This is a genomic window from Rubrobacter aplysinae (assembly GCF_001029505.1).
GTDB lineage: Bacteria > Actinomycetota > Rubrobacteria > Rubrobacterales > Rubrobacteraceae > Rubrobacter_A > Rubrobacter_A aplysinae.
Genome location: NZ_LEKH01000004.1, coordinates 1 through 114,666 on the forward strand (window position 1 = coordinate 1; position 114,666 = coordinate 114,666).

The following is a 114,666-nucleotide window of genomic DNA, read 5'->3' on the forward strand; positions in this document are numbered from 1 at the left end:
GGAGGACCCCGAACCACCCGCCCTCGCCACGAGCGCCACGGCGTGGGGACTATCCACGAAGGCCCGGTAGTAGCGGGACAAAAAGCCGGGGCCGAAACGGGTGAGGAACTCGTGCGGCAGCTCCCGCTCGTGCAGCAGGGCCGCGCCGGCGGTCTCGCCGGGCGCCATGCGGCGGACCTCTACCTCTAACTCAATCCCCCCGGACATAGCCCGACATTCTATACAACTCGGGGACGCGTGGGTAACCCGCCTCCCGGGTTTCGGGGTCACGGCGACTTTTTCGGGAGGCCGCTCTTCTGCCAATCGCTGCCGATCGCTGCCAATCGCTGTCGAACGTGTGGTATGTGGTTGCATGGGAGCGGTCCCCGCGCTAAGTTTCCTGTGTCCACCGGCCGGATCAATCCCGGAAAAAGACGGAGAGACGGGGAGGAGATCATGACGGACAGAGACCCACAGGCGGAGCCGGGGGAATACGAAGAGCCCGTGGTCTCGACCGGCCGCGGCGACGACGGCACGACGACCCTGCTCGGGGCGGGCCGGATGTCCAAGCACGACGCCCGGATAGAGGCGCTCGGGGACGTGGACGAGGCGAGCTCGGCGCTCGGCGCGGCCCGGGCCGAGGCGTCTACCGCCGGGGGCTCCTCCGGAGAGCTTGCCGGTATGATCCTGGAGATGCAGCGCCTGCTGTACCGGGTTATGGGCGACCTCGCCATGCCCCAGGAGGACAACTTCGTCGGCGCGGAAGACGTGGAGCTCGTGGACCGTACCCTATCCGAGTGGAAGTCCCGCACCCGGCTGCCGAACGAGTTCGTCATCCCCGGTGGCAGCCGCCTCGGCGCCCTGCTCGACGTCTCGCGGTCGGTGGTGCGCCGGGCCGAACGCCGGCTGGTTGCGGCGGGGCTGGCGGAGGACGCGCCGGAGGCCCTCAGGACCGTGAACCGCCTATCCGACGTGCTCTTCGTCGTCGCCCGCAACGCAGACGGCCACAACGAGCCCTCGCGCCGTTAGCGGGTTCTCGTCCTGTACCACCTCCCCCGGCCCGCGCTCCTGCGCACCCTTCTACCCGCGCTACTACTGACCCTGACTCTCCTCGCGGCCGGGTGCTCGGGCGGGCAAAATGAAACCGGAGTATCCGGCACCACCACGGCTCCCCCGCAGACCACCGGGAAAGACGCCACCGGACGCCACCCCGCCCGGACGACCCCCCTCGGGGGTACGACCACCAGGAGTACGGTCGGACGGGACGGGCAGCCGGAGTATGGCTACACGTACACCTCGGCCTCCGGCAACCGCCTCGCCGGGGGACGGGCGGACCTCCCAGGCTCGGAGGTCCTGGAGGCGGAGCTCGGCGGCGTCCCGCGCCAGGTCGCGGGCGTCCGGACGGAAGGCGGCACCGCCTGGGTCGCGGTCCTGGAGGACGGCCGGGCCGAGGCCTTCAGGCTAACCGGCGACGGGCTCGAACCGGCGGAGATAAGCCCCCGCAGGCTACCGCCCGGGGCGCCGCCCCTGCTCGCAACGCAGGGCGGAGAGCTGGAGCTCGTGGTGGCGGAGGGCGACTCCGGGCTCACGCACCCGGTCCCCATCTCCGGCGAGGAGGCCGGGGGGTTGCTCGTGATCGGCGTGGACGGCACGCTTTCGGTGCGGCGGGGCGGAGAGAGCCTCGGGATACACGGCGCGCCCGCCGCGCTACCGGACGCCCGCGCCGTCCGGGGTCCAGACGGGGATCTTGCGGTCCTCACGCAGCCCACGGCCCGCTACGAACACGGCGTGCTCGGTGACGGGCTGGAGGCCGGGAGCCTGACGGTAATACGGCCCACCCCGGACGGCGCGAGGGTGGCGTCGAGCTTCGGGGCGGAGTCCGGCGGGGTCTTCGAGGGCCTGGCGCCACTGTGGTTCGAGCGCGGGGGCGAGAGCCTGCTCGCGGTCATCGAGAGCGTGGCCGGTCTCGGGAGCCGGATCTCCGTCTACCGCCCCTCAGGCAGGCTCGTGGGAGCGGGGCCGTTCGTCGGGGAGGGCATGAGGTGGCGGCACCTGACCGCCGCCGCGCCCTTCGGGCCACAGGGCGGGACCGAGCTCTCGGCCACCCTCACGCCCCACATGGACGGCGTCGCGCAGTTCTATGATGCCGGGGATATCGGAGAGGGAGGGGTGGACGTGGCCGCCGAGGTGCCGGGCTACGCTTCGCACAGGATCTACAGCCGCAACCTGGACGCCGCGCTCGCCGGTGACCTCGACGACGACGGACAGACGGAGCTCCTGCTGCCGGACTCCTCCTACGAGTCGCTCGGCGGCATCACCCGCACGCCGGGCGCGCCGAACGGGGCCGAGACGGAGTGGCGGGTCCCGGTAGGCGGCGAGCTCTCGACGAACCTGGCCTCCGCCACCGGCCCGGACGGCCGCGCGGTCGTCGCCGCGGGCCGCTCCGACGGCGTGCTCAGGGTCTGGCGCTGAGTACGGGAACAGGTGTATAGACGCTCTGATTCTGCGGGTTGTCGCGGCGGTCTGGCCTCGGATGGACTCTCTGCCTGTCGGCGGTAGAGGACTGTACGCGGGCAGCCGGTTGCAATATCCTTTAGAAAGTTTAGAAGAGATCCGGGAGACTTTCGTGGCTAGGATTCGGGGGAACTGATTGGCTTTCTTTAGCAAGCTAGACGGCAGGGTGGTGGCCGCGCCCTCGATACTCTCCGCAGACTTCGCGAGCCTCGCCGAAGAGGTACGCAGGACCCGGGAAGGCGGGGCGGAGCTCGTACACTTCGACGTGATGGACAACCACTTCGTCCCGAACCTCACGATAGGGCCGATGGTCGCGGACTCGCTCGCCTCGGCGGTGGACCTTCCTATAGACGCCCACCTCATGGTGGAGAGCCCGGATAATCTGATACCGGCCTTTATAGACGCCGGGGTGGCGAGCATCTCCGTACAGCCCGAGGTCGTGCGCCACCTGCACCGCACGCTGACCATGATCCGCCGCGGCGGCTGCGAGGCCGGGGTCGCGCTGAACCCGACCACCTCCCTCTCCTCCATAGAGTGGGCGCTGCCCTACATAGACTACATAAACGTCATGACCGTAAACCCCGGCTTCGGCGGCCAGGATTTCATCCCGGAGATGGCCGACAAGGTCCGCAGGCTCAAGCAGATGACCGACCTGCCGATACAGGTGGACGGCGGCATCACCGAAAAGACCGCCCCCGTGGCGGTCGAGGCCGGGGCGCGGGTGCTCGTCGCCGGCTCCGCCGTATTCAAGGGCGACGACCCCGCAGAGCAACTGCGCCGCATCCTACAGGCCGGGCGCAACGCCGCGCCTTAACTGCTCGCAGCAATGTTAATAGCGTAATATTAAGCAACATTCGCGTTGTTCGCGTCGCTATTCTTACCTCTACCCGTTCAACGCTCGATTACGCGGGTGCCGCCGTTCTCTCCGCCGCCGGCTATAACGGCGGCCCGGATCATGCCGACGAAAAGGCCGTTCTCCAGTGCGCCCGGCAGCCGCTTTATCTCCGCTTCCAGCGCGGCGGGATCTTCTATGGCGGAGAACCGGCAGTCCACGGTGTAGTGTCCGCCGTCGGTCACGAATGTCTCTCCGTTCTTCCCGTCGTCCAGGCGCAGCTCCGGCTCGCAGCCAAGCGCCGCTAGAGATTCGAAGGTCGCCTCGTACCCGAAAGGCTCGACCTCGACCGGCAGGGGGCACGTACCTAGAGCCTCTACCGCCTTTGAGTCATCCGCGACCACCACGAGCCCCCCACGGGAGGCTGCCGCCACTATCTTCTCCCGCAGCAGCGCGCCCCCCAGGCCTTTTACGGCGTCCAGTCCGGGTGAGATCTCATCCACCCCGTCTATCGTGATGTCCGGCCGCTCCTCGGCGAGAGAGAGGAGCGGTATTCCGACCTCCCGGGCGAGTGAAGCGGTGGTCTCGGAGGTTGGTATCCCCCGCGCCCCGGAAAGCCCGCCCCCGGATATGATCTCCCCGAGACGTCTCACGACCCACAGGGCCGTGCTCCCCGAGCCCAGTCCGAGCACCATATCGTCCTCCACGTAGCGTCCCACCGCCTCACGGGCGGCCTCGCGCTTTAGCCCTTCAGTGTCTGCCATGAGACGCTCGCATCCCTCCCCTCTAGCCAACTCCCTTTACCCGGATCGCCGGTGGACCCTCCGGGCCCGGAGAGCAGCTTACACGACTCCAGAGCCGATCCCGAAGGCGTGGCTCTGGCCGGCCCGGATCTCCTGCACCTCGTCTCCGACGCCGACCTTTACGGAATGCTCTCGGTCCTCATCCTGGACGGCGACCGAGAGCTTGCCTCCAGAGAGCGACACGTCTACCGGTATGCCACGGAAGAGTATTGGGAAGTGCAAGCCTTCGAGCTTCTCCGGCGGGTTCGGATCGAAGTGCAGGCCACCGTCGCGCACCTCGCACCCCAGGTAGCCACTCTGGAGGAGATCCAGAGTCCCCGCCATTACGCCCAGGTGTATCGCCTCTCCGGTGGTCCCGCCCTGTACGTCGTTGACGTCGCTGCCAAGGGCCGTCAGGTACATCTCCCAGGAGGCGTCGAGGTCGAGGTCGGCCAGAACGTGGGCGTGGACGAGGAAGCTCAAGGTCGAGCCGTGGCTGGTGCGGCCAGCGTAGTAGTCAGCGTTGCGTTTGGCGGTCTCCGAGTCGAGGCCGTAGCCGAGCCGCTCGAAGATGACCTTCAGCTCCTCCCGGGTGAACAGGTAGAAGAGCATCAGCACGTCGGCCTGCTTTGAGAGCTTGTAGCGGTCGGGGTCGTCGCCCTCGGCCTTCAGGATGCGGTCGAGGCGCTGTATCTTCTCGTAATTGTTGCGGTAGTATCCCCAGTCCAGCTCTTCGAGGTCCTCGTAGCCCTCGAATTGGCTGATGACCTCACCGCCCTCCGGGTCCTCGTGGAAGGGGACGAACATCTTGCGGCTCATCTCGTCCCAGGTCGCAAGCTCCTCGTCCGTGATGCCGAGCGCGTCACGCAGGGCCTCGCGGTTACGGGAGGGGAGGATGTCTAGGATCTCCCGCGCCGTCTCGCAGACCCAGGCGACCATCACGTTGGTGAAGGCGTTGTTGTTCAGGCCGCCCTTTTCGGCGCCAGGATACTTCTCGTGAAACTCGTCCGGTCCCATGACGCCGTGGATCTCGTACCGGTCACGCTCGGCGTTGTAGTGGGCGATGGAGGCCCAGAAGCGCGTGATCTCGAGCATCATCTCCGCGCCGTAGTCCTTGAGGAACTCGAAGTCTCCGGAGGCCATGTAGTACTTGTAGACGTTGTAGAAGATGTCCGCGCCGATGTGGCGCTGGTTGCGCGAGAGGTCCGGGTCCCACTTACCGGACTCGGGGTTCAAATGTACGCTCTGGGTCTCTTCGGAGCCGTTGGACCCGCTCTGCCACGGGTACATGGCACCCCGGTAGCCGGTCTCTCTCGCAGCCGCTCGAGCCTCGTTCAGCCGCCGGTAACGATACATGAGGAACGTGCGCGTCACCTCCGGCAGCCGGAAGTTCAGGAACGGGAAGATGTACAGCTCGTCCCAGAAGATGTGGCCCCGGTACGCCTCACCGTTCAGCCCCCGGGCCGGCACCCCGGCGTCGAGGTCCGCGGTGTGCGGCGAGCACACGTTCAGGACGTGGTAGATGTGGACCCTGAGGAGCCGCTGCACCTCTTCGTCCGCCGGGAGCCGCACGTCGCACTCCTGCCACAGCGAAGCCAGGGCACGCTTGTGACGCTCCAGGGCCTCGGAGAAGGTGCCGCAACGCCCGATCGAACGCATCGCGTCCGAGAGCGGCTCGCTGATCGCGTTGTCTCGCGAAGTATAGAACGAGATCATCTTCTCAACCCGCGTGGTCCTGCCCTGCTCCAGGTCGAAGCCGAGCACCTCGTGGACGTAGTCCTCCATGCGGTACAGGCTGCGCTCCACGTCCAGGCCGTTCTCCCCGTACACCCGCGTTCGGGCGGCCTCGGCGACGTAGATGCGGGACTGCCGGGTACGGACCTCCAGCGCGATAACGTCCGCCGCGTCATCGGCGAAGCTCGGGCTCGAGGTGTGGGTCGAGACCGGGTCCAGGTGCCGGCCTTCGAGGTCCTGATAACGCGCCACGCCCCGGTTCAGCACCCGGCCGTCGAGCGCGGTGACGACCTGCACGCTGCCGGACCAGTTCTCGGGCGTGATCCTCCACTCCATCCCCGCCCGGTTGGGGTTGGACATGCTGACGAAGCGCCGGGTATCCAGCGAGGTCTCCCTCCCGGCGCGGTCGCGGAAGCGCAGGTTGCGGCTGAGCACGCCGCCGTACAGATCAAGCTCGTGCCGGTAGGACAGGAGCTCGACGCTGTCCATCCTGATGGATTCCTCGCCCTCTATGCGCAGCTCCAGGAGCAGCCAGTTGGGGAGGTTTACGAGGTCCTCGTTCAGGACCGGTACGCCGGCCATGATCGTGGTCTCCCGGTTGTACACGCCGTGGGCGTAGGTCCCCGGATAGTGGACCTTCTCGTCGGACTCCGTCCAGGCGAACGACCCCCGGGTGCAGAAGTATCCGTTTCCGGTAGAGGTCAAGGCCTCGCGCAGTTGCTCCTCCTCGGGCTCGAAGCCTTCGTATTCCAGTTTCCAGGTGTTCATTGGCCTCCCCTTCCTCTTGGTACCTAGTGGTAATTCGGGTAACTGCTCTTAACTGCTCTGTTCGGGATTCTATTTGGAGGGCCTTAGCCGGCCGGTAGGCCGTGTCCTTCCGCAGCGGGCGCGTAACCTCCGTGGTCTCCGGTGCGTCCAGCGACGTACCCGCCCCTGGCGGTCTTCTCCAGAAGCCGCCGCATGCTCACCAGTTACATTCCTCCTACCCGGGTCTGTCTCTCCGGTCTCTAATAATGACCAGTGGCGCACCGCGGATCAACCGGGGGCCTCTGGCTCGATCTCCCGGGCGGATCTCGGAGACCGCCGGTCCGCCGCCTCTAGCCGCCTCTACCCGGACCTTCTCCAGGAGCCGTCTCTTGAGCCGTAGCAGACGAGGACGCCCGCGCAAGCTCCTCGTCGCCCCGAGCTCCGAGCCGGGACTGGAAAGCTCGACGTGCGGTTCAACGGGCGAGCGTGCCCAGGAATCGCTCCACCTCTTGCATCGTGTTCAGGACGTAGTCGGCGGCGGTCTCGCGTCCGGCGACCTCCGGATCGTCGGCGTGGCCGACGAAGATCCCCACGCCTCTACCGGCCAGCGCCCCGAAAGCATCCTCGTCGGTCACGTCGTCGCCGAGGTAGATCGGCACCACGTCCTCGCGGTCGAGCTCCAGGGCCTCTAACAGGTACAGGACGGCTTTCCCCTTGTCCCAGTCTATCTTCGGCTGGATCTCGTACACCATCTTGCCGGGCGTCACCTTGAGGTCGTCGGGATACTCTTCGAGCAGCCCGTTCACCAGACGCTCGATCTCTGGCCGCTCATCTTCGGACACGAGCCGGTAGTGGATCGCGACCGAGGTCTTCTTCGGCTCCACCAGCGAGCCCTGGATAGACTCCGTGCCGCTTTCGAGCCGCGCCTTTACCTCCTCCAGCAGCTCCTCCGATCCTTCCCCGACGCCGAGCCGGATGTTTCCCCCTTCCGGGCTCCAGATGTCGAAGCCGTGGCTGCCGGCCACGATCAGCTCGTCGAGACCCATCAGCTCCTGCACCACCTTGCGGTCGCGCCCGCTGACCACGCACACCGGGCAGCGTCCGGCTAGCTCGCGGACGGCCTCCCGCATGGCGTCCGAGATGGTCGCGTCCTCCGGGCGGTCCACTATCGGGGTCAGGGTGCCGTCGTAGTCGAGGAAAACGGCCGGCTCCTTGCCCGAGAACTCCTGCTCGAGCTCGCCCTGATTCGCGAGCGCGTGCGGTAGATCCCCCATGCTCTTGCTCATTTTCTTACCCACCTTCTCTCTCACCTCTCCCCTGGAACGGTGCCCGGCGCCGATCAGTCGCGTACGGGATCCAGATCGTAGCGGACGAAGCGTTCGAGCTCCGGGAAGACCTCGCTGGTCGTGACAGCCTGCCGGGAGAATCGGGCGAACGGCTCCTCTCCCCTGCCCGGCAGCCGGAGGTTGACCCGCACACTCTCGGAGCCGAAGTCTATGACGTTGTAGGACGGCTCCACGATGCCCCGCGTCCTCAGGCTGGAGACCGTGCCGGAGTGGATCACGCGCACGCCCGAGATGCTCCACACGTAGGGGACGTGCCGGTGGCCGGATAGGACCATGTCCACCTTTAGCTCCCGCAGGATGGCCATCACGTCGCCCGCGTCGCGCAGGTTGTTGCGGTCGCGGCCGGTGCCGGGCACGGCGAGGATGTGGTGGTGGACCACGAGTATCCTCGGTCCCCGGTCCCAGCCCCGGAACTCCGAATCCAGCCACGCGTAATTCTCACGTCCGACCTCGCCCTCGGAGAGATCCGGCTTGGTGGAGTCCAGCGCGACCAGCTTCGCCTCGCCTTCCTCGATGGGTATGGTCATGGACCGCGCCCGAGCCCCGAAGAGGTCCTCGAAGTGCCGGTAGCCGACGTTCTGCGCGTCGTGGTTGCCCATGATCACGACCACGTTCGGGCACTCCAGGCGGTCGAGGTAACCTTTCGCCTCCTCGAACTCCCAGCGATGCCCCTCGGTGGTGAGGTCCCCGGCCACCGCGACGAGGTCCGGCGCAAAGGAGTTCGTCTCCTGTATCGCCGACTCCAGCAGCTCGGGGCTGAACAACGAAGATCCCGTATGTATGTCCGACATCTGAACGATTCGCACCGGCTCTCCTCCCAGACGATGTTAAGGGGCGTTACGACATCAAGCGGTGTACAGGCTCCTCCCTATCCACTCTCCCTCCGGCAACCTCCGCGCGTCCTCTACCAGCCAGCGGGGACCGGGCAGCGCCGAAGCGCGGATCTTCCGTCACGACGTCCTCGAAGCGCTCGGCCCGGCTCTGATGGTGGCTGGTGGCGTACGAGGTAGGGTATGCGGAACTCACCTCCTCCCCGTCTACCTCGGGGCGCAACTCGGCTACGGAACGGGCGTGGGAGAGGGCTTTTGGCTCCCCGATCTCGACCGGCGTACCGCCGGGTTCGAAGAGCCCGGCGTAGTTTACGGCCTCTCCCGCCCGGTAGCGGCGTGTTGCGCTACCCGGCGCTATTCGCGGCACCCGCGCCCTCGCGCTCCCGGTAGTCCTTGGGGGTGTAGCGTTTGATCCACTCCCGGAACTCCGCGACCTCCCGCTCCGCGCGGTTCTCGCTCCAGCCGAGGTGATCCACCGCCACCTGCGCGGCGGCCTCGTCAACGTCCAGGGCGACGTGGGGACCGTACGCGACCATAGTGCGCCGCAGCAGGACGTCTGCCAGCTTCTCGGCCATCTCGTGGCGGAACGCGTACAGCACCTCGCAGCCCATGAGGGCATTCTCCACCGACGGCGTGTCCGGGGTGAGCGACTTCTTGAGCTTCTCGTCATCCCCGGCCTCGGCGAGCACCTCGTAGGCGCGGGCGCCGTAGACCTTTACGAGCCTCCGGGCCAGAACGTCGGGGAGACCGCTGTTTACCCGGAACTCGTCCTCGAGGGCGTCGAGGTCCGGGGCCTGGCCGCCGGGCAGCGGCACCCGCTCGGTCGCGCTCTTCGGGTAACTCTTCACCCCGAGCTTCTTGAAGACCACATCCGTGGTCTGGCGGCCCAGGTTGCGGTAGGTGGTGAGCTTGCCGCCGACGATGGAAAGCAGGCCATCTGCCTTCGGGCCGCCGGAGACCTTTATGCCCCCGCCAGCCGCGGACTTGCTCTTGGCGTGATCGTAGACGATGTGGCTGCGGGAGACGGAGCCTTCGTCGCCCTGGGGCGCGGCGGGCAGCGGCCTCACACCCGAGTAGGTAAACAGCACCGAGTCCCGGGTTAGGTTCGCCTCCGGGATCACGAAGTTCGTCTCGTCCAGGAGGTAGTCGATCTCGTCCTGGTCGGCCTCGACGTGGTCGAGGTCCCCATGATAGCGCCGGTCGGTGGTACCGATGAGATACCGCTCGTTCCACGGCACGATAAAGTACGGCCTCCCGTCGGCGCGGGCCTCGACGTAGACGGCGTTCTTCGGCGCGCCCGGGAACGGGTCCACGATGATGTGAGAGCCCTTGGTGCCCCCGATCATGCCCGGATCAGAATCCCCACTACCGCCGGACTGTCCGTTGCCCGTCCCGGCTCCGCCCAGGACCTCGTCCACCCACGGCCCGGCCACGTTCACCGTCACGGCGGCGCGGGCGGTGTAGGTCGTCCCGGTCGCTCCCTCGCCACCGTCCAGCACGTCCTCGAACTCTACGCCACAGACCCGGGAGCCGCCGTCCTCGAAGAGCAGGCGCTTCACCTCGGCGTAGGTTATGACCTCAGCGCCGTTCTGCGCCGCCGACATCGCGTTCTCCACGGCCACGCGCTCGGCGTACTCGACCTGACAGTCGGAGTAGGTCGCGACCGCCTTCAGGCCGTCCGGGTTCAAACCGGGATACTCCCGGAGCGCCTGATCCCTGGAGAACATCTTGTGGTTCGGCACGGACTTGTCATAGGAGAGCACGTCGTAGCCGATCATGCCGAGCCGGATCATGCCCGGACCGCGCGAGGAGTGCTCGTACACCGGGACGGCGAACCGCAGCGGCTTGACCAGATGCGGCGCTATCCTGAGGAGCGTCTCCCGGTCCCGGAGAGACTCCCTGACCAGCGGCACCTCGTAATGCTCCAGATACCGCAGACCACCGTGGATCAGACGCGTCGCCCACTGGGTCGTGCCGCTCGCGAGGTCGCCCTTGTCGAGCATCAGTACCCGGAGCCCGCGCATCGAGGCGTCCCGGGCTATGCCCGCGCCGTTGATCCCGCCCCCGATCACGATCAGGTCAAACTTCCTGTCTCCCACGTGCTTTAGTGAGTCCTCGCGGCTCATAACCCGGCCCCTTTCAGGTCTATATCTGCGTACCTTGCGTACCCTTCTACCCCCATAATATTCCTCCCACGCCGCAGGGACGTATCCGTTGGCACATCCAGCAACCCTGCGGCCTCGTTCTCTACTTCCCGGGAGCTTCTGGGGCGGTCCGTATCACCCCCACGCCTCCCATCCATACCCCGGAATTGCTTGTCCGGCACCGGAACGGAGAGGTGGTTTTACCCGCCTCCGTTCCGGCGTCGCTAGAGGTAGTATAGGCTCTGATTGGCTTCCCCTGCCCACGGCAACGATCTTCTCTTACAGAGCTTGCCAGTTACACGAGTCTCACACGGGTTATCTGATCACTCTCCCCTGGCTCCCTCTATACACCACCGCCTCAGTGGGGCCACTCGCCTCTCTTTCTTTCTGCCCGGTCTCCCTTCCCCAAAGCCGCCTGACCGGTCAACACTTGCGGGCTCCGGGCTCTACCTACACGCGCTCGGGGCCCGTGTGGAACCTCTATCAGCTCTACCGGCTCAGATCCCTCGCGCTAGCCGATCTAGGGTCTTTTCCACGCCGTCGCTCATGTGGAGACGCATCACGCGTCTATTAGCGTCCAGCAGGGCTTGACGGTCGCCGAGTGCCTGCGCTTCTATGAGCACCCCGAAGGTCAACGAGGCCTCCGGGCTGCCGGCCTCATCCGGTATGTCGGCGTCGCGGGGATGATCGGCCGTTAGCTGCAGGAAGAGGCCGTTACCGCCATCGCCCTTGTGTAGCTGGCCGGTAGAGTGCAGGAAGCGGGGCCCGTAGCCCATGTTGGTCGCGATGCCGAGGCGGTCCCTGAGCCGGGCGCGCAGGTCTTGCAGGGTGTCGGTGGTCCCTTCCGAGGGCGGCAGATAGGCCTGCAACATGATGTAGTCCCCGGACCGGGCGCGCTCAAGAAAGCTTTGCAGGGCCTCCTCCGGGCTCGCGGCGCTCTCCGGCGCATAGGCGGCGAGGCCAGAGCCTTCGACCGTGGGCTCGGGCTCGGGCAGCTCCCCGCTCTCCTGATACTCGGAGACCATCTTGCGGGCCTGGGCCTTGGCGGACTCGACGTTCGGCTGGTCGAAGGGGTTGATGCCGATCAGGCGCCCGGCCACGGCGACCGCGACCATCCACCGGAACATCTCACCGCCAATCTGGTAGGGCTCCCGAGCCCCGATCCGCACGAGCGGCTGGCCCGCCTGTGCGAGCCTCTCTACCCGGGCCGCCACCGAGTCGGAGGAGCTAGACTCCTCGCCTGTGTACGTGAAGAGCCGGTCGTTGCCGTAGGAGCCGGGCTCGCCCAGGGGCTCGCCCTCCACGGGGAGTATGCCCTTACCATCCTTGCCGGTGCTTTCGGCTATGAGCTGCTCGATCCAGACCCCCATGGGCTCGAAGTCGGGCTCTGCCGTGAGGGTGAGCTTGTCGCGGCCCGCGTTCGCGAGCGTCGCAATCACGACGCCGAGCCAGGCGCCGGGGTTCTCGCCAGGCTCTCCCTCTCCGGCGCAGGCCCGCGCCATCTCCGAGGCCCCGTCGAGCAGACGCGAGAGGTCCACCCCGATAAGCGCCGCCGGGACGAGCCCGAAGTGCGAGAGGGCAGAGTAGCGCCCGCCGATGTTCGGGTCGTTGAGGAACGTCGCCCGGAAGCCGTACTTCTCGGCGGTATCCTGGAGTCCGCTGTCCGGGTCGGTGATGGCGACGAAGTGCTCCGGGGTCCGGTCCTCGCCCAGCTTCTCGGAGAGCAGATTGTAGAAGTACTTGAAGAACGAGAACGTCTCGACCGTGCCGCCGGACTTCGTGGAGACGATGAACAGGGTGCGCCCGGGATCTAGACCCTCGGCGCATTCGAGCACGGCCTCGGGGTCGGTGCTGTCCAGAATAGAGAGCTCCAGATAACCGTCCGCCACGCCGAACACCCTGCGGAAAACTTCGGGTGCCAGGCTCGACCCGCCCATACCGAGGAGCACGGCCTGCGTGTAGCCTTCGGAGCGTACGGACTCGACTAGCGCCGAGATCTCATCCAGATGATCCCGCATTACGCTCGGGCTCTCGAGCCAGCCCAGACGGTCCGCTATCTCCTCGGGCTCGGGGCCCCACACGGTGTGGTCGCCCTCCCACATACGCTCCACGACCCGCTCGTCGCGCAGCTTCTCGAGGACGCCCGCGATTTGGTCCTGGTATCCGCCCAGGGATGCGTCTGCAGCCGGGATCATCGTGCGCTCCTCTGCTCTAGGCGGCCTTCGGATAACGCTTCCACCGATACCGCTTCCAGACTCCTTACCACCAAATCAGCCCCCTCCTGCTCCAGTAGCTCCTCATCCTCCGCCCGCGCCAGCCCNGGGCTGGCGCGGGCGGAGGATGAGGAGCTACTGGAGCAGGAGGGGGCTGATTTGGTGGTAAGGAGTCTGGAAGCGGTATCGGTGGAAGCGTTATCCGAAGGCCGCCTAGAGCAGAGGAGCGCACGATAGGAGGCCGTGCGGTGGGGTTACAGAGCAAAGGTAGCCGGATGCTGGCTTGCGCGCCCGGGAGACGAACCGGGGAGGGGAGACCGGTGTGATCTCGGCCATCCTCTTCGACCTGGACGGCACCCTGCTGGAGACCGAGGAGCTAAAGGCGCTCTCCTACGCCCGGGCCGCCGTCGAGCTCCGGCCGGATGCTGTGAAGGAGTCCGAGGTTCTGGAGGCTTTCAGGGACCTGGTGGGCCTCTCACGCGGCGAGGTGGCCGAGTCCCTGATGCAGAGCTTCGGCCTCGAAGACGCGGCGAGAGAGCGCGCCGAGGAGGTCGAAAGCTCCGAAGAGGAGCCGTGGGAGGCCTACGTCCGGCTGCGGCTGCGGGTGTACGAAGAGTTGCTGGAGGACCCCGAGCTTCTCCTGGAGCAGCGGTATCAGCACAACATAGACCTGCTGCGCGGGCTCCGGCGCAAGGGTTACCCGGTCTGCCTGGCCACGATGTCGCACCGCTATCAGGTGGAGCGCGTGCTGGAGGTGCTGGGGCTGGACGGAGAGCTCGACTACGTGGCCACCGTGGACGATGTGAGCAAGGGTAAGCCGGACCCGGAGATAGACCTCATGGTCTCGCGCGAGATGGGCGTGCCGCCGGAGGAGTTTCTGGTGGTGGAGGACTCCGTGGCCGGTGTACAGGCGGCGCTCGCCGCCGGGATGGCCGTCGTGGCCGTTCCCACCTCCCTGACGGGGCCGAAGTTCCGGCAGACGCAGGTGCTGGAGAACCGCTGGATAGCGTACGAGCCCGGGGCGGTTCGTGAGGTAGTGAGCCGTAGGATCGAGGCCGCCGACGAAAGAGCTCTACAAACGCAGCAAGAGGAGAAAGAAGGTATATAGAAGTACAGAAGCACAAATCTGATAGCCGGGCCAGTTACCAGAGAGACCCGGCTCGATACCCGGGAGCGACTGGGGCTCAGTGCATCCTGCCGCCGGGCGGTACGTCCGTATCGGGGGAGATCAGGACCACCCCGCCGGACTCATCCGGCACGCCGAGGACGAGGATCTCGCTCTCGAAGCCTGCTATCCGCTTGGGCGGGAAGTTCACGACCGCGAGTACGAGCTTGCCGGGTAGCTCGCCGGGAGAGTAGTTTGCCGTGATCTGGGCGCTGGTCCTCTTGTAGCCCAGCTCAGGGCCGAGGTCTACTCGCAGCTTTATGGCCGGTTTACGGGCCTCGGGAAAGGGCTCCGCCTCCAGGATGCGCCCGACCCGGATGTCCACCTTCTCGAAATCCCCGAAACCTATCTCCCCGATAATGCTTTTCCCTCCTTGTCTAGCGGACGCTAGTGTACGACCTCTGGCTGATCCGCCGGAGAACGGTGCTCGGATGTTCCGGGCTTCAGGGGGATCAGCCGCTCTCTAACGCCCTTGAGCCAGAGGGAAATGTTGCCGGGGCCCGTACCCCAGACGAGGAGCACCGCCATCGCGCCGTAGATCGGGAGGTGCCCGATCAGCTCTTCCCACTGGAACAGGGTGAGCGTGAGGTTCGTCGGGAACCACGCGATAATCACGATCTCGCGCACGAACACTCCGAGCACGAGCCACAGCCCGACCACTAGCTCCACCGAGCCCGCGAACATTGCGAACGTCGCGTCTGAGAGCGGCACGCCGAGGTACGGCGTAAAGTTCAGCCCGGACTCCTCCAGGAACCCGGTGGCCAGCGGCAGGTTCGCGAACTTCTCCGTGAAGGCCACGACCACAAAGCTCAACCCGACCCCTACTCTGACCGCCGGTATGGCGTGGCGCGCCAGGGCGGCGGACGGCTCTAGGCGCGGAAAGAGCAGCCGGTCTATGGATAGCGGGCCACGCCCTACGAAAAAGAAGAAAGCCGCGAAACCGAGGAACATCACGTTCTCGAGCATCGGCTCCAGACCGATCAGGAACACCCCGCCCGTCCACAGCCCGGCCAGGACGATCGCCGCCGGGCGGGTAAGACCGCCGTAGAACAGGGACAGTGCGACCCCGGCCTCCGCGAGCCCGAGGAAGTTGCCCCAGATCCCGGGCAAGGCGTTGTCCGGGGAGAACAACGTCCCCTGCACCCCGTTTACCAGCAGGGGCACGGCGACGTGTATGCCCAGGATCAGGGGCACCAGCCCGTAGAGCAGGCTCCGGCGCTCGTCCGTGGCCCCGAGCGCCTCGGGACCGGGGACGAAGCTCTGGCCCCGCCTCCTCCACAGGATGACTGCGGCCAGCGTCGCCAGCAACACCCCGCCCACGAACAACAGCGGCACCGGCCGGAAGAAGAGATCCCACCTCAAAGAGCCCGCGGAGTCGCTCTGGAAGAACCACTTGACGTGGGCGGAGGCCGGCTCCGCGGCCAGCATTAGGAGCAGTCCGGCGAGCACGCCGGTCAGGGCCACGAAGCCGGTCCATCTCACAGCCGGTAGCCGGGGGGATTTCCCTGGCGGCACGCTATACCTCCTCTACTAATAACGTCGAAACTAATACCGGCGAAAAGCCGGGCGGCCACTAGAAGCACCCGCCGACGCCTCGATTCACGTTACACATGTTATCTCGGAGGTTGGTCAAGAAGTGTTACAAAATTCTCACAATCTTCTCACAAGCAGATCGGAGTTAGAGGCGGGACAGAGCCGGGATAGAGCTAGCCCGGGCTAGCCGAAGAGGCCGCCGACCCAGCCCGTCACCCGGCCCGTGGTCTTCTGCCAGAAGGAGGCCTCGTCGTAACCCTTCGAGGCAATAAGGGCGGTAGTGCCGACGCTTTCGCCGTCTACTATCGCCTCTAGCTGTCCGACCTCGTCGCCCTTCTTTGCGGAAGGCGGCAGCTCGCCGCCCCGGACCCGGCGCTCGACCTCTGCGCCCTCCTCGACGGTGGACGAGATCGTGTCCGCCGCCGTGAGGTCTATCGAGCGGCCCCGGAACGGGATCTCCTTCTCTGAGTAGACCTGGCCCTCTTTAACGAGCGGCCGCTGCTCGAAGTTGCCGAAGGCGTAGTTCAGGACGTTCTCCGAGGAGGTGGTAACGGCTTCCTGGGAGTCCGCGCCGAGCACGGCGGCGATGTACGACTCCTCCTGGGCCTCCGCCGAGGAGATCAGCATGTAGCCCGCGCTGCCCGAGGTGCCGGTCTTGACGCCGGTGGCGGGCGGGTACTGGGCGAGCAGCTCGTTCGTGGTGTAGACCTGGATCTCCCGGTCCTCCATGCCCTTGGTCTCGATGGTGGCCTGGGTCTGGCCCACGAGCTTGCGGAACAGGTCGTACTCCATCGCGGCGCTCGTGATCTTGAGCAGGTCGGACGCGGTAGAGTAGTTGTTCTCCTCGTCTATGCCGGTGGGGTTGGTGAAGTTGGTGTTCTCCAGGCCGAGCTCTTCGGCCTTCTGATTCATCTGCTGCACGAACTGCTCGACGCTGCCGCCCCCGACGTACTCGGCGAGGGCGTAGTCGGCGTCGGTGCCCGAGGGGATGAGCGAGGCCGCCAGGAGATCCCGGGCCTCCACGCTCTCGCCGCTTATGAGGCCTATGTTGCTGTAGGTGTTGCCCACGTACTCCTCTGCGCCCTGAGAGATCACGACCTGCTCGTCCAGGTCCGCGTCGCTCTCAAGCGCAACGAGGGCGGTCATCACCTTCGCGGTCGAAGCCATCTTTATCTGCTCGTCCGGCTTCTCGCTGGCGAGTACCCGCCCGGAGCCCGCGTCGGCCACCGCCCAGGACTGTGCCTCCACCTCGGGACCGGACTGCTGCGCCTCGGCGCGGTCCACGGCTCCTCCAATCGCCAAAGCCGTGGCGAGCGTCAGCGTCAGGAGAAAGGCCGAAGCCCTGGCTAGGTCGAGCGTCTTATACAACCTTGATCCTCCCTTTGATGAAACCTGAAACTGAATTCCCACTATCGATAAGGCACAATCTGTTCGTTATCATAGACCATCTCTAAAAAGACGAAAATACTATATAATCGCTCGGTGTTACCAATTCGGGTGGCGTCGAGGAGAAGCCTAGCTCTTGGATTACCAAGCATTTGCATTCGGGTGCTTCCATTTCGGATTGCGAGGTCCTACTCCTAATAACTTTACTGTAAGTGACTTCCTGGAAGAGGTAGAGAAGGCACTCAGAGCCGTCCCTAATGTAGATAATGTGAGAGCAAGTTGTGACGATGAATTCCTCAAAGAAAAGTTAGGATCGCTTGACAGTCCTCCATCCATCAAATCCGGGAGCTTTCCATATCCCCATCTCCCTCATGGAGACATCTCATTTGATTTGCTTGTTCCCAAAGGAGTACAGAGGGAGTTCGCAAGATCTTACTTGCCTCTTACTTTTACTGAACGCTTTAGAGTAGAGATTTTTTATGAGTATCATTTTCCTGTGGCTACTATTGAGCTGATTAGCCCTACTGAAGAGCCAGAGCCTTCCGAGGCAGTCATAATAATCAGAAGACTGCTAGAGCGGGAATTCGAGCGGCAGCAGGGTCTAATCGATTTTCAGTTCACAGGACCTAGCCCCATCCATGCAGATTTTTACCTAATTGGCCGAGATAGTGAACAAGAAGATACTTGGGATTTCGACTTGGAGGTAGAGCGCTCACGAGCGTACGATAGATACGAAATATTTTTCAATGAGTCTCTATTTTCCGAGCCAAACGAAGCTCTGAGTGAACTCAAGTTTTCTATACTCTCCGAATTGGATCTTTTCTATCTAATAGCTCAACTAGAACGGCAAAAAGGCATATCTTGGGAACAAGTCAATCAGCTAACGCGCTCCTTGACTGCCTTGCATCAGCGTAAAGGGGCAAGGGCTTTCGTAGCTAGGTTACTCAAGTCCACTAACATAGTAAACGAGGCCTTTGTGACGCTAGCAGAATTTGAATCAAATGACATATTATCTTACAGTATGTTGCAAGACTCTTACAGCCAAGTATACACGGCAGACGCTTATCCTTACATCAAAAATCTAGTAGACAAGAGAATGAATGCTCGGGAAAAGTATCCAACTAAGCAAGTAAGTTCCCTCTTGCAAATTTTCGAGACTCGACGGCTTACTGCTCTTGAGATAAGAGTAGCGCTCATATCTGCTGTATCTGGTGGGGCGGTCGGAGCTCTTGTCTCTACGATCGTATCCAATCCGTAGTACGCTTGATGGACGTTATATGCTAGTCTCTGGTCAACTCATAGAAGGCTGCGGGAGAGAGTCGCCGGGTTCCAGAGAGCTTGTGCGGCCGCCGAAGGTGAAAGGCTCGCGGGGTAGTTCCGCGGGCTGAATCTCTCAGGCAAAAGGACCGCAAGCCGGAGGGCGTCCTGGAGAGTCCGGTCCGCTGATGCTCGTCGGAGCTATCTAGCTAGGACCGGCGCCGACGGAGTAATACTCTCAGGTCCGGGGACAGGGCGTAGTGGCAGTGCTTGGCAGAGGGCTACGAGGAGCCGTGCCGGGTAGAGCCGTACGTCCGCCCAAAAAGACCCAAGGGGGTAGAACCGCCGTGGCGCGATTCACACCGCACACCGAGGAAGACATCCGGGAGATGCTCGACACCGTCGGCGTCGAGACCCTGGACGACCTCTTCGCCGACGTCCCGACGAAGTTCGAGGGGGCGCTGGATCTCCCGCCCGCGCTATCGGAGCACGAGGCGCTCACCGACGTCCACAAGGCCGCCGCCGAGAACCGTTCTGGCATGCCGCTATTTATCGGGGCCGGGGCCTATGACCGCATCGTGCCCTCGGCCGTCGGCTCCATGATGCAGCGCGGAGAGTACCTGACCGCCTACACGCCCTACCAGCCCGAGGTCAGCCAGGGCGGGCTGCAGGTGATCTTCGAGTTCCAGTCCATGATCTCCGAGCTAACCGGCCTCGAAGTCTCCAACGCCTCTGTCTACGACGGCGCAACCGCCGTCGCCGAGGCCGCCCTGATGACGGCTCGCCTAGCCAAGCGCGACGCGAAGGTGGCGGTCTCGGCGGGCCTCAACCCGCGCTACCGGCAGGTCATAGAGACCTACCGCGTCGAGACCGTCGAGCTGCCGTTCGAGAACGGCGCGACCGACTTCTCCGCCGTCCCCGACGACGTATCCGGCGTGTTCGTGCAGAGCCCGAACTACCTCGGCGTCGTCGAGGATATCGAGGCGGCCTCCGGAGCGGCCCACGAGAACGGGGCGCTCGCCGTCGCCGTCTGCGACCCGACCGCCCTCGCCGTGCTCGAAGCTCCGGGCGCTCTGGGTGCGGACATCGCCGTTGGCGAGGCGCAGCCCCTGGGGATGCCGCTCCTGTTCGGCGGGCCCTACGCCGGGTACATGGCGACGACTGGGAAGAACGTGCGCCAGCTACCGGGCCGTATATGCGGCGAGACCGTGGACGAGGACGGCAGGCTCGCCTACGTGCTCACCCTCCGGGCCCGGGAGCAGGACATCCGGCGCGCCAAGGCGAACTCCAACATCTGCACCAACCAGGCGCTGACCGCGCTCGCCGCGACCGTGTACACCGCGCTGATGGGGCCGGAGGGCCTGCGCGAGGTGGCCGAGCTCTCCGTCTCCAAGGCCCACTATCTGGCGGACCGGCTACAGGAGAAGGGCGTTAGCCTGCGCTACCCGGAGGCGCCATACCTGTTCGAGTTCGCCGTCGAGCTTGAGGACGTGGATAAGACCAACGCCGCGCTCTTGGAGAACGGCATCGTCGGCGGGCTGGATACGGGAGACGGGGCGATGCTCATCGCCGTCACGGAGAAGCGCACCAAGGAAGAGCTGGACAAGTTTGCGGAGGTGGTAGCCAATGCTTAGGGAGAACAAGGAGCGTACCGAGGGGACCCTGATCCGGGACCGTGGAAGGCCCGGCCGCCGGGGCTTCACCCTACCCAAGCTGGACGTGCCGGAGACGAAGGTGGGGGACATCCTGCCCGCGAGCCAGCGGCGCACCGAGAAGCCAGACCTGCCCGAGGTGGACGAGCCGACGGTGGTGCGTCACTATACCAACCTCTCCCGGAGAAACTGGGGCATAGACACCAACTTCTACCCGCTAGGCTCCTGCACGATGAAGCACAACCCGCGCGTGAACGAGGCCGCCGCGCAGGTGCCGGGCTTCGCCGGGCTGCACCCGATGCAGCCTCAGGCCCAGTCCCAGGGCGCGCTGCGCGTGATGTACGAGCTCCAGGGCTTTCTCTCGGAGGTGTCCGGCCTCGCGGCCGTGTCTCTCGCCCCGCTCGCCGGGGCGCAGGGGGAGCTTACGAGCATTTTGATGGTCAAGCGGTACTTCGAGGACGTTGGAGACACCGGGCGCACCACCGTACTCGTGCCGGAGACGGCGCACGGGACCAACCCGGCGACCGCCTCGATGGCCGGGTTCGAGGCCGAGGAGATCGGGCTCGACGAGCACGGCTGCGTCGACGTTGACGAGCTGCGCGAGAAGGTAGACGGCACGACCGCGGCACTCATGATCACGAACCCCAACACCGGCGGCGTGTACGAGCGCAACATTCACGAGATCTCCGAGATACTTCACGACGCGGGCGCGTTCCTGTACATGGACGGCGCGAACATGAACGCAAACATGGGCCGCATGAAGGCCTCCGACGCCGGCGTGGACATCATGCACTTCAACCTGCACAAGACGTTCTCTACGCCCCACGGCGGCGGCGGCCCCGGTTGCGGCGCCATCGCCTGCACCGACACCCTCGCCCCGTTCCGCCCCGACCCGGTCGCGGCGAAAGGCGGAGATAAGTACAGCCTCGAAAAGCCCGACAAGAGCATCGGGCGCATGACGAGCTTCTTCGGCAACTTCGGCGTGATCCTGAAGGCTTGGAACTACATCAAGCTGCACGGCCCCGACCTGCGCGACGTCACCGACATGGCCGTGCTGAACGCCAACTACGTCCGCGCCCGGCTGCGCGACACCTACCGCGTCCCCTACGACGAGCTGTGCAAGCACGAGGTCGTCGTCCAGCCCCCGAAGGGCAAGAAGGCGCTGGAGATCGCCAAGGGTCTGCTGGATCACGGCTTCCACCCGCCGACGATCTACTTCCCGCTGGTCGTCAAGGAAGCCATGCTCATAGAGCCGACCGAGACGGAGTCAAAGGAGACCCTGGACGACTTCGTCGAGGCGCTACTGCAACTCGCCGACACCGACGACGAGGATCTGGCCGAGTCCCCGACCACCGCGCCGACCCGTCGCCTAGACGAGGCCCGGGCCGCCCGCAAGCTCAAGGCCCGGTGGTAGCCGTGGCCTCCGAACCTCCTGAAACCTCGGAAGGACCGGATACTCTGCGGCGCACGCCGCTCTTCGAAGAGCACAAAGAGTTAGGAGCCAAGCTCGTGGACTTCGCGGGCTGGGAGATGCCGGTGCAGTACGAGGGGGTCAAAGCCGAGCACGCGGCGGTGCGCGAGAAAGCCGGCCTCTTCGACGTCTCGCACATGGGAGAGGTCGTGTTCCGGGGCCCGGACGCCGAGGTCGCCGTCCAAAGGCTCGTTACCCGCGACGTGTCGCGCATGCAGACCGGACAGGCCGGCTACTGCGCCGTGTGCTACGAGACCGGCGGCACGGTGGACGACGTGCTCGTTTACCGCCGGGAGGATGAATACCTGATCGTGGTGAACGCCGCGAACCGCGAGAAGGACGTGACGCACTTCCGGCAGAGTACCGCAGATCTGGACGTGGAGATCACGGACGAGTCCGACGACTGGGCCCTGCTCGCCCTGCAGGGACCGGAGGCCGTCGGGCTGTTGCAGCATCTAACGGACACCGACCTCTCGGCGGTGCGGCCTTTCCGGTTCGTCGAGGCGGAGCTTGAGGGGGCGCCGGCGCTGCTCTCGCGTACCGGGTACACGGGGGAGGACGGGTTCGAGATCTACCTGAATCCCGGAGACGCTCCCGGCGTGTGGAAGCGGCTCATCGAGGGCGGCACGGCCCCGGTCGGGCTCGGCGCGCGCGACACGCTGCGGCTGGAGGCCGGAATGTCACTGTATGGCAACGAGCTGTCGGCGGAGATAACGCCACTTGAGGCAGGTATCTCCTTCGCCGTGCATCTGGATAAAGAGAGTGGGTTTATCGGACAGGAGGCTCTGCGGCGGGAGAAGGAAGCGGGGCTGGCGCGGAAAATCGTGGGGTTCGAGATCACCGGGCGCGGCATCGCCCGCCACGAGCACCCGGTTGCGGTGGACGGCGAGGAGGTGGGTCACGTCACGAGCGGTACCCACTCGCCGACGCTCGGGAAGGCGATAGGGCTTGCGCTCGTGCCCGCGGACGTGGAAGATTCGTTCGAGGTGGTGATCCGGGACAAGCCCGTCGGGGCTCGCGTGGTCTCACTGCCGTTCTACAAGCGGGACGTATAAAGTAGTCGAGAGTAGCCGAGACAGCAAACAGGGGGATGAGTTGAATCTGCCGGACGATCTGCAGTACACGAGGAGCCACGAGTGGGTGCGCCGCGAGGGCGACGTAGCGACGGTCGGCATAACCGAGCACGCCCAGGACGAGCTCGGCGACGTGGTGTTCGTGGACCTGCCCGAGACAGGATCCAACGTCTCGGCGGGCGAGACCTTCGGCAGCGTCGAGAGCGTGAAGGCCGTGTCGGACCTGAACACGCCGGTCGGCGGTGAGGTCGTGGAGGTCAACTCCGCGCTCGAAGACGCCCCGGAGAAGGTGAACGAGGACCCTTACGGCGAGGGTTGGATCCTCAAGGTCCAGGTCTCTGAAGAGAGTGAGTTGCTCTCCGCCGCCGATTACCAGAAGGTCGTCGAGGAGGAGAGCTAGCCTCTATACTAGAGGATTCGGCGGCGGGCCTGATCCGGGCCCGCCGCTTTTTGCGCGCCGGCGCGGTTTGTTCCCCGTCACTTGTGCCCGGATACACTGTAACCGCGCGTGACGAAGGCGATACTTTTCCACGAGCGACGCGGAAAGACCAGAAGTCCCACCAGAAGCCCAGAAGCTCCGCGCCGCCGGAGAAGATACATGCGCGATCTTGCAGAGCACACACAGCCCGAACCCCTGTCCGCCGACGCCCCCGGCCGTCTCGCCGACCGCGTGGAGCGTACGCTGGCGCGCGCGGCCCGGGAGCCGTACGAGCGGCACGTATTGCGCCTGTCAGAGCCCCTCGTCGGTCCGGTGCACCCTCTGCGCTGGCTCTCGGTCCAGCCCCCCGGAGAAAAGGTCTACTGGTCCGGGCGCGAGGACGCCGGGAGCGTCGCGGCCGCCGGCGTGGCGGACCTGATCTCCCCGGACGCGACCGGCGGTCCCGCCGCGCTGTGCCGTCTACAGTCCGCCGTCGCCGGCAGCGGAGCCCGCTACTACGGAGGTCTGCGCTTCGACCCCGAAACAGAGGCCTCCGACGCCTGGGCCCCCTTCGGGGCCTGGCGTTTCGTCTTGCCGAGGCTGGAGCTGATCTCGGGCGCGGGCGGCGCCGAGCTCGCCTGCAACCTCCTGCTGCCAGGAGACGCGGACCGGCCAGAGGAGGTACTGGCCGGGCTTTCCGAGGCGGCGTCGCCTTCCGGCGGGCTCGCCGGGGATCTTCCGCTGCCGATCTCCCGTCTCGATAGCCCGGATCGCGCCGGCTGGGACCTGAACGTCGGGCACGCGCTCTCGGCATTTCGCGGCGGCGAGCTCGAGAATGTGGAAGAGCTGGAGAAGGTCGTGCTCGCCCGCCGGGCCGAGTTCGAGTTCGCCGGCGAGCTGGATCCTGAGCTACTCCTGGCCAACCTGGAAGCCGCCACACCCGGCACCTTCCACTTCGGCCTGGGCCCCGACGGTGGCGGCGCAACCTTTATCGGGGCCTCGCCGGAGCGGCTATACCGGCGCGAGGGGCGGAAGATACAGAGCGAGGCCGTCGCCGGGACCCTGCCGCGAGGCGACTCTGAGGAGAGCGACGACACGCTGCGGCGGCGGCTGCTGGACAGCGGCAAGCTCCGCCGGGAGCAGGATCACGTCCGCAAGGGCATCAGGGAGTCCTTGGCCGGGCTCTGCGACGAGCTGGAGGTCGAGGAAGGCGTCTCCGAGATGAAGCTCGCCACCCGCCGTCACCTGGTCTCCGGCGTGCGAGGCAGGCTGCGCGCGGGCGTGACCGACGCGGACCTGCTCTCCGCCCTGAGCCCGACCCCGGCGGTCGGCGGGCATCCGAAGGAGGCCGCCAGGCGTTTTCTGCGGGAGGTCGAGCCCTTCGACCGGGGCTTCTACGCCGGTCCGGTCGGCTGGATCGGGGACGACGCGGCCGAGTTCGCCGTCGGCATCCGCTCCGGGCTGGTCGAGGGCCACAGGCTCTCGCTCTACTCCGGCAACGGCATCGTGCAAGGCTCCGAGCCCGAAGAGGAGTGGCGGGAGGTGGAGCAGAAGATCTCCGACTTCGCCACGATCCTCGGCCTCCGGTAAGACACCGCCCGTGATAACCGACGCCCCGAATCTGCCCCGGCTCTGGGCAGATCTCCTGATCGAGGAGCTCCTGCGAAGCGGCGCTGGCCTGTTCTGCCTCGCCTCCGGCTCGCGCTCGACCCCGCTCGTCAGCGCCATCGCCGCGAATCCCCGGGCCCGTGAGCTCGTGTTGATGCACTACGACGAGCGCGGCACCGCCTTCGCCGCCCTGGGCTATGCGCGGGCCACCGGGCGTCCTGCGGTCTGGATCACGACCAGCGGCACGGCGGTCGCAAACGGACTCCCCGCCGTCGTCGAGGCCTCGACCGACGAGGTGCCGATGATCCTCCTGACAGCGGACCGCCCGCCCGAGCTACGCGACACGGGTGCGAACCAGACCATAGACCAGCCCGGCATCTTCGGAGGCTACCCGCGCTGGAGCTTCGACCTACCCGCCCCCGACTCCCGCATAGATCCGGCGATGGTACTCACCGCAGCAGATCAAGCCGCACACCGCTCCCTCCGCCTTCCACCCGGCCCGGTCCACCTGAACGCCGCCTTCCGCGAGCCGCTCGCCCCCACGCCCGACGATGAGGATCGCGCGGATTACCTCTCCGGCCTCTCGCGCTGGCTGGAGAGCGACGAGCCGTACACCACGTACCCCGAATCCCGCCCGGTCGCGGATGCAGAGACGCTATACCGTGACCTTCGACCCGTAGAGCGAGGCCTGATCGTCGCGGGGAGTTTGGGTTCCGGCGCGGAACGCAAAGCCGCGCTCCGCCTCGCGGAATCTTTGGGCTGGCCGCTGCTCCCGGACATCGCCTCCGGTCTGCGCCTCGGTTGTATGGGCGGAGACTATCCAAACCTCGCCGCCCACTACGATCTTCTCCTCGCGGACGAGAAGTTCGCCGCCGCTCACGCGCCGGAGGCCGTGCTGCACGTTGGCGGCCGCATCGTATCCAAGCGCCTCCAGCAGTTCGTCTCTCGCGCCGCGCCCGCACCTTACGCCGTGATCCACGAGTCCCCGGCCCGCTTCGACCCTGACCACCGCGTAACCCACAATGTGGAGACGGGCGTAGCAAAGTTCTGCGACGAGCTAACGGATCTCGTAGAACAGGAGCCATCGCCCTCCGCCCGGACCTGGCTGCGGAGTTGGAGCGGCGCGTCGGAGGAGGTAGGGGAGGTCTTGGGCCGTGCGCTACCCGAAAGCGGTGAGGTGAGCGAGCCGCTCGTGGCCCGCGCCGTATCGCGGTTACTGGCCGAGGGCTGGGGACTGTTTCTGGCGAGCAGCATGCCCGTGCGCGACATGGACGCCTACGCTAGAACCGGCGGAGCAGAGCCGCAAGTGGCGACGAACCGGGGCGCGAGCGGCATAGACGGTACGGTCGCCTCGGCGGCGGGGTTCGTGCGCGGGCTCGGGCGTCCGGCGGTGCTCGTGATCGGGGACCTCGCCTTGCTCCACGACCTGAACTCCCTCGCCATGCTCCGCAACCTGCCTCACCCACTCGTTGTCGTCGCGATAAACAACGACGGCGGCGGCATCTTCTCCTTCTTGCCCGTATCGGATCACGGGGACATCTTCGAGCCGTACTTTGGCACCCCGCACGGGCTCGGCTTCGAGAGCGCCGCCGCGATGTTCGGCCTCCACTACGAGCGGCCCCGGAACGGCGAGGCTTTCGCGGCGGCCTTCCGGGAAGCGGCTGAGCGCCGGTCCAGCACCCTGATCGAGGTCAAAACGAACCGCGATACGAACCTCGCCCTGCACCGTGACCTCCAGCGGGAGGTATCTGAAGCCCTCCAGGATGCCTGACGCCGCCGGCCTCCACTACCTCACGACAGGCCCGGCTGACGCGCCGCCGCTACTGCTCCTGCACGGCTTCATGGGTTCGTCGTCGGAGTGGGAGGAGGTAGCGGACGCCCTCTCCGAAGACTACCGGCTACTGATACCGGACCTCCCCGGCCACGGAGCCTCCACCGGACTATCGTACCCGGACGCTTACACCATGCAAGGCGCATCCAACACCCTGCTCGCGCTACTAGATACCGAAGACGTGACCCGCTGCGCCGTCGCCGGGTACTCGATGGGCGGTCGCCTCGCGCTGTACCTGGCCCTCCGCCATCCCGAACGCGTAAACCGCCTCCTGCTCGAAAGCGCCTCCCCCGGCCTAGCCACCGAGGAAGAGCGTGCTGCCCGCCGCGCCGCCGACGAGAGGCTGGCCCAGCGCCTGGAGACCGAAAGCTTCCAAGAGTTCGTCGAGGACTGGTACCGACAGCCCCTCTTTGCCACCCTCGCCCGCGACGAGCGACTGCTGCGCCGCACCATCGAGTCCCGTCTGCACAACGACCCGCACGAGCTAGCCCGCTCCCTGCGCGCGATGGGCACTGGTAGTCAGCCGTCACTATGGGAGGAGCTGTCAAATTTGAGCGTGCCTACGCTGCTCGTTGTGGGGGAGGAGGATGAGAAGTTCGTTCGGATTGCGCGGGAGATGGAGAGGGTGAGGGCGGAGGTGCAAGTAGTTACGATACCTGGTGCGGGACATAGTGTGCATGCTGAAGCTACCGGGGAGTATATGAAAACAGTAAGAGTTTTACAGAAGAACTATGAGTGGCAACAAAGGAAGCTAGAAAGAAACGGATCGAGTGGAGCAAGCTACCTACCGACCTCGATATGTTAAATGTGATATATAAAAAATACTATGAAGACTTCTTAAATCATTCCGAAGATAGACCTATCAGAAGCAGCAGAATATATGTGCCTATCAGCGTTGATGAGGTAGCAGGCGAGTTGAAGACGGATGGGGATATAGTTTTTGGCCGACTCTACTATCACTTAGATGAAAGATACGGATATCGCACTGAAGATGACAAGATGGTTCATCTCTTTGCGAGGGAAGTTGAGGAAGATTGGCACTGCGTTAACTTCCCTTATGTTGTATCTATACTCGCCTCTTTACAAGAAGAAAACAGGAAGTATCGTACTGCCACTTTAGTATCAGTAACATCACTTTTTGTGGCTGCAGTGTCGTTGATTCTGTCTATATTTATTTGAATCTAGTAGCTAACCAATCAGCCCAAAGCTTTCTCAAATTGGCAAGGGGTAGTTAAAGAGGTATGGTCGCCAGGCATTCGGTATAACTTCGGTTATACTTACCCTATGAAGACTGCCATATCCATATCCGACGAACTTTTCGAGTCTGCGGAGCAATTTGCCGGCAGGAAGGGGATGTCACGCAGCGAGCTTTACGCCGCCGCGATCCGGCAATACTTGCGCGAGCACCGCAGTGAGGGCGTTACCGAGCGGCTGGATGAGATCTACGGAGCCGATCCGGGTACTCTTGAGCCTGGCTTGTCGCAGCTACAATCCCGTAGCTTACCGAAAGAAGAGTGGTAATCCGGCGCGGTGAGATCTGGTGGGCCGGGTTGTCCGGACCAGAGGCTTCCGAGCCGGGCTATCGGCGTCCGGTCCTGATCGTGCAGTCCGACGAGTTCAACGAGAGCCGCATCGGGACCGTGATCGCGGCGGCGCTGACTACGAACCTGCGGTTGGCGGAGGCGCCGGGTAACGTGCCGGTCGAGGTCGAAGATACCGGTTTATCCAGAGAATCGGTCGTGAACGTCTCACAGCTCGTTACCGTGGATAGATCCTTCCTCGTGGAGCGTGCCGGTCGAGTAGAGGACCGAGTCATGTTGCGGGTGGATGACGGCATCCGGCTAGTGCTGGCGTTGTAGCAGGCCGGCATCTTCCCTCTATAATCCCCACCATGACTAGCATACAGTGGCAGCAGGCGGGGGAGTTCGAGGATATCCGGTACGAGAAGGCGGAGGGGATCGCCAAGATCACCATAAACCGCCCCGAGGTGCGGAACGCGTTCCGGCCTCTTACCGTGAAGGAGATGCAGCGGGCGCTCGACGACGCCCGCGACGATCAAGAAGTGGGCGTCATCATCCTGACCGGCGAGGGGGAGGCGGCGTTCTGCTCGGGCGGGGATCAGCGGGTGCGCGGTGACGCGGGCTACCTTGACGATCCAGATAACCCGAGCCGCACGCCGGAAGGGGCGTCCGTGGGGCGCTTCGACGTTACGGACTTCCACGTGCAGCTCAGGCGGTGCCCGAAGCCTATAGTGGCGATGGTCGCGGGGTGGGCTATCGGCGGAGGGCACGTGCTGCACCTCTTGTGCGACCTCACGATAGCCGCGGACAACGCCCGGTTCGGGCAGGTTGGGCCGAGGGTCGGGAGCTTCGATGGTGGATACGGGGCGTCTATCCTCACCCAGCTCGTGGGGCCGAAGAAGGCGAAGGAGATCTGGTTCCTCTGCCGCCGCTACTCCGCCGAGGAGGCGCTGGATATGGGGCTGGTGAATACCGTGGTGCCGCTTGCAGATCTGGAAGAGGAGACGGTCGCGTGGTGCCGGGAGATGCTGTCCCACTCGCCGTTTGCGCTCAGGCTGCTCAAGGCGAGTTTTCACGCCCACGAAGACGGCTTCGCCGGCATACAGCAGCTCGCCCACGACGCGAACCTGCTCTTCTACGGCACCGAGGAGGCTCAGGAGGGCCGCGACGCCTACAAGGAGAAGCGCGAGGCGGACTTCTCCAGGTTCCCGCGCCGGCCCTAGATTCTAGCCTTCAACCGTGGGCGTCCAGCCATCGGCGAGTGTAGGCGCTGGCTCCTACGCGCTAGACTGAGCCCGTGATCGAGCCTGAGACAGCTTCCGCCACCGTCTACCGCTACACTCTGCCGCTCTCCGACGGGGCTGCCGCCGGAGACGCCGGTTCGAGGCGCGAGGGCGCGCTGCTGGAGCTTCGCGACGAGCACGGCAACTCCGGTTGGGGCGAGGCCGCGCCGCTGCCGGGCTTTAGCCGGGAGAGCGTGGAGGAGGCCGCGCGACAGCTCGCCGCATTCTCCTCCGGGGAGGGCGTGGAGGAGCCGTATCCCTCGGTCCGGTTCGCGCTGGAGCTCGGACATCTGAGCCTGAGGGCCGCTGCCTCCGGCGAGACCCTGCCGCGGCTGCTCTCGTCCGTGCCTCGCGGGAGCGTGGAGCTGAATGCCCTGATCTCCTCCGGGCCCGATGAGGCGCCCGCCGAGGCGCGCCGGATGCGGGAGGCCGGGTACCGGGCCGTGAAGCTCAAGGTCGGCCGCCGGCAGGTGGATGAGGAAGCAAGGCTCGTGCGGCATGTGGCCGGTGAGCTGGAGGGTGTCTCGCTGCGGCTGGACGCCAACCGAGCCTGGAGCCTCACCGAGGCGCTGGAGTTCGCCCGTGGCATCCTGGGGGTGGAGGTCGAGTACGTCGAGGAGCCGCTGGCGGACGCCACGCTGCTGCCGCGCTTCGCTAGAGAGAGCAGGCTGCCGGTCGCGCTGGACGAGTCTCTGGTCGGGATACCGGCCGCCGGGCTCGCCGAGCACGGCTACGCCACCGCCGTCGTGCTCAAGCCGACGCTGCTCGGCGGGATCTCACGCTCCCTGGCGCTCGCCGCCCGCGCCGACGACCTCGGCATGAAGGCGGTCGTTAGCTCGGCGTTCGAGAGCGGGGTCGGGACGCTCGGGCTCGTCGCGCTCGCCGCCGCGCTACCCGGTGGGGGTGAGCCCGCCGGCCTCGACACGTACCGCAGGCTCGGCGCGGACACGCTGAGGCCGGCTCTGGATCTCGGCTCGACCCTGGATGTATCGGCCCTGCTCGGCCAGCATCGGGAGATAGACCCACTGTATCTGGAGCCGGTGGGGGCGAAGCCTTGAGCCGGACAGTGCCCTGCCCGCTGCGGGTCGCCGCCGAGAGAAGGCCAGATGCACCGGCCGTGATCGGGTCCGGGACCATATCCTACGTCGAGCTCGACCGGCGCGTGGCCCACGCCGCTGCGTCCCTGCGCGAAACTTGCGGGCCCGGCTCCCGCGTCGGGCTGTACCTGCCGCAGGACGAGCGGTACGTGGTCTTGATCCTGGCCCTGCTGCGCGCCGCAATGGTCGCGGTCCCGGTGAGCACGCGCGTGCCGGCGGCCGCCGTACCGCCGCTACTGGAGCGGGCCGGGTGCCGGGCCATGATCTCGGCCCCGGACCCTTCTCCCCGGGTACCAGAGGGCGTAACCGTACTGTACCCGGAGGAGATGGGCTCAGAGGAGCTGGACGGCGGCAAGGGGCTCTACGGCGGTGAATGGTGCCTCTGGAACCTCGATGCGCCGGCGACTGTGGTGTCTACCTCCGGCAGCACGAGCGGGCCGAAGGCCGCGCTACACTCCCTGGGCAACCACTACTACAGCGCGCTCGGCTCCAACGAGAACCTCCCGCTGGCCCCGGGCGACCACTGGCTCGCGCCGCTGCCCTTCTATCACGTCGGCGGTCTCGGGGTGATGTTCCGTTGCCTCGTCTCCGGCGCGGCGATCGCGTTGCCGAGTCCCGGCGAGCCCGTGGGGGAGGCCGCCGTCCGGCTCGGGGCTACCCACGCCTCGCTCGTCGCCACCCAGCTCCGGCGGTTGCTCGGGGAGAGCGTCTTGCCCGAGACCCTGCGCGCCGTGCTGCTCGGCGGCGGGGCGATGCCGGAGGCCCTCCTCGACGCCGCCGCCGGGGCCGGGTTGCCGGTGCACACCAGCTACGGCATGACCGAGATGTCCTCACAGATCACGACCACCCCGCCGGGCGCCCCGCGAGAGACGCTGCACACCTCCGGACGGGTGTTGCCGAACCGCGAGCTGCGGATCTCGGAGGAGGGCGAGATCCTGGTCCGCGGCAGGACCCTCTTTCTCGGCTACCTCGACGGCGGCGAGCTCCACGACCCCACCGACGAGAACGGCTGGTTACACACCGGAGACCTCGGCTCGCTGGACGATCACGGCTATCTAACCGTCCGGGGCCGCCGGGACAACATGTTCGTCTCCGGCGGTGAGAACGTGCAGCCGGAGGAGATAGAGCGTGCCCTGAAACGGCTACCCGGGGTCGAGGACGCCGTCGTGGTGCCCGTACCGGACGCGGAGTTCGGTCATAGGCCGGTGGCTTTCGTCCGGCCCGGAGACGGGTCCGCGGGCGTGGACGGCGGGGCCCTCTCTGCGGCGCTCGGGCCGATGCTGCCGCGGTTCATGATCCCGGTCGCCTTCCACCCCTGGCCGGAGGAGGACTCCGGTATGAAGCCCGACCGGGCGTTGCTGGCGCGGCTGGCCGGAGAAGACCGCGAGCCCCGGGACGGAGCCGGTTGAGCGGGCGGGCCTACCACAAGCTCCCGGCGGAGATGCTGCGGCTCGCGGCGCTGGCCCCGGCGCGTCCGGTTGAGGCGTACGACCGGGCCGCCGGGTACCTGGATCTCCTCTCGGAGACGGTTCGTAGACCCCCCGCGCCATACGGCACCGTCGGTCTCGACGAGGTAATCCCGGAGCTCGCCTCCACATCCAGCGACTCCGGTAACGTCGCCGACGTGTCGCGGATACTGGGGGAGACCGCGCTAGCCGAGACCGAACGGCGGACCCGCGAGCTTCTCGGTGGCATCAGCAAGCAGGACCCGTTCGAGGCCCGCTGGACGGCGGACGTGGTCTTTGCCCGCTGCTGCTACCTATTGTGCCGGCTCGTGCGGCCCGAGAGGGTGGTCGAGACCGGGGTGGCCCACGGGGTGAGCAGCGCCTTCCTGCTGGCGGCCCTGCGGGAGAACGGCGGCGGCGATCTCCACAGCGTGGACCTGCCGCCGCTCCGCCGCGAAGCCGGGCGTTTCTGGGGGATCGCCGCCGGGTGTAACGGCTCCACCGGAGATACAGACGGCTGGCATCTCCACCGGGGGGCGAGCCGGAGGGTGCTGCCCGGGCTCCTGCGGGAGCTCGGTAGCGTGGGACTGTTCGTCCACGACAGCCTGCACACCCGCAGGAACATGGCTTACGAGCTGGATCTCGCCTGGAAGTATCTACGACCGGGCGGGGCCATACTCGCCGACGATCCCGAGCGCAACGCCGCCTTCGGCGGGCTTTCGGAGCGCAGACCGGCGCTCATGCGGGTCATCCGGGAGATCGAGGACACCCCGCTCACCGGGGAGGCCGCGAAGACTACATTCGGGCTCGCGATCAAGGCTCTCACGGCACCCTAGATGTTTCGGCTCCGGGAGCCCCGGCCGCGCCCGGCGTTGGAGCCCGGAGGCGGGAGTGTGTATGATCGGAGTATATTCTAGGGAAAGGGATGCTCATGCAGGTGGAGCCGCTCAAGATCGTGGAGGTGGACCGCTACACGCGGGGCGTGGTAGGTCCGAGCCAGCCGGTACAGGGACCCGTCTCGGTCGGTGGCAGGATAACGTCGAACACGGCGCCCGGATGCTGGGGACCGATGATCACGCCCCACTTCAAGGGCGGCCACGAGGTGACGCAGCCGGTCGCCATAGACGGCGCGGAGGTCGGTGACGGCGTCGCCCTCCGGGTAAAGCGGGTCGAGGTTACCTCCAGGGTCACCGCCTCGGGGACGATGAAGATGGTGGACGGCCGCTTCGTGTGCGACCCGTTCGTGGACCACGTCTGCGGCGAGTGCGGCGCGATGAACCCCTCCACCACCCTCGAAGGCACGGGTCGGGACGCCGTGCGGTGCGCGAGCTGCGGCGCGCCGGCCAGCTCGTTCGAGGTGCCCTCCGGCTACACCATCGCGTTCGACCACGAAGGACAAGTCGGGATAACCCTCACCAAGGAACGGGCCGAGGAGCTCGCCGGGAACGCCGCCGAGGAGATGGCCCTGCCCGGTAACGCCGAGCAGCACCCGATCAGCGCCCTCGCCCTCTCCGACGTGACGGGCGTGCCGAGCCGGCTGAGGCCGTTCCTCGGCAACGTCGGCTCCACGCCGGCCCGGGATCTCCCGGACTCCCACAACGCCGGGGACTTCGGGCAGTTCCTCATAGGGGCCGACCACGAGTTCTCCCTGACCGAGGAGGAGCTCGCCGAGGCAAAGACCGACGGCCACATGGACGTGGACTCGGTGCGCGAGGGAGCGGTGCTCATCTGCCCGACCAAGGTCGCGGGGGCCGGGATCTACATCGGCGACATGCACGCCAACCAGGGCGACGGCGAGATCGCCGGTCACACCACGGACGTCTCCGGCGAGGCCGAGCTAGAGGTGGCGGCGGTGATAAAGGGCCTGCAAAACGACGGCCCGATACTCTTGCCGCCCGAGGAGGACCTGCCGTTTCTGGCAAAGCCCTTCACCGAGCGGGAGTGGAGCGACATCCTGTCCCTCGCCCGGAGCCAGAGCCAGCCCGAGCCGGAGCCCGTGGGGCCGGTGCAGACCATCGGCTCCGGGGCGGACCTCAACGCCGCCACGGACAACGGCCTCGAAAGGATGTCCGCCCTCTCGGGCATGGATCTCGGAGAGGTGATGAACCGGGTAACGATAGCGGGCGGCGTTGAGATCGGCCGTCACCCCGGCGTCGTGACCGTAACCATGACCGTGCCGATGAGCCGGCTCGAAGACGTCGGGCTCGCGGAGCTGGTGCGCGACCAGTACGGTATCTAAGCCAGAATCGTGGCGGGGGCGAGGATCTTTCGAAGGTCCGGCCCCCGGCTCAACAGACCCGCGGCTGTCTGCAGTTGCTTGCGTCCGGTCCCACGACCCACCGGGGAACGGGCCCTGTTCGACGTGATCCTTGTGCTCCCCGCGACTCGGTTGTTTCGGGTAGATCACGCCCCGGGGGGTTAGCGCGGGTGGTTGTTGTGGGTAGACTGGTACCCAGGTAGGCAGCAAAGTCTAGCCCCGCCCACGGGAGGGCTACAGGAGGTAGAGATGAACGAACGTATAGGTAAGCTCCAGGACGCCGGACAGAGCGTCTGGATAGACTCGATCTCACGCGACGATCTGGAGAGCGGGAACCTCCAGGGCCTCGTGGACGAAGGGGTAACGGGGATCACCTCGAACCCGACCATCTTCCAGGAGGCCATCTCCGAGTCCTCGCTCTACGACGAGCAGCTCGCCGAGCTCTCGCGCCAGAACGAGGAGCCGAAGGAGATCTTCCTCGCCCTCGCCCGCGACGACATCACCAGCGCCTGCGACTTCCTGCGCCCGGTATGGGACAAGACCGGCGGCAAGGACGGCCACGTCTCGCTGGAGGTCTCGCCCGACCTCGCCTACGACACCGACGCGACCGTCGAGGAGGCCCAGCGCCTGCACGAGATGGTGGACCGGCCGAACCTGCTGGTAAAGATACCGGCCACCGAGCCCGGCCTGACCGCCATCGAGGAGATGATCTCGCGCGGCCGCTCCATAAACGTGACCCTGATCTTCTCCCTCGAACGCTACCGGCAGGTTACCCGCGCCTACATCCGGGGTCTCTCCCGGCTCGTGGAGAACGGCGGCGACCCCTCCAACGTGGCGAGCGTCGCCAGCTTCTTCGTAAGCCGCGTGGACTCCGAGGCCGACAAGCGGCTGGACAAGATCGGCCGTCAGGACCTCCAGGGTCGGCTGGCCATCGAGAACGCCAAGCTCGCCTACGCCGAGTTCGAGGAGATCTTCTCCGGCCCCGAGTGGGAGGAGCTGGAGTCCAAAGGCGCGAACCGCCAGCGTCCGCTGTGGGCGTCTACCTCGGTAAAGAACCCCGAGTACCGCGACACCGCCTACGTCGAGGCGCTCGTCGGCCCGGATACCGTGGACACCATGCCACACTCCACCTACGACGCCGTAAAGGACCACGCCGAGATAAAGCCCGGCACGATCCAGGAAGGCGTGGACGAGGCCCGCAGGTTCGTGCAGGAGCTGGAAGAGGCCGGCATAGACTACGAGGACGTGACCGACACGCTGGAGAGGGAGGGCGTGCAGAAGTTCGCCGACTCCTTCGACGACCTGATGGGCGAGATCCGGCAGGAGAGCCGCAGGCTCGTCGGTTAAAAAAGTTACGTAAGTTACGTAAATTACACAAGCGGGCCGGCACGACCCGGAACAGCCTAGAAGATCCGGCAGACATAGAAAGACCCAGGAGGTAAGAGTGGCGAGGACCAGACAAGGAAAAACGGACACAGAGCAGCTATCCGCCCTGGCGCGGCAGCTCAAGGTGGACAGCGTACGGTCGAGCAGCGCCGCCGGCTCGGGGCATCCAACGTCCTCGATGTCCGGCGCTGACCTCATGGCCGGTCTGATGACCGGCTACCTGCGCTACGACTTCGACAACCCCGACAACCCGGCGAACGACACCCTGATCTTCTCCAAGGGCCACGCCTCGCCGCTGCTGTACTCCATGTACAAGGCCGCCGGGGCCATAACCGACGATGAGCTTCTCACCTTCCGCCAGTTCGGCAGCCGTATGGAGGGCCACCCGACCCCGCGCATCCCGTGGGTGGACGTTGCGACAGGCTCGCTCGGCCAGGGACTCCCGATAGGCGTCGGGATCGCGCTAGAGAGCAAGTACCTCGACGGCCTAGACTCCCGGGTGTGGGTCCTCTGCGGCGACTCCGAGATGGCGGAGGGCTCCATGTGGGAGGCGTTCCAGCACGCCGCCTTCTACAACCTGGGCAACCTGACCGCCGTCCTGGACATGAACCGCCTCGGCCAGACCGGCGAGACGATGGACGGCTGGAACGGCGACGCCTACGCCGCCCGCGCCGAAGCGTTCGGCTGGGACGTGGTCCAGATAGACGGCCACGACCCCGAGGAGATAGACCGCGCCTACTCCGAGGCAGTGCAGAGCAACGACAAGCCGACCTTTATCGTCGCCAAGACGATAAAAGGCTCCGGCGTCTCCTGGCTCGAAAACCAGAACGGCGTCCACGGCAAGCCGGTCGAGGAGGGCCGCGAGGACGAGGCCATCGAGGAGCTCGGCGGCAACCAGGGCACGACCGTAGAGGTCGCAAAGCCCGAGAACAAGGACAAGACCTTTGGTAGCGGCGTGACCGGCTCTCTCTCCCTGCCGGAGTGGGAGGTCGGCGACAAGGCCGCCACCCGCGCCGCCTACGGCGCGGCGATAGCGGCGCTCGGCGAGGCCCGCGAGGACGTGGTCGCGATGGACGGCGAGGTCAGCAACTCCACCCACTCGGCGGACTTCGCCAGCGCCCACCCCGACCGCTACTTCGAGATGTACATCTCCGAGCAGCAGCTCGTCTCGACGGCGGTCGCGATGCAGGTCGGTGGCCGGGTCCCGTTCGCGTCGAGCTTCGCCGCGTTCTTCACCCGGGCCTATGACTTTATCCGCATGGCCGCCATAAGCCGGGCCAGCATCAACCTCTGTGGCTCTCACGCCGGTATCTCCATCGGCGAGGATGGCCCGTCGCAGATGGCACTGGAGGACCTCGCCATGATGCGCGCCGTCCACGGCTCGACCGTGCTGTATCCGTCGGATGCGAACCAGGCTGCCAAGCTCGTGGCCGAGATGGCCGACACCGAGGGCATCTGCTTCATGCGCACCAACCGGCCGGGTACGCCCGTGATCTACGACGCAAACGAGTCCTTCCCGGTAGGCGGCAGCAAGGTCTTGCGCTCCTCCGAGGACGACTCGGTAACGATAGTCGGCGCGGGCGTCACCCTGCACGAGGCGCTCTCCGCCGCGAAGGAGCTCGCCAGCGAGGGCGTCTCCGCCCGCGTCATAGACGCCTACTCGGTAAAGCCCATAGACGCCGCCACCATAAGCGAGGCCGTGCGGGCGACCGGCGGTAGGCTCGTGGTCGTCGAGGACCACTGGTCCGAGGGCGGTATTGGCGAGGCCGTACTCTCCGCGCTGGCCGAGAACGGGGCCTCCGACGTGGCCTACCGGCACCTCGCCGTAACCCACATGCCGGGATCTGGCTCCGGCGCGGAGCTTATGAACGAGGCCGGCATAGACGCCGAGGGTATAAAGCGCGCCGCCCATGAGGTGGCTGGATAGAGCGCTCAGCTTTCAGGTGTCAGCCGTCAGCGATAGCAATCGAGAGCAAGATAGCTGACGGCTGACCTCTAATTGCTGAAATTGCCGATAGCTTCGAAGAGAGGGAGAGAGCATGGACATTGGTATCTACGGCCTCGGGCGCATGGGGGCGAACATGGTGCGCCGGTTGGCCGAGGACGGCCACCGCGTCGTGGCGGGCAACCGCTCGGCCGGGCCTATACAGGAGGCGGTCGGCTATGGAGCCGAGGGCGCACAGGGCCCGGGGGAGTTCGTGGAGAAGCTGGGCGGCTCGGGAAGCTCAGACGGGCCGCGCGTGATGTGGAGCATGCTCCCGGCGGGGGACGTAACCGACGAGATGCTCCACTCCTTCGCCGATCTGGGTAACGAGGGCGACATCATCGTGGACGGGGCCAACTCGTACTTCAGGGACTCCATCCGGCGCTCCGAAGAGCTAACCGGTAAGGGCTACCGGTATCTGGACGCCGGGATCAGCGGCGGCGTCTGGGGGTATGAGGTCGGCTACTGCACGATGGTCGGCGGCGACCGGGGGGCCTACGAGCACGTAGAGCCCGCCTTGAAGACCCTGGCCCCGGCCAACGGATACTCCTATCTCGGTGGCGCGGGCGCGGGCCACTTCACGAAGATGGTCCACAACGGCATCGAGTACGGGATGCTCCAGGCCTACGCGGAAGGGTTCGAGATCCTGGAGAAAAGCCAGTACGACTTCGACCTCGAAGCGGTGAGCAACCTGTGGAACCAGGGCAGCGTCGTGCGGAGCTGGCTATTGGAGCTCGCCGAGCGCGCCTTCGCCGACGAGCCGCACCTCGAAAGCGTCGCCGGGTACGTGAACGACTCCGGCGAGGGCCGCTGGACCGTGCAGGAGGCCATAAACGAGGACGTGCCCGCGCCGGTAATAACCGAGTCGCTGTACGCCCGATTCGCCTCGCGCCAGGACGAGTCCTTCGCCGCGAAGTCCATCGCCGCCCTGCGGCAGCAGTTCGGCGGCCACACCATAAAGGAGGCCGGCGCCAGGGAGAGCGGGCAGGATGGCTGAGACCACGGCCCAGGGAGCCCAGTCTCCGGACACCGAGGGCCTGCTCCGGGACGACTCGCGGCTGCCCCGGATGCCGGAGCCGGCGGCTATCGTGATCTTCGGGGCCTCCGGCGACCTGACCTCGCGCAAGCTGGTGCCCGCTCTCTACGACCTCGCCGCCTCCCGCCGGCTGCCGATGGAGTTCGCCGTGGTCGGCATCTCCCGCACGGAGATGAGCCACGACGAGTTCCGGCAGAAGCTGCGCGAGGGGCTCGAGGAGCAGAGGCCCGGCAAGATCAGCGAGGACGTGTGGGACTCTTTCTCGAAGGGCATCTTCTATCTGCCCGGCGACTCCAAGGAGCCCGACACCTACAAGGAGCTAAAGGACTTTCTGGCGAACCTGGACGAGGAGCGCGGCACCTCGGGGAACCGGGTGTTCTACCTCTCGTCGTCGCCGTCGCTCTTCCCCCCGATAGTCGAGCAGCTCGGCGAGGTCGGGATGAACGTCCAGGAGGGCGGCTACTCGCGGCTCGTCATAGAGAAGCCCTTTGGCAGCGATCTCCAGAGCGCGCAGTATCTGAACCAGGAGATAAAGCGCCACTTCGACGAGTCCCAGATCTACCGCATAGACCACTACCTGGGCAAGGAGACGGTCCAGAACATCCTGGCCCTGCGCTTCGCCAACGGCATCTTCGAGCCGGTGTGGAACCAGCACTACGTGGATCACGTCCAGATCACGGTCGCAGAGAGCGACGGCGTGGGCGACCGGGGCGCTTTCTACGAGGAGGCCGGGGCCCTGCGCGACATCGTCCAGAACCACGTCATGCAGGTCCTGTGCCTGACGGCGATGGAGCCGCCGGTCGCGTTCGACGCGGACTCGGTGCGGGCGGAGAAGGTCAAGGTCCTCAAAGCGGTCCGCCCGATACCGGAGGATGAGGTGGACCGGTACGCGGTACGCGGCCAGTACGACTCGGGCTGGGTGTGGGGCGAGAAGGTGCCCGGCTACCGCGAGGAGGAGGACGTCGCCGAGGACTCGACGACCGAGACCTACGCGGCGCTGAAGCTGCTCGTGGACAACTGGCGCTGGGCCGGGGTACCTTTCTACATCCGCTCTGGCAAGCGGCTGCCCAAGAAGTCGACGGAGATCGCGATCCAGTTCAAGCAGACGCCGCACACGCCTTTCGTCGGCACGCGCAACCTGGAGCCGAACGTGCTCGTGATCCGGGTCCAGCCCGAGGAAGGCGTCTCCCTGAAGATCGGCGCGAAGGTGCCGGGGGCGGGCTTCGAGGTCTCCTCGGTGAACATGGATCTGCTCTACGGCGCGGCATTCCTCGAAGAGGCGCCCGACGCCTACCAGCGGCTCTTACTCGACATGATGCTCGGCGACCCGACGCTGTTTATCCGCTCGGACGAGGCCGAGGGGGCATGGGCGATACTCCAGCCGGTGCTCGACGGCTGGAGCGAGAACGGCGGCGAGATCGCCCAGTATCCGGCCGGGGAGTGGGGCCCGCAGGAGGCCGAGGAGCTTCTGGAGCAGGACGGCAGGGAGTGGCGCAGGCCGTGAGTGCGTGATGTGTACGTGACGTATAAGTGATGTGCGTGATGCGTAGGAGAAGTCAGTGAGTGAGACGCGGCAACATCCGGGCGGCGGTGCGATGTCTGTCGAGGAGATCGAGCACGAGCTCGGCTCCCTGCGGGCCGACGAGGAGGGCCAGCCGGGGCTCAGGGCGAGCGTCCTGAACCTGGTTGTGGTCACCGACGACGACAACGCCGACAGGGTCACCGACGAGGTCGCGCGCCTCGCGGGCCGCTACCCGTCTAGGGCGATACTCCTGATCTCGGACCCCGACGAGCCGGAGCCCGAGACGGGGCCCGCGCTGGACGTGGGCCTGTCCGTGTTCTGCGAGGCCCGCGGCGGGCAGGAGAGCCGAGTCTGCGCCGAGCAGATCACGGTCCACGCCGGCGGCGCTACCGCGGGCCACCTCGAGAGCATCGCCGGACCCCTGTTGATCCCGGACCTCCCGGTCTTTCTGTTTTATCCGCACGGCTTCGACCCGGCCTCGCCGGAGCTCGCGGGCATGTCCCGGCTCGCCGACCGGGTTATCGTGGACTCTGCCGCCTCCGAGCAACCGGGAGAGTGCATCCGGGCGGTCGCCGGGATGCTGCGGGAGGAAGAGTCCCCGGCGTTCGGGGATCTGCAGTGGGTCGCCCTCTCGCCGTGGCGCTCACTGCTGGCGAATCTGTTCGAGCCCCCGGAGCGCGCCGGGATGCTGCAGGAGGTGGAGCGCGTCGAGCTCAAACACGCCCCCGACGGCACGTGCCGGGCGCTCTTGCTGATCGGCTGGCTCGCCGACTCTCTGGGCTGGACCATCCGGCAGGCTACGGAGAGTAGCGACGGGCGTGAGATCCACTTCGTCAGGCCAGACGGGGAGGAGGTGCTCGTGTCCGTCTCCGAGAGCTCCGAGCCCGAGGAGTACCTGCGTCGCATCCGGCTCTACGCCGGGGACTACAGTTTCCAGGTATCCCGCCACCGGGAGCAGACCGACGCCCGGACCACCGTAATGCACGGGGACGAGCTCGTCGGGGAGCGTACGGTACACCTCGGCGCGCTCGACCTCAGCGTGCTCGTCGGCGAGGAGCTCCGCTACCGAGGCCGCGACACCGCCTACGAGGGCGCGCTACGCAAGGCCGAGGAGGTTCTAGAACAGTGACCGGATACAGAGCCAGCATCCACGACGGCCCACGGGAGCTCGCCCGAGAGGCCGCCCGCCGCTTTGTGGAGACCGCCGAGGCCGCCGTTGCCGAAAAGGGGTTCTTCACCGTGGCCCTCGCCGGAGGCTCCACCCCGGAAGCCACCTACCACGAGCTCGCCCGCGACTACGCCGACCGTCCGCTCTGGGGTAGCACCCACGTCTTCTTCGGCGACGAGCGCACCGTGCCGCCCGAGGACGAGGACTCCAACTACCGCATGGCCCGCGAGACTCTGCTCGACTACGTCCAGACCGCGGGGGTCTACAGGATGAAGGGCGAGCTCACCCCCGAGATGGCCGCAGCCGAGTACGAACGCGACCTGCAGGGCTTCTTCGGCGGGGACACGCCGGTCTTCGACCTCATACTGCTCGGCGTCGGCCCCGACGGCCACACCGCGAGCCTCTTCCCCGGCACCCCGGCCCTCGACGTGCGTGACCGGCTGGCCGCCGCCAACCCCGTGGAGAAGCTCGACACCGACCGCCTCACCCTGACCGTCCCGGTGCTGAACGCCGCCCGCGCCGTGTGGTTCCTGGTGGCCGGGGAGGACAAGGCCGAGGCGGTGGCCGAGGTACTGGAAGGCGACGCCGACCCGCACGAGTATCCATCAAAGCTCGTCCGGCCCGACGACGGCGGCCCCGTGTGGATGCTGGACCGGGAGGCCGCCTCCGGCCTGACCGGCTAGAACTCTATAAGACAGATACTCACTGCGCATGGCGGTGATCCGCATTTAGTAGCATGAGTGTCTATTAGAAAACACAGAAGAGCAAGCCACCGTCGGTTCTAGCGACTACAGGGGAAGGGATTATGCCGGAACAGGAATCCCACACTTCGAGAGAAGAGACGATCAAGTCTCAGGTCTCTGAGGGAATCGAAGAGGCAAAGCAATTTGCGAAGTCGCTTAACTTAGAGGAGGCCAAGAATGGAGAGTGGTTCCTCGAGTTACTACGAAAAGTCGTATACTCCTACGACCGTAACGCTAGGGCCGAGTATTTTCAGCAGAAGTATCCGGGGCTATCTCCAGATGAGATCGCGGACATACTGACATCCGTAACGACCCGGTACGCTACCGTCGCTGGAGGGCTGGCCGGGGCAGCGGCGACCGCGAGCCAGATAGCTACCCTGGGCTCCTGGGGTATGACGGCTTCTCTGTTTGTGGGCACTATCGGTGCTGAAATGATATATCTCGCAAGGATTCAGATGCGGCTGGTGCTCGACCTCTCCGTCGTCTACGATCTCCAGCTCGACCCGGAAGACCCCGAGGATGTCCTGATGGTCTTCGGCTACGCTCTCGGCGTCGCACCGACGGACTTGGTTGGCAGAGGGGCCCGGAAGGCTGCTGGACACGGAACCGAATGGTTGATCAAGAAGTACATTAGCAAGGGCGTACTGGAAGCGATACAGCGTTTCGCTAAAAAGCTGGGCCTAAAGATACTGCAACGCACCATCATCAAGTACACGGTCCCCGTGGCTTCGGCTGCCGTGGGCAGCACTTACAATTACATAACTACCAAATCTATGGGCGAGATCGCCAAAGCCCACTTCAGAAACAGACACCAGTTCACCGAGGAGTTACAGGGTCTGGTGTCACGCCGGAACACGTATGACCTCGTATTTCCGGCTGCCACGATGTACATGGCACACCTCGACGGCGAGCTTTCACCGAAGGAACGAGAGCTCTATAAGGCTATGCTTTCACGTATGTCGTTTACCGAGCACACGCAGGTTGAGTTTAAGAGGTTCGTGGATGACGAGGCGAATCTCATCGAAGCGGCCGCCGGTATAGATGATATTGAGCTACGGCGCAGTCTGATGGATGTGCTCATATTAATGGCGGTCTGTGATGGCGAGCTGGACGAGAAAGAGCGCAGGTTTTTGGTGAACATCGCCGGGCGGTTGGAGGTGTCTCTAAATCTGGAGGAGGTCGAGAAGATGAGCCGAGACTACCGGGAGACTGTCGAGCGAGGTGTGGTCGAGAAAACGGCGAGCAGCGTAAAAGACACGGCTACGATGGCTAGCGGCAAAGTCAAAGGGTTTGGAAAGGTTCTCAAAAGAACGGATGCAGAAGTCTAATAATGTAGCGTTTGGGGGAGGTTGAACTCCAGGCTGTCCAGCCTGTGTCAGCTATCTTTACAGTTGCTTACTGAAAGCCATTCACTGGAAAGTTTCAAACGTGAAACCTTCTCCCCCAAATTTTTCTGACGGAGAGCTTGATTGCTCTTACGTAAACACGCCGCCAAGCCTTGGGTAGGCGCTTTGGCGGTTTTATTATCCGTTTATCCATACTCCTTTATTATAGCGTTTATTAGAAAACCTTCTTTAGCAGCCCGATCGCACCCTGCTTCCAGGGTACGCGGTGGGAGACGCCGGACTCCTTCTCGAAGCGGGGCAGGTTGTCTATGTACCAGCGGTAGTTTCTTAGCAGGGCGTCCTTGTTTGAGTGCTTTGGGTTGTAGCCGAGCTGCTTCTCGGCCTTCTCGATGGAGACGAAGGAGTCCTTGGAGGCCGTCTCGTACACCCACTTGTACAGGGGAGAGACGCCGAGCGCGTCCAGGAAGCGCAGGCCCAGGATGGCGGGCAGCGCCGGGAAGCCGACGACCTTCTTGCCGTGTCCGGCGGCGTCGAGGACGACCTGGTAGTCGTCCTTCATCGTGGAGAACACGCGGGCCCCGATGTTGAAGGTGTCGTCTACCTGCTCCTCTGGCAGCGAGAGGGTGAGGGCGATGGCGTCGCAGAGGTCCTCGACGTCCATTAGCTGGTACAGGTTGTCTCCCGAACCGATCATGGGGAAGTTGTGGCCGGTGTGGGCCCAATCGTACAGCAGGGCGAAGACGCCGAGACGCTCGGGGCCGACGAAGGACTTTGGCCGGATTATGGGGACGGTGAGGCCGCGGGCGCGGTACTCCAAGCAGATCATCTCTGCCTGTATCTTCGCCTGCCCGTACGGCCCGACGCCCTCCAGCTTGTCGGTCTCGTACAGCGGATGATGGTCGGGGATGCCGTACACGGCGGTGGAGGAGACGTGGACGGCTCGCTCCACGCCGTTACGCTCGGCGGCGTCCATGATGGTCCGGGTGCCCTCGACGTCGGTGGTGTAGATGTCCTCGGCCGAGTACAGCGGCAGGGCGGCGGCGGTGTGGACGACGAAGTCGGCGTCGGCCATCGCACGGTCCACGGCGGCGCGGTCGCGGATGTCGCCGGTAAAGGTCTCGACCCGGTCGCGTTCGGGGTAGTCGAAGTCCTCAAGGTCCAGCGAGGCCGTGCGGTAGCCCCTTTCGAGGAGGTGCCGGATCAGGTTTATCCCCAAGAATCCCGCTCCGCCCGTGACGAGTACCTTCTTGCCTTGCTCGTGCTGCATTACGTAACTCCTTGTCGGTCCATATAATGGGGCCTGCCTGACCCGTAAGAGGCCTCCCGGCGCTTTTTCGGGAGGCGGGAGCCTGGACAACCTTCCGCCTCACCATGACCGCCATGAAAGCCGGGCGCAAACGCGCGGCATTTTAGCACGAGACCCGGCGCGAGACCCCTGAAACCGCCGACGGAGCCCCGTCGTATCGGAGGATGCCACCCTTTACCCGCGTTCTGGAGCGTTCCGGGGCCGTTCGTAGAGCTTTTATGGAGCTTTCGAGAATTTTGGGTGGGAGACCGGCTGGTTGCGGGATGACGGAGCATGACGGAGCCTTCTAGGACGATGCGGTATATGATGTACGGGAGCGCTGAACACCTCTAGCTCCCCCAAGAGCTCGCGGGAGCCGGAGAGGAGGTAGAAAGCCTTGAGCAAGAACATCTTGAGCAAGAAGGCCCTGGACATCAGGGCCCCGATATTGCTCGCCGTGGTGTGCGCCGCCGCTCTCGGGTTGGCCGGGTGTGGCCAGACGGGGTCCGGGGGCTCCGCCGAAAGCTCCCGGGAGGCAGGCTCGGCTGGCCCCACACAGGACACGATCTCCCGGGAAACCACGGCCCGGGAGGCCCCGGGGTCGGCTGCTGGCGGGGAGACGAGCGCCGGACGTCAGACGAAGGGTAACGCCGGGAACGGCGGCCCGGGAATGGAGAGTGTGGAGCTTGATCTCGTCGGGGAGCCGGGGCTGGAGTTCTCCGGGCGCTGCACCGTGGACGGCGAGGAGCGCAAGCTAGAGGGCAAGACACCGGCTACCTACACCTATTCCCCCGAGCGGCGGCTGGAGTGTGAGATCTCCAGCCCGGGCGGCGGCCAGCTACGCGTCGGCTTCTCTGACGGGACGGGGGCGAGCTCCACCCAGCAGGTCGGCCCCGGGCCGTCCTCCATGAGGCTGGTCTACGACGGTAACGGCCTGTCTCTCACCACTAGCTCCCGATCCTCGCAGACGAGCGGGCCCGGGGCAAGCTCTTCCCAGAGCTCGTCGCAAAGCTCGTCACAAAGCTCGTCGCAGAGCTTTTCACGGGGCTCTCCCGGCGAGAACTCGGGCTCCGAGTAGCGGCCACGGGGGACTGGATCCGGCCCGGAGAGAGGCGGCAAGTGGGGGCGGCCGCGGTCAGTTATAGGGTAGAGGAGGCCAGAAGCCGGAACGAGAGCGCCGGGAGGCTGCTGTGGATAGACGCTCTCCGGGGAGTGGCGATCCTCATGGTCGCCCTCTACCATCTGATCTTCGACCTCGACACCTTCGGCGGCTACGCGGTAGATTCGCTCTCCGGCTTCTGGGGAGGCTTCGCCGACGTTTCGGCGGGGATGTTCATCTTCCTCGTCGGGGTATCCCTGACCCTGAGCTTCGCAAGAGCCGGTGGGTATGGCAGGTTTGACGGCTCTGACGGCCGCGGGCTCTTCACCAAATATCTGCGCCGGGGGGCCAGGATCTTCGGCTACGGGATGCTGATCACGGCCGTATTCTGGGTGTTCGGGCTCGGGGCAGTGATTATCGGGATACTGCAACTGATCGGTCTCTCCATAGTCCTCGCCTACCCGTTCCTGCGCCTCGGATGGGCGAACGTGGCGCTCGGGCTCCCCTTGGTGGCCGCCGGCGTCGCTCTCGGCGCGGCGGACCCGAGCTTCGGCGGGGCGTTGCCGCTACAGGTGGGGCTCGCCCCGCTCGGGATCGTCCCGGAGGACCTGCTAATGCCCGACTACCGGCCACTCTTGCCGTGGTTCGGGGTCGTCCTGTCCGGGGTGGCGTCGGGCAATTTGCTGCGGGGTCGGTTGCCGGAGGTGAGAGTCCCCAAAAGCGTCTCCCGGGCTGCGGCCCCGCTCGCGTTCCTAGGTCGTCATACGCTGCTCATATACCTGGTACATCAGCCCGTAATGATCGCGCTGCTGGTGGTGACCGGCGTTATAGATCTATAGCTCCGGGGAGCTTCTAGCTACCTTTAAACACCCGTCGCGCCGGAGCCCAGGAAACGCTCCAGATGCTCGTGGCACCTGGAGAGCAGGCGCAGCTCGGTGTACTCCGCTTCCTGGTGGGCCTGGGCCGGGATGCCGGGCCCGAAGTTCGTCGCCGGGACGCCCCGCTCGGCGAACCGCGCGACGTCGGTCCACGCCTGCTTGGGCCGGACCTCCAGCGCAGGGGCGTCTTTCGTAGGCTGTATGAGCCGCTGGACGAGCGGCGCGTCCAGGGCGACGGGGCTGCTCGGGGCGAGGTCCAGGATCTCATAACCCGCATCATGGCCTTCCAGCAGCGTCTCGAAGGTCTCCCGGACGTGATCCTCGCCCCTGCCGGGGGCGAAGCGGTGGTTGACGTTGACCCAGAACTCGTCTGGGACCACGTTGGTGGCCGTGCCGCCCCGGGCCAGGGTGGCGGTCAGGACCTCGTAGAAGGTGAGGCCGCCGGTCTCCGGGGTCTCGACCTCCTCGGTGCGGCGCGCGTGCAGCTCCGCCAGGAGCCCGCCGGCCATCGTGAGCGCGTTCCGGCCGAGCCAGGGCCGGGCGGAGTGGGCCGGGCTGCCCCGGAACGTGACGCCGACCTGCGCCGTCCCGATACACCCGACCTCCAGGGCCCCCTCCGTCGGCTCCAGGAGCAGCGCGAGCCCCGCCTCCAGCACGCGCGGCATCCGGGAGAAGACCGTCTCCAGGCCGTTCTCCGGGAAAGGTCCCTCCTCCCGCTCGTAGAACACGAAGACGGGCTCAAGATCACTCTCCGCCCACGGAAAACGCTCCAGCAGCGAGAGCATCACCGCGTCCCCGGCCTTCATGTCCGTGGCCCCCCGGCCGTAGACGCGCCCGCTCTCCACCCGGACCGGCAGCCCGTTCGCGGGCTCGGGAACCGTGTCCAGGTGCCCGGCCAGGACGATCCTCTCTCGCGAAGGGTCCGGCTCGGAGCGGGTCACGACCAGGTTGTTGGCGGCGCGCTCTACGTCCCAGCCCGGAAGCTCTCCGATGCGAGACCGGAGGTCGTCGCAGAGGGCGGCCTCCTCGCCGGTTACGCTCGGGCGCCGCAGAAGCCAGAGCAGGTCGTCCCGCAGCGTCTGTTGTGTTGCGCCCGTCTCCACGCTAACCGGAGCTCACGCCGAACTCGCGCAGCGCCTCGTTCAGCGAAGTCTTGCGGTCGGTGGACTCCTTGCGCTCCCCGACTATCAGGGCGGTCTGGAGGCTGTAGGTACCGGCCGGGAACTCGCGGGAGCGGGTGCCGGAGACGACCACCGAGCGGGCCGGGACGTAGCCCCGGTAGACGACCTCCTCGGGTCCGGTGACGTCTATGATCTGGGTGGACGACGTGAGCACCACGTTCGCCCCGACGACGGCCTCCTCCTCTACCCGCACGCCCTCGACGACGACCGCCCTCGAACCGATAAACGCCCCATCCTCGACGACGACCGGCGTCGCGCCCGGCGGCTCCAGCACGCCCCCGATGCCCACACCGCCGGCGAGGTGGACGTTGCGTCCGATCTGGGCTCCCGAGCCGACCGTGGCCCAGGTGTCAACCATCGTGCCCGAGCCGACGTAGGCCCCGATGTTCACGTAGCCCGGCATCACGACGGCGCCGGCCTCGACGTGCGATCCGTAGCGCACGGTGCCCGGCGGCACGACCCGGACCCCGGCCTTGTCGAGATCCTTCTTGGTCGGGATCTTGTCGTGATACTCGAACTCCCCGGCGGTCATCTTGCGCATCCCGGCGACGCCGAAGTAGAGCGAGATCGCCTTCATCACCCAGGCATTGGCCTCCCAGGTATCCGACGTCTCACCCTTCTTCTCCGCAACCCGCAACTCGCCCCTATCCAGGGCGTCCACGACCTCGAGCACGGTCTGCCGGTACTCGTCCCGCTCTACGAGATCCCGGTTCTCGAAGGCCTCCTCTATCTTTCCCGCCCTGTGATCCAATCCGCTCCTCTCCAGTACCTCCAGTACGCGCCCCGGGAACCCGAAAAGTACCCCCGAGCACCCGTGAGCCGCCGCCCATCCAGTCTAACTAGTCTAACAAGGGGGCGATGATACAACCTCGCACGCTACCTCAACGGGCGCCGGGCGGCCTCCGGCTCTCTCGCCGGGCCGGAAACCGTACAGTGCGTACAGTGTTTTCGTAGTGACCTCGTAGCGACCTTGCGAGGATAGGTGGGTAGATAGAGAGCCCGGACCCGGGATAAGATGTACAGGCCACCGCACACCAGAGGATGCTCGGCGGAGGACCGGTAGAGTCGAGGCCGGGGCTGCCTTGAATCTAGTATCTAGTATCTTCCCGCGTAAACCTTGAGGATGCCCAGGTCCGCGACGTGGATGCGGCGTTCCGAGAGCCATATGGCCCCTTCCTCCCTTAGCTCCCCCAGGGCCCGGGTCAAGGCGGGCCGCTCACAGCCAACCATCGTCGCCAGGATCTGGTGCGTGTAATGGGTGGGTATCATGGAATCCCCGTCTTTGGGCACTCCCTCGTCCTCCACCATGCGCACCAGGAGACACGCCAGGCGGGCGGGGATCTCCAGGAGGCCGATCTCCTCCAGCCTGTCCTCGTGGACGTTCAGGCGCCAGGCCAGAAGCTCCATTACCTTCACACCCACCTGCGGCCTGTCGGTGACTAGCGCCCTCAGGGTCTTGCGGCCCAGAATCGCCACCCGCGCGCTCTCCAGAGCCTGGGCATAAGACCCCTGCCTCAACCCCGCAAGAGCCGCTTCCCCGAAGAGCTGTCCGGGCTGGACCACGGAGATGGTGACTTCCCGGGCCTCTCTCAAGCGGTATATCCTCATCCGCCCCTCGAGGAGCACAAAGCAACTTTCGCCCCGATGCCAGGGTGAGTAGAAGAGCTGGCCCTTGGCGAGTCCCATATCGGGTACCCTGCGCCCTAGATCCCGAAGATCCTCCTCCGAAAGCGGCACGAAGATCTCCGATTTGGATAGGAGGGTGTGATCCTCTGGCGGCATATACGCCTCCGATCCCCTCCAGAGATCTTATCTGTTTACAATGCCGCGTACCGCCGACCCCACCCCCCGGGGCCACAAACCCGTTAACGGAATACCGACGACTCAATGACTATCGTATCTTACGATACAGGAAGGCCCATGACCACGGTATAGCTCTCAACTAGTATCTGGTGGCTGGAGCAGAAAAAGAGGGCACTCCAGAGGCTCGAAGCCCCGGGTTTCTTTTCTCCCGCCGGGCTTCTGCTCCCTAACTGCCAGACCCGGGAGACTGGGGCCACGGTCCCGAGAGTGGGCTGCGAGTAGCGGCGAGGGATATCGCGAGCCGCGGGCTCAGAGGGGAAGGTCCGACATGGCCAGAGATCGGCCAATGTGACGGTACCTGGAAGAGGTCTGGAAAGACTCGAAGAGAGGGGCTGAGAGCTGGGACCGGTAAAGTATGTGAACCTGCCACCGGTGGTCGCGGAGTTCGGCCCGTACCGGCTCGCGCTCCGCTGCCGTGACGGCGAGACCAGCGAAGGCCTGTTCGAGGCACGCGTCATGCACGATGGTGAGGAGCGCTGGTCGCTGCTTGTCTGGGGCGTTCCGACCCCGGAGGAGGTAGAGACACTGCTGGAGAGCCACGGCCTCGCGCCGGATGGCTCCCCCTCCAGTGCGGCCGCCGACCCCGGAGGGCTCCGGGACAGGCTCCTACCGCCTGTGGTGTACGCGGAAGACTCGCTTAATAGAGGCACCCGGTAAGGTTCCCCGGGTAGACTTCCGAGAGAAGGACCGAAAAATCCTATCCCGAAGCGCCAGCGCGTATCCGCCGGGGATGGCTCTGGTAGACCTCCTCGCGGACCCGGTCCATGCGCGCCGCAAGCCAGGCTGCCCGGTCAGATTCGGCCTCCAGCCTCGCCGGCACGTCTCCGGCGGTAAGCTCGTCCACGTGTTTGTAGCGGGCCTCTTCGCCCTGTCCGAGCTCCACCAGGCCTTCCTGAGCCCGGCGTTGTTCCTCCTCGACCATCCGCCCCAGCTCCTCGCCGGACTCCTCGGGTAGCACCACGATCAGCAGACGCGCGAGCTGACCGTTCCGGCGGGCCTCGATCTCGCGGCGCTGTTTCTCGATGAACTGCTCCCAGCCACTATCTCTGGGCTTCGGCCCCTGCGGCGATCCGATTCTTGTATTGAGTTTCTCCCTATTCTCTATTTCCTCTCTATTCAACGCGCAGGTCCTCCTCCGGTCACGGCGCCCGGTGATGGTCCCGGGTGCTCCTGCAGGCTTCTGGAACTGCAACTGACTTCATGGTGGAGTCTGACCGCCCCGGCGACTCATGGCCTCGTCTTCGGCGCGGGCGGACTACGCCCGGCCCCTGCCGAGCACGAGGTCCACGAACTCCCCTGTGCAAATGCTGGCGAGCTCCGGCCCGTACCGGAGCCCGGAGCCGGATGGCGGGTTGAAGACCACCCGGTCTACATCCGAGAGGCCGTCGAGCAGCAAGGAGACCAGCCTGGCCCGGGCCAGCCAGAGCGCCCCTGGAGCGCCGGGCAGATTCCGCGAAACATCTACTGGATCCTCCCGCAGGAAGCCCAGCGCCGCTTCCTCGCTACCGAATATGGGGAGCGTTTTGCCCCATTCCCACAGGTCCACGGTTAGCAGGCCGTCCCGCGGGCCGTCGGGGAGATCACCACTGCATATCACCCAGCAGGAGCCCTGCGAGCCCAGGCTCTCTATAGACGGCCTATCGCCCTGTTCCGCCATCGAGGGTTCACCTTCCCCGGCCGCCGGAGCCTCCGATCAGCTCCTCCGGCGGCGCGGCCTGTAGGCGCTGTAGGCGTAGTGGGCCCGCGCCGCGCCCGGGGACACCGGCGCGATCCGGCCAGCCTCGCCGGATCGGATCGACTCCAGAGCCTCCAGGCTGTCGGCGCCCACCGGCCCGAGTAGCCCGCAGCACAGGCAGTGGGCCCGCCATCCTCCGCCTTCGACCGCGTTCACGACCACCGGAGAGGTGTGGCTGCATATCGTGTGCTGAGATACCAATCGTTATCTCCTCGCGAGTCTTCCGGGGTGAGTAGTTTCGTCAAAACGCCGAAAAAGGGCACTCAGGCCGAGCCCTCCCGGCCATTCCAGACCAGTGGATCCGGACTCCACTCGATTACGGTGTGGGTCGGAAGCCCCAGGGCCCCCGCGATCCCCCTGAGAGTCGTCAGGGGCGGTACATAGCCCTGCTCCTCTAGCATCGTCAGGCTGTAGGCGTCTACCCCGCTCTCGAGCGCCAGCTCCGCGACGGTCAGGTTCGCCTCTTCCCTGGCCTTCCTCAGCTTCTCCGTGTCTACGCCGTATGCGTGGTCCATGCTACTCCTCCGTACTGAGCCGTAGCCGATCCGTTCATCGCGGACTCTTGCGGAGGCTGGAGCTCGACGAGAACTCCACTCCGCTCCCATGTGTCCGGCACCCTGGAAAATAGTAATCTAGTTCACTGAAATCTGTATCGTGCGATACCAAAGCCCCATTCTCCGAGAATGCCCGGGGCCCATGGAGTCGTACTGGAGGGGTAGCCCCGAGCCTGCGGAATCCTTGCAGGCGGCGTCGAGTGGCGCCGGGTTCGCTAGACGGTGCTCCAGCGTCCGATAGCCCGCCGGCAGTCCTCGACTCCGGGTACGAGCGCGACCCGCACGTAGCCTCCGCCGCCCGCTCCGAAGGCGCTGCCCGGCGCGACCACGATACCCTCCTCGAGGAGCCGCAGGGCGTAGGCCTCGTCGTCTGCGGTATACCGGTCCGGCACCTCGACCCAGAGGTAGAAGCTCGACTCGGTGGGCAGGAACCCGATCCCGGCGCTCGTGAAGAACTCCTTGAATAGCGCCCGCTTCTCGCCGAAGATGCGCCGGCGCTCCTCTGCGTGGGCGTCGTCGGACCAGGCCTCTCGTGCCGCCGCCTGCACGAACGGGGGGGTCGCCGCCCCGACGGCGGGCCGCAGCTTCTTCATCGCGGAGACGAGCTCGGCGTCCCCGGCCATCATCGCCGTGCGGTAGCCGGTCATGCCGCTGCGCTTGGAGAGGGAGCAGAAGGCGAGCGTCCTCTCCCGGGTAAACTCAAGTATGGAGGGCGGCGGCTCGCCGGAGTAGACGTCGTTGTAGCACTCGTCGCTGAACAGCAGGATGTCGTGGTTGCCACAGAACTCCGCCACCTCTCCGAGATACTCGCGGGTCGCCGGCGCGCCGGTGGGGTTGTGGGGGTAGTTGATCCACAGTACCCGCGTCTTCTCGGGGTCTATCTTCTCTACCGGCAGGAGAAAGCCGTCCTCGCCGCGCAGCTGTACCGGGAGCGGCTCGCCGCCGGAGTAGCGCGCGCCGCGCTCGTACACCGGGTAGCCGGGGGTGCCGTAGGCGACGCCGCGCCGGGCGTGAGAGTGGTGTAAGAAGGCGAAGTGGGCGTGGAAGATCGCCTCCTTCGAGCCGTTGGCCGGTAGCGCCTCGGTCTCCGGGTCGAGCAGGACGCCGTGCCGGCGCTCCATCCAGCCCGCGAACGCCTCGCGCAGCTCCCGGCTCCCGGCCACGCTCGGGTAGCGGCTCACCTGGGGCACGGCCTCTATGAGCGCCCGGCGGATGTTCTCGCCGGTCGGCTCCCTCGGGTCCCCGGTGCCGAAGTCGTAGAGCGTCGCCCCGTGCCCCTCCAGCTCTTGGCGGCGCTCGTCCAGCTTTAGCAGGGGGTACGAGCCGCCCTCCTCCAGCACGGGGTTCAGGACGAGCGGCCGACGCTCCCGCACCTCGTTCTGGCTGGTTTTTACCTCGACTTTCTCGGACATGCGGCGTCTCCGGGTGGCAATTATCTGGACACTGTCTCAGACACCTGGTGGGCCTGACTTTTCGCCCCGCCGGGGAGTATAGTCCATATAGAGCAAGGGTAGAGCAAGGACCGAGGCCGAGGCCGTAACCGGGAAGTTCGGAACAGTTTACAGCAGTTCAGAGGTTCAGAGGTTCAGAGCAGTACGGAGGAGGATTGTCTTGGAGGAGTTTGGTTACAGGGGCGGGGAGCTCTACTGTGAGGGGGTTGCGCTATCGGAGATAGCCCGCGGCGTCGGGACCCCCGCATACGTGTACAGCCGCGCCGCGCTCGAAGGGGCTTACCGGGAGCTTGATGAGGCTTTTTCGGGCCTGGATCATCTGGTGTGTTTCGCGGTAAAGGCGAATGGCAATCTGGCCGTGTTGCGGACCCTGGCCTCGCTCGGGGCCGGGGCGGACATCGTCTCCGGCGGCGAGCTGTACCGGGCGGTGCGCGCCGGGTTCGATCCGAAAAAGATAGTCTTCGCCGGGGTCGGCAAGACCGGCGAGGAGCTTACGAGCGGGCTCGGGGAGCGGATACTCACGTTCAACGTGGAGTCCGCCGCCGAGCTCGAGCAGCTGAACGAGACCGCCGCGCGTTACGGCAAGAAGGCCCGCGTCTCGCTGCGCGTCAATCCCGATGTGGATGCCGAGAGCCACCCGGCGATCTCCACCGGAAACGAGGACAGCAAGTTCGGCGTCCCGCTCGCGGAGGCCGCCGCGCTCGCGGACCACGCCGCCGGGCTGCGCTGCGTCGAGCTCGTCGGCGTCCACCAGCACATCGGCAGCCAGATGACCAGGCTGGATCCCCTGGTCAACTCCTTGAAGAAGACGACGGACCTCGTGGCCGAGCTGAAGAGCCGGGGGCACGAGATCCGGTACTTCAACATGGGCGGCGGGCTCGGGATCCGCTATAACGACGAGAACGTCCCGGGTCCCCGCGAGCTGGTGGAGGCCGCCCGGCCCTACCTGGAATCCACCGGCGCGACCATCATCTGCGAGATGGGCCGCTACATGGCGGGCAACGCCGGGGCCATGCTCACGAGCGTCGTCTACCGCAAGCGCAGCGGCCACAAGAGCTTCCTCGTCGCCGACGCCGGAATGAACGACCTCCTGCGCCCGAGTCTCTACGACGCGTACCACGAGATCCGGGCCCTCAAGGAGGACACACCCCCGACCACCGCCGACCTCGTGGGCCCGGTCTGCGAGAGCGGCGACTTCCTGGCCCAGGGCCGCGAGCTGCCCGACGCCGCCGAAGGCGACGCCCTGGCCGTGATGAGCGCCGGGGCCTACGGCTTCGCCATGTCCTCGAACTACAACTCCCGCCCGCGCCCGGCGGAGGTGATGGTGAGCGGCGACCGCTGGGCCGTCGTCCGGGAGCGCGAGCACAACGCGGACCTCGTAAAAGGCGAGCTGGTCCCGGCGTTCTTGTAGACTCCGTCACGGCCTGACCGGCGGCGTGGTGTACGGTCTGACGGTGGGAGCGGCAGGCTACTCCGGGAGGAGTTGATGAAGGGCTGATGGGCGAGGAGGTCGTGGCTCGCGCCGAGGGGCTCGTGAAGAGCTTTGGCTCCAAGGAGGTCGTTCGCGGCGTGGACCTGGAGGTGGCGCGCGGGTCTCTGTACGGCTTTCTGGGGCCTAACGGCGCGGGCAAGACGACCACGATAAGGATGCTCGCCGGGCTCGTGCGTCCGAGCGGCGGCCGGGCCGAAGTGGCGGGTATAGACGTGGTCCGCGACCCGCTGGAGGCAAAGCGCAGGATCGGGCTGGTCCCCGACGAGCCCCGGCTGTTCGAGAAGCTCACCGCCCGGGAGTTCATGAGGTTCGTCGGACAGGTGTTTCGGATGGAGGCGAAGGAGATCGAGCGCCGCTCCGGGGACCTCCTCCAGATGTTCGGCCTCGCGGAGTCCGCCGATGAGCTTCTGGGGGGCTACTCGCACGGCATGAAGCAGAAGTGCGCCCTGGCCTCGGCGCTTTTGCACGAGCCCGAGGTGCTTTTCCTGGACGAGCCGACGGTCGGGCTGGATCCGGCGAGCGCCCGCCTCATAAAGGACGTGCTGCGGCGGACGGTCGAGCGCGGCGGCACCGTGTTCATGGCGACCCACATACTGGAGATCGCCGAGACTCTGTGTGACGGGCTGTGCATAGTGCAGGACGGCCGCGTCCTGGCGACGGGTACGGTCCCGGAGCTGCGTGAGACGGCGGGCGCCTCCGGGGGCAGCTCCCTAGAGGAGGTCTTCCTGGGGCTCACCGGGAGCGGCGGGAGCCGGGGGCTCGCGGGTTACCCGCGGGACGAGCGGTAGCGGGTAGAGGGTGGGCGTGACGTGGGTGTGACGCGGCTGCTGCTCCGGCTGCGGCTGAAGACGGCCGTCAGGACGATCACGCGCGCCCGGCCCCAGCAGGCCTGGCAGTACGCTTTCGCCGGGGTGTCGGGGACCGGGATCTTCATCTTCGTCTTCGCCGTCTCGCGGGGGATCTTCGGCGCGCTCGCCGGGATCGAGGGTGGGGGAGAGCTCGCCGGGAGGGCGCTCGCCGGGGTGTACACGTTGCTCGCGGCCGCCCTGATCTTCATCGGTCTGGCGACCGCGCTGTACACGCTGTACCTCTCCAACGACCTCGACCTCTTCGCCTCTCTCCCGCTCGCGGAGCGCACGACGCTCGCCTACAAGTACTGGGAGACGCTGTTCGGGAACTTGTGGGTCTTTCTGGTCGCGGCGCTGCCGGTACTGCTCGCCTACGGCCCGGCGACCGGGGCATCCGCCTTCTACTATCCGGTGCTCGCAATCGTATCGTTGCTGGTGGTGATGATTCCCACGGGGGTCTGCGTGCTGCTCGTGATGCCGCTGATGCGGCTCATCCCCGCCGGCAGGGCGAAGGAGCTCGTGGCCGCGCTGGGCGCGATCCTGGTCGCCCTCGGGTACGTCGGCTGGATACGGCTCTCCGGGAGCGGGCCGAACATCGGGGTCGGGGCCGGCCTCGAGGAGAGCCTGCGCGCCCTGGCTGAATCCCCGGTGCTCGCCGTCCCGCCCGGTAGCTGGGCGGCGCAGGCTCTCACCGGCGCGGCGGCGCACGAGTGGGGGCGGTTGCTCGCCGGGATCGCGCCACTGGCGGCGTTGGCCGTGGCAGCGTATCTCTCGTGTCTGTGGCTGGCCGGATGGGCCTACGCCACGGGCCGCGCCCGCGCGGCGGAGACCGGGGGGAAGGTGCGGAGCGTGCGCTGGCTGCCGCGCCTCTTCTCGTTCTTGCCGCCGGACGTCGGCGCGGTCGTGGTAAAAGATCTCGCCTCGCTCCCCCGCGACCTGCGGCGGCTCTCTGGAGCCGGTGTGCCCGTGATCATGGGCTTCGCCTTCGCCCTCTTCAACCCCGGCTCGGGGGCCGTGCCGCCCGGTCTGGAGAGCCTCGCACCCTACCTGATAATCGGGGGATTCGCCGGGCTCTCGGCGATCTGGGGCACCGCGCAGGCCGTCGGGGGTGAAGGGCGGGCATACGCGGTCCTCGCCGCCCTCCCGCTTGGAGAGGGACGTATCCTGGCGGCGAAGTGGATCTCCACTCTCTCATTGTCGGCGGCGCTGGCGCTTCTCGGTTGCCTGGTGGTCTCTTTCGTCTCCGGCTTTAGCCTGCCGGGTTTTGCCGGGGGCCTGGCCGTGGGGATCATTGTCGGGGCGGTGATGGCGCTGTACGCCGTCGGATTCGTGGCCCTCTTTCCCCGTTTTGACTGGGAGAATCCGAACCAGGCGCTCACCCTGGCCGGGGGTCTGGCCGTGGGGCTGTGCCTCCTCGTCCTGATGGTGCTCGCCGGGGTCGCCGCCGGGGTTACCGTGCTACTGGACGGTGCGATGCCGTTCTGGGCCGCCGCCGGAGCCGGAGCGGGGCTCTGGCTCCTGATCTCGGCGGGAGCCGGTTACGCCGTGGTCTCTGCGGGCTTCGCCAGCCTGAGCCGGATGGACTGGGACCTGTAGAGCCCGGGGGAGTGGCTTCTCTAGCCATCCCCGGTGTTTCGCGGTTCCCTGATCTCCGTGGTCCCAGTAGTCCCCGTGGAGCTCGTATCCTCGGAGTCGGGGCTTCCCTCGTCCCCGAGAAGCTCCAGGAGCCTGTCGAGGAGGCCCTTTTCACCCGGACCGTCCTCTGCGCCGTCCGCATCTCCGCCCCCCGAGCCCCGATGGAACATCACGAACAGGCCCGGCAGGCCGAGCGCCACGACGTCCATGAACGGCACGTCGAAGACGAGCCCGAGCACGATGGCGGCGACCTCCGCCACCGCCAGGACCCCGTAGAGCGCCTTCTTGCCCGAGCCGGACACGAGATCCCGCAGCCTCGTAACCGCCCCGCGCCGGTTCAGACGCTCGAACCTGCGATAGACCTCTTCCGGTCCCTCGGCCTCTGGAGCGGTGCGTGAATCTGCACGTGAATCCCGCGGGTCCGGTGCTCCAGAGCTACTCCTGCGAACCAAGGCGTCACCTCCGGGGTGCGGATCTCTCGGCCCCATTATCCCATCTACGTCACACCGGCGTACGCCGGCGTAGAGCTATAAGTCTATCTGGTGGAGCGGGTACCCTCCGAACGTCCCCTAGTTCCTCTCGCGCCGGTTTGCGGGCGGCCATGACTCCGGCGGCGGTTGATCAGCAACGGCGCGAGGCGTGGCCTGCGGCGGGCGATCCCGGCGTCGAGCGAGGAGTCTTTCGCGGAGGGGCTCAGGAGCACGGCGGCCGAGATCAGGGCCACGAACAGATTTATCGTGAGGATCTCCGGTGCGGTGAGGCCGGATCCCAGCTCCGGACCGCCCTGGGCCAGAAATAGCGCCGCGCTGTACGCCACGCTCACCAGCGCCGCCGGGTTCACCAGAAGCCCGGAGACGAAGGCGAGCCCCAGAAAAAGCTCCCCGAACCTGACTAGCTGGGCGACGGCCTCCGCGTGCGGCAGAATACTCTGCCGCACGAAAGACCCGAGAAAGGGCGGCGCCCCTTCCACGAAACCGCCCGACAGCAGAACCTGCTCGAACTGCAGGGGGAAGGCGGGGTTCAGTATCTTCTCGAGCGCGCCATTGAGCCACACCGCGCCGACCAGTATCCGTATCCACGCCATGCCGCTCATAGTCCGGGCCCCCGGTAGGCGTCCGCTTCCCGGGACGCACGATACAGCATACGCCCGCCGCCGGATATCCCGAGCAGCCCGGAGTACGCCACCTCGGACGCCCACTACCCTGCGGAGACCGCTACAGAGCCGGAGTGGGAGCCGTTGATCGTCGGCCGTCCTGGGGGCGGTTCGCCGGATGTCCGGGTTTATTGCAGGCAACCGTGTCGCGGCCCGTTACGTATTACACCTTGTGGATTCTTAGACAGTTCTTGGACAGAAGGGAATGCTTTGACCGAAGAGAGCATATCGCGTGGCAGGTTCATGAGGCTCGGCGGCGCGCTCGGCGTCGGCGTGGCCAGTGCCTCGCTGCTCGCCTCCTGTGGCGGAGAGAGCGGTAACTCCAGTGGCGGCGGCTCCGGCGGTGGATCCAGCTCCGGCAGCGGCGGGTCTGGCGGAGGAGGGGCCGGGGCCATAGCCCAGGTCTCGGACGTGCAGGCCGGCAGCGCGGTCCAGTTCCAGAACGACGGCGACCCCGCCGTGCTCGTGCACCTGCAGAACGGGGATTTCGCCGCCTACTCGGCGGTCTGTACCCACCAGGGCTGTACCGTGGCCTACGCGCCGGAGGAGGGCACGCTCGACTGCCCCTGTCACGGCTCCATATTCGACCCGGCAAATGGCGGAGAGGCCGTAAAGGGCCCCGCCCAGCAGCCGCTGTCCGACATACCGGTCAACGTGCGGGATGGTCAGGTGGTGCGGGCGTAGCCGCGAGGCGCAAGGCGTAAGCGGCGTCCTGGACTTCGCGAGATTCGTGAGATAGCCGAAGCCCGGATGCTCAAGTAAAATAGCGGGATGGATTCCGGGTTCTCAAGCTCCGAGGGCGGCTCGAACGCGCAGCGGGCCGACGAAAGTGCCGGCGAAAGGATCGGCGTCGGCGCGGCGGCGGCCATACTCCGCTGCCCGGCCGACGTGGTCCGGCGGTACATCTCCGAAGGCCGGCTAGAGGCCGACACCTCCGGCGGTGAGAGCGCCTCGGACTTCCTGAGCCTCGAAGAAGTGGAGGGGCTCGCCCGGGAGCTCGGGGTGGCGGTCGAGGATGAGGTGTTCGAAGGCGAGGTGATGGGCGAGGAAGGCGCGGGTTCCTCGCGGCTGCCGGCCGTGCCGTTCGAGCGTTACGAGCGCCTCCTGCAACAGGGCCAGGACTACAAGACCCGCCTCGAGGAACGCTCGCGCCAGACGGAGGAGATCCGTCAGGAGCGGGACGCCGCCCGCGTGGAGATGGACCGGCTGTGGACCGAGATAGAGCGCCTGAACCTCGTGGATTACCAGCGAGAGTTACAGGAGAAGACCATCTCCACCCTCGAAGAGGAGAAGGCAAAGGCAGAGGAAGACCGGGACCGGCTCAGAGGAGAGCGGGAGAAGCTGATCGAGGAGAAGTCCGAGATCGCCGAGGAGCGCACCCGTCTGGAGGCGGAGCTGAAGGTCATAAAGAGTCGTGGTGGGTTCTTCTCCCGGCTCTTCGGCGGCGACTAACGGTGACTAACGGCCATTAAGGCTAACGCCGGAGGCGGCTTACTCGGACCCCGGCAACCATTCACCCCCGTCCTGCGTAACGGGCTATAACGGGCTAGCATCGGGGCGTTTGGAAGCTAGAACAGAGGCAAGTGAAACAGAGAGACGAAGAGAGACGAAGAGAGACGGAGTAGTCCAGGCCTTTGAACGTTCAACTCAGGCGGGTTTTCTACCTCATAGCGGCGGGGTTCGTGGCGCTCGTGCTTACCCTGGCCTACTGGCAGGTCTATGCCCGCGAGGAGGTCTCGAACAACCCCAAGAACTCGCTGCAGGCCGCGCGCAACCTGGAGTCCCCTCGCGGGCTGATACTCGCCCGCGACGGCGAGACCGTGCTCGCGGACAGCGTGCGGCGGGATAGCGAGGAAGGGTACTCCTACGACAGAGAGTATCCCGAGGGCGCGGCCTTCTCGAACATCATCGGCTACTCCAGCGTCATCTACGGCCAGGCCGGCGTCGAGGCGCGGCTCAACAGCGAGCTTACGGGCTCCGGCGACCCGCAGACCCTGGACGAGCTGATAAACCAGTCCACCGGCGGCCCCCGGGCCGGAAACAACGTCGAGCTGACAATAGACTCCGAGCTGCAGCAGCTCGCCTACGATGAGCTCTCCAAGACCGACAGTGGGCGCGGTTCGCTGGTCGCCTTCGAGCCGGACACGGGAGACGTGCTGGCTCTCGTAACCTATCCCTCCTACGACCCGGCGGTGGTGGATCAGGAGAACGGCTTCGCCGAGCTCCAGCAGGATGAGGACCTCCCGCTCATCAACCGGGCGACCCAGGCGCTGTATCCGCCCGGCTCGACCTTCAAGACCATCACCGCTTCGGCCGGGCTCAAGTCCGGCCTCACCCCGAAATCCGAGTTCTTCGACTCCGGCGAGTACCCGCTGCCCGGCTTCACCATAAGAAACTACAAGGGCGAGCAGTTCGGCGAGGTGACCCTGAGAGAGGCCCTGGTCGAGTCCATAAACGTGATCTTCTCCAAGATAGCCGTGGACGAGGTCGGTCCCCAGGACCTCGCCGCCATGGCCCGGGCTTTCGGCTTCGGCGACAATTATGACGACTTCCTCCTGCCGGTCGTCGCGAGCACGCTGGGCTCGGACCCCTCCACGTGGGTGCCGGGGAACACGGCCCCCATATCCTTCGGTCAGGAGAAGGTCGGCGCTAACGTGTTCGAGATGGCGATGGTCGCCGCGACTATCGCCAACGACGGGGACATGATGGAGCCCCGGCTGGTAAAGGAGGTCCGCTCCTCGGACGGCGTCATCCTGGACAGCCCCGCCCCAAAGGTGCGACGGTCGGACGTTATCTCGGAGGAGCACGCCGGGGAGATGAGCTCCATGATGCAGTCGGTCGTGGACGATCCTCCGCTCGGGAAGGCCCAGATCTCCGGTGTAGAGGTCGCCGGTAAGACCGGTACCGCGGAGGCCCCGCCCGGCGACCCGCACTCATGGTGGATCTCCTTCGCCCCCACCGACGAGCCCGAGATCGCGGTCGCCGCGATGGTCGAGAACGGCGGCGAGCTTGACGTGGACGGCAACGCCGACATCCCGGCCGTCGAGATAGGCACCACGATAACCAGCGCCTACCTCGATGCCGAGGCACAGGACGCCGGACAGAGCCAGGACAACCAGCAGGAGCAACAGGAGCAACAGGAGCAACAGAATCAGCAGGGTCAGCAGAACGGGCAGCAGTCGCAAGACCAGCCTCAACTCCAGCCGCCTCAGAACCAGCCGGGTGTACAGCCGCAGCGGCCGCAACAGGGGCGGCAGCCACAAAATCCCCAGAACCCGCAGAATCCACAGAGCCAGCAGAACCAGCCGCTGCCCAACCAGGTGCCGCAGGATCAGCTACCGCAGCAGAGTCTCCCGAACGGTCAGGAGTTCCGGGACCGGTTGGATCAGTTCGATCAGTTCAACCAGCGGTAGGCTATTCTCCGGGGCTTCCGAGGACCTCTAGAGGGTCGGGTCGGTCTCAGGTGAGGGCCAGCACCGCCAGAGCCACGGCCGCCAGGAGCACGGCGCACAGCAGACAGACGAGGTAGAGGAGACGCCGGGCGGCCTGTTCCCTGGGGCGGTAGATGTGATAACCCCCGGGAGCCTGGGAGAACGAGCCCGGTTTACGCCCCGTATGTCCCGGGGTGCGGGGCGAGCTCGGGGCCTGCTGGCGGCGGGGCCGGCTCTGTCTCTGGTCCGGACTGGGCTCCGGCCTCTCCCAGTGTCTTTGCTGTCGCGTCTGGTGGTACTCCATGAGCGGGGGGTAGGAGAGCCCCTCGGAGGTAAGGCCGGCCTGGGTGCCGCGCAGGAACCGGAGGTCCGAGGAGGTCTCCCTGGAGGCGTCCGCCGAAGGCGAGCGGAGCCCCCGCGAGACCCATATGCAGCTCACGAGGTTCCGCTCCTGCAACTCCTCGACGACCTCCCACACCCGCCACGCCGGCAGCCTGGAGACCTCCCGCAGAGAATCTAGGCTCGCGTAGCCTTCGTGGTGGCTGATCTCATCTCTCTTTTCGGCCCTTCGCGTGTACAGAAGATGCATGAGCAGGAGATGATCCCCATGGTCCCCGCGCACGGCCTCGTCCGGGCCCTCGGCCTCTGCCGGCTGATAATGGTTACCGTGATCCGCTGTGTACTCTTCCAAACCGCTATCCTACGATTCTTCCCTGGGGGCCACGGGCCCCGCGCCGGACACCGTCTATACGCCGCCAAACAGCACCGGGAGCCCTGTGACCGGACTCTCCTGAGCAATAGTATCAGAGCCACGAGTGGATCGCCGGTCGTGCTGGCGAGGCAGTCCGGGGGGTGCTAATCTCGCCGGGATTTGGTTTCAGGACCGACACACCGGATGCTGCTCGGGGCCCGAGGTCTGGCCCTGCTCCGGGACGTTGTGGGCTCCGGCCCGGCCCGCGAGATGCTCTGCCTGCTAGAGACTCTCTCCTCCGGCGAGGGGGAGGCCGGCGACGTTGCCCGCCGGGTCGGTAGGCTCTGGTCCGGGCTTGCCCGGGAGTGGGGCGTGGACGGGCCTACGCCGGACGCGTGGCGCTCGTACCTGATCCTGCGCGTACTGGACGACGAGAACCCCTGGAGCCTGGCCGCCGAACGGGGCGAGGAGATCAGCCCGGCGATACGGGGGCAGGCGGCGCGCGAGCTGGGCGTGCTGCAAGGGTTGTACGAGATCGGCTGCGCCGGGCTGCTGGCGATGGTCTCCCAGGTAGTTCCGGAGCTGGACGGCCTGTGGACGCCGCTCGGGGACGAGCCTACGGGAGGCTCCTCGCCGCGGCAGGAGACCGCCCGCTGGCTCGCGGAAGCCGGGGACTGGGGCGGCTGCGTCGCCGGGCTGGAGGCGTACTTCTCCGGCCACGGGGCCGGGGATCTCGGGCGATTCCGGGCGTTTCGCTGGCAGGACGGCGGCTTGGAGCCCGTGCGCGAGCCAGATCCCGTCAGCCTCTCCGAGCTCGGCGGCCACGAGGAGGAGCGCGGGCCGCTACTACGCAACACCGAGCGTTTCCTGGAGGGGCTACCGGCGAGTCATGTCCTGGTCTACGGGCAGCCGGGCACCGGGAAATCGTCGAACGTGAAGGCCGTGCTCGGCGCGTACGCCGACCGGGGGCTGCGCGCCGTGGAGGTAGCCCGCGAGGATCTCCCGGAGCTTCCCGCCGTGCTGGACGCGCTGCGCGGGCGCGGGGGTAGGTTCGTCGTGTTCGTGGACGATCTATCCTTCGAGGCCGAGGAGACCGGTTACAAGGCGCTAAAGGCGCTGCTGGAGGGCAGCCTACAGGCCCCGCCGGCGAACGTGCTGCTCTACGCCACCTCGAACCGGCGGAACCTGATCCGGGAGAGCTTTACCGAGCGTGACGAGGACGTACACGCCCAGGACACCGCCCGCGAGAAGCTCTCACTGGCGGCCCGCTTCGGCCTGCGCGTCACCTTTCTCGCCCCCGACCAGAAAAAGTACCTGCGGATGGTCGAGAACCTGGCGGATGTACGCGGCCTGAACCTGCCGAAAGAGGAGCTATACGAGAGGGCGCTAGCCTGGGAGCGCAGGATCTCGGCCCGCTCCGGGCGCACCGCGCGTCAGTTCGTGGACGAGCTACAGGCCAATCTAGCAGCGGACACATCCGGTGATGGAGATCCGTAGCATCCCCTCCAGCCCTGAGAGCCGGCGGGTGAGAAAGAAGCGCGCTTTCTCTTGTAGGTCGTGTAGTGTTGGACGCGGCTTTGACGATCAAACCGCGGGAGGGAGTACGTAATCGCACTCCTGCATCACGATTCGCTGGACGACCATCTTACGAGCGCCGGTGTACTAATGGCCGCCCTGATCCTGACTTTGCTCCTGGGGATGCTCGTCTACGTCGGGTGTTAGTAGCTCCCCCTCGCAGACGTACTCCGCCGGGCCGGTCATGTAGACGGGCTCCGGGCCGCCCGCCCACTCTACCCGCACCACGCCGCCGTCGAGCTCTACCTCCACGGGGCTCTTGGCCAGCCCGAGGTGTATCGCGGCGACGGCCACGGCGCAGGAGCCCGTGCCGGAGGCCAGCGTCTCGCCCGCGCCGCGCTCCCAGATCCTCATCCTCAAGTCGTGCCCGTCCCTGACGTGGATGAACTCCACGTTCGTGCCCGCCGGAAACGCCGGGTCGTGCTCCATGCGGGGGCCGATGCCGGGCAGATCCACCCCGTCCACGGCCTCGTCGGAGTCGAGAAACGCCACGGCGTGCGGATTACCCATCGAGACCCGGTGGAAGTCGTGGCCCGCGAGCGACAGCCCGGAATCCACCACCGGCGGCCCCATGTCCACCCGGGAGGAGCCGTCCTCGAAGACGGAGATCGCCTTTATTCCCGAGCCCGTCTCCACGGTAAGCTCCCCGCCTTCCGGGAACTCGACCAGCTCGTAGTCCCGGGCATAGCGGGCGAGGCACCGGATACCGTTGCCGCACATCTCGGCCTCGGAGCCGTCAGAGTTCAGGTAGATCATGCGCAGGTCCGCACTCTCGGAGCGCGCGGGAATCAGGATTCCGTCGGCCCCCACTCCGAAGTGCCGCTCGCAGGAGCGACGGGCGAGCCCCGCCAGGTCCTCGCCCTCGACTTCGCCGGGGTCGAAGATCAGGAAGTCGTTGCCGACGCCGTGCATCTTGGTAAATCTCATGCTGGGAGATTGTATCGTCAGAGGCCCCCGGATACTCTACTCTATGGTATACGGGAGCGTTTGGAGGAAGCTGTGACGGAGGGCGGCGGAGAGGTTTGCCTGGAGGAAGAGGTCGTGCGGCTGCACGAGCGGGGCTATTCCGCGGAGGAGATCTCGGCGGCTACCGGCCTGCAGACGGGATGGGTGGAGGAGGTGATCTCCCGCGGCGTCGAGGGGCGGGGATAGGGGAGCCCGCTGGTCCTGCTACCGCAGTCGCCGCAGTTGCCGCAGTTGCTGGCGGCGGGGTGCTCCATTTTCTCTCCCTTCCCTCCCGGGCCCGGCTTACCTTCTCAGCGTTATCAGGCGGCGCCGTACTCTTTGCTGGTGTGGACCTGGCCTCCGATCAGGGTCAGGGGGTGGCGCTCCATTATGTCCAGGGTTTCCTCCGGGTCCATGTCGCTGAGGCTGTACTGACAGATAGCCATGAGCGGCACACCCTTGACGTTGACGATCTCATCCGCCTTCTCCTCGAACTCCAGCGCCCTGTCGCCGCCGGGCACGTTGCGCGTTAGCCAGGGGACGTCAGCGGAGAGCCTGAGCCCGGCGTACCCGGCTTCGAGCGTCTGCCCGAAGAGACCTTTTATGGCCTCGACGAGGTGATCCGGATCGAACTCCTCCCCGTTTTTCAGGAGGTCCTCCCGGTCCGACAGAAAAACCAGATCTCCGCGGGAGACGGCGCCTTCCGCGTCCACTCCGCTCGCGGCGAGCGTCTGCCGGATGGTGCGCGCGGACTCCTCCGGGGCTATGTACGCGCACCGCTCGCCGCGACCGAGCCCGGTCTCGAAGGCGAGGGCCAGCGTCTGTAGCACCCTTTCGGGGCCGTCCTGCATGGCGCACACGTGGGCCCCCACGTCTAGCATCTGTTGCTCGTCGGTGAATGGCACTCTGGACTCCGTCATGCTGTCCCTCCCTTTCCGGCTGGTACTCTGGCTCTAGCGTCTGATGACGCGTTTCATCGAATCTATGACGCGGGGGTCGAACTGCGTGCCCGCGTTGCGCTCCAGCTCCTCTAACGCCGTCTCATGGCTCATGGCCTCTCTGTAGGGCCTGTCGTTGGTCATGGCGTCGTAGGCGTCGACCACGGAGATGATCCTGGCCTCGACGGGTGTATCCTCGCCGGCATTTCCCCTGGGATAACCGCCGCCGTCGAACCGCTCGTGGTGGGAGAGCACGGCCTCCGAGATACTCTCGAACCCCGCGATGCTGGCGAGTATGTCCGCCCCGATTACCGGGTGCCGGCGCATGACGGCCCACTCTTTTTCCGAGAGGGCGCCCGGCTTGTTGAGGATGAAGTCGGGGATACCGATCTTGCCGATGTCGTGTAGTACCGCCGCGTAGCGGGCGGTGCGGGCCTCCGAGGGCCCGAGGCCGAGGTCCAGGGCGACAGTCTCCGCGAGGCTCTGGGTGCGGCCTATGTGCTCGCCGGTGGTGCCGTCCCGGGACTCCAGCGCCGCCGACAGGGCCAGTATGGCTTCGAGGTCCCGGTGCTCCAGGGCGGCGTGGAGCCGGCTCCGCTCCTGGGCGTGGGAGAGCTGGCGGGCGACGAGCCGCAGGGATGCCACCTCCGACTCCTCGTAGCCCTTCTCCTCGCGGAACAGCAGGACAGATCCCGCCTGCTGGTTTTGCCCTCCGAATGGCACGCCGGCGGCGCATCCTCCCTCTATCCGGCCCTGCCACCCGCGACGGCCCGGAGGCCCCAGGCCCACCAGCTCGTCCAGGGCCTCCGGAAAGTCCTCGAAACCCGCGGAAGCGACCGGCTCGCCGTCGCCGTCCAGGACCGCCCCCGCCCGGGAGTCGAGCAGCTCTATCGTCAGGGTCAGCACGGCCCGGTATATCTCCTCTTCGTCCAGGGTCCGCGAGAGCGCCTCGGAGGCGAGCTGCACGACGCTGGCCTGGGCGGAACGGCGGGCCGCCGTCGAGTGGGCCTCGGCGGTCGAGACCGCGAGCGAGAGCACGTCGGCCACTGGTAGGAGCTCCTCCCGGACCCCGGGCTCCGCGCTCTCGCGGTCGGTATAGAAGAGCATCCTGCCGACCCGGACCTTGTCCCTCAGGATCGGGACCTCCGGCGGTCGCGCCTGGCGGGTCTCTTCCCCCGAGGAGACCCTGATCTCTTCCCCTCCGACCCGGGCCTCGATTACCAGGGCGTCGAGGTCCAGCGCCTGCGTCAGAGACCGGGCGGTATCCGCGAGCCCGTCGCCGAGGTTTTCGGGCTCCGCCGCCACTCTCCGGGCGAGATCGGAGGCTACGGCCAGCGCACTGGGCCGCGAGGCTTGCGCCGTGCGCCCGTTTTGACCGTTCCGGTCTCCGCCGGTTTCCAATCTCTGGACCATTGCAGGCATTATCGTCCGGCGGGACGGATGGCTTTAATAACCCCTTACCCTGAGTGGCTAGCCTGGCTAGCCGCCGTCGTGTACGTGGCCCCCGAGGTGACGGGCTAGGAACTCCTCGGCGGCGGCGTAGAACCTCAGGCGGTTCTCGGGACGGGCGAAGCCGTGGCCCTCGTCCTCGAAGAGCAGGTACTCGTGGTCGAGGCCCTTCTCCCGCAGGGCGGCCACGATCTGCTCGGACTCCTGCTGCTTGACGCGCGGGTCGTTGGCTCCCTGGGCTATGAGTATCGGTATCCCGATGTCGTCCACGTAGAACAGTGGCGAGCGGCTTTCGAGAAACTCGGGCTCGTTGTCCGGGTCGCCGACGCGCTCGGTGAACGTCGAGCGCAGGGTGGACCAGTACGGCGGGATGCTCTGTATGAGCGTGATCAGGTTGGACGGCCCCACGATGTCCACGGCACACCGGAACACCTCCGGGGTGAACGCGGCCCCGGCTAGCGCGGCGTACCCGCCGTAGGAGCCGCCGAAGATCGCAACCCTCTCCGGGTCGGCGATGCCCTCCGACACCACCCACCGCACGGCGTCCACGAGGTCGTCGTGCATGTCCGCGCCCCACTCGCGGTCGCCGGCGTTTACGAACTGTTTGCCGTAGCCGGTGGAGCCCCGGAAGTTTACCTGCAGACAGGCGTAGCCCCGGTTTGCGAGCCACTGGGCCTCGGGGTTGTAGCCCCACATGTCCCGGGCCCACGGACCGCCGTGGACGTTCAGCACGACGGGCAGCTCCGAGGCGGCCGCGCCGGGGGGCAGGGTCAGGTAGCCGTGGATCTCCAGCCCGTCGCGGGCGGCGAAGGAGACGGGCTCCATGCTCGCCAGGGTGTAGCCCGCCAGGTCCGAGCGGGAGTCGAACAGGTGCGCCCCGCCCTTGGCCTCGCGGTCATAGTAGAAGTAGGCCGCCGGGCCGTCGTCGGCGTCGAAGGCCACGAGCCAGCGGCGGTCGGCGTGGTCGCGGCTCACCACGGCGAGGTCCCCCGGGTGCAGGGAGCGTAGCGCCTTGAAGTCCTCCCGCACGGCGTCACCGAGCACCACCCACTCGGTGCGCGCCCGCACGAAGGCGACGGCCTCGACCTCGCGGCTCTCGGGGTTCAGCTCCACGCCGCCGACGTCGTACTGCGGGTCCTCGGCTATCGTGTCCGTCTCCCCGCTTTGTGGGTCGAGGACGACGAGCCGGGAGGCGTTGGCCTCGCGGGAGTCGAGCAGGTACATCCGCGAGCCGTCGCCGGTAAACCCGAGCGGCCCGCTGTTCAGGCTATCCTCCCGGTCCCAGCGCAGTAGTTCGCGCCACCCGTCGGCCTCGGCCTCCCGGTACAGGAGGTCCGAGCCCCCGTCCGGGCGGGTGCGCACGGCGGCCCGCACCCGCAGGTCCTCGTCGGCTTCCCAGCCGGATATATCTCCGGGGTTCTCGGCGGCTAGCTCCAGCCCGCCGGTCGCGACCGTGAGACGGTGGGCGTCGTGCAGGCGCTCGTCGCGGTCGTTGAGGCCGACCAGGATCTCGCCCGGCCTGCGGCGGCTGCGCCCGATCACCTGCGCCTGAACTCCCTCGAACGGGGTGAGGTCCCGCGCCTCGCCGGGCTCGTTCGAGCCGGGGTCCACGGCGTACAGCCGCCAGTTCTCGTCGCCGTCCCGGTCTTGGAGGTAGACGAGATGCTCGTTATCCTCCGTCCAGAAGTAGGCCCGGATGCCCCGGCTCCGGTCATCGGTGACGGGCGTAAAGTCCCGTTCGAGGTCGCCGTCCACCGGCCCGACCCAGACGTTCAGGACGCCCTCCACCGGCGCGAGAAACGAGAGCCTGCCGCCATCGGGCGAGAGCCGGGCCTGCGCCCGCTCGGGGTTGCCGAATAGGACCTCGCGGGGTATAAGCCTCGCCTGTTGCCCTTGCGACGATGCCTGTGTCAACTCGGTGCCGCCTTTCTGCATCTCTCTAACTGGCTCCGGTGGATGTGCGGCTATTGTACCCGTGCGCGTCTTCGTACAGGGATAAGAGGGGCAGAGGGAGATGATCCGCCGCGCATGGCCGACCCGGCTCCGGCCTGATCACCAGGCACCACCGAGCAATCCTAGCTGGCGGTCCAGGAGAGCCACCTGCGTCTCCGCCGGTAGCCGGTCGGGCTCCAGGGTCGCCTGCAGGCCAATGCCGTCCACCACGACCACCAGGGCGTCCGCCTCCCGGGCCGCGTCGAGCCCCGCTGGGAGCGTGCCCTCCCTCTGGCAGGCCGCGATCATATCCCGGACCAGCCCGCGCCACCGCTCGTACCAGCGGCGCTGCTCGGCGGCCAGGGTCTCATCCGCCGCCGCCCTACCCCAGAAGGCGAGCCACACCCGCCACTCGTCGCGCCGCGCATCGTCCAGGGGCAGACAGCCCGCGAGCCCCGCCCGCAGCGCCTCTGGCGAGGCTGCACCGTCCCGTCCCTCGACCTTAACTACTTTCTCGGCCCTCTCGAAAGTCTCGGCGGCCAGCTCGACAGAGACGCGCAAGGCGTAGAGGAGCATCTCGTCCTTGTCGGAGAAGTAGTGGGAGAGCACCCCGGTCGAGTAACCGGCCTCCTCCGCGATGTCGCGCACCGTCACGGCGTCGAGCCCCACACGCCCGACCGCCCGCCACACGGCGCGCGCGATCTCACGCCGCCGCGACTCGTGATCCACAACCTTCGGCATCCCTAGAATTCTAGCGTTTTATATTATAATAAACATCCGAAATAAAAGGAGGTGCGGGATGGGTTGGTTGTATCTGGTAGCCGCGATCCTGGCGGAGGTTGCCGGGACGACGAGCATGAAGTTGTCGGAGGGGTTCACGAGGCTCGGGCCTTCGGTGGCGATATTCTTGCTGTACGGGGTGGCGTTCGTGCTCCTGACGCTGGCGCTAAAGAGCTTCGACGTGAGCGTCGCGTATGCGGTGTGGGCGGGGCTCGGGGTCGCCCTGATCTCACTCGTGGGAGTCCTGTACTTTCAGGAGCCGCTGACCGCGTTAAAGGTCGGCTCTTTGCTACTCATAGTCGCCGGGGTCGTCGGCCTGAACCTGGGCGGGGCCCACTAGGGCTTCCTGAGGTTTCTCGTCGCCCGGCCGGAGCTTTAAGAACTACGGGAGCCACAGGCGCTACAGGCGCTACAGGAAGAGGCTGATCACCAGTATCACCAGGAACGCCACCACCCCCACTATCGTCTCCATCACGGTCCAGGACTGGAGGGTCTGCTTCTCGTTTATCCCGAGGTAGCGGCTGACCAGCCAGAAGCCGGAGTCGTTCACGTGCGAGAGCACCGTGGACCCGGCTCCGGTCGCGATCACTATCGCCCCGAGCAGGGGAGCCGAGTATTCCCCGACGCTGACGACCGAGGTAACCACGCTCGCCGCCGTGACTATGGCCACGGTCTGGGAGCCGAGCGAGACCCTGACCAGGACGGCCACGAGGAAGGCGAGCACCACTATCGGGAGGTTCGAGGCCTGGAGTAGCTGCTGGAGCTGGTCCCCGAGCCCGCTCTCGGAGAGCACCGCGCCGAAGACCCCTCCCGCCCCGGTAACCAGGATTATGAGCCCGACCGGCTCCAGGGCCCTGGAGGCGATCCCCTGCACCTCTTCCCGCGAGTAGCCGTGCCGGACTCCCACGACGTAGAAGGCGAGCAGTACCGCGATAGTCAGCGCCGTGAAGGGGTTGCCGATCAGGGTGAGCGCGGTCCTCCAGGCGCTATCCTCGGGGAGCACCGTACCCGCCAGCGTGTTACCCAGTATAAGCACCAGCGGGAGCAGGACTATGGAGACGGTCAGACCGAACGAGGGCGTGCTCTTCGTGCCGTCCTCTTCCTCTTCGGCCTCCTCCTCGCCTCTCAGCATGTACTCCGGCACGCCGACGTAGACCCTGTTACCCAGGAACGTGCCGAACAGCACGCCGCCGACGATGACGGCCGGGATGCCGGCTATGAGGCCCCAGAGGATCACCCACCCGAGGTCCGCGTTCAGGATACCGGCCGCCGCTATGGGGCCGGGCGTCGGGGGTATGAAGCCGTGGGCCACGACCAGCCCGGCAAGCAGGGGTATCGCGTAGTAGTAGATCGAGCGTCCCAGGTTCTGGGTAATGGAGTAGACGAGGTAGATCAGGAGTATCAGGCCAACGTCGAAGAATACCGGGATGGCTACGAGAAGCCCGGTCAGGGCCAGCGCCCACTGTATCCTCTGCTCTCCGAACGCTCCTATGAGCGTGCGAGCTATCTGCTCGGCCCCGCCGGTTACCCGGAGCATCTCGCCGAACATCGCCCCCAGTCCGACGACCACGGCGATGTAGCCTAAAGTGTCGCCCATCCCGGTCTCGATGGTGTCTATTATGTTGCCCGGAGGTATGCCGGCCACGAGCGCCGTGAGCCCGCTGACGATGAGAAGCGTGACAAAGGCGTGCAGCCGGACCACGATCACGAGGAACAGTATCAGCGCGACGGCCGCGACGATTATGCCGAGCAACGCGTACGGTGACATCCGTTAAGACTCCTCTCTAGCTAGGTTGCCTGATCATTGCCTGATCACTCGCCAGCGCCGGACTCTGGAGACTCTGGAGACTCCGAAAACTCCGGCTCCAGACGCTCGTAGAGCCGGTCGAAGGTCTTCACCAGCTCCCTGTAGACGCGGGCGTTCTGCTCGTCGGGCTGCTGGCGGTCTCCGGTCCCGACCATCTTCGTAGCCTCTTCGAGAGAATCAATCTCTCCCAGAGCCTTCATGCAGAGGATCGCGGCCCCCAGACAGGAGCTCTGGTAGCTCTCGGGGAACGAGATCTCTCGGCCGAACACGTCCGCGGTGATCTGCCGCCACAGGGAGGAGCGGGCGAACCCTCCGGTGGCGCGGACCCGGTCCGGTTTTCCGGCCACCTCTTCCAGGGAACGGGCGACGCCGTGCATCTGGTACATGACGCCTTCGAGCACGGCCCGGATCATGTGCTCCCGCCCGTGTCTCAGGGTCAGCCCGAAGAACACGCCCTTTACCTCCGGGTTCCAGTGGGGGGCGCGCTCGCCCATTAGATACGGCAAGAAGACCAGGCCTCCCGAGCCCGCCTCTACCCCGGCGGCGAGCTCTCCCATGAGATCGTACGGGTCCCGGTCCTCTGCCTCGGCCGCGTCCCGGAGCTCCGGGAACACCTCGTCGCGCAGCCACCGCAAGGCGATGCCGCCGTTGTTTATCGGGCCGCCTATTACCCACACGCTCTCGGTGAGCGCATAGCAAAACGTGCGCCCCTCCTCGTCCACTGCCGGGCTCGGCACGGCTGTGCGGACCGCCCCGCTGGTCCCGATGGACATTGCTACCACCCCGGGCTCTATGGCGCCCAGCCCGAGGTTCGCCAGCACCCCGTCGTTCGCCCCCAGGATGAAGGGCGTCCCGGCGTCCAGCCCAAGCCGCCGCGCGTACGTCTCGTCGAGTCCCCGGACAGCGTGCGTGGTCGGTACGGGCCTGGAGAGCTTCTCCTCCGGTACCCCGGCTATCCCTAGCGCGCCCTCGTCCCAACCCAACGCTTCGAGGTTGAAAAGCCCGGTGGCCGAGGCGATGGAGTAGTCTACGAGGAACTCGCCGAAAAGCCGGTAGAAAATATACTCTTTGACCGACACCCACCTCGCAGCCGCCTCGAAGGTATCGGGATCCTCTTCGCGGAACCAGAGGAGCTTCGCCAGCGGCGACATCGGATGTACCGGAGTACCGGTACGGCGATGGACCGAGAGCCCGTCCATCTCGGCCCGGATCCTCGCAGCCTGGTCCGTGGCCCGGTTGTCCGCGTAGGTGAGCGCCGCCGTCAGGGGAGAGCCGTCCTTGTCGAGCGCGATGAGGCTATGCATCGCCGCGCTGAAGGCCACGCCGGAGACTTGCCTATCCGTCTCCGCCAGGGCCTGCACCACCTCTGAAAGAGAGGAGAGCGCGGCGTCGAGGATCTCCTCCGGGTCCTGCTCGGCCCGGTCGGGTAGCGGCGAGCGCAGAGGGTACTCCCGCTCCGACTCGGCGAGAACCCCGCCTTTCGTATCGTAGGCGACGACCTTCGCGCTTGTCGTCCCCAGATCCACCCCGACGAACATCGAGACCACCCTTACGATCTCCGTTTAACCCATAAAGCCCACGATTTACGTACCTTCCGGCCGAAGCCGATAAACCTGAAACGAAAGTGTCATCGCCCGGGTGGGGGCGGAGCGGGCCCGTGCGGAGGCCGGGTTACTCGGATAAAGGGCGGACGTTCTCCCCCCAGTGAAAGCTCGGTTCGCGCCCAGTGCCGCGGGCTACGTCTTCTCGCCAGGTTTCTTACAGCGGCGCGGCCGCGGGGCCTTCTCCTGGTGATTCTAGGGCGCGTCCGCAAATCATAGCCACAGGGTCACAGTCGCCAAGGTCAACATCCCACCGTAGTTCGCAACTCGCTTCTCATACCGGGTGGCTATGCGCCGCCACTGCTTGAGGCGATTGATCAGCCGTTCCACCAAGTTTCGCTCGCGGTACGCCTCCCGGTCGAAGTTTTCGTCCCTACTCTGGTCCGAGCGCACCGGGATTACGGACTTTACCTGCTTGCTGTTCAGAAGTTCGCGGATGCGCTCGCTGTTGTAGCCCTTGTCTGCCACCACGCACTCGGGACGTAGCTTGGGACGGCCTCTGTCGGCTCGCTTCACCGACCCTGTTTCAAGCAGCGGCTCGAACATCGAGGCCTCGTGTCTGTGGCCGGCCGTGACTAGAAACGCCAGGGGTTTGCCGTACCCTTCAGCTTTTAGGTGGATTTTCGAAGTGAAACCTCCGCGGCTCCTGCCAAGAGCTTCATCTTCCTGGCAGCTACCTTTAGCACCGGCCGCATGCTGGTGGGCGCGTACGGAGCTGCCATCTACAAAGTGTTTGGACCAGTCGATGTCTCCCTGCTGGTCAGAACCTCGCTGTAGCTCATCGAGGACCTTCTGCCACACTCCAGAGGCTGTCCAACGGTAAAAGCGGCTTGAAGCAGTCTTCCACGATACTCCTGCCTCGGCGGGAAGATCGCGCCACGGCGCACCGGTGCGGGCGACCCATAGTATGGCCTCGATCACCACGCGATGGTCACGCGCAGGTCGCCCGCGTACAGGCTCTTGTGGGGGCAGGTGCGCCAACAGACGTTGCCACTGCTGCTCGGTCAGCACCCACCTCATGAGGCGTCTTTCCCGTCAACTAACCTCCCGCGGGTTGGAGGTGTCTTACGCTTCTGCCCGCAGCCATCCCTTAGCTCGCACACGCCCATGGAAGTTCCCTTTCCGCGGGGTTCAGAGCCGAGAGCAAGCTTACTCCAAGACCTCGATACGGTCGCCGGTACGAATTTCGCCATGCGACAGTACATCCGCCCGTAGTCCTCCCCGATGCACCAGACCGCGCAACACCCCTGGGCGCGTCAGGCGTTCGAGGTGTGCGCATGGCTCGCACCGGCGTTGGCCCAGGCATTCGACCTCTCCAACCCGAAAGCGCCGCCCGATGAGATCGTCGAGAGCGATGCCTCTTACTACGAGGTTGCGCCGTGCCTCGGCCGGTGTAAGCTCGACGCCCCGGGCAGACAGTTCCTCCAGGGCTTCGGCCTCTACCAGGGTAAGATCGTAGCCACGCCCGCCTGGCTCCGAGAATGTTCCTGCCCCACGCTCGTAGCGATCACCCACGAGTCCACGATCTTCCATGGCATCTACAGAGGGCACCACCTGCATGGGGGCCTCGGCCTCGGCGGCCAGCGCCACCAGCTCCACGATGCCAACCCTGTCGGTACCCGACCCTATCCCGATCTTCGTTTGCAGGTTGTGTTCTGCTAGCACAAAGGCCTCGTCCACGAATACTCCTTCCCCGTCGGCCTTGCCTTCCGGGTCGTACACGACGCCGGGTGGCACTCCAAAGAACACCGCCCAGGTCGAGGAATCACGGCGCAGACCCAGAAACCTACCCGGCCACTTGAAGCTGTGTGGAGACTCTACGGGGACCAGCCCGAGGTTTCTAATGGCCAGCCACTGGCTCAAACCGACCCCTACATCGCCGGGCACCTCGGAAGGCTCCACATCCAGCATGTACGCGACGCAGGCTCTCAGAGAAGCCGCCTTACGATCTTCGGCTGTATACATTGCGTTGCTCCTCTCGCAAGCTCTTCACTACGCCTTGCCCGCAGCGTCCCGCCGGCGTCAGACGGTCCTGTCTCGACGCTGGCATCCTGGAGCGACACACTCAAGCGTATTCGCCCGATTGGAACCTGTTCAAGACCCAATCTTTGCTATTATTCTGGATCCAATACAGGCACTGGGGTGCATGGTCTTAGACCTCTAGGCTTAGGAGGCAACGTTCTGGACGAGTCCGAGGCCCTCAGCGAGGCTGTTGGGCTATATTTGCCGCTGGATCGCTGCTGTGGTGTGTCACTTCAGGAGCAGATCTACCGGGGACTACGCTCTGCCATACTGGAGGGTAGGCTTTCTGCCGGTCGCCGCCTGCCAGCCTCACGGGCGCTCGCGGCCGACCTTAGCGTCTCCCGCAACACGGTGAAGGGCGCGTATCTCAGGCTCAAAAGCGAAGGGTACCTACGAAGCAGGACGGGCTCCGGGAGCTACGTCGCTCCTGAGTTGCCCGAGGCGCTACTGCGGCCGGGCAACGAGGCATTGAGCCGGCCACGCTATCCGGAAGGTACTTCGGCGTATGCGACAGGGAGCGGAGCGACGGAAAGAGAGAAGGACGAGCAAGCTAGTCGCCGCCTCTCGCGCCGCGGCGCGAAGCTGCTCGAAACCCCGGTCAAGGTCTCGGTTGCGGCGGGATCTCCCAGACCATTCCGCCCAGGCATGCCAGCGGTGGACGCCTTCCCCTGGCGGCTGTGGTCGCGACTGTGCAGTAGGCGATGGCGCAATCCTCCGAGAAGATGGCTCGTCTACGGCGATCCCGCGGGCTACCGGCCGCTTAGAGAGGCCATAGCCGACCACCTGCGCTCCTCGCGCGCGGTGAACTGCTCGTGGGAACGGGTGGTGATCGTATCCGGCTCCCAGCAGGCCCTCGACCTCTGCGCCAGGGTGCTGTTGGATCCGGGCGAGGAGGTATGGGTAGAGGAGCCGGGTTACCCGGGTGCCAAAGCGGCCTTCTCGGGTGCGGGAGCGAAGCTTGCGCCCGTACCGGTCGACGAAGAAGGGCTCGACGTGGCGGCCGGAGAAGAGCTGGCGCCCGAGGCCAGGCTGGCGTTCGTAAGTCCCTCTCACCAGTATCCCACCGGCGCAACGATGAGCCTCCCACGGCGGCTTGCCCTGCTCGACTGGGCCGCGCGCAGCGGCTCCTGGGTCGTCGAGGACGACTACGACGGAGAGTACCGCTACTCCGGGGCGCCGCTGCCCGCGCTCCAGGGCCTCGACGAGGGCTTCGGAGATATATCTGAAGATGGTCCGGGAGCGTTGGCAGGAAGAGTCGTGTACATAGGTACCTTCTCCAAGGTGCTCTACCCATCCTTGCGTCTGGGCTACCTTGTTGTCCCGCTCGACCTTCTCGACGCGTTCATCGCCGCCAAGGAGCTTTCTGACCGCCAGGCCCCGACGATGGAGCAGGCCGTGCTGGCCGACTTCATATACGAGGGCCACTTTGCCAACCATCTGAAAAGGACCCGGACGCTACACGCCCACCGCGCGCAGACTCTCGCCTGCGCCATCCGCGAGCGCCTGGGCAGTGTACTGGAGGCGCAGAGCCCGGAGGCGGGTCTGCACCTGCTCGCCCGCCTTAGCGGAGGGGGTGGCTTGATGCGATCCCCGGAAGGGACAGCACCACACGAGGACGTGCAGGCCTCACGAGCTGCGTTGGGTGCAGGGGTCGAGGCCCTGCCCCTCTCCGCCTTTCACACAGGCTCTGCGCCTCGTCCCGGCGGCCTAGTGCTGGGGCATGCCGGCTTCGCAGAGGACGAGATAGTCACTGCAGTAGATAAGCTAGAGGAGGTGTTGGCTGCTAGAGAAGACACATAGCGCCACCCTTTCGGAGTAGAGCTATCGCGGGTAGGTGTTTGCGGACACGCCCTAGTGAGTTGTCCGTCTTCCGGCGGGGTGCGGCTCTATAAACGTCCAGTACACCTCGGGGTTCTCCGAGCGGATCTTCTTGCTCAACCTCTCCAGGAGGCCCTCGATCTCGTCCGTGTGGTGCCCTTTTCCTTACCGCTCGTGGAAGGGCTTGCGAGCGGGCTGTTCTGGCTCAACTCTCTCCTATCTATTCCTATCTATCAGATTCTAGCTGCGCCCGGCTGCACCGGAGCTCCGTGGAAGCCCGCGGAGGCTAGGGTGGGGTAGGTGGCTTAGTCGGGCGGCGGGGGTGTGACGCGGCTCAGTGACAGCCCGGTATCGGAGAGCCACACCACCCCCGAGTGCAGGAGCTGCGAGCGCCGTCGCAGGTCGGGCGACCATTCGTTCATCACCTCCTCTAGCACGGAGGTGGCGACCACGATCTGCCTCTCGTTGACCAGTTCCGCAACAGACTCCTGGTGCGAGATCGCCTCACGTGGGCCCAGGCTCTCCGCCCAGTCGAAGGTGGCCCACACGGTGCGCCCCGTCTCTGCCGCCGCCTCCTCGTCCAGGTAGCGTCTCAACCCTTCGGCCCTGTCAGAGGGTGGGGCCGGTTCGATCCTGAAGTCCAGACGCCCCCCGGTCTCGAGACGCCGCGCCTCGAGGCCGGAGCTCTCGTATGCGTCTCGCAGCCCTTCCAGGTTCTCGGGGTCTTCCCCATGAAACTTCACCAGCTTCCCGCCGTGCGCCTCGCCCACCCGGAGAAAAGCCGCGTCCAGCCGGTGCAGCAGCTCCGGCCTCTGCGCAACGGCCATCACGTTGTCCGGCACCGTAACGAACGACCTTAGCTGCCCGGTAAGCGTTACCGGGCGTTCCCGGCTGATCAGGAAGTCCTCCAGGGCCGAGCGGCGCACGCGCCAGCCCTTGCCCGCCTTTATACAGGGCAGCCGCCCCTCCCGGCACCAACGCCAGATCGTAACCTTCGCCACCCCCATGCGCCGGGCTATCTCTTCTGGCCCGAGTAGATCTTCCCCGCTCTGATGCGGCTCCGTTCCCCTGCCCCTGTCGTTGCCCAACTCTCGCCTCTCTCGCTCTTCTCTATCGTCCTACCATTATCTTGCTACATACCACCTAACTCTTTTACCCGCACCTGCACCGGCCGGATCTGTGAATTAAATTACTTATCAGTAGCGTACATTAGTTTATTTTACTTGCCACTGAAAGCGTTTTTCACAGGAGAGATCCCTGATGCTTACAGCCCTTCTAGTAGGAGCGATAGCCTCCAGTGCCCTGGTGATCGGCGGGATCCTAGGGGCCTTCTGGAGACCGCCGCAGAGGCTATTGGCCGTCGTGATGGGGTTCGCCGCCGGGGCCCTGATCATCGCGGTGGCCTTCGACCTGTTCGAGAAGTCTTTCAAGGCGGCCGGTCCCCTTATCGCGGGCGGTTCCCTGGTGGTCGGGGCGGCGGCGTTCATGGGGGCTACCGAGCTTCTGGACCGTTACTCCAGCAGCACCTCCGGCTTCTATCTTCTGGCAAACATACTCCTCGACGGCATCCCGGAGAACCTCGCAATGGGGGTGGCCCTCATCGGTAAGCCCTTGACCGGCATCCTCTCCCTGGTGGTCGCCATCTTCTTCTCGAACTTTCCGGAGGCGCTGGGCGGCGCGGTGGGGATGAGAGACAGCGGACGCTCCAAGAAGTTCGCGATCATCTCCTGGAGTGTCACCGCGGTCGTGCTGGCGATCATGGTCGTCATAGGCAATGCAGTGTTCTCCTCCTTCGGAGAGGTGCCGCTGGCGGCGGTGAGGGCCCTGGCCGCCGGAGCCGTCCTCGCCGGGCTTGCCGAGGCGATCATGCCCCAGGCTTACGGCGAAGGCGGGAAGATAGTGGCCATAGCCACCACGGCGGGCTTCTTGCTGACCTTCTTGATCACCCAGTAGACCCCGTAAAGCAAGGGTCGGGATGGCCGCAAGAGCGCGATTGTGGCATGATTGATCCGTTACGCCAGAGGGCCGCGCGGCGCGCTCGCAATACGGTGCGCTCCCGGCGTGGCCGGCGAGCATTGAAGCCGAGGATGCCGGGCCGGACGGACAGAGGAGAACCAGGGTGCGAGTGGATATCGAAGCGCCTGAGGCGAGAGGTTCCGAGAGGCATGTCTACCGCATGAGGTTCTACTGGCTTTACATACTCTTTGGTGTGTTCTTGTTTTTCTACGCCAGCGCCATCTTCGGGCAGGGCCTCACAGAAGGCGATGCCCTACTCCTCTTGTCAGGCTTGCTCATGTTGCCCGCGGGGGCTCTCTTCCCCCTGATAGGCTGGGTCCTGCGCGTCGAGACCACTCCAGAAGGCTTGACCTACCACAACATGGGCTTCTACACGGTGCGCGCGGGCTGGGATGACGTGGACCGGGTGGGCAGAACACCGTTCCGCCTCATGGGGCGGGTCGAGTGCATCCTCCTCAGCCGGTCATCGGTCCAGGGCTGGACGGGCGGGGCGTGGATGGTGCCGAGGTCCGAACGAAAGTTGACGATACCGTTGGGTAAGAGTCGGTGGACCTGGTCGAACGCTGATGAGCTCAAGCGCGACATCCTACGCTATGCGCCACACGCCGTTAGCTGACCGGGCGGATCAGGGGTAAGGTGCGCCAGAGGGCCTGTAGGAAAATACTTGTTGCTCTGTACAGCCCGGAGGTTGCGACGAGTTTTTCGGTAGACCTCCATAGAGCAAGTGGTTGATCACCGCTAATAGCTCGCAACCGCTACATTGCTACACCGCTGGAGACCTTTCTGCCCGGAACACCGGCCGGTGGCGTGGTGGTATGCGAGAGTGGGGCGGAGGACGTCTAATACGATGTGGCTCACTACTCGCGAGGGGGTCGGAAACTCGTCCGGTCCCGGGGGTGCTAGATCATCACCAGCGTGAGGATGAAGAACAGGACGATACCCGCGAGGGCTCCGACGGCTAGCTGGAGGGCGGCGTCCCGCGCGTCACGCCCCAGGATGCCCGCGTCTATCGCGATCAGGACGACTAGCAGAATCTCCACGAGCTTGTCCACGGTACCCAGCAGGTCGAAGGCGGCGGCGTAGAGGTACGAGGCGAACGAGGCCACGGCGACGGCGACCAGCAGCACCCGTATTAGCCGGCGGTATCGTGCGAGTGCGGGGCTGTACAGGGCGGCGGCCAGCCCGGCGTAGACCAGGAAGTTGCAGAAAAAGAGTAGCTGGTAGACCGGCAGCATAGAGCCGCTGCCCACAAAACCCTTTACCAGAAACAGGTAGAGGTGTATCAGGGCCGTTACCAGCGCCAGGATCATGGCCCCGATCCGGACCCCGCTCGTGGAACCCCTTACGGAGCTATGCACGGACCCGTTTACCGCCCTGCTGGATGTAGATCCTCCACCACCTCCGGCGCCGTAGCCGACGCAAAGACGAACATACCAATGCTATCTTACCCGATACATAGGAGGATACATAGAAGTTGTCCGTTCCCGCCGCCGGGCTTGGGCACCGTGACCACCATCGCCATAGCGCAAGACCCCGCTCTCACGTCCGTCGTCCGGCGGGTTACCCCGGCTCGTGCGAGAGGCCAAGCGCTTCCAGGGCGGCGCGGGTGTTCGCCAGATCCCCTCGGTTCGCCACCTTCCGCAGACTCTCCAGGTCCTCCGCGGTGTCCACGTCGAACAGCCGCTCCACCCACCCCACGGAGAGCCCCGAGCCACGGGCCTTCCGCGCGAGGTCGTCGAGCTCGGAGCCGGTGCCCATCGGGACGCCGTCGAGCACCCCCCGGGAGAGCGTGACGCCGGGATCTCTCATACCTATGAGATAGTAGCCGCCGTCGCGTGTCGGCCCGAGGACGAGGTCGTGAACCTCTAGGAGCTCGAACGCCGTCCGCACGATACCGGCGTCCAGCGTGGGCACGTCCGCACCGGCCAGCACGACGCGCTCCTCCTCGCGCCCGGCGGCGAGCCGGAAAAGCTCCCGCTGCCGCCTTGTGAGATCGCCCTCCTCCTGAAACAGCACCTTGGACGGAGAGCCGATCAGGGGCCGCATCTCGGGTAGCGCGTCCGGCGGCGTCAGGTACCAGCCGGGCTCGTAACCCGAGCCGGAGAACCGCGCGGCAAGATCCTGCAAGAGCGCCCGGTACAACGCGGCGGCCCGCTCGTGGCCGATCTCCTCCCCCAAGCGCGTCTTGGCGAACCCCGGTCTCGGGGCCTTGGCGATTATGTAGAAAGCCTCTTTGATCCCGCCGTCCGTCGCGCTCATCCCGCGCCCGCCTCTCGTTCGCGTCCCTGGAGGACAATATCTCTCCCGGTATCCAGACCTCCGCCGCCGGTCTCGCACCGCTCCGCGTGCAGCGGGAACAAGCCGGTTGCGGGGCTTGTGCCCGATACGGCTGTGACGGGCCGGGGCCCGGACGCTCCGAAAGGACGCTCCGAAAGAGGGGAGGCCGGTAAGCTAGCGGGTCCGGGAGTCGTCCCCGTCGCCCTCCGCGCTTTCTGAGCCCACCGCGGCCGTAGTGTCCATCGCCCACAGAGCCCGCAGGCCGTCGCTGGGTTTTCCTCCGGCCCTACCGAGCCAGTCCGGGTAGTGGATCGGGATCATGGCCAGCAACACCTGCGCGAACGCGACGAAGGCGAGCACCGCCAGCAGGGCAGAGACCGGCCCGTCCGGCGCAAGATAGCTCCCGAGCCCGAAGACCAGCGTGGCGGAGGCGGAGGCCGCCGGGCCCCCGAGGGCGACCAGGAGCCTGCCCTCGGGGGAAAAGCCTCGTTCGGGCTCCTCGTAGCGACACTCGCCGCCGAAGCCGACAGGACGCCTTATCCTCAGCTCGACCTTGCCGAAGTCGAAGGTCGGCCGCGCGCGGGGGTCCGGGCGTCCCATGTATATCGTGGCCTGCTGCCCGGCGAGCGCGAGCGGCAGGGCGTGGCCCAGCTCGTGCAGCAGCGTCAGCGGCGGACCGGCGAACAGGTAAACGGCGGCCGCTATCAGCGCCAGATACAGGGCGGTGATCATCTACGGTATGCTCCCGGTTTCCACGCCCGATAGCCTAGACTAAAGCCGCCCCTCCGGCTACGGCCGGGACCGCGGATTCAACGCCCACTCGAACGCCGGGCCGCCGGAGTACCGCCGGAAGCCCGGCGCCAGGCCCTCCGGGAGCCCCCACACTTGGGCGTACCCCACGCCGGTCGCCCGGTAGTACCCGCGTATCAGCCGGTCGTCAGTAGGTGGTCTCAGACCTCCAGTACGCTCTCGAACTCCTCCGTAAACTCGCTCCGCCCGGCCACGAGCCGGGCGTACGCGCCGTCGGCACCGCGCCGGGGCGGACGTAGAGGTTACCGTCGGAGTAGGGGGAGCCTTCGGCTTCGAGCCCCGCGATCTCCGGGCCGAGCGGGTCGCGGACGGCGTCGAGGTCGCCCCGGGCGGAGGCGGTGTAGAGGCCGCGGATGATTCGGGTGTTTCCGGTAGACTCGGGCGTCTAAACCTCCAGCACGTCTGACATGGTGTAGAGGCCGGGCCCGGAGTCCGCTGCGAACTTCGCGGCCCGCATCGCGCCCATCGCGAAGGTCTGCCGGGAGAGGGCGCGGTGGGTGACCTCGACCTCCTCTCCTTGCGAGTAGAACACCACCCGGTGCTCGCCGACGACCGCGCCGCCACGCAGGGCGTGGATGCCGATCTCACCGTCCTCGCGGGGCTGGCGGCCCTGTCTGCCGTACGTCGCCAGCTCGTCCAGCGGGAGGCCCCGGCCCTCGGCGGCGGCCTCGGCCAGGAACAGCGCGGTCCCGGAGGGCGCGTCCTGCTTGTGGCGGTGGTGGCTCTCGACGAGCTCTATGTCGTAGGCCGTCCCGAGCTTCTCCGAGAGCTCGCGCACGACCTCCCCGAGCAGGTTGATGCCGACGCTCATGTTCGGGGCGAGCACGATGGGCTTCTCCGAGGCCGCCGCCCCGACCTCGGCCTGCTGCTCGGCGGAGAGCCCGGTCGTCCCGATAACGTGCGGCGTGTCGAAGCGGAGGTGCTCGATGGTGGCCTCCGGGGTGGAGAACTCGATGACGGCGTCGGCCTCGGGGAGCTCCTCGGTGGCGTACAGCCCCATCTCTACCGTGCCGCACAGGCCGCCGAGGTCCGCGCCGAGCTCGGGCGCGCCGGGCTCGACGGTGCCGCCCACGAGCTCTATCTCCGGGTCGTCTATGGCGGCCCGGCACAGCTCGCGGCCCATGCGGCCCGCCACCCCGATTATCGCTACGCGTGGCAAGCTCTACGCCTCTTCCGGGGCCGGGAGCAGCTGGGGCATGGTCTCCAGCATCTCCTCCATGTAGGCCAGGTTCTTGCCGGAGAGCGGGGCGAGCGGCAGGCGCATCTCGTCCGAGCAGAGCCCTATGAGAGCCGCCGCCGTCTTCACGGGGATGGGGTTCGTCTCCAAAAAGAGCGCCCGGAAGAGCGGCAGCATCTCGTAGTGCAGCGCCCGGCCCCGGTCTACCTCCGTGGCGTCGGGGCTGCGCAGGGCCGTGACGAGGTCGCTCATCGCGCCGGGTGCTACGTTTGCGGCGACCGAGATCACGCCGTTTCCCCCGAGCGCCATTATGGGCAGCGTCAGCGAGTCGTCGCCCGATAGGATGGAGAACTCGGTGCCGCACATGCGGCGGAGATCCGAGATCTCATCCATCGAGTGGGTCGCGTCCTTGGTGCCCACGACGCCCGGGATCTCGGCGAGGCGCGCCGTGGTCTCTGCCGAGATGGCGACGCCCGTGCGGCCCGGGATGTTGTACAGGATGAGGGGAAGATCGGTGCTCTTCGAGATCTCGGAAAAGTGCCGGTACAATCCTTCCTGGGTCGGCTTGTTGTAGTACGGTGCGACCTGCAGCGAGCCGTCCGCGCCCGCCTCCTCGGCCATCTTCGTGTACTTTATGGCGCTCTCGGTGGAGTTGGAGCCGGTGCCCGCGATAACGGGCACGCGCCCGTTCGACACCCGGACCACGGTCTCTATGACCGTGCGGTCCTCCTTCTCCGAAAGTGTGGGGGTCTCGCCGGTGGTGCCGCAGGGGACGAGGCCGTGGATGCCCTGCCGTATCCCGTGCTCGACCATGCCTTCCAGTGCCTCCACGTCGAGCTCGCCGTCGCGGAAGGGCGTTATGAGTGCCGTCAAAGCGCCGCTAAACATCTCGTTCCTCCAGTCTGAAATCCTCGTGCAAGATTCGTACCGCCTCCTCCACCCGGTCCCCGGGGACGACGCAGGTGACCTGTATCTCGCTGGTGGAGACCATGCGGATCGGTATCCCGGCCCGGCCCATCGCGCCGAACATGCCCGCGGCGTAGCCGGGGCGGTTGAGCATCCCGGTGCCGACGACGGATACCTTGCCGAGCTCCCGCTCGCCCTCCACCACGCCGCCGAGGGACTCCGCCACCTCGCCCGCCAACCGGCGGGCCTCCTCGAAGTCGCCGCGCCCAACGGTAAAGGCGATGTCCGAGGTGCCCTCCTTCTGGCCGCTCTCCACGATCACGTCCACCGAGATGCCCCGCTCTGACAGCGGGGTGAAGATGCGGCTCATGGTGCCGGGGCCGGTCTGGATGCCGGTCAGGCTTATGCGGGATACGTCGAGATCGTGGACGATGCCGGCGACGGTCTCCCGGGTTTCGAGGTTCCCCAGATACTCCAACTTATCTCCTCCTATTATGGCGGTGCCCGGCCCCTCCTCGAAGGAGGAGCGGACGTGGATCTCGACCCCGTACAACGCCCCGAGCTCGACGGCGCGCGGGTGCATCACCTTCGCCCCGCGCCACGCCATCTCGGCCATCTCCTCGGAGGATACCGTGGCCACGCGCCGCGCCTCGGGCACGATTCGGGGGTCCGCGGTGTAGATGCCGTCCACGTCGGTGTAGACCTCACAGCGGTCGGCGTCGAGCGCCGCCGCGAGCGCCACGGCGGTCGTGTCCGAGCCGCCTCTACCCAGGGTCATCACGTCCCCGAGGGCGTTCATACCCTGGAAGCCGGCCACGATCACGACCTTTCCCTCCTCCAGGAGACCCTGCATCCTGTCGGGCTTTATCTCCGATATGATGCCGGACCCGTAGCGGCCGGTGATCCTCATCCCCGCCTGCGGACCCGTTAGAGACACGGCATCCACGCCCCGGGCGTGCAAGGCCATCGCCAAAAGCGCCACCGACTGCTCCTCGCCGGTCGCCAGGAGCTGGTCGATCTCACGCGGGGCGGGGTCTTCTGAGACCTCCCCGGCGAGCCGCAGGAGGCGGTCGGTGGTCTTGCCCATCGCCGAGACCACGACCACGAGCTGCTGCCCGGAGTCCCTGGCGCGCCCTACCCGGGCGGCGACCGCCGCTATGTGCTCCGCCGTCGCAACGGAGCTACCGCCATACTTCTGGACGACGATCCCCAAGGGCGTTACCTCCGGCTCTAGTGTACGCTTCCCGCCGCCAACAACGCCCCATAGCCTAGCGTATAGCCCCGGCCTCCGCGAGACGGGCCCGATACCGGCAGGAGGGCTCGCGGCTACTCCCCTGCGGGCCGCGAGCCGTTCTCCGGGAGGATTTGTGAGGCCAGCTTTCTGTGAGGGCCGCGCCGGGAGGAGGCTATATAATCTGCCGGTGGATAAACTTGCGAGGCGAAGTTTCGCGGCGGCCGGAGCGCCGTACAGTGCCGTACCCCGGTCTCGCGGCCTTCGCCGAGCGGCCCGGAGCGAAGAGGAGCGCCGTTGGAGCTAGCTAACGACGGAGGAGACGGAGGAGACCTGCCTCTCTCTGTACACGCCCGCTACGGTTCCGAGATGATCACCATCATGGAGCCCTGGGGCGTGCCCCGGTACGAGAGCCCGAACATAGACCGCGTACTGGGTTACAGACCCATAGACGACTTCGAGGGCGGCCCCGAGGGCGGTAAGTGGACAGAGATGATCCACCCCGACGACGTGGAGAAGATGTCGGAGTCGGTAAAGAGGAGCATCTCGGAGCCCGGAGAGCATCCCCCGGTAGAGTACCGGATAAAGGACGCCGAGGGCCGCTGGCGGTGGTTCGAGTCCCGGGGGGTCAACCTGACGGACGACCCCGAGGTGGCCGGCATAGTGGTCTCCACGCACGAGATCACGGAGCGCAAGCAGACCGAGTGCGCCCTCGCCGAGAGCGAGCGGCGTCTGCGGGCCCTCACGGAGGGCGCGCCGGTAATAATGTTCGCCTTCGACACAGAGGGCGTGATCACCTTCGACGCCGGCAGCCGGCTCTCGGCCCTCGGGCTCTCTCCCGGCTCGACCGTCGGGGTTTCCGTCTTCGAGCTCTACGAGGACCGGCCCCGCGTGCTCGGCCACATGCGGCGGGCCCTCGCCGGCTATGAGGTGGTGGACATAGTGGATATAGAAGGGCCTTCCGGCACGCTCTTCTTCGACACCCGTTACTCGCCGCAGTGGAACTCCGCCGGAGAGGTCGAGGGCGTGGTCGGGGTCGCCACCGACGTGACCGAGCGCAAGCGCCTGGAGGACGAGCTGGCTTACCGGGCGACGCACGACTCCCTGACCGGGCTGCCGAACCGGGCCCTGTTCCAGGACCGCCTGCAACACGCGCTGGAGCGCTCCCGGCGTGAGGCCTGGCCCCTGGCGGTGCTGCTCCTGGACCTCGACGGCTTCAAGAGCGTGAACGACTCCTGGGGCCATGACGCCGGCGACGAGCTGCTGGTGGCCGCCTCTCGCCGGCTGGAAGGCCTCCTGCGCCCCTCAGACACCGTCTGCCGCCTGGGCGGCGACGAGTTCGCGCTGCTACTGGAGGGCACCGGCGAGGAGGGCGCTTGCACGGTGGCGCAGAGGATAACCGAGGAGTTCGCAAAGCCGTTCAGGTTCCCGGAAAGCGGCCTCGAGGCCTCTGTCACCGTGAGCCTCGGTATAGCGCAACAAGACTCTTCGGAAACCGGAGACGCGCCGCCGGACGAGCCATCCGAAAAGCCCGATCCCCACTACTCGTCGGGGTGGACGAAGAGCCTGCTCCGGCGGGCCGACCGGGCCATGTACGAGGCAAAGGCCCAGGGTAAGGCGGGCTACCGCGTGGCCTAGTCTGCGGGCCGGTCGGAGACTAGCCAGTCGGAGATTCTGCGCCCGATCCTATCTCCGGCGTCCTCCTGCAGGAAGTGTCCGGCGCTCTCGACCGTCTCCGGGGCTTCCGCGTTCGGGAAGAGCTCCGCCAGCGCGTGGCCCACGGGGTCCAGCGGCAGCACGGGGTCGGAGTCGGCCCAGAGAAAGAGCGCGGGACGGCCATCGCCGGATAGCGCCTGTGCCACCCGCTGCCCCTCGGCCGCGCCCGGGTCGTCGGGCTCCAGCGGGATCAGGGGCGGAAAGGTTCGGGGTCCGGCCTTGGAGCGCTCGTCGGGGAAGGGGGCCTCGTAGGCGGAGACCACCTCCGACGGGAGACCGGTTACCGTGGCGCGCTCGATCAGCATCCCGACCGGCACGTCCGGGTTGCGGGCGACGAAGTCCCTGAACTGTAGCCACTCCCGGCTCATCCGCTGGTGGCCTGTAAACACTCCGGTGTCCATCACCACGAAGCGCCCGACGCGCTCCGGGCATTCCAGGGCCGCCACCCGGAAGCCTATCGGACCGCCCCAGTCCTGCACGACGAGCGTTATGTTTGAGAGGTCCAGCTCCTCCATCAGAGAGACCATGGCGTCGGTGTGCCGGGCGTAGGTGTACCAATCGTCGTCCGTGGGCTTGTCCGAGCGCCCGAAGCCGGGCAGGTCGGGGACGACGCAGCGGTACCCGGCTTCGAGGAGCGGGCCCATCACCTTGCGGTACAGGTATGACCACGTCGGCTCGCCGTGCAGCAGCACGACGGGCGGGGCATCCCGGGGGCCCTCGTCTATGTAGGCCAGCCTCATGCCCTCCCACTCACGGTAGCGGGGCTCGTAGGGGAAGCCGGGCAGGTTGCTGAAGCGTTCCTCTGGCGTGCGGTATATGTCCATGAGGGAAAGTTAAGCTCCGGGGGCCTCCGGATCAAGGCCCGTCTACAGGGGCTAGAGGGGCATGCCGCCGGTGACGCCGATGGTCTCGCCGTTTATGTAGCTCGACTCGTCGGAGGCCAGGTACACGTAGGCCGGGGCGAGCTCGGCGGGCTGGGCCGGACGCCCGGTCGGGGAGCCCTGACCGAAGCCCGAGACCGACTCCGCGGGGAGCGTGGCCGGTATCAGGGGGGCCCACACGGGGCCGGGGGCGACGGAGTTTACCCGGATGCCACGCTGTATCGTCTCCTGGGCCAGGCCCTCGTTGAACGCGACGAGCGCGCCCTTGGTGGAGGCGTAGGCCAGCAGCGAGTTGCTCGGCTCGGTGCCCTGTATGGAGGTGGTGTTGATGATTACACCGCCAGGAACCATGTGCTCCAGCGCCCGCTTTGAGAGGTGGAAGGGGGCGTAGATGTTGGTCTTGAAGGTGTGGTCGAACTCCTCGGCGGGGATCTCGGCTATCCCGCCCCGGGCCATCTGGAAGGCGGCGTTGTTCACCAGCACGTCCAGCCGACCGAACTCCTCGGCGGCCCGGTCTATGACGCGGCGGCACTGCTCCTCGTCGGTGATGTCTCCGGGCATGGCAACCGCCTTGTGCCCGGCCTGCTCGATGTAACCGACGGTGTCTCTGGCGTCCTCCTCCTCCGCTTCGAGGTACGAGATCAGGACATCCGCTCCCTCGCGGGCGAAAGCGATAGCCACCGCGCGCCCGATGCCGGAGTCGCCGCCGGTGATCACGGCCGCGCGCCCCTGTAGCTTGCCGGAGCCCTGGTAGCTATCCTCGCCGTGGTCGGGTACCGGGCTCATGCGCCCCGCGAGGCCCGGATGCTCCTGGCTCTGCTCGCCAAACTCCGGGAACGGATAGTCTGACTGCGGGCTGTTCTGGTCGTTCTGGTCGTTTTGGTCGGAGCTCATAGCGTTCACCTTTCACAGCCTCTCGGCGTAAATTAGTAGTGGAAAGACCCAGATTCCCCGCCCGAGCCAAAGGCAAACGCCTCTCACGCGCCCCCGGTGCGGGTTGAGCCGTGGACCGGGCTAGAATAGGCCCATGATACGGGGCCTCAACCACCTGACCTTCGCCGTCTCCAATCTGGGGGTCTCGTTCGACTTCTATACCCGGGCGCTCGGGCTTTCGCCGGTGGCGCGGTGGGAGGGAGGCGCGTACCTGCTGACCGGGGAGGACTGGATCACGCTCATCGCCGACCCCGCCGTCCAGGATAACCCGCACCCGGACTACACTCACGCCGCATTTACCGTCGGTCCAGAGGATTTCGACGAGGCGAGCCGTCGCGTTCTCGGAGCGGGGGCGCGGCTCTGGCAGAGAAACGGCACCGAGGGTACGTCGCTGTACTTCACGGACCCCGACGGGCACAGGCTGGAGCTGCACGCCTCGGATCTCGCCGCCCGGCTCGCGGCCGAGCGCGAGGACCCGCCGCTGGGGATGGAGTTCTACCGGGGCTCTGCGGATTCTGCGGAAGGACCGGAGTTCGAGGCGTGATCCCCCGGGCGGGCGGCCAGCGGCAGGTGCAGGCCCACCTTGCCATTTCGCAGGCGCATCCAGAGCGAGATCAGGAGCACCCCGAGTAGGGTGGCGAACACCGTGAGCAGCCCGGCCTCGGGGCCGAAGGGCCCGCCGGTCCACGCCTCGGGACCGCCCTGCTCGACGGCGAGGAAGCTGGCCCGCCCGGAGTCGAGGCCGCTTACCGGGAAGCCGAATACGCCGGCCTGGAAGAAGTTCCAGGTAATGTGGAGCCCTATCGGGATGGCCAGGCTACCGCCGAGGATGTAGCCTGCCCCGAGCATGAGCCCGGCCAGGGCGATATTTACCGTGCTTAGGAGCGTGGAGTTCGGGTTCGGCAGGTGCAGCAGGCCGAACACCGAGGAGGTCAGTATCCAGGCGGTGAGGATCGCCGTCCGAGGGCCGATCACACCCCCGAGCCCTTCGGAGATGTTCTTGAGCTGATAACCCCGGGTGAGCAGCTCCTCGTACACTCCGACGCACACGAACGTCGCCACCGGGCCGAGTATGGCGAGCCAGAATGGCGCGCCGCCCGGAGAGCCGGTCGCAAAGCCCCCGGTAACGCTCACCCAGCCCATACCGAGCTCTATCAGGAAGATCGCCGTCATTAGCGCGGCTCCCAGCGCTAGGCCGAAGCCGAGATCCAACCACCACCCCCGGTTCAGCCTCAGCCCGTAGTCCCGCAGCCGCCGCCGGTCCAAAAAACGCCCCGCCGCCCACACCGCCAGGAGGGCCGCGAGCAGCGAGGCGACGCTGCTGATGAGCAGCAGACCGCCCCCCGACGGCTGTGGAGAACCGCCGCCGGGCGCGCCCATGGCGGCAAAGACCAGCACGAGCGGCGCGGTCAGGAACGCGCTAGCCACCAGAAAGAGCACGAGCTGCGCCAGTATGCGCCACAGGGCCCGCGGCCTGCGCCGCCCGTTCTCGAGCTCCTCTACGAAAGGCTGGGTCAGGATCTCCTGCCTGCTCAAGGTCCTTCCCCGCGACCCTCACGCCCCTCTTCCGCCTCTCGCATCTCCCGGCGGCGCAGGGGCATCTCGTCTACGTGGCCGAACAGCTCGTCCGAGGCGACGAGCTCCGGGTAGCGGCGTTTCACGCCGCCGTCCCGGCCCACGAGAAGGGCCGCGAAAACGTCCGCAGCGACGCCGTACTCCCGCCGGGCGGGCGCGGCCCGGTCTCCGGTCAGGTACTCGACCCGCAGGTCCCGGTCGGAGAGCCCCTCCGCTGCGCCGGAGAGCAGCTCTCGCTGCCGGAGGAGGCGGGCGTCCTCCGCGGCGGGTGCGAAGACGAGTAGCCGCCGCGGTTTCTCCGGGAAAGGGTCCAGCTCTGCTAGCCTTTCATCTTCAGGGTCTGGCGCACCGCCTCGTTGTAGCGCTCGACGATTTCGCGGTACTCGTCCACCTCCCGGCCGGCCTCGGTCTCGCCCAGACGCTTCTTGAGGGCGACGCAGCTGAAGTACGCGCCGAGGTAGTAGGGCCGCAGGCTTTCGAGTGGCATCGGCTGGCGCTCGGGGCGGACCGTCTTCTCGGCGGCCTCCTCGGCGGTGTACTGGATCTCGGGCTCGTCGGCGCCGGTCGTACTGCTGTTGCCGCTGGCGTTCCCGGCGTCGTCGAGGGCCGAGATCACCGCGTCCTCGGCGGGCCGGTCGGAGAAGTCCTTGCCGCCGGTGTAGGCGTAGCGGACCTTGCCGGAGGCGTCGAGCACGACGATTGCGGGCTCGGCCACGCCCTCGCTCTCGTTCCACACGCCGCACCGCTTCGCGAGCTCGCCTTCGGGGTCGCTGAGTAGCGGGAACGGCAGGGCGAGCTTCTCGACCATCGCCCGGTTGCTCTCTGGCGGGTCCACGCTGACCCCGGCGATCCGCGCCCCGCGGCTTTCGATCTCTTCGTATCTCCTGGCGAAGCTAACTAGCTGCCCGTTGCAGTACGGTCACCAGTCGCCCCGGTAGAACAGGAGCACCACCGGACCCTCGGGTAGCCTCTCCGGCAGGCTGAAAGCGCCGCCCCGTTCGTCGGGCAGCTCGAATAGGGGGACGGTGGATGCCCCCTCCGTGACCGGGTGTGTCGCCGTGTCCGTCAAGTGTTCCTCCAGAGCCTTTCGAGTTCGCTGAACCTGTCGGATCCGCCGGATCCGAACGAGGGCCGAGTATATCGCCGGAGGGTCGGATTTCGAGCCCGGTTTACCTGCCAGCTACGCTAGCCGTGTTGGTTGTGCTAACCGTGCAGGCGCATTTAGCGGCGGGGACGGCGGGGGATGGTGAGCCAGGAGGCCGAGTATCCGGCCATCTCCAGGCTCTGGACGACGGTCGAGGGGTCCTCGACGGCGAGGCGGAAGATCATGGTCCGGTTCTCGAACTTTTTCTCGGGCCGGGAGAGGACGCTGACTATGTCGGCGTCGAGCGCCCGGATCTCGTCGGCGACCTCGGCGATGATCCCGGCTCGGTCCGGAGCCGTTACCTGGACCTGGGTGCCGGGCTCGTGGACCCCGGTGAGGGTGACGAGCGCCCGCATCACGTCGGTGGAGGTGACGATCCCGATAAGCTCCTCCTCGTCGCCGTCCTCGGAGATGACGGGCAGCGCGTCTATCTTGCGCTCGTACATCTCCTGGGCGGCGAACCCGACGAGGTCCTGGGGATGGACCGTGATCGGGTCCGGGGTCATTATCTCCCGGACCGTGAGCTTCTCCAGCGCGGTCTTCTGATCCGTGTCCGCGCCTATGGCCGGGCTCGCGTCCCTGAGGTCCCGGTCGGAGAGTATGCCCGCGAGCTTGCCTCCATCGCCCCCCTCCAGGACGATGACGTGGCGTATCTCGTGCTCGTTACAAAGGGCCAGGGCCTCCGCCGCCGTGGACCCCGTCCCGAGCGTCACGGGCGCCGGGGTCATGAGATCCCGCATCTGAAACATCGCCAGCCTCCTAGCTCTCCGGTTCCGCGCGGCGTAGACAGCGTAGAAGTGAAGACCCCAAAACGCGGCCGCGCAGGGGACAGACTATCAGGAGGGGCTCTCCGCAGGAAGTGTCCGGGTATTGCCGGGAGGATACGTCCCGGGCGCGGCGGTGCCGTATCCAGGCCTCTCCGGGGAAACGGTGCTATTCCGGGGAGCATGCCTCCGGCCGGGGAGTTACGGGTGCTCAGGAGAAGGACTTGGGAGGAGAGCTCAGGAGGAGAGCTCGTACGGCTCGCCCCTGAGCCGGGCCCTGCACATTGACTCGTAGGCCGCGTCGAGCGCCTCTTCTGGTCCCTCTTCAGGCTTCTCTTCCGGTTCTCCGCCTGGCCCCTCGCGGGGCGCGAGGGCGATACCGGCCGTGATCTCGGTCTGGATCTCCGCTTCATCGAGCGGCAGCGGGTCGCGGAGGGCTTCGAGGATCTCCAGGATGATCCTCGTCGCCGTTTCCTCGTCTCCGGCGCTCTCGACGATCACCGCGAGGTCGTCGCCGCCCGTTCTGGCGACGGTATCCTCCGGCCCGAGACAGCCGCCCATGCGCCGGGCTACCCCGTCTAGCAGCCGGTCCCCGGCCCGGTAGCCGAGTCGTTCCCGGGCCCGGTCCACTCCTCCGACCCTCAGCAGCATGACCGTCAGGCGGCTCTGGCGGCGTCTGGCGCGGGCCAGGGCGTTTTTCAGGCGGGCGTCGAGCAGCTCGCTGTTGGGCAGGCCCGTCGGGGGGTCGTGGTGCGTGCGGTAGGCGAGCTCCTCCTCCAGACGCCGGCGGCCGGAGATGTCCCTGGCGGAGGCCAGCACCAGCCGCTCTCTGCCGTAGTCCATCGCGCCGATGCCGACCTCGACCGGGAAGGTGCCGCCGTCCTTACGCCGGTGCTCGTTCTTGTGGAAGGTGCTCTGGAGGCCGGGGCCGGCGCGCAGGGCCTTGCGCCAGGGCGTGTCCGCGCGTCGGCGGCGCTCCTCTTTTGGTATGACGTCCGAGGCGAAGTCCGCGACCGACAGCGAGAGCAGCTCCTCCCGGCTGTACCCGAGAGACGCGCAGGCCTCCTCGTTACAGTCCACGATGCGGCCCTCCGCGTCGTGCAGAAAGATGGCCTCCACCGTGCTATCGAAGAGCTGCCGGAATCGCCGCTCGCTCTCCTCCAGAAGACTCCAGGCCTCCCGGCGTCCGGTGATGTCCGAGGCGTAGACCCGAATGCCGCCGGTGCCCGGCACGAGGTAGACCTCCAGCTCGTAGGCCGTCCCCTCCAGATCTGCCTCGCCCGTGCCCGAGAGCGGGCCGGACTCCCGCAGCCCGGAGGCGATGCGTCTGGCGGCGGAGATCAAGCCATGCGCCTCCTCCCTCTGCCGGAGATCCGGGAAAAGCGCCAGCGCCGCCGGGTTGGCGTAGAGGAGGCCCCGGTCGTCGAGCTCCACGACCGGGTTCGGGTTCTGCTCTGGAAAGGCCGCGAGATGCGCGAGCCGGTCGAGGTTGTCCCCGTCCCGCCAGTAGCCGGAGTCGCCAGCGTTCATGGGGGGTACGTTACACGCGCGGGGCCGACTTCGCTACGGACGTTATCCCTCTGCTATCCAGATACACTTCTCCTCGACCGGCCCGCCGTCGGCGGGTACGTCCTCCAGCACGGGCTCGGCGGTCTCGTCGTGGCCCCGCAGCCGGTACACGTCCATCCTCTCAGAGCCGTCGGCCCTGAAGGAGATCATGGCCCTGTCCCGCCCGGAGGCGAGCTTCTCCCCTCCAACGACCACGAAGGCCAGCGCCCCAGTGCTATTCGGATACTGCCAGATCGCCACGGCGCTCCGTTTCCACGTCTTCCTTGTCTACGTCCATACCACCCACAATGTTACAAGAACCGTGGCGTACTAGGCGGCTCGGTCCTCCAGAGCAGGTCTGTCTCGGCTTCGGTGGGGCCGTGGGTGGCGTTTACGAGCCCCACCAGGGTGTCTGCTGTGTGACAATAATAAACAAACAGAAAGAAGAGACGTGTAGGGAAGGTGGTGGATTTGGAGAAGGGGCAGGTGGTCTCCTGTGATTCCGAGGTCATGGGTGGGACTCTGGTCTTCTCGGGTACCCGCGTCCCCGTGCATACGCTCGTGGATTATCTGGAGGCCGGTCACTCGCTGGACGACTTCCTCGATGGCTTCTCGAGCGTGAGCCGCGATCAAGCCTCTGCTTACCTGGAGACGATGCTCTGAGCTATGCGTTACTTACGGCTGTGTTCACGGATAGCCAGCCTTCTTCTTTTAGGTGCTGCCAGGCGATGGAGATATGGTCTTCGCTAAAGAGGTGCTCTTTTCTGCGGCTCCAGCTCTGGACCGTTCTCGTCACTTCCTCTAGAGAGGTCTCTTCTCTCTCGGTGGCCGCCCAGTGAACGGTCGCCAGTAGCTCAAGGCCGTAGGGGGTCTCGAAGCCTTCGATCAGGCGCGACACATGCTCGATGTTTTCCTCTGTATCGGGGTGATCTCGGAGATAGTCTCTCGCTTCCTCTTCTGCATTCGGCAAGAGTTCTATATCAGAGCCGCCGCTACGGTCGCCGTAACCGGTGATGTAGTGTCCTTCCAGCTTTTGTAGGACGAAGTTAAGATTCTCTGCGTATGGACCGTACCGATGAGCTTCGAACTTGAGGCCGAACGTCTCCTCTCCGGCCGCCTGGGCGAAGTACGCCAACTTCTGTGCCACGGTGCGGCCGAGCCTGTAGTGCGAGGCCTTGTACGCACCAACGAGCTGTATCATAGTCGCCCGTAAGTTAGTAAGACTCGGTCTCTCGCCCTCGGCTTCAAGAGTTGTAGGCTTCGCCTCTTCGGAGGGCTCGTACACATATGCTTTCACCTCTGGCACTTGCAACAGAACCTCTTCGATGAGCGGGCGCACCTCATGTTCCCAGCTCAGACCTCCGTTGCCACACCCCAGCGGTGGTATCGCTATGGAATTCAAGTCTAGACGGCGAATCTCGCTCACCAGCGCCTCAAGCCCTTGCTCTACGTACTCCAGGCGTGAAGCGCCGCGCCAGTGCTTCTTCGTGGGGAAGTTGATTATGTACCTGGGGTTCGTGAGGCTGTCCAACTCGACGGTGAACATCTTGCCCACCTCTACCTCATCGTGCTTGCAGGCGCGCTCGTACTCCTTGAAGTTGCCGGGGAACTTCTTCTTGAACTGTAGCGCGACGCCCTTGCCCATGACGCCGACGGTATTAACCGAGTTGACCAGCGCCTCGGCGTCTGCCGCGAGCAGGTTGTTGCGGCGGAATTCGATCATCCCTTTACCCTTTAATCCCTCGTAGACCCAATCCTCTGGTGGCTAGATTACTAAATACTAAAAGTACCAGCCAGCCTCTACCCTGACCGGCTTGATCCGGTGCGGCCACTCCCTTTGTAGATAGCCTTCTAGCCTCTCCTTTAATCTTACGTTCTTGACGGCCAAAAACTCTACCGCATCCCAGGGAAACTCGCCGTATACGAGAAATTCGGCCATACGACGACGGCTTCTGTCAGGGTCACCTACCGTGTCAAACCAGTATCTTGACCTCATAAGTTTCCAGTCTATTTCCCCCAAATGACCTATGTCATCGTAGAATTTCGAGAAAAGCGGAACGACTGGATGACCGTCTGAGAACACAAATTCTAACCTGTGTTCCTGTATGCGCTGCACAGTCGACACCAGATAGATCAGAGGAGTGGTGCCGCCTTGATACTGTTCTGTATGGTTCTTTGAGTGTCTGTACATCATCGGCGAGCGCGGCGCAAAGTAGAAAGGAACAAAATCATGGAGGGTGCCTCCTGGGCCGCATCCTGTGTGCTTTCGACGCCGCTTATCTTGCAAATCCAAGTGCGATAAATCCACTTCCCTCTTGCCTTCTGGCAATTGGGATTGGCAATAGACACGCCCGGCACTCAAAATAGCTGGCAGGTTCTTAGCGTGTGTGAAGTGGTAGATGTACGTCGGTTCCGGGTAGCTCATCTCAATACCGAGGCATCCTGGGCGGGGCGGTCCTCCAGAGCAGGTCTATCTCCGCGTCGGTGAGGCCGTAGGCGGCGTTTACGAGCTCCGAGAGGCGGCGCTCAAGCTTCGTGGCCTCGGTGCGGGCACTCTGCGAGGACAATTCGCCAGAGTGGGCCCGCGCCTGCGGCGGTCTCAGCCCAAGCCTTCTAGCAGCCGGGCTCTCAAGCCTATTAGCGTGACGCCTACAAGCTCGTTGTTCTCCTCGTCGTAGCGGGCTACCGCTCCTTCACCGATATCTACTCCTGTGGCCGGACGCGGGTCTCCCACGGAGACATACAGTACGTCGGCCTCTGCGTCGTATTCCCACCGGACGTCTTCCGTACTCTCCAGAATCTTCATCGCCGCTTCCATATGCTCTCCCTTCTAGCTGAGGGCCTTCTGGTCAGGTACGCCGTGAGTACGAATCCGTCGCTTGCGCTTGCCTCCCGATATACCACCGTTAGATGCTTGCTCCCAAGCGGTGTTTGTGGATAGCGCCGAATCGCCAGTAGAGCCCCGTAGTCGCCCTCCTGGATCAGGTCAGGGTTCGCTATAGTCTCAAGAAGCAACTCTCGTTGGCCGCCCAGTTCCGGGTGATGGGAGACTACGTGTTCCCATCGTTCGTCCGTTAACCGAACCGGCACGTCGTTTATCGAGCGCGCTACCTCCACTCAAGGATTGTAACGGCTTACCTCAAAAGCGCGGCATCCGGGGCGGGGCGGTCCTCCAGAGCAGGTCTATCTCCGCGTCGGTGAGGCCGTAGGCGGCGTTTACGAGATCCGAGAGGCGGCGTTCGAGCCCGGCGGCCTCGGCGCGCCGGTCCTGCACGGGCGTGGCCTGCTCGGTGTATACGCTCCTGAGCTCCTTTAGTCCGGCTGGGGTGAGGCGCGGGGCTCCTTTCGGGCGGCGCTTTCGGACCTCCTCTACAAACTCCTCCCCGGTGAGCGCGGCGAAGTCCTCTAGCTTCTGGCCGGGCTTCTCGACGCCGAGCTCGACCCGCAGCCAGTCCAGCGTCTCCCGGCGGGCGGCGTGCTCTGTGCCCCGGATCTCGACCAGTCGGCCCGCCGCCGTATCCGCCTCCTGTCTCGCGGCGTCCGTGGGCGAGGCTATTGGGAGCTTCTCGACGAACGAATAGATCAGACGCAGCGCCTCGTCCTTGCCGTGCATGGCGTTGCGCCACATGTAGGACCACATCAGCGGCGAGTTGAGCACCGTCAGAATCCACTGGTCCGACGTGCTCCACAGGTAAGCCGTGTTTACCAGATACGTCGGCTCCTCGGTAAAGGCGAACTGCGGCCGCCAGGTAATGTCGGTGTGGATGATCTTCGGCTGCTCGAAGAGCTCGTAGTAGGAGCAGGAGCGTAGCTCCCACCAGTAGCGGCCCCGGTCGCTGCGCTTGCGGAGCCTCGCCTCCAGCGGCTTCACGTGGGCGTGGAGGGCGGGGTGGGTGCGACGGAATGTCTCCTCGGCCTCGGCTTCGGGCCGGTTGCTCCAGGGCCAGGCGCGGTTCTCGCTGGAGGCCAGCACGATCATCCACAGATCCTGCCAGTCCGGGGACCAGCGTTTTATGTCCTGGCCGCGCAGGTAGGGCTTGATAATCTCCCGCGACGCCGGGTCCTCGCGCACGAGCCGCTCCCTGGTCGCCGTGTCTATGAGGAACGCGTCGTTCAGGCCGGTCTTGATGCCATAGGCCGGCTCGACCCCGGCGTACTCGGCGAGCGGGCTCCCGGCGGCCCGGATGCGCTGCATCAGGTCGTCAACCTCGGCGGGCTCCAGGCTCCAGGAGTCCGAACCGAAGCGGGAGTGGCGCTTGCGGTGGGCGTTCTGGGCGACGTAGTCCGGGATCGGGGTCCGGTGCAGCTCCTCGCGGGGGAAGGTCGCGACCTCGGCCTCTCGCTCCTCCGGGATTTCATCGCTCCCGGATTCCTCCGGCTTGTGCAGGATCAGGATGCAGGGGAACACGTCGGCGTCGGGGAAGACCGGCGCGTGGCCGAAGTCCACGATCTTCTCGACCGCGCCCGAGAGGGCGAAGTACGCCCGGAGCGGCCCGCCGTAGCCGGAGCGGAGCCACTTGTTGGTGACGATGTAGCCCATCCTGCCGCCGGCGCGCAGGCTTTCGAGGCCCTGCTGGTAGAAGTACACGTACAGGTCGGCCGTGCCGTGGTAGGTCTCGGGGAACGCGGCCTTGAGGTACGGCTTTATCTCCCCGAGCGACTCCTGCCGGATGTAGGGCGGGTTGCCGATTACCGCGTCGAAGCCGGACTCCGCGCCCAGCGGCCTGCCGTAGCGGTCGAAGAATACCTCCGGGAACTCAAGCTCGAAGTGGAAGAAACGGTGCTCGGCGGACATCCCGGCTGCCTCCTCGATCCAGCGCTCGAACTGGCGGGGGGTCGCGTGCGGGGCGGTGCCGGAGGCGTGATCCGCGACGAACCTGAAAAGCTCCCGGTCCACGCTAAGACCGAACCGCGCCGCCGCCGAGAGGTCGGCGAGCCGGGCGTAGCGGCGGGTCAACTCTTCGCGCAGCCGCCCGTACAGTTCCTCCTGCTCCTTGACTTCCGCGACGGTCTCGGCGGGGGTGCCCTCGATCATCCACATATTACTTACCGCCGTGGACATGCTCTGCCGGAAGGAGTCGTCCGAGAGCATCGAGAGCTGTCCGCCGCCGGGAGCTCCCTTGCCGCTCTTCTTGCGCTTTTTCTGATTCTTATTACCCGAGCCGCCAGTGTCCAGCGCGCCGACGCTCGCCCCTACGAGTGAGTTTCCGGTTCGCAGGTGATGGTCCAGGAACGAGAGCGGCCGGTCTTTGGCGACCGTCGAGAGCCACAGCGAGAGCTTCGCCAGCTCGACCGCCAGCGGGTTCAGGTCCACCCCGTACACGCACGACTGCGCAACCCGCCGCTTCCAGTACGCCAGCTCCGCGCCTGCTCCGGCGTTAGCCTCGTCCTCCGCCTCTTCCGCTTCGGAGACTCCGAGCCCGACCAGGAAGCGGGCGACGTACTCCGTAGCCTCGACGAGGAAGTGGCCGCTGCCCATCGCCGGGTCGAGCACGTCAAGCTCCAAGACGGCCCGTATCCTCCCCTCGTCGTTCTCCTCCCCGGCGACGGCCTCTCGGAGCAGTGGTCCGAGAGTCTCGTCCACGATGTACTTCACCACGTAGTCCGGCGTGTAGTACGCGCCCGAGGTGTGACGCTCACCCTTGTCGTTTACCAGATCCACGGTCCAGCCAGAATCGTTCTGTTCTTCCTGAGCTTTCTGAGCAGCCGGGACGGGGTGGAACTCCAGCAGGCTCTCGTAGATCGTGCCCAGGTGACGTTCGGCCAGGTCCCGGTAGTCCACAAACTCGCCCTCCACGCGGGCGAGGCGGTCTATCGCTTTCTGGAGGTGCTCGTCGCCGACGGCGTTACGCTCCAGGAACGGGTGCCGCGCCGGGTCGAACAGGCCGCCGTTGAACGTCGCGACCGCAAGCGGCGGGCTGCCCTGATCTATGATGGCGAACAGGTCTTTGAGGCGCTGCCACATGCGGGCGGTGGTCGGCAGCAGGGCGTGGCCCCGGTCCAGGTCCTCGGCGACCTCGTGCTTGACGGCGTAGAGGCTGTAGCTCTCGCGGTAGCGCTCGCTCTCCGAGATCGGCAACAGCCCGCGCGACTCTGCGTACAGCACGAAGAGCAGCCGGTACAGCACTATGAGCGAGGCGTCGTACACCTCGCGCAGCGTGCCCTCATCGGGGGAAAGCTGGTTCGACGGGTGATCCAGAAAGCCCTGCGAGAGATGCCGGAGAGCCTCGTACACCTGCTGCCTGAGGCCCTCCCCGACGGCGCGGGCGTACTCGGCGCTCTGCTCCAGGAATGCGGCATTCGAGAGCGGTACTTGGGATCCATCGTCGAAGGCCCCGCGCCGGAAGAAGGCGTAGAGGTACACGAAAGCCTCGTCCGACTCCAGCGCCTCGGTGAGATCCACCTCGTAGAAGGTGTCGAGGCGGTGGGCGGAGTCGCGGTGGTACAGCCGCCACAGCCTACCGTTCGTCAGGATTCCCCACTCCACGCCGGAGTGCTGCATGTAGAAGGAGATCTGAAAGCCCGGGTTCTTGTTCGTGAAGGTGTCTCCCTTGCGCTTGAGGGAGAGGTCGAGCGGGCGCTCCCAGTACTTCGCGTCCCCGACGGCGTAGGCCCGCCCAGCCAGGCTCTCGGCGGTGAGGGTCGTGCCCTTGTTCTCATTCAGGGCTTCTTCTTCGCCGTAGAAGACGTAGTCCGGGTACTGGGTGCTGCCAGGCGTTGTGAGCGGGGCCTGTACCTGGAAGGCCTCGTGCCCGAGCAGCCGCAGGACGGGACGGATCAGGTCCTGCTCGACCTGTGACTCGCTCTCGTCCGGCACGTACCCGGCCAACTTCTCCGCTACCGCCGCCCGCACGGGCCGAGCCTCCTCCAGGAGCTCCTCCCAGCCCGGTAGCCCCGGTAGCGTGTTCTCAAGGTAATGGTCGGAGAACAGACCGTGGTTGCGGTGTACGAGGCGCGGCGTATGCGGGGTGCCGGACACGGAAGCATTGGACTCAGGCATACTGGGATTATATGCAACCCGCGTCGGACGGACACGGTGTTAGACTGCTCCGGGTGAACGGCGGCATAACAAAGGTGGCGGGCGTGCTCGCGGGGGTTGCCGCGGCGGCGGGCAGCGTGGTGTACCGGGGGCGCTCGGAGCTTACGAGCATCGAGGTCACGCGGCGCGAGGTGACCATCCCCGGTCTCGGGCCGGGCTTTGACGGGTACAGGATCGCACAGCTCAGCGACGTGCATCTGGACGGCTGGATGACCTCGGGACGCCTGATGGAGGCCGTCAAGCTCGCGAACGGGGAGAGCCCGGATCTCACCGTGTTCACCGGGGACTTCGTGAGCCGGCAGAGCCCGGACGACGAGCAAGGCCTCGTGGACGCCTTCCGCTCCCTGAACCCGCCCGACGGCACCCTGGCGGTGCTCGGCAACCACGACCACCTCGTCAGTGCCGGTTACGTGCGGGAGCTGGCGCGGCTCTCGGGGCTGCGCGAGCTCGGCAACGACGTCCACACCCTGCGCCGGGGCGCGGACACGCTGCACATCGCCGGGGTGGACGACCTGCTCCAGGGGTATCTCAGGATAGACCGGGTGCTGGAGCGCCTCCCGGATGAGGGCGCGGCTATCCTCCTGTGTCACGTACCGGACTTCGCCGACGTGGCCGGTCCGACGGGACGCTTCGGTCTGCAGCTCTCCGGGCACTCCCACGGCGGCCAGTTCGTGTTGCCGCCCTTCGGCCCCGTCGTGAGGCCCCGCTATAGCCGGCGCTACCCGCTGGGCTACTACGAGGTGGCGGGCATGCCGCTGTACACGAACCGCGGCCTCGGCACCATCCACATCCCGCTGCGTCTCAACTGCCGCCCGGAGGTCTCCATATTTACCCTGCGCTCCCCGCGGGCCCCGGTCTCCGGTTAGACTTATTCTGAACCGATCCCGACTCTGGAGGACATATGAAGGTAGCAGTTGCGGGCGCGGCCGGGAACACGGCGAGCAGGCTCCTGGTCCGGCTGGCCGGGCGCGGCCACCAGGTGCGCGGGCTCGTGCGCAGGGAGGAGCAGCTCTCGCGGGTCGAGGAGCTAGGGGCGGAGCCCTGGATGTTGGATCTCGAGGAGGCCGGACCCGAGGAGACGGCCCGGGCCGTCGAGGGCTGTGACGCGGTCGTGTTCGCCGCCGGAGCCGGGCCCGGCAGCGGACCGGAGCGCAAGCAGACGATGGACTACGGCGGGGCGGTAAAGCTCGTCGAGGCCGCCCGGGCGAGCGGCGTCGGCCGTTACCTTATGCTCTCCACGATGAACGCCGACGCACCGGACGCCCTGGGCGAGCAGATGCAGCCCTACTTCGAGGCGAAAGGGGCGGCGGACGAGCGCCTGCGCGAGAGCGGCCTCGACTACACCATCATCCGGCCCGGCAGGCTGACCGACGACGCCGGGACCGGCCGCATAGACGCCGCCCGCTCACTCGGCCGGGGAGACGAGATCCCGCGCGAGGACGTGGCCGAGACCTTCGCCGCCGCCCTCGAACAGGACGCAACCCGCAAAGAGACGATAGACGTACTGAGCGGCGACACCCCGATAGCTGAGGCCCTGCGCACCTTCGAGTAAACATTCGGGTGGAGCCACTTTAGCGAACGTGTCCCGGCGCGCGACGAATGTGGCCTAACTGAGCCGCTCGTTTACGAGGCGCACGACCTCGCGCGGCGCTTGTAGCTGCGGTATGTGGCCGACGTCTCCGAGCATTATGAGCTCGGAGTCCCGTAGTGCGGCGTGCATCCTCTCGCCGTGGTCCGGGGGGATGAGGCGGTCCCTCTCGCCCCAGATTATGGTGACCGGCGACTGTATGCGCGGGAGGTCGTCCTTTACGTCGGTCGGCTCCGCGCTGCGGAGGTAGGCGCGGCGGTCGGGGTCCGCCGCCCGCCGGACCATACCGTCGAGCACGAAGCCGGGGGTTCTATCGGGCTCGCCGGTGACGAGCCGGGTCAGCTCCCGAGCCTGCTCGCGGTTCCGGGGCTCGAGCTCCGGGGGAGCGTCGTACAGGAGGCCCGCGCTGTCCAGCAAGAAAAGCCGCTCGGCGCGTTCTGGGTTGCGGGCGGCGTGCCGGATGACGACGGCGCCGCCGAGCGAGTTCCCGGTGAGCGCCGCCCGTTCCACGCCGAGCCTGTCCAGAAAGCCTCCCAGGTAACGCTCCAGCGCCGAAAAGCTCATCCCCTCCGGCGGGGCCGGGGTGTCCCCGAATCCCGGGAGATCCAGCGCCAGCACCCGGTAGTTCCGGGAGAGCCTCGGCATCACGAAGCTCCAGTCCGCCGCGCTGCCGCCGAGCCCGTGTACCAGCACCAGGGTCTTACGCCCTGGCCCGTCCCGGCCGGCTTCGAGGCAGCGCACCGGCAGCCCGTCCACCTCCACGGTACGCTCCGAAACCCCTCGTAGCCGGAGCCCGAGCCGCAGCGCCGAACGTACCGTCTCGAAGGGCCTGCGGTAGATCGCCAAGCCGCCCGCCACAACCAGTGCCGCCCCGGCGAGCGCGACCCACGAGCCTCTTTGGCCTTTGTAGCCTCTGGGAATCGTCCTCTCTAGCATTACCCTATCGTACCCGGACCTCCGCCACACTAAATCCGGAAAGCTACGGAAAGTCATGGAAAGACACGGAGTCCCAGGAGAGGGCGTAAAGAGCCGGGGCGAATCCGGCTCTACCCCGTCCGTACCGAGTTTCGGGGAGCGGCGTGCGCGGCATACGGTCTGCCTCGGGCGTCCGGGAGCCGGATTTGCCGCCGGAGGCTAACGCCGGAGGGGCCGGACCCAGACCGGAAAAAAGGTGCATGCAAAGGCGAGGAGCAGCATGCCGCCGAGCGTCCACCGGTCGCGCCTGTACGAGAAGAGGCTCCAGGAGAGCACTATCCACACGAGCATGTTCGCCGAGGCCACCGCGTAGACCCAGCTCGCGAACTTGTGCTGGTCGCCGAAGAAGCTCATGTCCGGTAGCTCGGGGTAGTGGGTTCCTTCGTCCAGCCGCGAACGTAGCAGGATCACCGGCAGTACGTTCGCGGAGATCACACCCCCGGACCACGCCGGGAGCGTCAGGGCCCCTCCGCGGCGGCCCCGGAGCCCGTACGTCAGCAGGATGGTAAGGAGCACGTTGGCGGTGGCCCCGGCGTGTACGGAGACGGGAAAACGGCCCATGTCCCGCAGGTCGTCCATCTGATCCAGGCGCTTGTGAGGATTCCCGCCCACGGCTCCAGTGTACGACGCCGGAGACTCGGCGGCTACCGTCCGGACTGCGCCGTTCCGACCTCCGCCGCGGAAGAATGATCTGTGTAGTCAAGCTCATCACAGAGCGTACCGGGGAGGATGGCAAACTCTGTGGCAGGAAAGCGAAAAGCAAACGGACCGTAAGGAGCCTGGAGATGGCGTACAGCGTAATAGTGTGGCTCGTGGAGCCGGGCGAGCAGCCCTACGAGGCGGAGGAGCGGGAGCTCTCCGCGGACAGGCAGGAAGCGCCGGGGGCCAGGAGCGGGTCGAACGTCGCCCCGGCCCTGCCGCGCATGACCTACGGAGTGTACGACTCCCAGAGCGAGGCGGACTCTGCACTACAGCAGATCGGGGACCTCCTGCGGGAGAACCGCCCGCTCAAGATAGACTCCAAGGCCCACCGGGTGTTCCTCGTGCCCGCCCACAGGGTCCACTACGTGGTCTGTGAAGAGGTGGAGCGCCCGATGGACGGCTAGATTCCGGGACTAGCCTTCTCGGGGGCCGCCACGTGCCCGGAGCGCCTGCTCGACCGTGCGCTCGACGATCTCCGCGGCCGGCAGCTCCCGGCTCATCCCCGAGGCCTGCCCGGCCCACAGCGACATGAGATCCGGATCGCCCCGGCTTGCCGCCGCCGCCCGGAGGTCGCGGGTGTAGGCGTTCTGCACCGGGTAGTCTGGCAGGCCGGCCTCGTGCGGGGCCATCTCCCGGGTGAAGCGGTTCCGCAAGCCGCGGGCCGGCTTGCCCGAAAAGGCGCGGGTAACGGTGGTGTCCTCGTCGGTGGCGGCGAGCAGCGCCCGCTTGTACGCCGGATGCGCCCCGCTCTCCGCAGAGGTCAAAAACGCGGTGCCCATCTGGGCTCCATCGGCGCCGAGCGCGAGGGCCGCCGCCAGCCCGCGGCCGTCCATGACGCCGCCGGCCGCGATCACCGGCGTCTCCATGGAGTCCGCGACCTGGGGCACGAGCGCGAACGTCCCGACCATCGCCTCCAGCGCGTCCCCGGTAAACGTGCCCCGGTGGCCTCCGGCCTCGTAGCCCTGGGCGCAGACCGAGTCCACCCCGCGCCGCTCCAGCTCCGCCGCCTCCCGGACGGTGGTGGCCGTGCCGCAGGTAACGACGCCCGCCTCCCGCAGGGCGGCTAGCCGTTCGTCCGACGGTACCCCAAAGGTAAAGCTAAAGACCGGGACCCGCTCCTCGATCACGACCGCCAGCTGCTCCTCGAAATCCGGGGCGTAGGAGGAGACCTCCGGTTCGTCTATGCTGAGCTCCCCGCGGTATGGTGCGAGCAGCGCGTCGGCCGCCTCCCGGGAAACGGGCTCCTCGAAAGCCTCCGGAACGAAGAGGTTTACCGCGAACGGCGCTCGCGTAAGGATCCGTACCTCCTGTACGGCCTCCCGGATCGCCCGCGGCTGCAGATACCCCGCGCCGAGCGTGCCGAGACCCCCGGCCTCCGAGACCGCCGCCACGAGCCGAGGCGTCGTCGCGCCGCCCGCCATACCGGCCTGCACCAGCGGGTGCCGGATGCCGAAAAGCCGCGTTAGCCTGTTCTCCAGCGACATGGACCTCCCGTCCTTGGCGGCCTCTCGCCGCCCTCTCGCTCTGCCCGTCAAAGGTTAGGCGAGCGGGTAGGAGGGTGCAAGCGCAACGCCACAGGAGCTGGAGACAGGGGCGAACAGCGGGCGGACCCGTACATACTGAGGCCCGTTCCGGTACCCGTGGAGCGATGATCCGGGCGTCTACGCTAGAGATGTATTAGCCTTTGTGCTCCAGTGACCACGGACTCCGTGCCGAGCGGACCCCGGAGACGCGGCTCTCCAGGAAGCCGTCTTTCTTAGTGGGACCGAAGATCTCACCTCCACTCGGGCGGAGCGGGTGCAGCAGAACTTGTCCTCGGTGATCCGGCTTTCGAGTCCCGTACCCGCGGTACCGGCTCATTTAGCAGGCCACGGGAGGCCGCGAGATACCATTCAGCTCCCCGTCGGATGCGGCCCGCCCCGGGTAGCTCACGGCTGTCACGTACTCCAGCCTTGCTCCACCTTCTCCGGTTAAAAGAGCTACGAGGTAGCGGCCCCTAGGCCCCTAGAACGGATACCCCATCATCCCCAGTGCCCCGAGCGCGTACCACGCTCCGAAGGCCATGCCCGCCACCCCGAGCACCGGCGCGACCTTCTCGAAGCGCCGGGCGACCGGACCGCCGGATATGGCGAGCCCGAAGGCCGTCGAGAGCAGGGCCATGGAGACCGCCGTGCCCACAGCGAAGATGAGCAGCGCCACCGACGCCGCGCCCTTGTCCGGGATGGTCGAGAGCAGCAGCAGGGTGAGCCCGCCGCTGCCGCCGACGCCGTGGACGAGCCCGACGCCGTAGGACGAGAGCGGGGTACGGTGGGGGACGGCGTGACCGTGCTCGTGCGCCGGGGCCTCGGCGTGGGAGTGCAGGTGGCGGTGCGAGGCGTCGTCGTGGCGGTGGGTGTGGGCGTGATAGGCCCCGCGCCGCCAACGCAGGAGGAGCCGGACGGCGAGCAGGACGATGATCGCGCCTATCGTCACCTCGGCGAACATTACTATCGGCTCGGGCAGAAACTTGCCGACGAGCACGAGCGGGAGCCCGATCAAGATCAGGGTGGTCCCGTGCCCGAGACCCCACAAGAGACCCATCGTCCCCGCCCGGCCTATACCTTCTCTGCCCTTCTCGGGCTCGCCTTCTACGCCACCCGCGATCAGGGTCGTAACCGCCGCGAGGTGGTCGGGATCGCTGGCGTGCTTGAGGCCGAGCGCCAGGCTCACCACCAGCACCAGAGCCAGGCTCCCCTGACTCTGCATCAAACCTTCGAGCCACTCACCTATACCCAAGTCTAGCCGCCCCCTCCAGCGTTCCCGTGATCCTTCTGGTTATTCCCTTCGTGATCCAGCGCGGCCCGCACCAGCTCCCGATCGTGCTCCCAGGCGAAGTCCAGCCCTTCCAGCTTTTCCGGAGAGATCCACTCGATACCCGCCGCGTCGTCCGCCGCCGCCGGCTCGCCTCCCGCTATTCGCGCCGTAAATCCTAACGCAAGCACGTAGTCGCCGTCCTCGCCGTAGCGGTGGACCGCCATCTGCACGGGGCCTTTCACCCCCTCTATCTCGACCCCGAGCTCCTCGCGGGCCTCCCGGCGCAGCCCGTCCACTGGATGCTCTCCCGCCTCCAGGAAGCCGCCCGGCACGTCGTAGCTGCCCTTCTCCGGCTCGATGCCGCGCACCGTCACGAGCGCCCGCCCGTCCCTTATCAGCACGCAGCCGACCGTGAGCGAGGAGCTCCGGTACCAGGAGTGGTCGTGTACCGGACAGTACGCGCCGCCCGAACCCTCGGAACGGCTCAGCTCAGTGCCGCACAGCGGGCAGTAGCTGAACCGTTGTAGCGCGGTGTTGTTAGAGTCGCTCATACAGGGCTTTTTACCAGTTCTTCGGCCACCCCGGCGAGCTGTTCGGCGCTGCGGACGACCTCCACCCGGTCGCACAGCGGCTCGTACAGCGGCATGTCCGACGCCCCGAGCGACCAGAACCACTTCTGCTCGGGTGTTATCCAGATAAGCTGCTTCGCGTGCTGGGCTATCTCCTCCAGAGCCTCGACGTTCGGGGGCTTGCCGTTGTTCCGGCCGTCGCCCAGGATCACGACCGTCGTGCGGTGGTTTATGCTCGGCAACGAGTGGGCCACGAACTGCTCGGCGGCCTTGCCGAAGTCGCTGTTCACGTCGGCGTCCAGGAGACGGCCGGAGAAGATCTCATCCACCGCCCGCTCTATGCCGTGCTCCTCGAATAGCTGCGTGACCTCCGCCGTGTCGGCGACGAACACGAACGTGCGTACCTTCGAGAACAGGCTCTGCAGCTGGTACACCATGTGCAGCCAGAACCGCGAGAGGTTCCTCGTGGAGAGGCTCACGTCGCAGAGGAGGACTAGCCGGGGCTTCTGCTCCCGGTGGCGTCTGAGGACAGGCTGGAACGGGATGCCCTCGTAGCGGGCGTTGTTTCGGATGGTGTGGCGGACGCTGATCCTGCCGGTCCTGTCCTGCTTGAGGCGGCGGGTCTTCGCGCCGTGTATTTGGCGCGCCATCCGCCTCACCGCACCCTCCATCTCCCGCTGCTCGGCGGTCGAGAAGTTCAGGAGCTTGCGCAGGGAGCGCCGCCTGAACTCGGAGTCGTCCTTTGGCTCGTCGAGCTCCTGCTGGCGCTCTTTCATCTTCTCTATGAGCTGTGGTAACTGGCGCAGGATCTCGTCTGACTGCTCCTCTAGCTGCCGGATGAGATCCTCGTCCACCTCCATCTCGTGCAGGTGATCCACGAGGTCGTCGAGCTCCGCCGCCGAGACGTCCAGCGGCAGCTCCTGGCCTCCGGCGTCGGGCACGAGGTCTCCGGGCGAGAACATGTTGCGCGAGCGGCGCAACTTTAGCTGGTGGGTGAGTTTTTGCAGCGCCTGATCCAGAGCCCCAGGCTTCCGGTTCAGGATCAGCTCCTGCGAGAACAGCGAGAGCCGCATCTTGTCCGACTCGCCGTGGATGTCGTCCGAAGGCCGCATCCGCTCGTCGTCGAAGTGGCGGCGGAACTCGGTGGAGTCGGCGTCCTCGTGGCTGTGCTCCTCGCTGTCCGGCGCCTCGCCGCCGGCCTCCTCGCCGAACTCCATCTCTGCCGCCGAGCCGTGGTCGTGGTCGTGATCCGGGACCTCTAGCTTCGCCTTCCGCTCCTCCGTCTGTGGGTGGAGCCCGAAGTACACGTCGAACAGCCGCTCGAAGGTCTCGACGTCCTCCGGGCTCTTTACCAGCGTAGTCCGCAGCGCGTCCCGCACGGCCTCCCGCTCGCCGAGCCCGGTGTGCTTGAGCGCCGCCAGCGCGTCCAGGCTCTCCGCCGGAGACACTCGCAGCCGGTGCCGCCGCAAGACCTGCACGAAGTCGTTTATTACCGTGTCCACTAAGCGTCCTTATGTGATAGCGATCTAGTCACTCGACGTAAGACCTCGAGTATTTCTTCACGGCGCTGTGGAACAGGATTAAGGGATTGCGGGCTAGGATGCCACATCTCCTCAATCTGAATAGACGGGTAATGTTCTCTAATGTCGCTCTCCACTCTCTGTGCTTTGCGACCACCTAAGACTATTACCTCTAAACTAAGGTGACTTAGAAGCTCCCATAGATAAGGTAAACCTTGATTAATGTCAGCGCGCTTTGCCGCTCTGATTTTCTCGCCCGAGCCTAGATACCAGGGAACGATGTTCCATGAGGCGGTTAGGCGACGATCCAAGCCAGCCTTTTCGTTCAGCTCAAAGAAGTTCTTCGCAGATTCGTCCGGGTTGTTACGCGAGGCAAAACCACTCTCTAATGCTTTAGGCCCAGGAGTTTCAAACAGAAAAAGACAGCGAGCCTTTGTACCGCCGTCGAGTGGATCAAAATGTGGAACGTGCTCTTCTCGATCCACATTTTGGCGCAGATCGTTCACGAACTCCGTCAAGGGAGAGACGTGCGGTTGTTGTAGTAGCGTCATGCGCTCTTGCTGGACCTGTAAGTCGCGTAAGGACTTCGGTACGTCGGGAAACTGACTCTCCATACTCACTCCGATAGCGAACTAGTGCGCGTGCTTGTGCTGGCTGCGGTGCATCTCGTACATCGCCTCCTCGGGGCTGTCGCCGGTGGGCTGCTTCTGACCGAGGTCTCTGCGGCCCTGGGCATTTACTCCGAGGTGGGCGAGCGCCTTCTCGGCGTCGCGGTCGTACTTGATGATTACGCTGATGGTCTCCTCGATCAGCTCCTTGCTCAGGTTCTCGGCGTTTAGCACCACGAGCGACTGCGCCCAGTCCAGAGTCTCGCTGATAGATGGGGACTTGCGCAGGTCCAGCTCGCGCAGGGACTGGATCGTGCTCACCAATTCTTCGGCTAGCTCATCCGCGATACCAGGAGCCTTGAGGCGCACTATCTGCAGCTCTACCTCCTTGTCCGGGTAGTCGAGCTGCAGGTGGAGGCAGCGGCGTTTAAGGGCCTCGGAGAGTTCGCGGGTGCGGTTTGAGGTCAGGATCACGGTCGGCGGAGTCTCGGCTTTTACCGTTCCGACTTCGGGGATGGACACCTGATAGTCCGAGAGGAATTCAAGCAGGAACGCCTCGAACTCCTCGTCGGCGCGGTCGATCTCATCCAGCAAAAGTACCGGCGGCGTCTCGGAGCGCAGGGCTTTTAGTATCGGGCGCTCCACGAGGAAGTTCTCGGAGAAGAACACGTCCTCCTGGCTTCTGAGGGTCTCGGCGGCCTGGTGCAGGTCCTCGGTCGGCCCGAGTAGCTCCCCGATCTTCTCCCGCAAGACCTGCGTGTACAGTAGCTGCTTGCCGTACTCCCACTCGTACAGCGCCTTCGCCTCGTCAAGCCCCTCGTAGCACTGCAGCCTTACGAGCTCGCGCCCGAGCGAACCGGCGAGCGCCTTCGAGAGCTCGGTCTTTCCGACCCCCGCCGGACCCTCGACGAGTATGGGCTTGTGCAGCTTCGTCGCCAGGAACACGACCGTGGCGAGCCGCCGGTCACAGACGTAGCTCTGCTCTTCGAGCCCGCTCTTTACGCCCTCTATGCTCTCGAACCCCTCAAACAAGGATGCTCCTCATATTTTAAATATTCTCGAATACCGGCGGGAGCGGGACCTTCCGCTCCCGCCGTGAATGCTGGCCGTAGTGCGTCGCGGCCTAGTTGGGACCGGGGCGCTCGGCGAGAGCCTGCGGGGTGTGTCGGCCCTTGATCGGGTCCATGCCCCAGACGTTCTGGCGGTAGCCGTTGTTGGTCTTGGTCGCCATGTCGTCGTAGACGCAGTCGCGCAGGATCTCCTTCGCTCCCTCCGTCGTGAGGTCGCGCGGGTTCCCCGGCGTGCAGAGGTCGGTCATCATGTGCTCGGCCATCTTCTGTAGCTCTTCGTCGCTGCTCTGGATGGCCTCTTTCGGGCCTCCCTCGTAGTAGCCCTGGCCCATGCGGGTCTTCGGGTACTCCGCGACCCGGCTGAAGTTCTCCGGGCAGCCGCAGTCTTTGACGAGCCGGATCACCTCCTCTATAGCCTCGTCGGCGGCCTGCGGGGTCGACATGTCTCTCGTGTCCACGCCCATAGCCTCCGCGATGTCTGCGAACTTGTCCGGCGCGGCGGGCTGGTTATACGTCCACACCCTCGGGAGGCCCACGCCGTTGTTCAGGCCGTGGTGGATGTCGTAGTAGGCGCACATCGCGTGCGAGAGCGAGTGCAGTATCCCGAGCAGGCCGGAGCTAAACGCCTGGGCCGCGATGTACTGCGCCCAGACCATGTTCTCCATCGCCTGGTAGTTGTGCGGGTTGTAGGTCGCCTCGCGCAGGTTCTCCTGCACCAGCTTCACGGCGGACAGAGCCTGCGGCGTCGTGGAGAGGTGCTGCACCCGGCCGACGTAGCACTCCGAGGCGTGGGCCATAGTGTCGAAGCCGGTGTAGGCGACGTACTCCGGCGGCTGGGTCATGCACAGGACGGGGTCGTTGATCGCCAGCGTCGTCGTCGTCGCCCGATCGAAGCCGACCCACTTGTGCGGCGCATCCGGCGAGGTGGTGTCCGTGATGACGTAGGCCGGCGTCGTCTCAGATCCCGTCCCGACCGTGGTGTTTATGGCGATGTGCGCCGGGTTGTCCAGCGTCTCCGAGGCGTTCAGGCCCTGGAACTCGTTCACGTTTCTGCCGTCGTGGGCCGCGACGACCCGCGCGCCCTTCGTGGTGTCGTGCGAGGAGCCGCCGCCGATGGACACGAACCCGTCGCACTCGGCGTCGGCGAACGCCTTGTAGGAGTCCATGACGTTGTAGTCCTTGGGGTTGGTCTCTACCTTGTCGTAGACGGTGACCGAGACCCCGGCGTTCTCGAAGTTGGTCTTGCACTCGTCTATGATCCCGGTTCCCCGCAGGCCCGAGGTCACGAACAAAACGTGCTTGAGGCCCATTGCGGCCGCCTCGGGCCCCGCGTTCTCGTAGGCGCCCGCGCCTAGCAGCGACCTCGGTTGCTTGAAGAACTCCTTTACCGGAAACTCGAAGATCTTGGACGTATCCATAGACTTGCAGCTCCTTTCCCTTTTCCCCTAATCTCTATTACCCCTATACACCAGGCACACCAGGCGCGACGAAACACGAACAAGCTCGCGCCATGAGCGTCATAAGCGCCATAAGATCCACCCCACCGTGTCGGCCCTGTATGCCCCTCCTTTCGGACGGGGTCCCTGGGTTCTCCTGCCTGGTTCCCCTGCCAGCCGGAAGCCCGACTCCAATGTTCCACCGCAAACGGTGCAATGTCAAATACGTTTCAATACACTCCGCGAAACGTGGTTCGGCTTTTCAGGTGTGCCGAGACCGAGATCCCGGACGCCAGGCAGTCGTCACGAAAATAATGGCCCGGTCTCCCGTTCCGGGCTTCGTCTGCACTATAATAAACGATATACGCTTAACCAGGGGGTGGGAGCGTTAGGCTAGTCAGGCGGTTGTAACCGGATTGACAGCGTAGATCCGGTTGCCAGGGTGATATGTTTGATGCAATACTGTCTGCGGTATATTTCGTGGGCTCGTCTTAGGGAAAGGAGAGCGGTGCGCGGGATCCAACTGAGGGTAAACGGACGCGACTACGAACACGAGGTGGAGCCTCGGATGCTTCTGGTGCATTATCTGCGCGAGAGGCTGAACCTGACCGGCACGATGGTGGGGTGTAACACCTCAAACTGTGGGGCCTGCACGGTCCTCGTGGATGGGCAGTCGGTCAAGTCCTGCACGATGTTCGCGGTACAGGCTTCGGGGCGGGGGATCATGACCGTACAGGGGATAGCCACCAACGGAGACTGGCATCCCATGCAGACGGCATTTCACGAGAACCACGGCCTGCAGTGCGGCTACTGCACGCCGGGCATGATCATGGCCTCCATAAGCATGCTGCAGGAGAACCCGAGCCCGACCGAGCCCGAGATCCGGGAGGCCCTCGAAGGCAACTACTGCCGCTGCACCGGCTACGAGAACATCGTGAAGGCCGTGCAGCAGGTGGCGCAGGGTTCGTAGACCGGGAAAAAAGTTAGAGAACCATCCAGAGAAACAGCTAGAAGGGAAACAGAGTGACCCAGGCACCAGAGAGGTATATGGGTGGCGGCGTACCTCGCAAGGAGGACCCGAACCTCGTAACCGGAAAAGCTAACTGGACCGACAACATCAAGCTGCCGGGGATGCTGCACTTCGCCGTCCTGCGCAGCCCGTTCGCCCGGGCGAAGATCACGCACATAGACGTCTCCGCCGCCCGCGAGCGTGACGGCGTTACCGCCGCCTTTACCGGCGCGGACCTCGCCGGGGAATGGCCGGGCGGCGTGCCGTGCGCGGCCACCGTTGTAGAGGACCAGAAGACCCCGTTCCAGCCGCCCATCGTCACAGATGAGGTCAGGTACATGGGCGACATAGTCGCCGTGGTGGTCGCCGACGACCGCTACAAGGCCCAGGACGCGCTGGAGTCCATAGAGGTGGACTACGAGCCGCTGGACGTGGTCACAGACATGGAGTCCGCGCTCGAAGACGACTCGCCGCTGGTTCACGAGGAACTCGGCACCAACCAGTGCTTTGACTGGCAGGCCGAGGCCGGAGATATAAACGGGGCGTTCGAGCAGGCCGACGTGGTCGTAAACGAGCGGTACGTGCAGCAGCGCCTCATCCCGAACGCCATCGAGCCCCGCGCAACCGTCGCCGCGCAGGAGCCCGGACACGGCGGGTACATCGTATACACGGCGACCCAGGTGCCGCACCTGGCGAAGGTCGTGCTCTCGCTGTCTACCGGGATACCGGAGAACCACATCCGGGTCGTCGCGCCGGACGTCGGGGGCGGGTTTGGCTCCAAGCTGAACGTGTACCGCGAGGAGATCATGGCCCTCGTGCTCGCCAAGAAGCTCGAGACGCCCGTGAAGTTCGTCGAGGACCGCTCCGAGAACTACCAGGCGACCATCCACGGCCGGGGTCAGATTCAGGACATC

Annotated in this window: 110 protein-coding genes, 2 pseudogenes and 1 riboswitch (1 of these 113 only partly in view); of the genes and pseudogenes, 49 read left to right on the top strand and 63 right to left on the bottom strand. The window is 66.0% G+C overall.

Going from position 1 to position 114,666, the window contains the following annotated elements; translation table 11 throughout:
• Positions 1–207: pseudogene (locus ABD53_RS16825) on the bottom strand (hypothetical protein); the annotation flags it as partial.
• A 228-nt stretch (positions 208–435) separates the two neighbouring features.
• Between ABD53_RS16825 and ABD53_RS05305 the strand changes: the two are divergent.
• Positions 436–1,008: a cob(I)yrinic acid a,c-diamide adenosyltransferase gene (locus ABD53_RS05305; protein WP_047864913.1), complete on the top strand. Its 573-nt coding sequence runs from the start codon at positions 436–438 to the stop codon at positions 1,006–1,008.
• Between the two features lie 254 nt (positions 1,009–1,262).
• On the opposite strand, the gene ABD53_RS16830 is transcribed toward ABD53_RS05305, so the two are convergent.
• Positions 1,263–1,568, bottom strand: coding sequence for a hypothetical protein (locus ABD53_RS16830; RefSeq protein WP_152670604.1), 306 nt, complete (start codon positions 1,566–1,568; stop codon positions 1,263–1,265).
• Between ABD53_RS16830 and ABD53_RS15740 the strand changes: the two genes are divergently transcribed.
• Positions 1,543–2,451 carry a hypothetical protein gene (locus tag ABD53_RS15740; protein WP_053057716.1) on the top strand — a complete coding sequence of 303 codons (909 nt, stop codon included), beginning with the start codon at positions 1,543–1,545 and terminating at the stop codon, positions 2,449–2,451. The two genes, ABD53_RS16830 and ABD53_RS15740, sit on opposite strands and share 26 nt — an antisense overlap.
• A 178-nt stretch (positions 2,452–2,629) precedes the next feature.
• Positions 2,630–3,307 (top strand): ribulose-phosphate 3-epimerase, encoded by a 678-nt coding sequence (gene rpe, locus ABD53_RS05315; protein WP_084709337.1) that lies wholly within the window; start codon positions 2,630–2,632, stop codon positions 3,305–3,307.
• Between the two features lie 77 nt (positions 3,308–3,384).
• On the opposite strand, the gene rpiA is transcribed toward rpe, so the two are convergent.
• From rpiA to ABD53_RS05350, 7 genes are all read right to left on the bottom strand, one after another.
• Positions 3,385–4,089: a ribose-5-phosphate isomerase RpiA gene (rpiA, locus tag ABD53_RS05320; RefSeq protein WP_047864748.1), complete on the bottom strand. Its 705-nt coding sequence runs from the start codon at positions 4,087–4,089 to the stop codon at positions 3,385–3,387.
• Positions 4,090–4,167: 78 nt separating this feature from the next.
• Positions 4,168–6,609, bottom strand: coding sequence for a glycoside hydrolase family 65 protein (locus ABD53_RS05325; RefSeq protein WP_047864749.1), 2,442 nt, complete (start codon positions 6,607–6,609; stop codon positions 4,168–4,170).
• 452 nt (positions 6,610–7,061) lie between these two features.
• On the bottom strand, positions 7,062–7,898 hold the full coding sequence (otsB, locus tag ABD53_RS05330) for a trehalose-phosphatase (protein ID WP_200900293.1): 837 nt from the start codon (positions 7,896–7,898) through the stop codon (positions 7,062–7,064).
• 29 nt (positions 7,899–7,927) lie between these two features.
• Positions 7,928–8,740, bottom strand: coding sequence for a metallophosphoesterase family protein (locus ABD53_RS05335; RefSeq protein WP_152670605.1), 813 nt, complete (start codon positions 8,738–8,740; stop codon positions 7,928–7,930).
• 31 nt (positions 8,741–8,771) lie between these two features.
• A complete protein-coding gene (locus ABD53_RS05340; protein ID WP_047864750.1) occupies positions 8,772–9,131 on the bottom strand; it encodes a hypothetical protein in 360 nt (119 codons plus the stop codon).
• On the bottom strand, positions 9,109–10,890 hold the full coding sequence (locus tag ABD53_RS05345; RefSeq protein WP_047864751.1) for a glycerol-3-phosphate dehydrogenase/oxidase: 1,782 nt from the start codon (positions 10,888–10,890) through the stop codon (positions 9,109–9,111). The genes ABD53_RS05340 and ABD53_RS05345 overlap by 23 nt, the downstream gene beginning before the upstream one ends.
• A gap of 515 nt (positions 10,891–11,405) precedes the next feature.
• A complete protein-coding gene (locus ABD53_RS05350; protein WP_084709338.1) occupies positions 11,406–13,103 on the bottom strand; it encodes a hypothetical protein in 1,698 nt (565 codons plus the stop codon).
• Positions 13,104–13,404: 301 nt separating this feature from the next.
• Between ABD53_RS05350 and ABD53_RS15745 the strand changes: the two genes are divergently transcribed.
• Positions 13,405–14,229: an HAD family hydrolase gene (locus tag ABD53_RS15745; RefSeq protein WP_053057718.1), complete on the top strand. Its 825-nt coding sequence runs from the start codon at positions 13,405–13,407 to the stop codon at positions 14,227–14,229.
• Positions 14,230–14,305: 76 nt separating this feature from the next.
• On the opposite strand, the gene ABD53_RS05360 is transcribed toward ABD53_RS15745, so the two are convergent.
• The 3 genes from ABD53_RS05360 to ABD53_RS05370 form a co-directional block, all read right to left on the bottom strand.
• Positions 14,306–14,644 carry a tRNA-binding protein gene (locus tag ABD53_RS05360; RefSeq protein ID WP_047864752.1) on the bottom strand — a complete coding sequence of 113 codons (339 nt, stop codon included), beginning with the start codon at positions 14,642–14,644 and terminating at the stop codon, positions 14,306–14,308.
• Positions 14,645–14,673: 29 nt separating this feature from the next.
• Positions 14,674–15,801 carry a hypothetical protein gene (locus ABD53_RS05365; RefSeq protein WP_200900294.1) on the bottom strand — a complete coding sequence of 376 codons (1,128 nt, stop codon included), beginning with the start codon at positions 15,799–15,801 and terminating at the stop codon, positions 14,674–14,676.
• 201 nt (positions 15,802–16,002) lie between these two features.
• A complete protein-coding gene (locus ABD53_RS05370; protein WP_047864753.1) occupies positions 16,003–17,187 on the bottom strand; it encodes a D-alanyl-D-alanine carboxypeptidase family protein in 1,185 nt (394 codons plus the stop codon).
• 154 nt (positions 17,188–17,341) lie between these two features.
• Here ABD53_RS05370 and ABD53_RS16835 point away from each other — a divergent pair, with 154 nt between their 5' ends.
• The 22 genes from ABD53_RS16835 to ABD53_RS05475 all read left to right on the top strand — a co-directional run bounded on the left by ABD53_RS16835 (position 17,342) and on the right by ABD53_RS05475 (position 43,284).
• Positions 17,342–18,463: a hypothetical protein gene (locus ABD53_RS16835; RefSeq protein WP_152670606.1), complete on the top strand. Its 1,122-nt coding sequence runs from the start codon at positions 17,342–17,344 to the stop codon at positions 18,461–18,463.
• A gap of 41 nt (positions 18,464–18,504) precedes the next feature.
• A riboswitch (glycine riboswitch) is annotated at positions 18,505–18,624 on the top strand.
• 185 nt (positions 18,625–18,809) lie between these two features.
• Positions 18,810–20,096 (top strand): aminomethyl-transferring glycine dehydrogenase subunit GcvPA, encoded by a 1,287-nt coding sequence (gene gcvPA, locus ABD53_RS05375; protein ID WP_053057719.1) that lies wholly within the window; start codon positions 18,810–18,812, stop codon positions 20,094–20,096.
• On the top strand, positions 20,089–21,528 hold the full coding sequence (gcvPB, locus tag ABD53_RS05380) for an aminomethyl-transferring glycine dehydrogenase subunit GcvPB (protein WP_047864754.1): 1,440 nt from the start codon (positions 20,089–20,091) through the stop codon (positions 21,526–21,528). The genes gcvPA and gcvPB overlap by 8 nt, the downstream gene beginning before the upstream one ends.
• Positions 21,529–21,572: 44 nt before the next feature.
• On the top strand, positions 21,573–22,640 hold the full coding sequence (gene gcvT / locus ABD53_RS05385; RefSeq protein WP_047864922.1) for a glycine cleavage system aminomethyltransferase GcvT: 1,068 nt from the start codon (positions 21,573–21,575) through the stop codon (positions 22,638–22,640).
• Between the two features lie 40 nt (positions 22,641–22,680).
• A complete protein-coding gene (gene gcvH / locus ABD53_RS05390; RefSeq protein WP_047864755.1) occupies positions 22,681–23,058 on the top strand; it encodes a glycine cleavage system protein GcvH in 378 nt (125 codons plus the stop codon).
• A gap of 198 nt (positions 23,059–23,256) precedes the next feature.
• Positions 23,257–24,666: an isochorismate synthase gene (locus ABD53_RS05395; protein WP_053057720.1), complete on the top strand. Its 1,410-nt coding sequence runs from the start codon at positions 23,257–23,259 to the stop codon at positions 24,664–24,666.
• Positions 24,667–24,676: 10 nt separating this feature from the next.
• On the top strand, positions 24,677–26,455 hold the full coding sequence (gene menD, locus ABD53_RS05400; RefSeq protein WP_200900295.1) for a 2-succinyl-5-enolpyruvyl-6-hydroxy-3-cyclohexene-1-carboxylic-acid synthase: 1,779 nt from the start codon (positions 24,677–24,679) through the stop codon (positions 26,453–26,455).
• Entirely contained in the window at positions 26,448–27,320 is an 873-nt protein-coding gene (menH, locus tag ABD53_RS05405; protein WP_053057721.1) for a 2-succinyl-6-hydroxy-2,4-cyclohexadiene-1-carboxylate synthase, read from the top strand. Before menD ends, menH begins: the two co-directional genes overlap by 8 nt.
• A gap of 2 nt (positions 27,321–27,322) precedes the next feature.
• Entirely contained in the window at positions 27,323–27,694 is a 372-nt protein-coding gene (locus ABD53_RS16840) for a hypothetical protein (RefSeq protein ID WP_152670608.1), read from the top strand.
• 341 nt (positions 27,695–28,035) lie between these two features.
• The gene (locus ABD53_RS05415) at positions 28,036–28,374 is read left to right on the top strand and encodes a type II toxin-antitoxin system PemK/MazF family toxin (RefSeq protein ID WP_047864926.1); all 339 of its coding nucleotides are present in this window, start codon (positions 28,036–28,038) and stop codon (positions 28,372–28,374) included.
• Positions 28,375–28,406: 32 nt separating this feature from the next.
• Entirely contained in the window at positions 28,407–29,258 is an 852-nt protein-coding gene (gene menB, locus ABD53_RS05420; RefSeq protein WP_047864757.1) for a 1,4-dihydroxy-2-naphthoyl-CoA synthase, read from the top strand.
• Positions 29,259–29,332: 74 nt separating this feature from the next.
• On the top strand, positions 29,333–30,376 hold the full coding sequence (menC, locus tag ABD53_RS05425) for an o-succinylbenzoate synthase (RefSeq protein ID WP_053057722.1): 1,044 nt from the start codon (positions 29,333–29,335) through the stop codon (positions 30,374–30,376).
• A complete protein-coding gene (menE, locus tag ABD53_RS05430) occupies positions 30,373–31,824 on the top strand; it encodes an o-succinylbenzoate--CoA ligase (protein ID WP_047864758.1) in 1,452 nt (483 codons plus the stop codon). Before menC ends, menE begins: the two co-directional genes overlap by 4 nt.
• A complete protein-coding gene (locus ABD53_RS15750; protein ID WP_053057723.1) occupies positions 31,821–32,696 on the top strand; it encodes a class I SAM-dependent methyltransferase in 876 nt (291 codons plus the stop codon). Before menE ends, ABD53_RS15750 begins: the two co-directional genes overlap by 4 nt.
• Positions 32,697–32,791: 95 nt before the next feature.
• On the top strand, positions 32,792–34,099 hold the full coding sequence (locus tag ABD53_RS05440; RefSeq protein ID WP_200900297.1) for an acetamidase/formamidase family protein: 1,308 nt from the start codon (positions 32,792–32,794) through the stop codon (positions 34,097–34,099).
• A gap of 267 nt (positions 34,100–34,366) precedes the next feature.
• The gene (tal, locus tag ABD53_RS05445; protein ID WP_047864759.1) at positions 34,367–35,464 is read left to right on the top strand and encodes a transaldolase; all 1,098 of its coding nucleotides are present in this window, start codon (positions 34,367–34,369) and stop codon (positions 35,462–35,464) included.
• Positions 35,465–35,561: 97 nt separating this feature from the next.
• Complete coding sequence (locus ABD53_RS05450; protein WP_047864760.1) at positions 35,562–37,430, top strand: transketolase; 1,869 nt, start codon at positions 35,562–35,564, stop codon at positions 37,428–37,430.
• A 112-nt stretch (positions 37,431–37,542) separates the two neighbouring features.
• On the top strand, positions 37,543–38,484 hold the full coding sequence (gene gnd / locus ABD53_RS05455) for a phosphogluconate dehydrogenase (NAD(+)-dependent, decarboxylating) (RefSeq protein WP_047864761.1): 942 nt from the start codon (positions 37,543–37,545) through the stop codon (positions 38,482–38,484).
• A complete protein-coding gene (zwf, locus tag ABD53_RS05460; RefSeq protein ID WP_084709340.1) occupies positions 38,477–40,027 on the top strand; it encodes a glucose-6-phosphate dehydrogenase in 1,551 nt (516 codons plus the stop codon). Before gnd ends, zwf begins: the two co-directional genes overlap by 8 nt.
• A gap of 55 nt (positions 40,028–40,082) precedes the next feature.
• Positions 40,083–41,174: a glucose-6-phosphate dehydrogenase assembly protein OpcA gene (locus tag ABD53_RS05465; protein WP_152670609.1), complete on the top strand. Its 1,092-nt coding sequence runs from the start codon at positions 40,083–40,085 to the stop codon at positions 41,172–41,174.
• The gene (gene pgl / locus ABD53_RS05470) at positions 41,171–41,896 is read left to right on the top strand and encodes a 6-phosphogluconolactonase (RefSeq protein ID WP_047864763.1); all 726 of its coding nucleotides are present in this window, start codon (positions 41,171–41,173) and stop codon (positions 41,894–41,896) included. The genes ABD53_RS05465 and pgl overlap by 4 nt, the downstream gene beginning before the upstream one ends.
• A gap of 122 nt (positions 41,897–42,018) precedes the next feature.
• On the top strand, positions 42,019–43,284 hold the full coding sequence (locus ABD53_RS05475) for a TerB family tellurite resistance protein (RefSeq protein ID WP_047864764.1): 1,266 nt from the start codon (positions 42,019–42,021) through the stop codon (positions 43,282–43,284).
• 232 nt (positions 43,285–43,516) lie between these two features.
• Here ABD53_RS05475 and ABD53_RS05480 read toward each other — a convergent pair whose 3' ends face one another.
• The gene (locus tag ABD53_RS05480; protein ID WP_047864765.1) at positions 43,517–44,569 is read right to left on the bottom strand and encodes an NAD-dependent epimerase/dehydratase family protein; all 1,053 of its coding nucleotides are present in this window, start codon (positions 44,567–44,569) and stop codon (positions 43,517–43,519) included.
• A 415-nt stretch (positions 44,570–44,984) separates the two neighbouring features.
• Between ABD53_RS05480 and ABD53_RS05485 the strand changes: the two genes are divergently transcribed.
• Both ABD53_RS05485 and ABD53_RS05490 read left to right on the top strand, forming a co-directional pair.
• Positions 44,985–45,665: a hypothetical protein gene (locus tag ABD53_RS05485; RefSeq protein WP_047864766.1), complete on the top strand. Its 681-nt coding sequence runs from the start codon at positions 44,985–44,987 to the stop codon at positions 45,663–45,665.
• Positions 45,666–45,706: 41 nt separating this feature from the next.
• The gene (locus tag ABD53_RS05490; protein WP_053057724.1) at positions 45,707–46,525 is read left to right on the top strand and encodes a heparan-alpha-glucosaminide N-acetyltransferase; all 819 of its coding nucleotides are present in this window, start codon (positions 45,707–45,709) and stop codon (positions 46,523–46,525) included.
• A 23-nt stretch (positions 46,526–46,548) separates the two neighbouring features.
• On the opposite strand, the gene dapE is transcribed toward ABD53_RS05490, so the two are convergent.
• The 3 genes from dapE to ABD53_RS05505 form a co-directional block, all read right to left on the bottom strand.
• On the bottom strand, positions 46,549–47,667 hold the full coding sequence (gene dapE / locus ABD53_RS05495; RefSeq protein WP_053057725.1) for a succinyl-diaminopimelate desuccinylase: 1,119 nt from the start codon (positions 47,665–47,667) through the stop codon (positions 46,549–46,551).
• Between the two features lies 1 nt (position 47,668).
• Positions 47,669–48,496 carry a 2,3,4,5-tetrahydropyridine-2,6-dicarboxylate N-succinyltransferase gene (locus ABD53_RS05500; protein ID WP_047864767.1) on the bottom strand — a complete coding sequence of 276 codons (828 nt, stop codon included), beginning with the start codon at positions 48,494–48,496 and terminating at the stop codon, positions 47,669–47,671.
• Positions 48,497–48,840: 344 nt separating this feature from the next.
• Entirely contained in the window at positions 48,841–49,527 is a 687-nt protein-coding gene (locus ABD53_RS05505; protein ID WP_047864768.1) for a Crp/Fnr family transcriptional regulator, read from the bottom strand.
• Between the two features lie 438 nt (positions 49,528–49,965).
• On the opposite strand from ABD53_RS05505, the gene ABD53_RS05510 reads away from it, so the two are divergent.
• Positions 49,966–50,265 (top strand): hypothetical protein, encoded by a 300-nt coding sequence (locus ABD53_RS05510; RefSeq protein ID WP_047864769.1) that lies wholly within the window; start codon positions 49,966–49,968, stop codon positions 50,263–50,265.
• 40 nt (positions 50,266–50,305) lie between these two features.
• On the opposite strand, the gene ABD53_RS05515 is transcribed toward ABD53_RS05510, so the two are convergent.
• From ABD53_RS05515 to dapC, 5 genes are all read right to left on the bottom strand, one after another.
• Entirely contained in the window at positions 50,306–50,728 is a 423-nt protein-coding gene (locus ABD53_RS05515) for a hypothetical protein (RefSeq protein ID WP_047864770.1), read from the bottom strand.
• A 135-nt stretch (positions 50,729–50,863) separates the two neighbouring features.
• Entirely contained in the window at positions 50,864–51,265 is a 402-nt protein-coding gene (locus tag ABD53_RS05520; RefSeq protein WP_047864771.1) for a hypothetical protein, read from the bottom strand.
• 36 nt (positions 51,266–51,301) lie between these two features.
• Positions 51,302–51,544, bottom strand: coding sequence for a hypothetical protein (locus ABD53_RS05525; protein WP_047864772.1), 243 nt, complete (start codon positions 51,542–51,544; stop codon positions 51,302–51,304).
• A gap of 62 nt (positions 51,545–51,606) precedes the next feature.
• Positions 51,607–51,858, bottom strand: coding sequence for a helix-turn-helix domain-containing protein (locus tag ABD53_RS05530; RefSeq protein ID WP_047864773.1), 252 nt, complete (start codon positions 51,856–51,858; stop codon positions 51,607–51,609).
• A 254-nt stretch (positions 51,859–52,112) separates the two neighbouring features.
• Complete coding sequence (gene dapC / locus ABD53_RS05535; RefSeq protein ID WP_047864774.1) at positions 52,113–53,309, bottom strand: succinyldiaminopimelate transaminase; 1,197 nt, start codon at positions 53,307–53,309, stop codon at positions 52,113–52,115.
• Positions 53,310–53,508: 199 nt separating this feature from the next.
• On the opposite strand from dapC, the gene lysA reads away from it, so the two are divergent.
• The 3 genes from lysA (at position 53,509) to ABD53_RS05550 (ending at position 57,284) form a co-directional block, all read left to right on the top strand.
• The gene (gene lysA / locus ABD53_RS05540) at positions 53,509–54,759 is read left to right on the top strand and encodes a diaminopimelate decarboxylase (protein ID WP_047864775.1); all 1,251 of its coding nucleotides are present in this window, start codon (positions 53,509–53,511) and stop codon (positions 54,757–54,759) included.
• Between the two features lie 86 nt (positions 54,760–54,845).
• Entirely contained in the window at positions 54,846–55,628 is a 783-nt protein-coding gene (locus tag ABD53_RS05545) for an ABC transporter ATP-binding protein (RefSeq protein WP_047864776.1), read from the top strand.
• A gap of 21 nt (positions 55,629–55,649) precedes the next feature.
• Positions 55,650–57,284, top strand: coding sequence for a putative ABC transporter permease subunit (locus tag ABD53_RS05550; RefSeq protein ID WP_084709342.1), 1,635 nt, complete (start codon positions 55,650–55,652; stop codon positions 57,282–57,284).
• A 20-nt stretch (positions 57,285–57,304) separates the two neighbouring features.
• On the opposite strand, the gene ABD53_RS15755 is transcribed toward ABD53_RS05550, so the two are convergent.
• On the bottom strand, positions 57,305–57,775 hold the full coding sequence (locus ABD53_RS15755; RefSeq protein WP_053057726.1) for a hypothetical protein: 471 nt from the start codon (positions 57,773–57,775) through the stop codon (positions 57,305–57,307).
• A gap of 83 nt (positions 57,776–57,858) precedes the next feature.
• Positions 57,859–58,416 (bottom strand): TQO small subunit DoxD, encoded by a 558-nt coding sequence (locus ABD53_RS05560; RefSeq protein ID WP_047864779.1) that lies wholly within the window; start codon positions 58,414–58,416, stop codon positions 57,859–57,861.
• A gap of 270 nt (positions 58,417–58,686) precedes the next feature.
• Here ABD53_RS05560 and ABD53_RS05565 point away from each other — a divergent pair, with 270 nt between their 5' ends.
• The 3 genes from ABD53_RS05565 to ABD53_RS05575 all read left to right on the top strand — a co-directional run bounded on the left by ABD53_RS05565 (position 58,687) and on the right by ABD53_RS05575 (position 61,889).
• Complete coding sequence (locus ABD53_RS05565) at positions 58,687–59,160, top strand: QcrA and Rieske domain-containing protein (protein WP_047864780.1); 474 nt, start codon at positions 58,687–58,689, stop codon at positions 59,158–59,160.
• An 87-nt stretch (positions 59,161–59,247) separates the two neighbouring features.
• The gene (locus ABD53_RS05570; RefSeq protein WP_047864781.1) at positions 59,248–59,928 is read left to right on the top strand and encodes a hypothetical protein; all 681 of its coding nucleotides are present in this window, start codon (positions 59,248–59,250) and stop codon (positions 59,926–59,928) included.
• A 182-nt stretch (positions 59,929–60,110) separates the two neighbouring features.
• Entirely contained in the window at positions 60,111–61,889 is a 1,779-nt protein-coding gene (locus tag ABD53_RS05575) for a peptidoglycan D,D-transpeptidase FtsI family protein (RefSeq protein ID WP_053057727.1), read from the top strand.
• A 46-nt stretch (positions 61,890–61,935) separates the two neighbouring features.
• Here the strand turns inward: ABD53_RS05575 and ABD53_RS05580 are convergent, their stop codons facing one another.
• Positions 61,936–62,598: a hypothetical protein gene (locus ABD53_RS05580; protein ID WP_047864782.1), complete on the bottom strand. Its 663-nt coding sequence runs from the start codon at positions 62,596–62,598 to the stop codon at positions 61,936–61,938.
• Positions 62,599–62,802: 204 nt separating this feature from the next.
• Between ABD53_RS05580 and ABD53_RS05585 the strand changes: the two genes are divergently transcribed.
• Positions 62,803–64,095 (top strand): ATP-binding protein, encoded by a 1,293-nt coding sequence (locus ABD53_RS05585; RefSeq protein ID WP_047864783.1) that lies wholly within the window; start codon positions 62,803–62,805, stop codon positions 64,093–64,095.
• Between the two features lie 165 nt (positions 64,096–64,260).
• On the opposite strand, the gene dapF is transcribed toward ABD53_RS05585, so the two are convergent.
• Complete coding sequence (gene dapF / locus ABD53_RS05590) at positions 64,261–65,100, bottom strand: diaminopimelate epimerase (protein ID WP_047864784.1); 840 nt, start codon at positions 65,098–65,100, stop codon at positions 64,261–64,263.
• 72 nt (positions 65,101–65,172) lie between these two features.
• Between dapF and ABD53_RS17205 the strand changes: the two genes are divergently transcribed.
• Positions 65,173–65,325 carry a hypothetical protein gene (locus ABD53_RS17205; RefSeq protein ID WP_160309633.1) on the top strand — a complete coding sequence of 51 codons (153 nt, stop codon included), beginning with the start codon at positions 65,173–65,175 and terminating at the stop codon, positions 65,323–65,325.
• Between the two features lie 113 nt (positions 65,326–65,438).
• Here ABD53_RS17205 and ABD53_RS05595 read toward each other — a convergent pair whose 3' ends face one another.
• From ABD53_RS05595 to ABD53_RS05610, 4 genes are all read right to left on the bottom strand, one after another.
• Entirely contained in the window at positions 65,439–66,038 is a 600-nt protein-coding gene (locus tag ABD53_RS05595) for an MEDS domain-containing protein (protein ID WP_047864785.1), read from the bottom strand.
• 33 nt (positions 66,039–66,071) lie between these two features.
• Positions 66,072–67,469, bottom strand: coding sequence for an HD-GYP domain-containing protein (locus ABD53_RS15760; RefSeq protein ID WP_152670610.1), 1,398 nt, complete (start codon positions 67,467–67,469; stop codon positions 66,072–66,074).
• Between the two features lie 66 nt (positions 67,470–67,535).
• Positions 67,536–69,419, bottom strand: coding sequence for a S9 family peptidase (locus ABD53_RS05605; protein ID WP_200900298.1), 1,884 nt, complete (start codon positions 69,417–69,419; stop codon positions 67,536–67,538).
• A 138-nt stretch (positions 69,420–69,557) separates the two neighbouring features.
• A complete protein-coding gene (locus ABD53_RS05610; RefSeq protein ID WP_047864787.1) occupies positions 69,558–70,178 on the bottom strand; it encodes a TetR/AcrR family transcriptional regulator in 621 nt (206 codons plus the stop codon).
• Positions 70,179–70,236: 58 nt separating this feature from the next.
• On the opposite strand from ABD53_RS05610, the gene ABD53_RS05615 reads away from it, so the two are divergent.
• Entirely contained in the window at positions 70,237–70,557 is a 321-nt protein-coding gene (locus ABD53_RS05615) for a DMT family transporter (RefSeq protein ID WP_047864788.1), read from the top strand.
• 69 nt (positions 70,558–70,626) lie between these two features.
• On the opposite strand, the gene ABD53_RS05620 is transcribed toward ABD53_RS05615, so the two are convergent.
• From ABD53_RS05620 to ABD53_RS17425, 4 genes are all read right to left on the bottom strand, one after another.
• The gene (locus ABD53_RS05620) at positions 70,627–71,985 is read right to left on the bottom strand and encodes a GntP family permease (protein WP_047864789.1); all 1,359 of its coding nucleotides are present in this window, start codon (positions 71,983–71,985) and stop codon (positions 70,627–70,629) included.
• 44 nt (positions 71,986–72,029) lie between these two features.
• Positions 72,030–73,562: a gluconokinase gene (locus ABD53_RS05625; protein WP_047864935.1), complete on the bottom strand. Its 1,533-nt coding sequence runs from the start codon at positions 73,560–73,562 to the stop codon at positions 72,030–72,032.
• Positions 73,563–73,838: 276 nt separating this feature from the next.
• Positions 73,839–74,645, bottom strand: coding sequence for an IS5 family transposase (locus tag ABD53_RS05630; RefSeq protein WP_047864790.1), 807 nt, complete (start codon positions 74,643–74,645; stop codon positions 73,839–73,841).
• A gap of 129 nt (positions 74,646–74,774) precedes the next feature.
• A complete protein-coding gene (locus ABD53_RS17425) occupies positions 74,775–75,590 on the bottom strand; it encodes an MOSC domain-containing protein (RefSeq protein ID WP_200900299.1) in 816 nt (271 codons plus the stop codon).
• Between the two features lie 282 nt (positions 75,591–75,872).
• Here ABD53_RS17425 and pdxR point away from each other — a divergent pair, with 282 nt between their 5' ends.
• Positions 75,873–77,447 (top strand): MocR-like pyridoxine biosynthesis transcription factor PdxR, encoded by a 1,575-nt coding sequence (gene pdxR / locus ABD53_RS05640; protein WP_235401380.1) that lies wholly within the window; start codon positions 75,873–75,875, stop codon positions 77,445–77,447.
• Positions 77,448–77,770: 323 nt separating this feature from the next.
• On the opposite strand, the gene ABD53_RS05645 is transcribed toward pdxR, so the two are convergent.
• On the bottom strand, positions 77,771–78,553 hold the full coding sequence (locus ABD53_RS05645; RefSeq protein ID WP_047864791.1) for a helix-turn-helix domain-containing protein: 783 nt from the start codon (positions 78,551–78,553) through the stop codon (positions 77,771–77,773).
• A gap of 172 nt (positions 78,554–78,725) precedes the next feature.
• On the opposite strand from ABD53_RS05645, the gene ABD53_RS05650 reads away from it, so the two are divergent.
• Together ABD53_RS05650 and ABD53_RS05655 are read left to right on the top strand one after the other, a co-directional pair.
• A complete protein-coding gene (locus ABD53_RS05650; RefSeq protein ID WP_047864792.1) occupies positions 78,726–79,418 on the top strand; it encodes a ZIP family metal transporter in 693 nt (230 codons plus the stop codon).
• A gap of 172 nt (positions 79,419–79,590) precedes the next feature.
• A complete protein-coding gene (locus tag ABD53_RS05655; RefSeq protein WP_047864793.1) occupies positions 79,591–80,097 on the top strand; it encodes a hypothetical protein in 507 nt (168 codons plus the stop codon).
• 283 nt (positions 80,098–80,380) lie between these two features.
• Here ABD53_RS05655 and ABD53_RS05660 read toward each other — a convergent pair whose 3' ends face one another.
• The 6 genes from ABD53_RS05660 to ABD53_RS05685 all read right to left on the bottom strand — a co-directional run bounded on the left by ABD53_RS05660 (position 80,381) and on the right by ABD53_RS05685 (position 85,864).
• Positions 80,381–80,839: a hypothetical protein gene (locus ABD53_RS05660; protein ID WP_152670611.1), complete on the bottom strand. Its 459-nt coding sequence runs from the start codon at positions 80,837–80,839 to the stop codon at positions 80,381–80,383.
• 202 nt (positions 80,840–81,041) lie between these two features.
• Positions 81,042–81,740 (bottom strand): TIGR04282 family arsenosugar biosynthesis glycosyltransferase, encoded by a 699-nt coding sequence (locus ABD53_RS05665; protein ID WP_047864795.1) that lies wholly within the window; start codon positions 81,738–81,740, stop codon positions 81,042–81,044.
• A 192-nt stretch (positions 81,741–81,932) separates the two neighbouring features.
• A complete protein-coding gene (locus tag ABD53_RS05670) occupies positions 81,933–82,490 on the bottom strand; it encodes a zinc metalloprotease (RefSeq protein ID WP_047864796.1) in 558 nt (185 codons plus the stop codon).
• 463 nt (positions 82,491–82,953) lie between these two features.
• Positions 82,954–83,727, bottom strand: coding sequence for a 4-hydroxy-tetrahydrodipicolinate reductase (gene dapB, locus ABD53_RS05675; RefSeq protein ID WP_047864797.1), 774 nt, complete (start codon positions 83,725–83,727; stop codon positions 82,954–82,956).
• A gap of 3 nt (positions 83,728–83,730) precedes the next feature.
• The gene (dapA, locus tag ABD53_RS05680; protein WP_047864798.1) at positions 83,731–84,633 is read right to left on the bottom strand and encodes a 4-hydroxy-tetrahydrodipicolinate synthase; all 903 of its coding nucleotides are present in this window, start codon (positions 84,631–84,633) and stop codon (positions 83,731–83,733) included.
• The gene (locus ABD53_RS05685; protein ID WP_047864799.1) at positions 84,626–85,864 is read right to left on the bottom strand and encodes an aspartate kinase; all 1,239 of its coding nucleotides are present in this window, start codon (positions 85,862–85,864) and stop codon (positions 84,626–84,628) included. Before ABD53_RS05685 ends, dapA begins: the two co-directional genes overlap by 8 nt.
• Positions 85,865–86,179: 315 nt before the next feature.
• On the opposite strand from ABD53_RS05685, the gene ABD53_RS05690 reads away from it, so the two are divergent.
• Positions 86,180–87,520, top strand: a complete 1,341-nt coding sequence (locus tag ABD53_RS05690) for a sensor domain-containing diguanylate cyclase (RefSeq protein ID WP_047864800.1) — start codon at positions 86,180–86,182, stop codon at positions 87,518–87,520.
• Here the strand turns inward: ABD53_RS05690 and ABD53_RS05695 are convergent.
• Together ABD53_RS05695 and ABD53_RS05700 are read right to left on the bottom strand one after the other, a co-directional pair.
• The gene (locus ABD53_RS05695) at positions 87,517–88,422 is read right to left on the bottom strand and encodes a haloalkane dehalogenase (protein WP_047864801.1); all 906 of its coding nucleotides are present in this window, start codon (positions 88,420–88,422) and stop codon (positions 87,517–87,519) included. The two genes, ABD53_RS05690 and ABD53_RS05695, sit on opposite strands and share 4 nt — an antisense overlap.
• Positions 88,423–88,473: 51 nt before the next feature.
• Complete coding sequence (locus tag ABD53_RS05700) at positions 88,474–89,373, bottom strand: SDR family oxidoreductase (protein ID WP_047864802.1); 900 nt, start codon at positions 89,371–89,373, stop codon at positions 88,474–88,476.
• A gap of 133 nt (positions 89,374–89,506) precedes the next feature.
• Between ABD53_RS05700 and ABD53_RS05705 the strand changes: the two genes are divergently transcribed.
• Positions 89,507–89,956, top strand: a complete 450-nt coding sequence (locus tag ABD53_RS05705) for a VOC family protein (protein ID WP_047864803.1) — start codon at positions 89,507–89,509, stop codon at positions 89,954–89,956.
• Here the strand turns inward: ABD53_RS05705 and ABD53_RS05710 are convergent.
• From ABD53_RS05710 to ABD53_RS05735, 7 genes and pseudogenes are all read right to left on the bottom strand, one after another.
• On the bottom strand, positions 89,908–90,948 hold the full coding sequence (locus tag ABD53_RS05710; protein WP_235401382.1) for a CPBP family intramembrane glutamic endopeptidase: 1,041 nt from the start codon (positions 90,946–90,948) through the stop codon (positions 89,908–89,910). The two genes, ABD53_RS05705 and ABD53_RS05710, sit on opposite strands and share 49 nt — an antisense overlap.
• A complete protein-coding gene (locus tag ABD53_RS17920) occupies positions 90,945–91,301 on the bottom strand; it encodes a DUF4174 domain-containing protein (RefSeq protein WP_407690108.1) in 357 nt (118 codons plus the stop codon). Before ABD53_RS17920 ends, ABD53_RS05710 begins: the two co-directional genes overlap by 4 nt.
• 5 nt (positions 91,302–91,306) lie before the next feature.
• Positions 91,307–91,894 (bottom strand): annotated as a pseudogene (locus ABD53_RS15765) (peroxiredoxin family protein); the annotation flags it as partial.
• 12 nt (positions 91,895–91,906) lie between these two features.
• Positions 91,907–92,056 carry a thioredoxin domain-containing protein gene (locus tag ABD53_RS17210; RefSeq protein ID WP_160309634.1) on the bottom strand — a complete coding sequence of 50 codons (150 nt, stop codon included), beginning with the start codon at positions 92,054–92,056 and terminating at the stop codon, positions 91,907–91,909.
• 152 nt (positions 92,057–92,208) lie between these two features.
• Positions 92,209–92,880, bottom strand: coding sequence for a CBS and ACT domain-containing protein (locus tag ABD53_RS05725; protein WP_047864805.1), 672 nt, complete (start codon positions 92,878–92,880; stop codon positions 92,209–92,211).
• A 252-nt stretch (positions 92,881–93,132) separates the two neighbouring features.
• Complete coding sequence (locus ABD53_RS05730; protein ID WP_047864806.1) at positions 93,133–94,425, bottom strand: sensor domain-containing diguanylate cyclase; 1,293 nt, start codon at positions 94,423–94,425, stop codon at positions 93,133–93,135.
• A gap of 42 nt (positions 94,426–94,467) precedes the next feature.
• Positions 94,468–94,704 (bottom strand): hypothetical protein, encoded by a 237-nt coding sequence (locus tag ABD53_RS05735; RefSeq protein WP_047864807.1) that lies wholly within the window; start codon positions 94,702–94,704, stop codon positions 94,468–94,470.
• A gap of 210 nt (positions 94,705–94,914) precedes the next feature.
• Here ABD53_RS05735 and ABD53_RS05740 point away from each other — a divergent pair, with 210 nt between their 5' ends.
• On the top strand, positions 94,915–95,106 hold the full coding sequence (locus ABD53_RS05740) for a DUF433 domain-containing protein (RefSeq protein WP_047864808.1): 192 nt from the start codon (positions 94,915–94,917) through the stop codon (positions 95,104–95,106).
• A gap of 1 nt (position 95,107) precedes the next feature.
• Here the strand turns inward: ABD53_RS05740 and darG are convergent, their stop codons facing one another.
• The 5 genes from darG to ABD53_RS15770 all read right to left on the bottom strand — a co-directional run bounded on the left by darG (position 95,108) and on the right by ABD53_RS15770 (position 101,443).
• Positions 95,108–96,166: a type II toxin-antitoxin system antitoxin DNA ADP-ribosyl glycohydrolase DarG gene (darG, locus tag ABD53_RS05745; protein ID WP_047864809.1), complete on the bottom strand. Its 1,059-nt coding sequence runs from the start codon at positions 96,164–96,166 to the stop codon at positions 95,108–95,110.
• Positions 96,167–96,223: 57 nt separating this feature from the next.
• The gene (gene darT / locus ABD53_RS05750; protein ID WP_047864810.1) at positions 96,224–96,868 is read right to left on the bottom strand and encodes a type II toxin-antitoxin system toxin DNA ADP-ribosyl transferase DarT; all 645 of its coding nucleotides are present in this window, start codon (positions 96,866–96,868) and stop codon (positions 96,224–96,226) included.
• Position 96,869: 1 nt separating this feature from the next.
• The gene (locus ABD53_RS17215) at positions 96,870–97,010 is read right to left on the bottom strand and encodes a hypothetical protein (protein WP_160309635.1); all 141 of its coding nucleotides are present in this window, start codon (positions 97,008–97,010) and stop codon (positions 96,870–96,872) included.
• Between the two features lie 32 nt (positions 97,011–97,042).
• On the bottom strand, positions 97,043–97,261 hold the full coding sequence (locus ABD53_RS05755) for a DUF2283 domain-containing protein (protein WP_047864811.1): 219 nt from the start codon (positions 97,259–97,261) through the stop codon (positions 97,043–97,045).
• 321 nt (positions 97,262–97,582) lie between these two features.
• Complete coding sequence (locus ABD53_RS15770) at positions 97,583–101,443, bottom strand: Eco57I restriction-modification methylase domain-containing protein (protein ID WP_084709346.1); 3,861 nt, start codon at positions 101,441–101,443, stop codon at positions 97,583–97,585.
• A gap of 11 nt (positions 101,444–101,454) precedes the next feature.
• On the opposite strand from ABD53_RS15770, the gene ABD53_RS05765 reads away from it, so the two are divergent.
• Both ABD53_RS05765 and ABD53_RS05770 read left to right on the top strand, forming a co-directional pair.
• Entirely contained in the window at positions 101,455–102,348 is an 894-nt protein-coding gene (locus ABD53_RS05765; protein WP_084709347.1) for a metallophosphoesterase, read from the top strand.
• Positions 102,349–102,383: 35 nt separating this feature from the next.
• Positions 102,384–103,034, top strand: coding sequence for an SDR family oxidoreductase (locus tag ABD53_RS05770; RefSeq protein WP_047864812.1), 651 nt, complete (start codon positions 102,384–102,386; stop codon positions 103,032–103,034).
• Positions 103,035–103,088: 54 nt separating this feature from the next.
• On the opposite strand, the gene ABD53_RS15775 is transcribed toward ABD53_RS05770, so the two are convergent.
• Together ABD53_RS15775 and ABD53_RS05780 are read right to left on the bottom strand one after the other, a co-directional pair.
• A complete protein-coding gene (locus tag ABD53_RS15775; protein ID WP_053057733.1) occupies positions 103,089–104,006 on the bottom strand; it encodes an alpha/beta fold hydrolase in 918 nt (305 codons plus the stop codon).
• Positions 104,007–104,204: 198 nt separating this feature from the next.
• On the bottom strand, positions 104,205–104,657 hold the full coding sequence (locus tag ABD53_RS05780; protein WP_053057734.1) for a hypothetical protein: 453 nt from the start codon (positions 104,655–104,657) through the stop codon (positions 104,205–104,207).
• Between the two features lie 173 nt (positions 104,658–104,830).
• Here ABD53_RS05780 and ABD53_RS05785 point away from each other — a divergent pair, with 173 nt between their 5' ends.
• Positions 104,831–105,151: a hypothetical protein gene (locus tag ABD53_RS05785; protein WP_047864813.1), complete on the top strand. Its 321-nt coding sequence runs from the start codon at positions 104,831–104,833 to the stop codon at positions 105,149–105,151.
• A 9-nt stretch (positions 105,152–105,160) separates the two neighbouring features.
• Here ABD53_RS05785 and ABD53_RS05790 read toward each other — a convergent pair whose 3' ends face one another.
• From ABD53_RS05790 to ABD53_RS05815, 7 genes are all read right to left on the bottom strand, one after another.
• On the bottom strand, positions 105,161–106,231 hold the full coding sequence (locus ABD53_RS05790) for an NAD(P)H-dependent flavin oxidoreductase (protein WP_047864814.1): 1,071 nt from the start codon (positions 106,229–106,231) through the stop codon (positions 105,161–105,163).
• A gap of 520 nt (positions 106,232–106,751) precedes the next feature.
• The gene (locus ABD53_RS05795) at positions 106,752–107,522 is read right to left on the bottom strand and encodes a HoxN/HupN/NixA family nickel/cobalt transporter (protein WP_047864815.1); all 771 of its coding nucleotides are present in this window, start codon (positions 107,520–107,522) and stop codon (positions 106,752–106,754) included.
• A 2-nt stretch (positions 107,523–107,524) separates the two neighbouring features.
• Positions 107,525–108,091, bottom strand: a complete 567-nt coding sequence (locus tag ABD53_RS15780; RefSeq protein ID WP_053057735.1) for an NUDIX hydrolase — start codon at positions 108,089–108,091, stop codon at positions 107,525–107,527.
• On the bottom strand, positions 108,088–109,611 hold the full coding sequence (locus tag ABD53_RS05805) for a VWA domain-containing protein (RefSeq protein ID WP_047864816.1): 1,524 nt from the start codon (positions 109,609–109,611) through the stop codon (positions 108,088–108,090). Before ABD53_RS05805 ends, ABD53_RS15780 begins: the two co-directional genes overlap by 4 nt.
• Positions 109,611–110,135 (bottom strand): uracil-DNA glycosylase, encoded by a 525-nt coding sequence (locus ABD53_RS16450; RefSeq protein WP_200900300.1) that lies wholly within the window; start codon positions 110,133–110,135, stop codon positions 109,611–109,613. Before ABD53_RS16450 ends, ABD53_RS05805 begins: the two co-directional genes overlap by 1 nt.
• Before the next feature lie 126 nt (positions 110,136–110,261).
• Positions 110,262–111,269 (bottom strand): AAA family ATPase, encoded by a 1,008-nt coding sequence (locus ABD53_RS05810; protein ID WP_084709350.1) that lies wholly within the window; start codon positions 111,267–111,269, stop codon positions 110,262–110,264.
• 91 nt (positions 111,270–111,360) lie between these two features.
• Positions 111,361–112,725: an iron-containing alcohol dehydrogenase gene (locus ABD53_RS05815; RefSeq protein ID WP_084709351.1), complete on the bottom strand. Its 1,365-nt coding sequence runs from the start codon at positions 112,723–112,725 to the stop codon at positions 111,361–111,363.
• 526 nt (positions 112,726–113,251) lie between these two features.
• Between ABD53_RS05815 and ABD53_RS05820 the strand changes: the two genes are divergently transcribed.
• The gene (locus ABD53_RS05820) at positions 113,252–113,713 is read left to right on the top strand and encodes a (2Fe-2S)-binding protein (RefSeq protein ID WP_268778271.1); all 462 of its coding nucleotides are present in this window, start codon (positions 113,252–113,254) and stop codon (positions 113,711–113,713) included.
• Positions 113,714–113,790: 77 nt separating this feature from the next.
• A protein-coding gene (locus ABD53_RS05825; protein WP_047864817.1) for a xanthine dehydrogenase family protein molybdopterin-binding subunit crosses the window boundary here: on the top strand, positions 113,791–114,666 show its start. 1,494 nt of this gene lie beyond the right edge of the window; 876 of the gene's 2,370 nt are visible here — the first part of the coding sequence; it begins with the start codon at positions 113,791–113,793; its stop codon lies beyond the right edge, outside the window.

Bases quoted from the DNA above. Each gene is read 5' to 3' on its own strand.
- ABD53_RS05305 (WP_047864913.1), top strand. From the start codon at position 436: ATGACGGACAGAGACCCACAGGCGGAGCCGGGGGAATACGAAGAGCCC.
- rpiA (WP_047864748.1), bottom strand. From the start codon at position 4,089: ATGGCAGACACTGAAGGGCTAAAGCGCGAGGCCGCCCGTGAGGCGGTG.
- ABD53_RS05325 (WP_047864749.1), bottom strand. From the start codon at position 6,609: ATGAACACCTGGAAACTGGAATACGAAGGCTTCGAGCCCGAGGAGGAG.
- ABD53_RS05345 (WP_047864751.1), bottom strand. From the start codon at position 10,890: ATGAGCCGCGAGGACTCACTAAAGCACGTGGGAGACAGGAAGTTTGAC.
- ABD53_RS05350 (WP_084709338.1), bottom strand. From the start codon at position 13,103: ATGATCCCGGCTGCAGACGCATCCCTGGGCGGATACCAGGACCAAATC.
- gcvPB (WP_047864754.1), top strand. From the start codon at position 20,089: ATGCTTAGGGAGAACAAGGAGCGTACCGAGGGGACCCTGATCCGGGAC.
- ABD53_RS05395 (WP_053057720.1), top strand. From the start codon at position 23,257: ATGCGCGATCTTGCAGAGCACACACAGCCCGAACCCCTGTCCGCCGAC.
- menH (WP_053057721.1), top strand. From the start codon at position 26,448: ATGCCTGACGCCGCCGGCCTCCACTACCTCACGACAGGCCCGGCTGAC.
- menB (WP_047864757.1), top strand. From the start codon at position 28,407: ATGACTAGCATACAGTGGCAGCAGGCGGGGGAGTTCGAGGATATCCGG.
- ABD53_RS05440 (WP_200900297.1), top strand. From the start codon at position 32,792: ATGCAGGTGGAGCCGCTCAAGATCGTGGAGGTGGACCGCTACACGCGG.
- tal (WP_047864759.1), top strand. From the start codon at position 34,367: ATGAACGAACGTATAGGTAAGCTCCAGGACGCCGGACAGAGCGTCTGG.
- gnd (WP_047864761.1), top strand. From the start codon at position 37,543: ATGGACATTGGTATCTACGGCCTCGGGCGCATGGGGGCGAACATGGTG.
- zwf (WP_084709340.1), top strand. From the start codon at position 38,477: ATGGCTGAGACCACGGCCCAGGGAGCCCAGTCTCCGGACACCGAGGGC.
- ABD53_RS05475 (WP_047864764.1), top strand. From the start codon at position 42,019: ATGCCGGAACAGGAATCCCACACTTCGAGAGAAGAGACGATCAAGTCT.
- ABD53_RS05480 (WP_047864765.1), bottom strand. From the start codon at position 44,569: ATGCAGCACGAGCAAGGCAAGAAGGTACTCGTCACGGGCGGAGCGGGA.
- ABD53_RS05505 (WP_047864768.1), bottom strand. From the start codon at position 49,527: ATGCCGCCAGAGGATCACACCCTCCTATCCAAATCGGAGATCTTCGTG.
- ABD53_RS05520 (WP_047864771.1), bottom strand. From the start codon at position 51,265: ATGGCGGAACAGGGCGATAGGCCGTCTATAGAGAGCCTGGGCTCGCAG.
- ABD53_RS05530 (WP_047864773.1), bottom strand. From the start codon at position 51,858: ATGGACCACGCATACGGCGTAGACACGGAGAAGCTGAGGAAGGCCAGG.
- dapC (WP_047864774.1), bottom strand. From the start codon at position 53,309: ATGTCCGAGAAAGTCGAGGTAAAAACCAGCCAGAACGAGGTGCGGGAG.
- ABD53_RS05545 (WP_047864776.1), top strand. From the start codon at position 54,846: ATGGGCGAGGAGGTCGTGGCTCGCGCCGAGGGGCTCGTGAAGAGCTTT.
- ABD53_RS05560 (WP_047864779.1), bottom strand. From the start codon at position 58,416: ATGAGCGGCATGGCGTGGATACGGATACTGGTCGGCGCGGTGTGGCTC.
- ABD53_RS05570 (WP_047864781.1), top strand. From the start codon at position 59,248: ATGGATTCCGGGTTCTCAAGCTCCGAGGGCGGCTCGAACGCGCAGCGG.
- ABD53_RS05585 (WP_047864783.1), top strand. From the start codon at position 62,803: ATGCTGCTCGGGGCCCGAGGTCTGGCCCTGCTCCGGGACGTTGTGGGC.
- dapF (WP_047864784.1), bottom strand. From the start codon at position 65,100: ATGAGATTTACCAAGATGCACGGCGTCGGCAACGACTTCCTGATCTTC.
- ABD53_RS05595 (WP_047864785.1), bottom strand. From the start codon at position 66,038: ATGACGGAGTCCAGAGTGCCATTCACCGACGAGCAACAGATGCTAGAC.
- ABD53_RS15760 (WP_152670610.1), bottom strand. From the start codon at position 67,469: ATGGTCCAGAGATTGGAAACCGGCGGAGACCGGAACGGTCAAAACGGG.
- ABD53_RS05610 (WP_047864787.1), bottom strand. From the start codon at position 70,178: ATGCCGAAGGTTGTGGATCACGAGTCGCGGCGGCGTGAGATCGCGCGC.
- ABD53_RS05615 (WP_047864788.1), top strand. From the start codon at position 70,237: ATGGGTTGGTTGTATCTGGTAGCCGCGATCCTGGCGGAGGTTGCCGGG.
- ABD53_RS05620 (WP_047864789.1), bottom strand. From the start codon at position 71,985: ATGTCACCGTACGCGTTGCTCGGCATAATCGTCGCGGCCGTCGCGCTG.
- ABD53_RS05625 (WP_047864935.1), bottom strand. From the start codon at position 73,562: ATGTTCGTCGGGGTGGATCTGGGGACGACAAGCGCGAAGGTCGTCGCC.
- ABD53_RS05630 (WP_047864790.1), bottom strand. From the start codon at position 74,645: ATGAGGTGGGTGCTGACCGAGCAGCAGTGGCAACGTCTGTTGGCGCAC.
- ABD53_RS17425 (WP_200900299.1), bottom strand. From the start codon at position 75,590: ATGTATACAGCCGAAGATCGTAAGGCGGCTTCTCTGAGAGCCTGCGTC.
- ABD53_RS05650 (WP_047864792.1), top strand. From the start codon at position 78,726: ATGCTTACAGCCCTTCTAGTAGGAGCGATAGCCTCCAGTGCCCTGGTG.
- ABD53_RS05665 (WP_047864795.1), bottom strand. From the start codon at position 81,740: ATGAGCGCGACGGACGGCGGGATCAAAGAGGCTTTCTACATAATCGCC.
- ABD53_RS05670 (WP_047864796.1), bottom strand. From the start codon at position 82,490: ATGATCACCGCCCTGTATCTGGCGCTGATAGCGGCCGCCGTTTACCTG.
- dapA (WP_047864798.1), bottom strand. From the start codon at position 84,633: ATGTTTAGCGGCGCTTTGACGGCACTCATAACGCCCTTCCGCGACGGC.
- ABD53_RS05695 (WP_047864801.1), bottom strand. From the start codon at position 88,422: ATGGACATATACCGCACGCCAGAGGAACGCTTCAGCAACCTGCCCGGC.
- ABD53_RS05700 (WP_047864802.1), bottom strand. From the start codon at position 89,373: ATGAGCTCCGACCAAAACGACCAGAACGACCAGAACAGCCCGCAGTCA.
- ABD53_RS05705 (WP_047864803.1), top strand. From the start codon at position 89,507: ATGATACGGGGCCTCAACCACCTGACCTTCGCCGTCTCCAATCTGGGG.
- ABD53_RS05725 (WP_047864805.1), bottom strand. From the start codon at position 92,880: ATGTTTCAGATGCGGGATCTCATGACCCCGGCGCCCGTGACGCTCGGG.
- ABD53_RS05730 (WP_047864806.1), bottom strand. From the start codon at position 94,425: ATGAACGCTGGCGACTCCGGCTACTGGCGGGACGGGGACAACCTCGAC.
- darG (WP_047864809.1), bottom strand. From the start codon at position 96,166: ATGATCGAATTCCGCCGCAACAACCTGCTCGCGGCAGACGCCGAGGCG.
- darT (WP_047864810.1), bottom strand. From the start codon at position 96,868: ATGAGCTACCCGGAACCGACGTACATCTACCACTTCACACACGCTAAG.
- ABD53_RS05755 (WP_047864811.1), bottom strand. From the start codon at position 97,261: ATGGAAGCGGCGATGAAGATTCTGGAGAGTACGGAAGACGTCCGGTGG.
- ABD53_RS15770 (WP_084709346.1), bottom strand. From the start codon at position 101,443: ATGCCTGAGTCCAATGCTTCCGTGTCCGGCACCCCGCATACGCCGCGC.
- ABD53_RS05765 (WP_084709347.1), top strand. From the start codon at position 101,455: ATGCAACCCGCGTCGGACGGACACGGTGTTAGACTGCTCCGGGTGAAC.
- ABD53_RS05770 (WP_047864812.1), top strand. From the start codon at position 102,384: ATGAAGGTAGCAGTTGCGGGCGCGGCCGGGAACACGGCGAGCAGGCTC.
- ABD53_RS15775 (WP_053057733.1), bottom strand. From the start codon at position 104,006: ATGCTAGAGAGGACGATTCCCAGAGGCTACAAAGGCCAAAGAGGCTCG.
- ABD53_RS05785 (WP_047864813.1), top strand. From the start codon at position 104,831: ATGGCGTACAGCGTAATAGTGTGGCTCGTGGAGCCGGGCGAGCAGCCC.
- ABD53_RS05790 (WP_047864814.1), bottom strand. From the start codon at position 106,231: ATGTCGCTGGAGAACAGGCTAACGCGGCTTTTCGGCATCCGGCACCCG.
- ABD53_RS15780 (WP_053057735.1), bottom strand. From the start codon at position 108,091: ATGAGCGACTCTAACAACACCGCGCTACAACGGTTCAGCTACTGCCCG.
- ABD53_RS05815 (WP_084709351.1), bottom strand. From the start codon at position 112,725: ATGGATACGTCCAAGATCTTCGAGTTTCCGGTAAAGGAGTTCTTCAAG.